At 33.7% G+C, this 115,343-nt stretch carries 114 protein-coding genes (2 of these 114 cut by a window edge); 45 read left to right on the top strand and 69 right to left on the bottom strand.

Annotation, left to right across the window (positions count from 1 at the left end; genetic code table 11):
- The 6 genes from AC3WRL_RS16955 to pdhA all read right to left on the bottom strand — a co-directional run.
- Nucleotides 1-168, bottom strand: partial view of a hypothetical protein gene (locus tag AC3WRL_RS16955; RefSeq protein ID WP_492330810.1) — the beginning only. The gene continues 753 nt to the left of window position 1, outside the view; 168 of the gene's 921 nt are visible here — the first part of the coding sequence; the start codon lies at nucleotides 166-168; the stop codon falls past the left edge of the window.
- A complete protein-coding gene (radC, locus tag AC3WRL_RS16960; RefSeq protein ID WP_214825484.1) occupies nucleotides 165-842 on the bottom strand; it encodes a RadC family protein in 678 nt (225 codons plus the stop codon). The genes AC3WRL_RS16955 and radC overlap by 4 nt, the downstream gene beginning before the upstream one ends.
- 37 nt (nucleotides 843-879) lie before the next feature.
- Complete coding sequence (locus AC3WRL_RS16965) at nucleotides 880-1,452, bottom strand: murein L,D-transpeptidase catalytic domain-containing protein (protein WP_492330811.1); 573 nt, start codon at nucleotides 1,450-1,452, stop codon at nucleotides 880-882.
- Between the two features lie 10 nt (nucleotides 1,453-1,462).
- Complete coding sequence (locus AC3WRL_RS16970) at nucleotides 1,463-2,131, bottom strand: ABC transporter ATP-binding protein (protein WP_214825488.1); 669 nt, start codon at nucleotides 2,129-2,131, stop codon at nucleotides 1,463-1,465.
- Nucleotides 2,132-2,275: 144 nt separating this feature from the next.
- Nucleotides 2,276-3,895 (bottom strand): dihydrolipoamide acetyltransferase family protein, encoded by a 1,620-nt coding sequence (locus AC3WRL_RS16975; protein ID WP_492330812.1) that lies wholly within the window; start codon nucleotides 3,893-3,895, stop codon nucleotides 2,276-2,278.
- A 99-nt stretch (nucleotides 3,896-3,994) separates the two neighbouring features.
- Nucleotides 3,995-4,999: a pyruvate dehydrogenase (acetyl-transferring) E1 component subunit alpha gene (gene pdhA / locus AC3WRL_RS16980; RefSeq protein WP_492330813.1), complete on the bottom strand. Its 1,005-nt coding sequence runs from the start codon at nucleotides 4,997-4,999 to the stop codon at nucleotides 3,995-3,997.
- Nucleotides 5,000-5,124: 125 nt separating this feature from the next.
- Here pdhA and AC3WRL_RS16985 point away from each other — a divergent pair, with 125 nt between their 5' ends.
- Both AC3WRL_RS16985 and AC3WRL_RS16990 read left to right on the top strand, forming a co-directional pair.
- Nucleotides 5,125-5,727 carry a phosphatase PAP2 family protein gene (locus AC3WRL_RS16985; protein ID WP_214825494.1) on the top strand — a complete coding sequence of 201 codons (603 nt, stop codon included), beginning with the start codon at nucleotides 5,125-5,127 and terminating at the stop codon, nucleotides 5,725-5,727.
- Nucleotides 5,728-5,735: 8 nt separating this feature from the next.
- Entirely contained in the window at nucleotides 5,736-6,203 is a 468-nt protein-coding gene (locus AC3WRL_RS16990) for a BlaI/MecI/CopY family transcriptional regulator (RefSeq protein WP_214825496.1), read from the top strand.
- 113 nt (nucleotides 6,204-6,316) lie between these two features.
- Here AC3WRL_RS16990 and rbp read toward each other — a convergent pair whose 3' ends face one another.
- Nucleotides 6,317-6,688, bottom strand: a complete 372-nt coding sequence (rbp, locus tag AC3WRL_RS16995) for an RNA-binding regulator (protein WP_214825498.1) — start codon at nucleotides 6,686-6,688, stop codon at nucleotides 6,317-6,319.
- 586 nt (nucleotides 6,689-7,274) lie between these two features.
- On the opposite strand from rbp, the gene AC3WRL_RS17000 reads away from it, so the two are divergent.
- The 9 genes from AC3WRL_RS17000 to AC3WRL_RS17040 all read left to right on the top strand — a co-directional run bounded on the left by AC3WRL_RS17000 (nucleotide 7,275) and on the right by AC3WRL_RS17040 (nucleotide 16,832).
- Nucleotides 7,275-7,670 carry an acyl-CoA thioesterase gene (locus AC3WRL_RS17000; protein ID WP_214825500.1) on the top strand — a complete coding sequence of 132 codons (396 nt, stop codon included), beginning with the start codon at nucleotides 7,275-7,277 and terminating at the stop codon, nucleotides 7,668-7,670.
- Nucleotides 7,667-8,227, top strand: a complete 561-nt coding sequence (locus AC3WRL_RS17005) for a helix-turn-helix domain-containing protein (RefSeq protein WP_492330814.1) — start codon at nucleotides 7,667-7,669, stop codon at nucleotides 8,225-8,227. The genes AC3WRL_RS17000 and AC3WRL_RS17005 overlap by 4 nt, the downstream gene beginning before the upstream one ends.
- Nucleotides 8,228-8,464: 237 nt before the next feature.
- Nucleotides 8,465-8,713, top strand: coding sequence for a heavy-metal-associated domain-containing protein (locus AC3WRL_RS17010; protein ID WP_214825502.1), 249 nt, complete (start codon nucleotides 8,465-8,467; stop codon nucleotides 8,711-8,713).
- A 4-nt stretch (nucleotides 8,714-8,717) separates the two neighbouring features.
- Entirely contained in the window at nucleotides 8,718-11,570 is a 2,853-nt protein-coding gene (locus AC3WRL_RS17015) for a heavy metal translocating P-type ATPase (protein WP_492330815.1), read from the top strand.
- A 79-nt stretch (nucleotides 11,571-11,649) separates the two neighbouring features.
- On the top strand, nucleotides 11,650-12,378 hold the full coding sequence (locus AC3WRL_RS17020; RefSeq protein ID WP_261512036.1) for a DUF72 domain-containing protein: 729 nt from the start codon (nucleotides 11,650-11,652) through the stop codon (nucleotides 12,376-12,378).
- Nucleotides 12,379-12,505: 127 nt separating this feature from the next.
- Nucleotides 12,506-13,372 (top strand): polysaccharide deacetylase family protein, encoded by an 867-nt coding sequence (locus AC3WRL_RS17025; protein WP_492330816.1) that lies wholly within the window; start codon nucleotides 12,506-12,508, stop codon nucleotides 13,370-13,372.
- 126 nt (nucleotides 13,373-13,498) lie between these two features.
- Entirely contained in the window at nucleotides 13,499-14,158 is a 660-nt protein-coding gene (locus AC3WRL_RS17030; RefSeq protein ID WP_214825506.1) for a YggS family pyridoxal phosphate-dependent enzyme, read from the top strand.
- 56 nt (nucleotides 14,159-14,214) lie between these two features.
- Nucleotides 14,215-15,399 (top strand): sigma-54-dependent transcriptional regulator, encoded by a 1,185-nt coding sequence (locus AC3WRL_RS17035; protein WP_214825508.1) that lies wholly within the window; start codon nucleotides 14,215-14,217, stop codon nucleotides 15,397-15,399.
- 71 nt (nucleotides 15,400-15,470) lie between these two features.
- On the top strand, nucleotides 15,471-16,832 hold the full coding sequence (locus AC3WRL_RS17040) for an MATE family efflux transporter (protein WP_214825510.1): 1,362 nt from the start codon (nucleotides 15,471-15,473) through the stop codon (nucleotides 16,830-16,832).
- A gap of 28 nt (nucleotides 16,833-16,860) precedes the next feature.
- On the opposite strand, the gene AC3WRL_RS17045 is transcribed toward AC3WRL_RS17040, so the two are convergent.
- On the bottom strand, nucleotides 16,861-17,430 hold the full coding sequence (locus AC3WRL_RS17045; RefSeq protein WP_492330817.1) for a Crp/Fnr family transcriptional regulator: 570 nt from the start codon (nucleotides 17,428-17,430) through the stop codon (nucleotides 16,861-16,863).
- A 76-nt stretch (nucleotides 17,431-17,506) separates the two neighbouring features.
- On the opposite strand from AC3WRL_RS17045, the gene AC3WRL_RS17050 reads away from it, so the two are divergent.
- Nucleotides 17,507-18,202, top strand: coding sequence for an HAD family hydrolase (locus AC3WRL_RS17050; protein WP_492330818.1), 696 nt, complete (start codon nucleotides 17,507-17,509; stop codon nucleotides 18,200-18,202).
- A 131-nt stretch (nucleotides 18,203-18,333) separates the two neighbouring features.
- Here the strand turns inward: AC3WRL_RS17050 and AC3WRL_RS17055 are convergent, their stop codons facing one another.
- Nucleotides 18,334-20,736 (bottom strand): alpha/beta hydrolase family protein, encoded by a 2,403-nt coding sequence (locus AC3WRL_RS17055; protein ID WP_492330819.1) that lies wholly within the window; start codon nucleotides 20,734-20,736, stop codon nucleotides 18,334-18,336.
- A 119-nt stretch (nucleotides 20,737-20,855) separates the two neighbouring features.
- Here AC3WRL_RS17055 and AC3WRL_RS17060 point away from each other — a divergent pair, with 119 nt between their 5' ends.
- Both AC3WRL_RS17060 and AC3WRL_RS17065 read left to right on the top strand, forming a co-directional pair.
- Nucleotides 20,856-21,014: a bacteriocin-like protein gene (locus AC3WRL_RS17060; protein ID WP_492330820.1), complete on the top strand. Its 159-nt coding sequence runs from the start codon at nucleotides 20,856-20,858 to the stop codon at nucleotides 21,012-21,014.
- Nucleotides 21,015-21,165: 151 nt separating this feature from the next.
- Nucleotides 21,166-21,327, top strand: a complete 162-nt coding sequence (locus AC3WRL_RS17065) for a bacteriocin-like protein (protein WP_492330821.1) — start codon at nucleotides 21,166-21,168, stop codon at nucleotides 21,325-21,327.
- A gap of 59 nt (nucleotides 21,328-21,386) precedes the next feature.
- Here AC3WRL_RS17065 and AC3WRL_RS17070 read toward each other — a convergent pair whose 3' ends face one another.
- From AC3WRL_RS17070 to AC3WRL_RS17085, 4 genes are all read right to left on the bottom strand, one after another.
- Entirely contained in the window at nucleotides 21,387-21,815 is a 429-nt protein-coding gene (locus AC3WRL_RS17070; RefSeq protein WP_214825526.1) for a DoxX family protein, read from the bottom strand.
- A 66-nt stretch (nucleotides 21,816-21,881) separates the two neighbouring features.
- Nucleotides 21,882-22,757 carry a GTPase Era gene (gene era, locus AC3WRL_RS17075; RefSeq protein ID WP_214825528.1) on the bottom strand — a complete coding sequence of 292 codons (876 nt, stop codon included), beginning with the start codon at nucleotides 22,755-22,757 and terminating at the stop codon, nucleotides 21,882-21,884.
- 74 nt (nucleotides 22,758-22,831) lie between these two features.
- A complete protein-coding gene (locus AC3WRL_RS17080) occupies nucleotides 22,832-23,728 on the bottom strand; it encodes a carbohydrate kinase family protein (RefSeq protein WP_492330822.1) in 897 nt (298 codons plus the stop codon).
- 31 nt (nucleotides 23,729-23,759) lie between these two features.
- Entirely contained in the window at nucleotides 23,760-24,776 is a 1,017-nt protein-coding gene (locus tag AC3WRL_RS17085; protein WP_251040460.1) for a LacI family DNA-binding transcriptional regulator, read from the bottom strand.
- 315 nt (nucleotides 24,777-25,091) lie between these two features.
- Here AC3WRL_RS17085 and AC3WRL_RS17090 point away from each other — a divergent pair, with 315 nt between their 5' ends.
- Together AC3WRL_RS17090 and AC3WRL_RS17095 are read left to right on the top strand one after the other, a co-directional pair.
- Nucleotides 25,092-25,655, top strand: coding sequence for a Crp/Fnr family transcriptional regulator (locus AC3WRL_RS17090; protein ID WP_214825530.1), 564 nt, complete (start codon nucleotides 25,092-25,094; stop codon nucleotides 25,653-25,655).
- A gap of 138 nt (nucleotides 25,656-25,793) precedes the next feature.
- Complete coding sequence (locus tag AC3WRL_RS17095) at nucleotides 25,794-26,120, top strand: DMT family transporter (protein WP_214825531.1); 327 nt, start codon at nucleotides 25,794-25,796, stop codon at nucleotides 26,118-26,120.
- A 53-nt stretch (nucleotides 26,121-26,173) separates the two neighbouring features.
- On the opposite strand, the gene AC3WRL_RS17100 is transcribed toward AC3WRL_RS17095, so the two are convergent.
- The 5 genes from AC3WRL_RS17100 to gpmI form a co-directional block, all read right to left on the bottom strand.
- Complete coding sequence (locus AC3WRL_RS17100) at nucleotides 26,174-26,941, bottom strand: class I SAM-dependent methyltransferase (RefSeq protein ID WP_214825532.1); 768 nt, start codon at nucleotides 26,939-26,941, stop codon at nucleotides 26,174-26,176.
- Nucleotides 26,941-27,750, bottom strand: coding sequence for a type I methionyl aminopeptidase (map, locus tag AC3WRL_RS17105; RefSeq protein WP_214825533.1), 810 nt, complete (start codon nucleotides 27,748-27,750; stop codon nucleotides 26,941-26,943). The genes AC3WRL_RS17100 and map overlap by 1 nt, the downstream gene beginning before the upstream one ends.
- A 91-nt stretch (nucleotides 27,751-27,841) precedes the next feature.
- Entirely contained in the window at nucleotides 27,842-28,273 is a 432-nt protein-coding gene (locus tag AC3WRL_RS17110; RefSeq protein WP_214825534.1) for a BT0820 family HAD-type phosphatase, read from the bottom strand.
- A 93-nt stretch (nucleotides 28,274-28,366) separates the two neighbouring features.
- The gene (locus tag AC3WRL_RS17115; RefSeq protein WP_214825536.1) at nucleotides 28,367-29,344 is read right to left on the bottom strand and encodes an acyl-ACP desaturase; all 978 of its coding nucleotides are present in this window, start codon (nucleotides 29,342-29,344) and stop codon (nucleotides 28,367-28,369) included.
- Between the two features lie 152 nt (nucleotides 29,345-29,496).
- Nucleotides 29,497-31,047 carry a 2,3-bisphosphoglycerate-independent phosphoglycerate mutase gene (gene gpmI / locus AC3WRL_RS17120; protein ID WP_214825537.1) on the bottom strand — a complete coding sequence of 517 codons (1,551 nt, stop codon included), beginning with the start codon at nucleotides 31,045-31,047 and terminating at the stop codon, nucleotides 29,497-29,499.
- A gap of 314 nt (nucleotides 31,048-31,361) precedes the next feature.
- Here gpmI and AC3WRL_RS17125 point away from each other — a divergent pair, with 314 nt between their 5' ends.
- Complete coding sequence (locus AC3WRL_RS17125; RefSeq protein ID WP_214825538.1) at nucleotides 31,362-31,685, top strand: translation initiation factor; 324 nt, start codon at nucleotides 31,362-31,364, stop codon at nucleotides 31,683-31,685.
- A gap of 1 nt (nucleotide 31,686) precedes the next feature.
- Here AC3WRL_RS17125 and AC3WRL_RS17130 read toward each other — a convergent pair whose 3' ends face one another.
- From AC3WRL_RS17130 to AC3WRL_RS17140, 3 genes are all read right to left on the bottom strand, one after another.
- Nucleotides 31,687-32,586 carry a leucine-rich repeat domain-containing protein gene (locus tag AC3WRL_RS17130; protein WP_214825539.1) on the bottom strand — a complete coding sequence of 300 codons (900 nt, stop codon included), beginning with the start codon at nucleotides 32,584-32,586 and terminating at the stop codon, nucleotides 31,687-31,689.
- A 56-nt stretch (nucleotides 32,587-32,642) separates the two neighbouring features.
- Nucleotides 32,643-34,790, bottom strand: coding sequence for an alkaline phosphatase PhoX (locus tag AC3WRL_RS17135; RefSeq protein WP_492330823.1), 2,148 nt, complete (start codon nucleotides 34,788-34,790; stop codon nucleotides 32,643-32,645).
- Nucleotides 34,791-35,063: 273 nt separating this feature from the next.
- A complete protein-coding gene (locus tag AC3WRL_RS17140; protein WP_492330824.1) occupies nucleotides 35,064-36,896 on the bottom strand; it encodes a cytochrome-c peroxidase in 1,833 nt (610 codons plus the stop codon).
- A gap of 229 nt (nucleotides 36,897-37,125) precedes the next feature.
- Between AC3WRL_RS17140 and AC3WRL_RS17145 the strand changes: the two genes are divergently transcribed.
- Together AC3WRL_RS17145 and AC3WRL_RS17150 are read left to right on the top strand one after the other, a co-directional pair.
- Entirely contained in the window at nucleotides 37,126-37,593 is a 468-nt protein-coding gene (locus tag AC3WRL_RS17145) for a hypothetical protein (protein ID WP_261512019.1), read from the top strand.
- Between the two features lie 7 nt (nucleotides 37,594-37,600).
- A complete protein-coding gene (locus AC3WRL_RS17150; protein WP_492330825.1) occupies nucleotides 37,601-38,455 on the top strand; it encodes a nucleoside phosphorylase in 855 nt (284 codons plus the stop codon).
- Nucleotides 38,456-38,501: 46 nt separating this feature from the next.
- Here the strand turns inward: AC3WRL_RS17150 and AC3WRL_RS17155 are convergent, their stop codons facing one another.
- From AC3WRL_RS17155 to AC3WRL_RS17165, 3 genes are all read right to left on the bottom strand, one after another.
- Nucleotides 38,502-38,846, bottom strand: a complete 345-nt coding sequence (locus AC3WRL_RS17155; RefSeq protein WP_492330826.1) for a winged helix-turn-helix transcriptional regulator — start codon at nucleotides 38,844-38,846, stop codon at nucleotides 38,502-38,504.
- 146 nt (nucleotides 38,847-38,992) lie between these two features.
- Nucleotides 38,993-39,742, bottom strand: coding sequence for an SDR family NAD(P)-dependent oxidoreductase (locus AC3WRL_RS17160; RefSeq protein WP_214825548.1), 750 nt, complete (start codon nucleotides 39,740-39,742; stop codon nucleotides 38,993-38,995).
- Nucleotides 39,743-39,903: 161 nt separating this feature from the next.
- A complete protein-coding gene (locus AC3WRL_RS17165) occupies nucleotides 39,904-40,461 on the bottom strand; it encodes a DNA-3-methyladenine glycosylase I (RefSeq protein WP_492330827.1) in 558 nt (185 codons plus the stop codon).
- Nucleotides 40,462-40,600: 139 nt separating this feature from the next.
- On the opposite strand from AC3WRL_RS17165, the gene AC3WRL_RS17170 reads away from it, so the two are divergent.
- Together AC3WRL_RS17170 and AC3WRL_RS17175 are read left to right on the top strand one after the other, a co-directional pair.
- A complete protein-coding gene (locus AC3WRL_RS17170; RefSeq protein ID WP_214825552.1) occupies nucleotides 40,601-40,966 on the top strand; it encodes a YtxH domain-containing protein in 366 nt (121 codons plus the stop codon).
- Between the two features lie 124 nt (nucleotides 40,967-41,090).
- The gene (locus tag AC3WRL_RS17175) at nucleotides 41,091-41,900 is read left to right on the top strand and encodes an enoyl-ACP reductase FabI (RefSeq protein WP_214825554.1); all 810 of its coding nucleotides are present in this window, start codon (nucleotides 41,091-41,093) and stop codon (nucleotides 41,898-41,900) included.
- A gap of 87 nt (nucleotides 41,901-41,987) precedes the next feature.
- On the opposite strand, the gene AC3WRL_RS17180 is transcribed toward AC3WRL_RS17175, so the two are convergent.
- The 6 genes from AC3WRL_RS17180 to AC3WRL_RS17205 form a co-directional block, all read right to left on the bottom strand.
- Nucleotides 41,988-43,427 carry a glycoside hydrolase family 30 protein gene (locus AC3WRL_RS17180; protein WP_261512018.1) on the bottom strand — a complete coding sequence of 480 codons (1,440 nt, stop codon included), beginning with the start codon at nucleotides 43,425-43,427 and terminating at the stop codon, nucleotides 41,988-41,990.
- A gap of 39 nt (nucleotides 43,428-43,466) precedes the next feature.
- The gene (locus AC3WRL_RS17185) at nucleotides 43,467-44,279 is read right to left on the bottom strand and encodes a glycoside hydrolase family 16 protein (RefSeq protein ID WP_261512017.1); all 813 of its coding nucleotides are present in this window, start codon (nucleotides 44,277-44,279) and stop codon (nucleotides 43,467-43,469) included.
- Nucleotides 44,280-44,356: 77 nt separating this feature from the next.
- A complete protein-coding gene (locus tag AC3WRL_RS17190) occupies nucleotides 44,357-46,579 on the bottom strand; it encodes a glycoside hydrolase family 3 N-terminal domain-containing protein (protein ID WP_492330828.1) in 2,223 nt (740 codons plus the stop codon).
- A 6-nt stretch (nucleotides 46,580-46,585) separates the two neighbouring features.
- On the bottom strand, nucleotides 46,586-48,016 hold the full coding sequence (locus AC3WRL_RS17195) for a glycoside hydrolase family 30 protein (protein WP_492330829.1): 1,431 nt from the start codon (nucleotides 48,014-48,016) through the stop codon (nucleotides 46,586-46,588).
- 2 nt (nucleotides 48,017-48,018) lie between these two features.
- Nucleotides 48,019-49,554, bottom strand: coding sequence for a RagB/SusD family nutrient uptake outer membrane protein (locus AC3WRL_RS17200; RefSeq protein WP_214825564.1), 1,536 nt, complete (start codon nucleotides 49,552-49,554; stop codon nucleotides 48,019-48,021).
- Nucleotides 49,555-49,565: 11 nt separating this feature from the next.
- Nucleotides 49,566-52,478: a SusC/RagA family TonB-linked outer membrane protein gene (locus AC3WRL_RS17205; RefSeq protein ID WP_492330830.1), complete on the bottom strand. Its 2,913-nt coding sequence runs from the start codon at nucleotides 52,476-52,478 to the stop codon at nucleotides 49,566-49,568.
- Nucleotides 52,479-52,655: 177 nt separating this feature from the next.
- On the opposite strand from AC3WRL_RS17205, the gene AC3WRL_RS17210 reads away from it, so the two are divergent.
- The 4 genes from AC3WRL_RS17210 (at nucleotide 52,656) to AC3WRL_RS17225 (ending at nucleotide 58,113) form a co-directional block, all read left to right on the top strand.
- A complete protein-coding gene (locus AC3WRL_RS17210) occupies nucleotides 52,656-53,846 on the top strand; it encodes an MFS transporter (protein ID WP_261512014.1) in 1,191 nt (396 codons plus the stop codon).
- 22 nt (nucleotides 53,847-53,868) lie between these two features.
- Nucleotides 53,869-54,663: an NUDIX hydrolase gene (locus tag AC3WRL_RS17215; protein WP_214825570.1), complete on the top strand. Its 795-nt coding sequence runs from the start codon at nucleotides 53,869-53,871 to the stop codon at nucleotides 54,661-54,663.
- Nucleotides 54,664-54,823: 160 nt separating this feature from the next.
- Nucleotides 54,824-56,002: an acyl-CoA dehydrogenase family protein gene (locus AC3WRL_RS17220; RefSeq protein ID WP_214825573.1), complete on the top strand. Its 1,179-nt coding sequence runs from the start codon at nucleotides 54,824-54,826 to the stop codon at nucleotides 56,000-56,002.
- Between the two features lie 161 nt (nucleotides 56,003-56,163).
- Nucleotides 56,164-58,113, top strand: coding sequence for a T9SS type A sorting domain-containing protein (locus AC3WRL_RS17225; RefSeq protein ID WP_492330831.1), 1,950 nt, complete (start codon nucleotides 56,164-56,166; stop codon nucleotides 58,111-58,113).
- A 146-nt stretch (nucleotides 58,114-58,259) separates the two neighbouring features.
- On the opposite strand, the gene AC3WRL_RS17230 is transcribed toward AC3WRL_RS17225, so the two are convergent.
- The 5 genes from AC3WRL_RS17230 to AC3WRL_RS17250 all read right to left on the bottom strand — a co-directional run bounded on the left by AC3WRL_RS17230 (nucleotide 58,260) and on the right by AC3WRL_RS17250 (nucleotide 64,027).
- A complete protein-coding gene (locus AC3WRL_RS17230) occupies nucleotides 58,260-60,959 on the bottom strand; it encodes a PD-(D/E)XK nuclease family protein (protein WP_492330832.1) in 2,700 nt (899 codons plus the stop codon).
- Nucleotides 60,956-61,489 (bottom strand): DUF922 domain-containing protein, encoded by a 534-nt coding sequence (locus AC3WRL_RS17235; protein WP_214825579.1) that lies wholly within the window; start codon nucleotides 61,487-61,489, stop codon nucleotides 60,956-60,958. The genes AC3WRL_RS17230 and AC3WRL_RS17235 overlap by 4 nt, the downstream gene beginning before the upstream one ends.
- A complete protein-coding gene (locus tag AC3WRL_RS17240) occupies nucleotides 61,489-61,893 on the bottom strand; it encodes a hypothetical protein (protein ID WP_214825581.1) in 405 nt (134 codons plus the stop codon). Before AC3WRL_RS17240 ends, AC3WRL_RS17235 begins: the two co-directional genes overlap by 1 nt.
- A 63-nt stretch (nucleotides 61,894-61,956) precedes the next feature.
- Complete coding sequence (rsmG, locus tag AC3WRL_RS17245; RefSeq protein WP_214825584.1) at nucleotides 61,957-62,592, bottom strand: 16S rRNA (guanine(527)-N(7))-methyltransferase RsmG; 636 nt, start codon at nucleotides 62,590-62,592, stop codon at nucleotides 61,957-61,959.
- Between the two features lie 97 nt (nucleotides 62,593-62,689).
- The gene (locus tag AC3WRL_RS17250) at nucleotides 62,690-64,027 is read right to left on the bottom strand and encodes a M28 family metallopeptidase (protein ID WP_492330833.1); all 1,338 of its coding nucleotides are present in this window, start codon (nucleotides 64,025-64,027) and stop codon (nucleotides 62,690-62,692) included.
- 126 nt (nucleotides 64,028-64,153) lie between these two features.
- Here AC3WRL_RS17250 and AC3WRL_RS17255 point away from each other — a divergent pair, with 126 nt between their 5' ends.
- The 5 genes from AC3WRL_RS17255 (at nucleotide 64,154) to AC3WRL_RS17275 (ending at nucleotide 69,698) form a co-directional block, all read left to right on the top strand.
- A complete protein-coding gene (locus AC3WRL_RS17255) occupies nucleotides 64,154-65,347 on the top strand; it encodes a pyridoxal phosphate-dependent aminotransferase (protein WP_214825588.1) in 1,194 nt (397 codons plus the stop codon).
- 13 nt (nucleotides 65,348-65,360) lie between these two features.
- Entirely contained in the window at nucleotides 65,361-68,300 is a 2,940-nt protein-coding gene (locus tag AC3WRL_RS17260) for a M16 family metallopeptidase (RefSeq protein ID WP_492330834.1), read from the top strand.
- A gap of 146 nt (nucleotides 68,301-68,446) precedes the next feature.
- A complete protein-coding gene (locus AC3WRL_RS17265) occupies nucleotides 68,447-69,079 on the top strand; it encodes a peroxiredoxin (protein ID WP_214825592.1) in 633 nt (210 codons plus the stop codon).
- Nucleotides 69,080-69,141: 62 nt separating this feature from the next.
- A complete protein-coding gene (locus AC3WRL_RS17270) occupies nucleotides 69,142-69,450 on the top strand; it encodes a thioredoxin family protein (protein WP_214825593.1) in 309 nt (102 codons plus the stop codon).
- Nucleotides 69,450-69,698 (top strand): DUF6952 family protein, encoded by a 249-nt coding sequence (locus AC3WRL_RS17275; protein WP_027375263.1) that lies wholly within the window; start codon nucleotides 69,450-69,452, stop codon nucleotides 69,696-69,698. The genes AC3WRL_RS17270 and AC3WRL_RS17275 overlap by 1 nt, the downstream gene beginning before the upstream one ends.
- Before the next feature lie 115 nt (nucleotides 69,699-69,813).
- On the opposite strand, the gene AC3WRL_RS17280 is transcribed toward AC3WRL_RS17275, so the two are convergent.
- The 4 genes from AC3WRL_RS17280 to AC3WRL_RS17295 form a co-directional block, all read right to left on the bottom strand.
- A complete protein-coding gene (locus AC3WRL_RS17280) occupies nucleotides 69,814-70,182 on the bottom strand; it encodes a VOC family protein (RefSeq protein ID WP_214825596.1) in 369 nt (122 codons plus the stop codon).
- A gap of 114 nt (nucleotides 70,183-70,296) precedes the next feature.
- Nucleotides 70,297-70,983, bottom strand: a complete 687-nt coding sequence (locus AC3WRL_RS17285) for a Bax inhibitor-1/YccA family protein (protein ID WP_492330835.1) — start codon at nucleotides 70,981-70,983, stop codon at nucleotides 70,297-70,299.
- Nucleotides 70,984-71,012: 29 nt separating this feature from the next.
- Nucleotides 71,013-71,468 (bottom strand): peptidylprolyl isomerase, encoded by a 456-nt coding sequence (locus tag AC3WRL_RS17290; RefSeq protein ID WP_492330836.1) that lies wholly within the window; start codon nucleotides 71,466-71,468, stop codon nucleotides 71,013-71,015.
- Nucleotides 71,469-71,492: 24 nt separating this feature from the next.
- Nucleotides 71,493-72,527, bottom strand: coding sequence for an acyl-CoA reductase (locus AC3WRL_RS17295; protein WP_214825602.1), 1,035 nt, complete (start codon nucleotides 72,525-72,527; stop codon nucleotides 71,493-71,495).
- A gap of 59 nt (nucleotides 72,528-72,586) precedes the next feature.
- Here AC3WRL_RS17295 and AC3WRL_RS17300 point away from each other — a divergent pair, with 59 nt between their 5' ends.
- The 7 genes from AC3WRL_RS17300 to AC3WRL_RS17330 all read left to right on the top strand — a co-directional run bounded on the left by AC3WRL_RS17300 (nucleotide 72,587) and on the right by AC3WRL_RS17330 (nucleotide 80,635).
- Nucleotides 72,587-72,937, top strand: coding sequence for a 4Fe-4S binding protein (locus tag AC3WRL_RS17300; RefSeq protein WP_214825604.1), 351 nt, complete (start codon nucleotides 72,587-72,589; stop codon nucleotides 72,935-72,937).
- A 121-nt stretch (nucleotides 72,938-73,058) separates the two neighbouring features.
- Nucleotides 73,059-74,123 (top strand): 3-phosphoserine/phosphohydroxythreonine transaminase, encoded by a 1,065-nt coding sequence (serC, locus tag AC3WRL_RS17305; protein WP_214825606.1) that lies wholly within the window; start codon nucleotides 73,059-73,061, stop codon nucleotides 74,121-74,123.
- Between the two features lie 115 nt (nucleotides 74,124-74,238).
- Nucleotides 74,239-75,204, top strand: coding sequence for a D-2-hydroxyacid dehydrogenase (locus tag AC3WRL_RS17310; protein WP_492330837.1), 966 nt, complete (start codon nucleotides 74,239-74,241; stop codon nucleotides 75,202-75,204).
- A gap of 2 nt (nucleotides 75,205-75,206) precedes the next feature.
- Nucleotides 75,207-76,451, top strand: a complete 1,245-nt coding sequence (locus tag AC3WRL_RS17315; protein WP_492330838.1) for a DUF1015 domain-containing protein — start codon at nucleotides 75,207-75,209, stop codon at nucleotides 76,449-76,451.
- A 56-nt stretch (nucleotides 76,452-76,507) separates the two neighbouring features.
- A complete protein-coding gene (locus tag AC3WRL_RS17320; protein WP_214825612.1) occupies nucleotides 76,508-77,914 on the top strand; it encodes a M28 family peptidase in 1,407 nt (468 codons plus the stop codon).
- A 1-nt stretch (nucleotide 77,915) separates the two neighbouring features.
- A complete protein-coding gene (locus AC3WRL_RS17325) occupies nucleotides 77,916-79,274 on the top strand; it encodes a M28 family peptidase (protein WP_492330839.1) in 1,359 nt (452 codons plus the stop codon).
- A gap of 2 nt (nucleotides 79,275-79,276) precedes the next feature.
- Entirely contained in the window at nucleotides 79,277-80,635 is a 1,359-nt protein-coding gene (locus AC3WRL_RS17330; RefSeq protein WP_214825616.1) for a M20/M25/M40 family metallo-hydrolase, read from the top strand.
- 30 nt (nucleotides 80,636-80,665) lie between these two features.
- Here the strand turns inward: AC3WRL_RS17330 and AC3WRL_RS17335 are convergent, their stop codons facing one another.
- The 5 genes from AC3WRL_RS17335 to AC3WRL_RS17355 form a co-directional block, all read right to left on the bottom strand.
- Nucleotides 80,666-81,181: a hypothetical protein gene (locus tag AC3WRL_RS17335; protein WP_492330840.1), complete on the bottom strand. Its 516-nt coding sequence runs from the start codon at nucleotides 81,179-81,181 to the stop codon at nucleotides 80,666-80,668.
- Nucleotides 81,182-81,197: 16 nt separating this feature from the next.
- Nucleotides 81,198-82,361, bottom strand: coding sequence for an aspartyl protease family protein (locus AC3WRL_RS17340; RefSeq protein WP_492330841.1), 1,164 nt, complete (start codon nucleotides 82,359-82,361; stop codon nucleotides 81,198-81,200).
- A gap of 170 nt (nucleotides 82,362-82,531) precedes the next feature.
- Nucleotides 82,532-83,569 carry a peptidylprolyl isomerase gene (locus AC3WRL_RS17345; protein WP_492331021.1) on the bottom strand — a complete coding sequence of 346 codons (1,038 nt, stop codon included), beginning with the start codon at nucleotides 83,567-83,569 and terminating at the stop codon, nucleotides 82,532-82,534.
- 78 nt (nucleotides 83,570-83,647) lie between these two features.
- The gene (locus AC3WRL_RS17350; RefSeq protein ID WP_214825622.1) at nucleotides 83,648-84,157 is read right to left on the bottom strand and encodes an FKBP-type peptidyl-prolyl cis-trans isomerase; all 510 of its coding nucleotides are present in this window, start codon (nucleotides 84,155-84,157) and stop codon (nucleotides 83,648-83,650) included.
- Between the two features lie 90 nt (nucleotides 84,158-84,247).
- Nucleotides 84,248-85,321: a branched-chain amino acid aminotransferase gene (locus tag AC3WRL_RS17355; protein ID WP_214825625.1), complete on the bottom strand. Its 1,074-nt coding sequence runs from the start codon at nucleotides 85,319-85,321 to the stop codon at nucleotides 84,248-84,250.
- Nucleotides 85,322-85,405: 84 nt separating this feature from the next.
- Here AC3WRL_RS17355 and mnmC2 point away from each other — a divergent pair, with 84 nt between their 5' ends.
- Nucleotides 85,406-86,080, top strand: coding sequence for a tRNA (5-methylaminomethyl-2-thiouridine)(34)-methyltransferase MnmC2 (mnmC2, locus tag AC3WRL_RS17360; RefSeq protein ID WP_214825627.1), 675 nt, complete (start codon nucleotides 85,406-85,408; stop codon nucleotides 86,078-86,080).
- Between the two features lie 180 nt (nucleotides 86,081-86,260).
- Nucleotides 86,261-86,677 (top strand): NUDIX domain-containing protein, encoded by a 417-nt coding sequence (locus AC3WRL_RS17365; protein WP_214825628.1) that lies wholly within the window; start codon nucleotides 86,261-86,263, stop codon nucleotides 86,675-86,677.
- Nucleotides 86,678-86,695: 18 nt separating this feature from the next.
- On the opposite strand, the gene AC3WRL_RS17370 is transcribed toward AC3WRL_RS17365, so the two are convergent.
- A complete protein-coding gene (locus AC3WRL_RS17370; protein ID WP_214825630.1) occupies nucleotides 86,696-87,403 on the bottom strand; it encodes a DUF4294 domain-containing protein in 708 nt (235 codons plus the stop codon).
- Nucleotides 87,404-87,454: 51 nt separating this feature from the next.
- On the opposite strand from AC3WRL_RS17370, the gene chrP reads away from it, so the two are divergent.
- Nucleotides 87,455-88,531, top strand: coding sequence for a chryseobasin maturation metalloprotease ChrP (gene chrP / locus AC3WRL_RS17375; RefSeq protein WP_214825632.1), 1,077 nt, complete (start codon nucleotides 87,455-87,457; stop codon nucleotides 88,529-88,531).
- A 111-nt stretch (nucleotides 88,532-88,642) separates the two neighbouring features.
- A complete protein-coding gene (gene rpe / locus AC3WRL_RS17380) occupies nucleotides 88,643-89,293 on the top strand; it encodes a ribulose-phosphate 3-epimerase (protein ID WP_214825635.1) in 651 nt (216 codons plus the stop codon).
- A gap of 207 nt (nucleotides 89,294-89,500) precedes the next feature.
- On the opposite strand, the gene chrI is transcribed toward rpe, so the two are convergent.
- Genes chrI through chrA form a run of 4 tightly spaced genes read right to left on the bottom strand, consistent with a single transcriptional unit; the run spans nucleotide 89,501 to nucleotide 91,348 of the window.
- Nucleotides 89,501-89,989 carry a chryseobasin maturation helper ChrI gene (chrI, locus tag AC3WRL_RS17385; RefSeq protein WP_492330842.1) on the bottom strand — a complete coding sequence of 163 codons (489 nt, stop codon included), beginning with the start codon at nucleotides 89,987-89,989 and terminating at the stop codon, nucleotides 89,501-89,503.
- A gap of 50 nt (nucleotides 89,990-90,039) precedes the next feature.
- The gene (locus AC3WRL_RS17390) at nucleotides 90,040-90,366 is read right to left on the bottom strand and encodes a hypothetical protein (RefSeq protein WP_492330843.1); all 327 of its coding nucleotides are present in this window, start codon (nucleotides 90,364-90,366) and stop codon (nucleotides 90,040-90,042) included.
- Nucleotides 90,329-91,138, bottom strand: coding sequence for a multinuclear nonheme iron-dependent oxidase (locus AC3WRL_RS17395; RefSeq protein ID WP_492330844.1), 810 nt, complete (start codon nucleotides 91,136-91,138; stop codon nucleotides 90,329-90,331). The genes AC3WRL_RS17390 and AC3WRL_RS17395 overlap by 38 nt, the downstream gene beginning before the upstream one ends.
- Before the next feature lie 3 nt (nucleotides 91,139-91,141).
- Complete coding sequence (chrA, locus tag AC3WRL_RS17400; RefSeq protein ID WP_214825641.1) at nucleotides 91,142-91,348, bottom strand: MNIO class RiPP chryseobasin precursor ChrA; 207 nt, start codon at nucleotides 91,346-91,348, stop codon at nucleotides 91,142-91,144.
- Nucleotides 91,349-91,546: 198 nt separating this feature from the next.
- Between chrA and AC3WRL_RS17405 the strand changes: the two genes are divergently transcribed.
- The gene (locus AC3WRL_RS17405) at nucleotides 91,547-93,385 is read left to right on the top strand and encodes an alpha-L-fucosidase (protein ID WP_492330845.1); all 1,839 of its coding nucleotides are present in this window, start codon (nucleotides 91,547-91,549) and stop codon (nucleotides 93,383-93,385) included.
- A gap of 98 nt (nucleotides 93,386-93,483) precedes the next feature.
- On the opposite strand, the gene AC3WRL_RS17410 is transcribed toward AC3WRL_RS17405, so the two are convergent.
- The 12 genes from AC3WRL_RS17410 to AC3WRL_RS17465 all read right to left on the bottom strand — a co-directional run bounded on the left by AC3WRL_RS17410 (nucleotide 93,484) and on the right by AC3WRL_RS17465 (nucleotide 104,970).
- A complete protein-coding gene (locus tag AC3WRL_RS17410; RefSeq protein WP_076355787.1) occupies nucleotides 93,484-93,900 on the bottom strand; it encodes a nucleoside-diphosphate kinase in 417 nt (138 codons plus the stop codon).
- Nucleotides 93,901-94,300: 400 nt separating this feature from the next.
- Nucleotides 94,301-95,491 carry a multidrug effflux MFS transporter gene (locus AC3WRL_RS17415; RefSeq protein WP_214825646.1) on the bottom strand — a complete coding sequence of 397 codons (1,191 nt, stop codon included), beginning with the start codon at nucleotides 95,489-95,491 and terminating at the stop codon, nucleotides 94,301-94,303.
- Nucleotides 95,492-95,612: 121 nt separating this feature from the next.
- Nucleotides 95,613-96,434 carry a helix-turn-helix domain-containing protein gene (locus AC3WRL_RS17420; RefSeq protein ID WP_214825647.1) on the bottom strand — a complete coding sequence of 274 codons (822 nt, stop codon included), beginning with the start codon at nucleotides 96,432-96,434 and terminating at the stop codon, nucleotides 95,613-95,615.
- An 8-nt stretch (nucleotides 96,435-96,442) separates the two neighbouring features.
- On the bottom strand, nucleotides 96,443-97,369 hold the full coding sequence (rsgA, locus tag AC3WRL_RS17425) for a ribosome small subunit-dependent GTPase A (RefSeq protein ID WP_214825648.1): 927 nt from the start codon (nucleotides 97,367-97,369) through the stop codon (nucleotides 96,443-96,445).
- Nucleotides 97,370-97,491: 122 nt separating this feature from the next.
- Nucleotides 97,492-98,571 carry a chorismate mutase gene (locus tag AC3WRL_RS17430; RefSeq protein WP_214825649.1) on the bottom strand — a complete coding sequence of 360 codons (1,080 nt, stop codon included), beginning with the start codon at nucleotides 98,569-98,571 and terminating at the stop codon, nucleotides 97,492-97,494.
- Between the two features lie 392 nt (nucleotides 98,572-98,963).
- Nucleotides 98,964-99,437: a DUF8439 domain-containing protein gene (locus AC3WRL_RS17435; RefSeq protein WP_214825650.1), complete on the bottom strand. Its 474-nt coding sequence runs from the start codon at nucleotides 99,435-99,437 to the stop codon at nucleotides 98,964-98,966.
- Between the two features lie 146 nt (nucleotides 99,438-99,583).
- A complete protein-coding gene (gene dnaX, locus AC3WRL_RS17440; protein ID WP_214825651.1) occupies nucleotides 99,584-100,669 on the bottom strand; it encodes a DNA polymerase III subunit gamma/tau in 1,086 nt (361 codons plus the stop codon).
- Between the two features lie 88 nt (nucleotides 100,670-100,757).
- Complete coding sequence (locus AC3WRL_RS17445; RefSeq protein ID WP_214825653.1) at nucleotides 100,758-101,396, bottom strand: TetR/AcrR family transcriptional regulator; 639 nt, start codon at nucleotides 101,394-101,396, stop codon at nucleotides 100,758-100,760.
- A 6-nt stretch (nucleotides 101,397-101,402) separates the two neighbouring features.
- Complete coding sequence (locus tag AC3WRL_RS17450) at nucleotides 101,403-102,659, bottom strand: aminotransferase class I/II-fold pyridoxal phosphate-dependent enzyme (protein ID WP_214825654.1); 1,257 nt, start codon at nucleotides 102,657-102,659, stop codon at nucleotides 101,403-101,405.
- Between the two features lie 252 nt (nucleotides 102,660-102,911).
- Nucleotides 102,912-103,667: an SDR family oxidoreductase gene (locus tag AC3WRL_RS17455; RefSeq protein WP_261511989.1), complete on the bottom strand. Its 756-nt coding sequence runs from the start codon at nucleotides 103,665-103,667 to the stop codon at nucleotides 102,912-102,914.
- Nucleotides 103,668-103,724: 57 nt separating this feature from the next.
- Nucleotides 103,725-104,120, bottom strand: coding sequence for a helix-turn-helix domain-containing protein (locus AC3WRL_RS17460; protein WP_214825658.1), 396 nt, complete (start codon nucleotides 104,118-104,120; stop codon nucleotides 103,725-103,727).
- Nucleotides 104,121-104,217: 97 nt separating this feature from the next.
- Nucleotides 104,218-104,970, bottom strand: a complete 753-nt coding sequence (locus tag AC3WRL_RS17465) for a response regulator transcription factor (RefSeq protein ID WP_492330846.1) — start codon at nucleotides 104,968-104,970, stop codon at nucleotides 104,218-104,220.
- A gap of 104 nt (nucleotides 104,971-105,074) precedes the next feature.
- Between AC3WRL_RS17465 and AC3WRL_RS17470 the strand changes: the two genes are divergently transcribed.
- A complete protein-coding gene (locus tag AC3WRL_RS17470; RefSeq protein ID WP_214825661.1) occupies nucleotides 105,075-105,722 on the top strand; it encodes a DUF1349 domain-containing protein in 648 nt (215 codons plus the stop codon).
- Between the two features lie 66 nt (nucleotides 105,723-105,788).
- On the opposite strand, the gene AC3WRL_RS17475 is transcribed toward AC3WRL_RS17470, so the two are convergent.
- From AC3WRL_RS17475 to AC3WRL_RS17485, 3 genes are all read right to left on the bottom strand, one after another.
- On the bottom strand, nucleotides 105,789-106,661 hold the full coding sequence (locus AC3WRL_RS17475; RefSeq protein WP_492330847.1) for a LysR substrate-binding domain-containing protein: 873 nt from the start codon (nucleotides 106,659-106,661) through the stop codon (nucleotides 105,789-105,791).
- Nucleotides 106,662-106,753: 92 nt separating this feature from the next.
- Nucleotides 106,754-107,011: a hypothetical protein gene (locus tag AC3WRL_RS17480; RefSeq protein ID WP_214825665.1), complete on the bottom strand. Its 258-nt coding sequence runs from the start codon at nucleotides 107,009-107,011 to the stop codon at nucleotides 106,754-106,756.
- Nucleotides 107,012-107,231: 220 nt separating this feature from the next.
- Nucleotides 107,232-107,441 (bottom strand): hypothetical protein, encoded by a 210-nt coding sequence (locus AC3WRL_RS17485; protein WP_251040464.1) that lies wholly within the window; start codon nucleotides 107,439-107,441, stop codon nucleotides 107,232-107,234.
- Between the two features lie 575 nt (nucleotides 107,442-108,016).
- On the opposite strand from AC3WRL_RS17485, the gene AC3WRL_RS17490 reads away from it, so the two are divergent.
- Nucleotides 108,017-108,352: a hypothetical protein gene (locus AC3WRL_RS17490; protein ID WP_214825668.1), complete on the top strand. Its 336-nt coding sequence runs from the start codon at nucleotides 108,017-108,019 to the stop codon at nucleotides 108,350-108,352.
- Here AC3WRL_RS17490 and AC3WRL_RS17495 read toward each other — a convergent pair whose 3' ends face one another.
- From AC3WRL_RS17495 to AC3WRL_RS17515, 5 genes are all read right to left on the bottom strand, one after another.
- Complete coding sequence (locus AC3WRL_RS17495; RefSeq protein ID WP_214825670.1) at nucleotides 108,353-109,927, bottom strand: Na+/H+ antiporter; 1,575 nt, start codon at nucleotides 109,925-109,927, stop codon at nucleotides 108,353-108,355.
- 138 nt (nucleotides 109,928-110,065) lie between these two features.
- Nucleotides 110,066-111,481 (bottom strand): carcinine hydrolase/isopenicillin-N N-acyltransferase family protein, encoded by a 1,416-nt coding sequence (locus tag AC3WRL_RS17500; RefSeq protein ID WP_492330848.1) that lies wholly within the window; start codon nucleotides 111,479-111,481, stop codon nucleotides 110,066-110,068.
- A gap of 39 nt (nucleotides 111,482-111,520) precedes the next feature.
- On the bottom strand, nucleotides 111,521-112,204 hold the full coding sequence (locus AC3WRL_RS17505) for a TapB family protein (protein ID WP_492330849.1): 684 nt from the start codon (nucleotides 112,202-112,204) through the stop codon (nucleotides 111,521-111,523).
- A gap of 99 nt (nucleotides 112,205-112,303) precedes the next feature.
- Nucleotides 112,304-113,011 (bottom strand): LytR/AlgR family response regulator transcription factor, encoded by a 708-nt coding sequence (locus AC3WRL_RS17510; protein WP_492330850.1) that lies wholly within the window; start codon nucleotides 113,009-113,011, stop codon nucleotides 112,304-112,306.
- A complete protein-coding gene (locus AC3WRL_RS17515; RefSeq protein WP_214825678.1) occupies nucleotides 113,008-114,081 on the bottom strand; it encodes a sensor histidine kinase in 1,074 nt (357 codons plus the stop codon). The genes AC3WRL_RS17510 and AC3WRL_RS17515 overlap by 4 nt, the downstream gene beginning before the upstream one ends.
- 160 nt (nucleotides 114,082-114,241) lie before the next feature.
- Here AC3WRL_RS17515 and AC3WRL_RS17520 point away from each other — a divergent pair, with 160 nt between their 5' ends.
- Nucleotides 114,242-115,343: the 5' portion of an MFS transporter gene (locus tag AC3WRL_RS17520; RefSeq protein WP_214825679.1), read on the top strand. The gene runs 101 nt beyond the window's last position; the window shows 1,102 of its 1,203 coding nt (coding positions 1-1,102); it begins with the start codon at nucleotides 114,242-114,244; its stop codon lies beyond the right edge, outside the window.

The following is a 115,343-nucleotide window of genomic DNA, read 5'->3' on the forward strand; positions in this document are numbered from 1 at the left end:
AATTGGCATTACTGCTTCATAATCATTATAAACCAGTAATTCCCAACGGTTATTGGAAGAAACATCTAAAAAGACTTTCGAAGCCGAGTATTTTCTTTGCTCAGAATTTTCCAAACATTGTGCATACTTTACAAAATCTATTTCACTATATTTTAATCTCTTAATCATACTAATCCTTCGTCCGAGAAACTAAAATATGCGTTTTGCGTAATAATTAAATGATCCAATAACTGAATATTGAGGAATTTCCCTGCGTCTTTTATTTTTTTAGTAACATCCAGGTCTTCTCTACTTGGTTTTAAACTTCCAGAAGGATGATTGTGGGCAATAACAATTCCTGTAGAAAAATTATCCAAAGCTGTTTTAAATAAAATCCTCACATCAACAATAGATTGGCTGATTCCCCCTTGCGTTAATTGAGAAATCTGAACCACCTTATTGCTTTGATTGAGAAAAATAGCCCAAAATTCTTCGGTTCTTAAATCAGACAAATGATTTTTAAAAATAACATAGGCATCATGACTGTTTGAAATTATTGGTTTCTCAGAAATTTCCTGTCTGCCCCTTCTACGTCCTATTTCAAGAGAGGTGGCAATTGATAGCGCTTTTACTTCACCAACACCCTTAAATTTCATTAAATCTTTAATAGATAGTAAACTCAAGTCATGCCAGTTATTATTTACTGTAGATAAGATCTTTCTAGCAAGTTCTAAAGCAGTTTCATCTCTGCTTCCGCTTCCCATAACAATTGCTAAGAGTTCTGAATCAGAGAGTGAATCTTTACCTTTTTGTAAAAATTTTTCTCTGGGTCTATCATCCTCTGCAAGAAACTTAATGGACATAACTGAAGTTTAAATTAAAAGTACAAAGTACGAATTTTTAATAGAAAGCGTACAAAATAACAGGCTGTTTCGATGAATCAATATATCGGGCAGTTTGTTTCAAGGCATTAAATGAAAGCATAGGACAGCCTAAACTTAAACAAGCTGGATTTTGTGATTCATTATCAGGAATACAACTATAAGAATGAAGAACGATAGCCCTTTCCATAGCATTATTATTGGTAATGTCCAGACCATTTAACCGATAAGACTTTCCAAATCTTCCGGAATAACTTTCTTGGATCTCAAATTTACCTAATGATGACTGATAGGAACCTTCAACATTGCTGAAATTGAGTGCATCAGAATTCTTTATCACTGAACCTGAACCATGAGCTACAATAGCCTGTTGTAATATTTTATTATTTTTCAGATCGTAAATAAAATAACGGTACTTCCCCGAATAGACTCTAAAATTGATAAATACAGCAAGATCCTGATTATAGTTCTTTCCTTTTAAAAATGTTCTAATCTCTGTAATTCTGGATTCTGGCAAATTTGATATGCTTTGTGATTTAAAACCAAAAGTAAAAGACAATAACACAAAAAGAACAATAATTTTTCTCATCATTAAAACTACATTATTCGATAATCATTCCGTCTTTCATGACCAGTTTTCTATCTGTAATTTCAGCAAGATTCGGATTATGGGTTACAATCACAAATGTCTGATTATATTTATCTCTTAAATCAAAAAATAAACGATGCAAGTCATCTGCATTTTTTGAATCAAGGTTACCGGTTGGCTCATCAGCAAAAATAGTTTTAGGTGAGTTAATAAGCGCCCTGGCAACCGCTACCCTCTGTGCCTCACCACCAGATAACTGATTAGGTTTATGATGTAGCCTTTGCTCTATCCTTAGGTCTTCAAATAAAGCGTAAGCTTTTTCCAAAGCTTCTTTTTCATTGGCTCCTGCAATTTTGGTGGGAAGCAAAACATTTTCCAAAGCTGTAAATTCAGGAAGTAACTGGTGAAATTGAAATACAAAACCAATATTCTGGTTTCTGAACTTAGAAAGCTGTTTATCATTCATATTGATAAATGATTCTCCAGCCAAAGTAATTTCCGTGTCGTAATTCTTTGAGTTGGTAGGCGAATCCAAAGTTCCTAAAATTTGTAGAAGTGTAGATTTCCCTGCTCCGGACTCTCCTACGATAGAAACAACTTCTCCCGTTTTGATATGAATATCAACACCTTTTAATACTTCTAAATTCCCATATGACTTATGGATATTTCTTGCTATAATCATGGTTCAAAAATAGTGAATATAAATAAAATTCTAATGATGTTAATACAATTTTTTAATCAGTAGAAATCCTCTCAGCGTTAAAGTTTTAAAAACAAAAAACCTCTCGAAATGAGAGGTTTTTTGTTATAATACAAACTGGACTGATTACAGTAATAAAGTTAAAGGACTTTCCAGATATGTTTTTAAAGTTTGTAAGAATTGGGCACCCGTAGCACCATCTACTACTCTGTGATCACATGCTAATGAAAGCTTCATGATATTTCCAACAACAATCTCACCATTTTTCACAATTGGTTTTTCAATGATTGCACCTACAGAAAGAATTGCTGAGTTTGGCTGGTTAATGATACTTGTAAATGTTTCAATTCCGAACATTCCTAGATTAGAGATCGAGAATGTAGAACCTTCCATTTCGTTTGCTTTTAAACCTTTAGATTTAGCTCTTGAAGCCATATCTTTTACAGCAGCCGAAATCTGAGTGTAATTCATCTGATCGGTATTCTTAAGAACAGGAACAACCAATCCGTCAGGAATTGCAACAGCTACTCCAACATTAATATTTCCTCTGTGAATGATCTTATCTCCTGCCCAACTTGAATTTACCTGTGGATGTTTTCTTAATGCAACAGCAGTTGCTTTAATAATCATATCGTTGAAAGAAATTTTAGTATCTGGTAAAGAATTGATTTCTTTTCTGGCCTCAATTGCTTTATCCATGTTGATCTCCACCATCAGATAATAGTGTGGAGCAGAGAATTTACTTTCAGCAAGACGTTTTGCAATAATATTTCTTACCTGAGAATTTGGAGTTTCTGTATCTTCTCCCTGAACAAAACTTAATGCTACTTGAGCTGCCGCTGAACTTGCCGCTGGAGCAGAAGTATTTGGTTTTGCCTGAGAAGGCTGATAATTTTCAATATCTTTTTTTACAATTCTTCCGTTTTCTCCGGATCCCTGAACACCATGAATATCAACACCTTTTTCCTGCGCTATTTTCTTAGCTAAAGGAGAAATTGCAACTCTGTCTGTAGATGAAGAACTTACTGCTTCTGTTTCAGGTTTTTCTTCAGACTTAGCTTCTGGTTTTTGTTCAGCAGGTTTTTCTGAAGTCTGAGTTGCAGGTTTTGCAGCTCCAACTCCTGAAACATCTGTTCCTTCGGGACCAATAATTGCTAGTACTGAATCTACTGGAGCAGCTCCGTTTTCCTCAACACCCTGCTTCAATAAAACTCCGTTAAATTCAGATTCAAAATCCTGAACCGCTTTATCGGTTTCGATCTCAGCGAGAAGGTCACCTTCTTTTACTGTATCACCAACGTTTTTATGCCATTTAGCCACTTTCCCTTCTGTCATTGTATCAGAAAGTCTTGGCATTGTAATAACTTCTACACCAGCAGGAACTTCAGCAGAAGTTTGTTCTACACTGGTTTCTTTATTTTCGGTTTTAGCCTCTTCTTCAGATTTTTTCTCCTCCGAACCTTCGGCTGCGGGAGCATTACCCCCTTTTAAAGAAGATATATCTTCACCTTCATTACCAATGATTGCAAGAACAGAATCTACAGCTGCAGCACCGCCTTCTTCTACACCAATGTATAAAAGGGTTCCTTCTATTTCAGATTCGAAATCCTGAACAGCTTTATCTGTTTCAATTTCAGCTAAAATATCTCCTTCTTTTACTTTATCGCCAACGTTTTTATGCCATTTCGCCACTTTTCCTTCCGTCATCGTATCGGAAAGACGAGGCATTGTAATTACTTCTGCCATAATTTTTTAATATGATAATGAATTAATTTGATAATTTGATAATGAAAGGGAACATGATAATTAACTCTTTGTCATTATCATATTATCTCATATTATTTATTAGTTATTTTCCAGTTTGTTTACGAATGGATAATTTTCCTGCGCATAAACATACTCATAGATCTTCTCTTGCGTAGGGTATGGAGAGTTTTCCATAAACTCAACACATTCGTCAACAAAATCTCTGGATTTATTTTCAATAGCTTCCAATTCAGCTTCAGTTGCCCAATTATTTGCTAAAATTCTTTCTTTTACAAATTCAATAGGATCATCCTTTTTATGAATTGATACTTCTTCTTTAGATCTGTAAGGTTCAGCATCAGACATAGAGTGACCTCTGTAACGGTAAGTTCTTGCCTCGATAAATGTTGGCCCATCTCCTCTTCTTGCTCTTTCTACAGCTTCATAAGCTGCTTCAGCCACTTTCTCAGGATCCATAGCATCTACAGCAAGACAAGGCATTTCATACCCTAATCCTAATTTATAAATATCTTCGTGGTTTGCTGTTCTTTTTACAGAAGTTCCCATTGCGTATTGATTGTTTTCAACAACAAATACTACAGGAAGTTTCCAGTTCATAGCCATGTTAAATGTTTCATGTAATGAACCCTGTCTTGCTGCTCCATCTCCGAAGAAACAAACATTTACAGCTTTTCTATCAAAATATTTATCTGCGAAAGCAATACCAGCTCCCAAAGGAATCTGTCCCCCTACAATACCATGACCTCCGTAGAAACGGTGTTCTTTACTGAAAATATGCATAGAACCACCCATACCTCCAGACGTTCCTGTTGCTTTTCCGCAAAGTTCTGCCATGATTCTTTTAGGATCTACTCCCATTGCCATTGGATGGATATGACATCTGTAAGCAGTAATCATACTATCTTTCGTTAAATCCATTGCATGTGTAAAACCTGCAGGAATGGCTTCCTGACCATTGTACAAATGTAAAAAACCTCTGATCTTTTGTTTTAGATAAAGAGAACGGCATTTGTCTTCAAACCTTCTCCACATTGTCATATCTTCATACCACTTAAGGTATACCTCTTTAGAAAATTCTTTCATGTGCTAGCTCTTGCTTATTTATTATGAAATAGTTGAGCAAAATTATAAAAAAAACTTCGTTTTTATTGTATACATACCAATTGTTTTTTTGGTTATAATGTTATATTTGAGTTTTTAATTTAAACATGGAAGAAAAACAAACATCATCGATACATAAAATCTCTAAAATTATCTCAGAATTTTTTAATCCTTTGGTATCGTTATTTTTATTTTTCGTTTATAAAAGTATACGGGATTACTCCCTTAAAGACTCAATATTATACTTTCTTCCTATACTCCTTATCATCATATTACCTGTAATTATCTGGCTCATCTGGAATGTAAAAACAGGAAGGTACACCAACATGGATGTTTCAAACAGAGTTCAGAGAAAAACTTTCTATATTTTCACTGCAATTACCGTTATCCTTTATCTCCTTTTCCATTACATCAAAAACGGAACGCTTGATTTTTTAATGTTGTTCATACTTATTCTTCTTTTTGCTTTACAAGTAAGTAATTTCTTCATTAAAAGTTCTATGCACACTGCTTTCAATGTATTTGTTGCTTCTTTATTCTACTCGTTAGATTGGAAAATGGGCATTGTATGGTTAGGTATAGCTGTTATTGTAGGGATTACAAGAGTCATATTAAAAAGACACACCGTAAAAGAAGTATTTATGGGTGGAGGAATAGCTTTTCTAATTTCTTTTCTTTATCTTTATTGCAATATACACTTTCAACATTAGAATATTTTATGAAAATAAATCACCTTACAACTGCAGAAGAAAACTTAATGAAGCTATTCTGGAAGCTCGATTCATTTTATTTGAAAGATGTTATGGAGCAGCATCCGGAACCAAAGCCACATCAAAATACGGTCTCCACTTATTTAAAGATCCTGGTTGAAAAGGGTTATCTTTCTACTCAAAAAGAAGGTAGGATCTTTAAGTATACAGTAACAATTCCACATGAAAATTATAAAAAGTTTTTATTAAAAGAGCTTTCACATAATTTCTTTCATGATTCTGGAAAAGAAATTCTACAGTTTTTATTTAATGAAAAACTAATATCTAAGGATGACTTACAAGAGTATTTTGATCTTAAGATTGAAATGAAACCTGTAAAAGCTAAAGCGCCGAAATTGGAAATAGCCAATGAGATTCTTAATCCGAAAAAAGATAAGAAAAGTAGAGATAAGAAGAAAAAGAAGAAAAAGGATTAATTTCTAAAAAGAAAGTATTCTATATTTAAAAAGTACATCTTATATCATATATAAACGGAATACTTCGAGAATAAAAGACATAAAAAAAGCGGCTTAAAAGCCGCTTATATTTTTTACCAACGATTTCCACCGCCGTTTCCACCACGGTTGTTACCTCCGCCGTAGCCACCGCCACCGTTTCCACCTCTGTTATTTCCATAACCACCACCGCTTCTGTTGTTATCGAAGCTTCTTCTTGGCTTCTCCTCTCTAGGTTTAGCTTCAGAAACGTTAAGTGTTTTTCCGTTGAATTCTTTCTCATTAAGAGCTTCAATAGCCTGCTTTCCTTCTTCTTCCCCCATTTCTATGAAACCAAAACCTCTGGAACGACCAGTTTCTTTGTCTGTAATGATTTTTGCAGAAGATACTTCTCCAAATTCTGCGAATAAATCTTGTAATTCGTACTCTTTAGTTGAGTAATTGATGTTTGAAACAAAAATGTTCATTGTTAAATAAAATTATAATAATTAATAAAAATTTGGTATATAAAAGAAAAGCAACATATATTAAATGAACAAATATTGATTCCAAATATAAACGTTCGCAAGATACAATTTAATATTTCAAATCAAAACCTTTTTATAAGTATTTTATCACTCACTTTTGATGTACGCATTAAAATTATCGTTAAACAATATTTTTTAATTGTTATAAAATAATATTTTGGGTATTTCTTTACAAAAATTAAATATTTTTTAACATTAAATCTAACACCAAATTAACCTTTATATAGCAATTAATACAGTAAAAATACATATTTTCAAATTAAAACCACAGTTATTCCGCTTTATCGTTAAACATTTTTAAAATTAATTTAACCTTACATTCTAAAAATACCCTGTTCAAGTTTATGATTTTCTTTATAAGAATGTGTACAATGGATTAAATAATAAAATTATACGTTTTACTTTTTAAAACAAATAACAAAACAAGCTGATTGAGAAAATAAATATTTCTCTTTAGATAACTAAATCCCTTTCCTTTGATTAAGCCATTTTTTAACGTTAAATTTGTATCTCAAATTATTAAAAGATGAACTACCATACTAGAAAATGGGTAAAACCAGAAGATCTTAATCCTAATCATTCACTTTTTGGAGGAAGATTATTACAATGGATTGATGAAGAGGCAGCACTTTATGCTATTATCCAGTTAGAAAACACAAAAGTTGTTACCAAATTTATTTCAGAAATTAACTTCATTAGCTCAGCCAAACAAGGTGATATTGTTGAAATTGGTATTGAAGTTTTAGCATTCGGCTCCACATCTATCACTCTTCAATGTGAGGTAAGAAATAAGATGACTCACCAAACTATTATTACGGTGGACAAAATTGTGATGGTTAATTTGGGTGAGGATGGCAATCCTATTCCACATGGAAAAACGCAGGTTGAATTTGTAAAAGACCGATTAAATAATCCATTATGAAAATCTTTATAAAAAATATGGTTTGTGGCAGGTGCATTTCTGCCGTGTCAGCTATTTTTAATGATTTTAAGATTGATATAAAATCTATACATCTTGGTGAAGTTGAAACCGAATTTGATATTTCAGATCAAGAATTAACTTCCATCGAAGAGCAGTTAGAAAAGACTGGTTTTGAAAGAATAAAAGATTCTTCACATCAGTTAATTGAAAAGATCAAAAACCTTATTATCATAAAGATCAGTGAACTTGATATTGATGAAAACTTCTTATTATCAGAATTTCTCACCTCAAAACTTCATAAAGATTACAGTTCACTTTCCAAAACATTCTCACAAAACGAAAATATTACATTAGAACAGTTCTTCATTCTTCAAAAAATTGAGAAGGTAAAAGAGCTTCTTTTGTATAATGAATTTAACTTAACCGAAATTGCAGGAAAGTTAGGCTATAAAAGCGTACAGCATTTATCCTCACAATTTAGAAACAGTACGGGTTTTACTCCCACCGAATTTAAAAAACTAAAGGTTCATAACAGAAAACCTTTGGATTTTGTCTAGGTATTTTAGATGCTGGTGAGAGACTTTTAGTTTTATAATAAGATAAGATTATAACAATCCATTTTCTTAAGTAATTATTTATTAAAATAAAGATACAATCTTGTATCATCACTTCTTTACAACTTCTCATTTTCGAGCACTACAACTTACCGGCTTTCCAAATTTTATAACTATTATCCTTAAATTTATAACAGGTATCCTTTTGCTTTTTGGAACTTTGTCATATAATTTAAGATCATGGAAAGACAATATAGAATACTTGGAATGAGCTGTTCGGGCTGTAAGAGAAGAATTTCAGAAAGACTAAACACTTTGGAGGGCATAGAAGCCGATATTAACCTGGAGACAAAAATGGTTACTATTATTTCTAATCAGGAAATTGATCTTATGAACCTAAATAAAGTGTTAGAGGAGATTGGTCACTATCAATTAGAAGATATCATTGCTTTGAAGGAAAGCGAATATAAAGACAATAACATCATTTAAGATCATGGAACAACAATATAAAATACTTGGAATGACCTGTTCAGGTTGTCAGAAAAAAATCTCAGAAAAGCTTAATGCTATTGAAGGAATAAAAGCTGACATTAATCTGGAAACAGGTCTGGCAACTATTACTTCTGATAAAGACATTGATCTTAGTAATCTCAATAAAGTTTTGGGAGAAATTGGTCATTACCAGTTAGAAGACCCTACTCAACAAGGGAAAACTTTTATAAAACCTCAAGATCGCATTTCCCCGTCGTCAGTATATTATTGTCCTATGGAATGTGAGGGTGATAAAGTATATTTCAAACAAGGAGAAAGATGTCCCGTCTGCAAGATGTATTTAGTTCCTATTGAGGAAAAACAATCTAAAGATCCAAACTATAAACCCACCTACTCTTCGGCCAATCTACCGGAAAATTTCAAAGATAGTATTGGAAAATATTATTGTCCGATGTTTTGTGAGGGTGATAAAGTGTATGATGAAAAAGAAGACTGTCCTGTTTGTCATATGCATATGGAGGAGATTACAGAAGATTTGGTTAAAAAATCCGTTTCACAACATTCACATCAGCAATCCCATTCCCATACTCACCATCACCAGGAAGCTCCAAGAGTTACGGATGATATGGCAGGAAAATACTATTGCCCAATGTATTGCGAAGGGGATAAAACCTATGACAGTAATGTGGGATGTCCTGTATGCGGAATGGATCTTGTAAAATATCCTGAAAAGAAAACCGCAAAGTACAGCTGTCCTATGCATCCGGAAATCATCCGTGATGAACCTGGAAGTTGCCCGATTTGTGGAATGGATCTGGTAAGGATGCCTGATACCGAAGGTGAAGAAGATGATGAAACACACAACATACTGAAAAGGAAATTTATTATTTCATTAGGGTTCACCATTCCTGTATTTATTCTTTCAATGGGTGGGATGTTCATTAATTTCCCTTTCTCTCATCAAATTCAAGGGATTATTGAGCTTCTGCTTACTCTTCCCGTGCTTTTTTATTCGGGATGGTTCTTAATGAAAAGAGGCTGGGTTTCATTCAAAACCTGGAATTTAAATATGTTTAGTTTAATTGCTCTGGGAGTTTCCGCAGCATTTATATTCAGTATTATTTCTTTGGTATTTCCAGATATCATACCTCATGAAATCCGCGGACATAACCATGAGATCCCACTTTATTTCGAGGCAGTCTGTGTGATTTTGACGCTTGTTATTTTAGGACAATTAATGGAAGCTGCAGCCCATAAAAAAACAGGAAACGCCATCAGAGAATTAATGAACCTTTCTCCTGATGAAGCCAACCTTATGATTAATGGTGAAGAAAAGAGAGTACTTCTTTCACAGGTTAAAATCGGAGATCTTCTAAAAGTAAAACCCGGTGAAAAAATCCCTGTAGATGGAAAGATTACGGAAGGTAATTCTATTGTAGATGAAAGTATGATCACTGGAGAGCCGATTCCTGTTGAGAAGAATATTGATGATAGAGTTTCTTCGGGGACCATCAATGGCAATCAGGTTTTCATTATGAAAGCTGAAAAGGTAGGTGATGAAACCCTGCTTTCGCAGATTATAAAAATGGTGAATGAAGCAAGCCGAAGTAAGGCACCAATTCAAAAGTTAACTGATAAAGTTTCTAAAATCTTTGTTCCGACAGTGATCCTTATTGCTGCACTTACATTTGTAGGCTGGCAATTCTTTGGTCCTGAAGGTAAAAGAAGTCTATTTGCTTTCGTTAATGCAGTAGCTGTTTTAATTGTTGCCTGTCCTTGTGCCCTTGGTCTGGCCACTCCAATGTCTTTAATGGTAGGTATCGGCAAGGGAGCAAAAAATGGAATATTGATCAAAAATGCAGAGGCTCTGGAACACATGAATAAAGTAAATGTTTTAATTACAGACAAAACGGGAACCTTAACCGAAGGAAAACCTTCTGTAGAGTACATTGAAAGTATAAATAATGGAGATCAAAATCAAATATTGAAACTGGCATTCTCCTTAAATCAAAATTCAGAACATCCTTTATCTAATGCTGTTATCAACAAAGCAAAAGAACAGAATCTCACCTCTGAGAAAGTAGAAAAATTTGAAAATATATCCGGAAAAGGAGTTAAAGGAAATATTAATGGGAAAACTATATATGTAGGAAATGAAAGTCTATTGACTTCCCATCAAATTTCTATTCCAGATCATTTAAAGCAAAAAGCGGTTGAAGTTCAGTCAAAGGCACATACCATTTCTTATGTAGCAGAAGATAATACCGCTCTAGGATTTATAAGCTTTACTGATAAAATTAAAGAAAGCTCCAAGAAGGCTGTTGAACTTTTAATGAAGGAAGGTTTGGAGATTATTATGATGACAGGTGATAATGAACATACGGCTAAAGCTGTTGCATATGAATTAGGTATCAAACATTTTAAAGCGAACTGTTTACCTGAGGATAAACTAAATGAGGTTAAAAGACTTCAGAAAGAGGGGAAAATTGTAGCTATGACAGGAGATGGCATCAACGACTCCCCTGCTTTGGCACAAGCGGATATCGGAATTGCAATGGGAACAGGAACAGATGTCGCTATTGAAAGTGCTGAAATTACATTACTTAAAGGAGATATCATTGGAGTTGCAAAAGCAAAACTCCTAAGTGAAAAATTATTAAAAAACATCAAAGAAAATCTGTTTTTCGCATTCATTTATAATGTATTGGGAGTACCTATTGCGGCAGGATTATTGTATCCATTTTTTGGAATTCTATTATCACCCATGATTGCTGCAGCAGCGATGAGCTTCAGTTCTCTTTCAGTGATTTTAAATTCATTACGATTAAACTCTGTTGATCTGGACATTAAATAGTATATTTTCTCTCGCAGATTATTCAGGGTTTTCGGAAAAAAAAGATTTACTAATCTTAATCTGCGAGAGATAAAAAAATATGAAAAAGAAAAATCTATATATTGGATGTTCAGGCTTTTACAATAATGATTGGAAAGGCTCTTTTTATCCGGACAATACACCAACTAAAGATTTTCTTACTTTATATTCAAAAGAGTTTAATGCTGTTGAAATTAATTCTACTTTCTATCGAAAGCCAACAGCAAAAACACTAATTAAATGGTTCGATGAAACACCTGAAGAGTTTAGATTTTTCATTAAGATTCCAAAAACTATTTCTCACGAGAAACGATTACTGGACTGCAAAGAAGAAATCTCAGAATTCTGTCAGCATATCCATGAAAATTTGAAGGAAAAGCTTTCCGGATTTTTGTATCAGTTCCCACCATCTTTTAAAAATACTCCAGAAAATATAGAGTTAATCCTAAAAAATATCGATTCAGCATTTTTAAATGTCATAGAGTTCAGACATGAATCCTGGTGGCGTGATGAGATTTTTGATATTTTAAGACCTAAAAATATTATTTTTTCCGGTGTCAGCTTTCCCGGTAATTTACCAGAAGAAGTAATTATCAACAATAATGAAGTAATGTATTACAGATTACATGGAAAACCTGTTCTTTACAAATCTGAATACAGTGAAGAATTTCTCAATAATTTAGCAGAAAAAATACAGATATCACAAAATAAAACATTTATATTTTTTAATAATACATGGGGAGTTTCGGCAATTAAAAATGCAATGTATCTTAAAAAGATTTTACTTTGAAAACTGTCTAAAAATTAGCACATTAAAATATTATTAAAAAGCAAAACTTAAAGTAAATTGGCATACATATTGTTAACATTAGTTTACAAATTTTAACGATATTTAACAATTAATCTCCAATTATTTCATGAAAAAACTTTTTGCGGAAAAGTCTCGAAATACGACTTTTCTTGGGATGTTTGCATTGATGAGTGCAACTTCAATTTTATTTAACAGCTGTAATCAGAAAAAAGATGAGAAAGATTCTGAGAAGATGATTTCTAAAGACCATCCCGTCGCAAAAACAGTCCCCTTATTGGACGATAATGAAAATCTAACCGACAAAAGAGTTATATATCTAACTTTTGATGACGGTCCGAATCGAGGAACCGAAAATCTACTGAAAATTTTACGTAAAAGAAATGTATGTGCAACAGCTTTTTTAGTTGGAAAACATTCTTATGACAGTAATAGACAAAAGGATGATCTGGATCTTTTAAGACAGGATCCTTTGATTGAACTGGCTAATCACAGTTTTACGCATGCACATAATAAATATTCTAATTTTTATCAAAATCCTGATGCTGTGGTTCATGATTTTGATAGAGCAAAAGACAGTTTAAAACTTTATGATAAAATAGCGAGAACTCCGGGAAGAAATATATGGCGACTGAACAATATTAATGTTACCGATATAAAAAGCTCTACTCTGGCTGCAAATAGCCTGAAGAAAGCAGGTTATAAAGTAATTGGTTGGGACCTTGAATGGAAACCTACTAATAAGATGGTATTAAAAGGCAGTCACGAAGCAATGCTTAAAAAGGTTGACAGTATATTTTTCAATGATCTCGAAAAAACGTCAAGACACCTGGTCTTTTTAACTCATGATCAATATTTAGCGGATACAGACTCTATTAATGAACTTGATCTGTTTATTGAAAAATTACAGAAGAGTAATCGATTTGTATTTAGAAAGATCTCTTCCTATCCTAAGATCAATGACGTTTTAAATTAAGAGTATTATCATTAATAAATTGAGAAATAGTAAATTTTTAATCGCGGATAAACCGTTCTTAAAACTCTTTTTAAAATTTTACAAAATCATTAGTATTTTGCTCTAAGAATTCAGAAATTTGCAATTATGGATATTAAAGAAAATTACAATAACATAAAAAAACAACTTCCTAATGAGGTTCAGCTGGTCGCAGTTTCTAAAACACATCCTGTATCAGCTATTCAGGAGGTTTATAGCTTAGGGCAAAAAGTTTTTGGAGAAAACAAAGTTCAGGAGCTGATGGAAAAATACCCTCTCCTGCCAAAAGATATTCAATGGCATCTGATTGGGCACCTTCAGACCAATAAGGTAAAGTATATCGCAGAATTCATCGACACCATTCAAAGCGTTGATTCTGAGAAACTTTTAATAGAAATAAATAAAGAAGCAGTTAAATACAAACGTAAAATTAAAGTTCTCTTACAAGTAAAAATTGCGGTTGAGGAAAGTAAATTTGGCTTTGAAATTTCAGAAGCACAAGACATTTTTCAAAAATACATAAACGGTGATTTTTCGAATATTGAAATAACCGGATTAATGGGAATGGCAACTTTCACAGAAGATGAAGAGCAGGTAAAAAAGGAATTTTTAAAATTAAAAAATGTTTTTAACGAATTAAATCAATTGAAAAAACTAGATACATTATCAATGGGAATGAGTGATGATTTCCCTATTGCCATTGAATGCGGTGCTAATTCTGTAAGAGTAGGGTCCGCTATTTTCGGAAGAAGAGATTATACTAAATAAAGTATTTAGGTATAGTTTTTGCTAATAATTCAATCAAAAAATCTAAATTTGCAACTATGCAAAAAATCCTTATAGTAGAAGACGAAAAAGCAATCTCAGGAGTACTGCACAGTATTCTTTCAGATGAACTTACCAATTACGAATTTGTTGTAGCCGAAGATGGTTTGGAAGGCTATAAACATTTAGAAAAAGAAGATTTCGCATTGGTAATTTCAGACATAAAAATGCCAAAACTTTCAGGAACTGAGCTATTAAAGCAAGCTCTGCTGCTTAAACCTGAAACCACTTTTATTATGATCTCAGGACATGCAGACATTGATTCTGCTGTATCTTGTTTAAAGGATGGTGCATATGACTTCATCTCTAAGCCAATCGACATCAATAGGTTGATTACAAGTGTAAAAAATGCTTTGGTTAAAGAGACCTTAAAAAAAGAAAATAAAAATCTTCAGACCGAAAATAAAACACTAAAGAGGAAGGTAAACAAAAAGTACCAAATGATTGGTGAGTCTCCGGCTTTACAGAAAATTCAGGATATGATCGGAAAGGTTGCTGTTTCGGATGCAAGAGTTTTAATTACCGGACCCAATGGGGCAGGAAAAGAATTGGTTGCTCATGCTATCCATAATCAAAGCGAACGTGCAAGAGGACCTATGATCGAAGTGAACTGTGCTGCAATTCCTTCTGAACTTATTGAATCAGAACTTTTCGGACACGTTAAAGGTTCATTTACAGGGGCTATTAAAGATAAGCAGGGTAAATTTGAACAAGCAACGGGAGGTACTATTTTTCTTGATGAGATCGGAGATATGAGTCTTATTGCCCAGGCTAAAGTATTAAGAGCCCTTCAGGAAAGCAAAGTTTCTCCTGTAGGAAGCGATAAAGAAATTAAGGTTGATGTAAGGGTACTTGCAGCAACCAACAAAAATATGCAGAAAGAAATTGAGGAAGGAAAATTTAGAGAAGATCTTTACCACAGGCTTTCTGTAATTGAAATTTATGTTCCCCCATTGGATGATAGAAAAGAAGATATCAAATTATTAGTGGACCATTTTTCAGGACTGATCTCCGATGAACATGGTACAGCGGTGAAAAAATTTGATGATGATGCTATTGAAGCGCTTAAAGCCCTTTCATGGACTGGAAATATCAGAGAGTTGAGAAATGTTGTTGAAAGATTAATTATCCTTGGTGGAAGCACTGTTTCCAAAGAGGATGTCGCAAATTTTGTAAGAAAATAATTTAATTATAACCTAAATAAATTATAAAAAATTTGCAGTATTCACACTGCAAATTTTTTTTTGTTAAAACTATGAGCTTTTTAAATAAAAACTATACTAAAGAATGCCTTACATTGGCACTACCCGTAATGCTAACGCAGGTAGGACAAGTTTCTGTAAACTTATTTGATAATATTATTGTTGGAAAATTACTGGGTGCAGATGCCTTAGCTTCAGTGTCTTTAGGGAATGCTGTATTTTTCTCTATGTTCGTATTGGCACTGGGATTTTCCTTTGCTATTCCACCTTTGGTTTCAGAGGCGCACTCGAGACATGACCATAAAACCATTAATTCTGTTTTCAGTCACGGATTTGTTATTAATATGACCGTGGGGATAATTTTAATGGGAATTTTATTATTAGGATTGCCTCTACTCTATCATTCCGGTCAACCGGCTAAGATCGTTCCTGATACGGTAGACTTTTTAGGCATCATGGCGATAAGCATGATCCCTTTCATGGCATTTCAGACCCTCAGAGAGGTTTCTGAGGGCTTATCTTACACCATTGGAGTTACGAAAGCGACCATTATTGCCAATGTTATTAATATCGTTTTAAACTACGTTTTCATCAAGGGACTTTTTGGATTCCCTCCAATGGGGGTAAAAGGATCTGCATTGGCTAGTTTAATTGCGAGAATTTTTATGGTGGTATTCTTATATTTCGTTTTACTAAAAGAAGAAAGAACGAGACGCTATATCAAAGATTTTTCCTTGAAGATCCAGGTATTTTCTAAAAATATGTTTGATAAAATGGTAAGATTAGGATTACCTACCGCTTTACAGATGTTCTTTGAAGTAACTGCTTTTGCCGGTGCTGCTTTTATCTGTGGATTAATTTCTGCTCATGATATTGCCTCACACCAGATTGCTCTCAGTATGGCTTCATTTACCTTTAACCTCTGTGTAGGATTTAGTGTTGCATCAACTGTAATGATCGGAAGAAAAATGGGTGAGCAAAATTATGTTGAACTTAGAAAAGTTGGAATAAACAACTTGAAAATTGCGTTTATCTTCATGTGTATTTGTGGAGTTGTATTTATTTTGGGTAGAAATATCCTTCCTACATTCTTCACTAAAAAAGAAGAGATCGAAGTAATTACATTAGCTTCAAAACTAATGATCATCGCTGCTCTGTTTCAGTTATCAGATGGAATCCAGGTAACAGCTTTGGGAATGCTGAGAGGTATACAGGACGTTAAAATCCCTTCTATTTATACTTTTATAGCCTATTGGGTAATTACAATCCCACTCGGGTATTTCTTTTGTGTCACATTAGAAATGGGCGCTTTTGGAATGTGGATTGCCTTAGGATTGGGATTAACGATCTCTGCGGTCTTCCTTGTAAAAAGATTTTTAAATATGTCGGCTAAGAAAATAAAACAGAATATATAATAGAAAGCGGTCTTTACAGGCCGCTTTTTTATTTTTTATTTAACCTTTTCAAAGCTCTATTTAAACTTCTTATTGTAACTCCTAAATAAGCTGCCATGTCTTCTTTTGAAATTTCAATTTCTTGTTTGGATTGTAATTCCAATAGTTTCGCTAAGCTGTGTTCAGTGGTATGAAGTTGTTGATAAGATGCCCTGGCAGAAGTATTAATGATACGCTCAGCAAAGGCATTTAATAATAAATTATTTAATGCTATATCATTTTCAACTAATGTTCTGAAATAAGGAACAGAAATCGCATAGACAGATACTTCCGTCACTGCTTCAATAGTACACAGGCAATTAATATTTTTAATGAATTCAATTTCACCAATAATTTCACCTTTCCCAAGAAACTCCATAATATACTCTTTATTATTTTCTTCTTCAAAATAGCATTTGGTAACACCATCATTAATAAGCATTACTTTCGGGGATTTTTCATTTTGTACAAATATCCTTGTGCCTTTTGAAAATGATCTGATCACGATATCTTCTTTACGTTCCTGCTTACTGTAAAGTTGTTCTAAATAGCTCAAAAAAGTTTCATTGGTTCTTAACATATTCCATTCGGGACAAATGTCCTTTGCTTTTATATAATTTATTCTGATTTTTGCACAGAGAAATGTACAAAATAAAATGAAAAATCATATTACAACAATAGCATTTGACGCAGACGATACCCTTTGGGTGAATGAACCCTATTTTCAGGAAGCTGAAAAGGAATTCTGTGTACTTCTTGAAGATTATCTTCCACGACATTCGGTATCGCAGGAATTGTTTAAAACAGAAATGCAAAATCTGCATCTTTATGGTTATGGGATAAAAGGTTTTATGCTCTGTATGATCGAAACCATCTGTAGGGTTTCTAATGAAACGGCTTCCATGCAATTAATAAACAAAGCAATTGATCTTGGCCACGAATTATTACAACAACCTGTTCAGCTTTTAGATGGAGTCACAGAAACATTAGAAGATCTGAAAGGAAAATACAGATTGGTTATGGCAACCAAAGGTGATCTGCTGGATCAGGAGCGTAAGCTTAAAAAATCAGGATTAGAGAATTATTTCCATCATATAGAGATCATGAGTGATAAACAAAATACTGATTATACAAAGCTTCTGAAGCATTTAGACTGTAAACCTGAGAATTTTATGATGTTAGGCAATTCCATAAAATCTGATATTTTACCTGTATTGGAAATTGGTGGATTTGCAGCTCATATCCCATTTCATACGACCTGGGCACATGAGCAGCATGAACATCAGTTGAAACATGAAAGGTTTATTGAGTTGGAAAATATTGATGAAGTATTGAAATATTTGGTTCAGTAAAATATTTAAACTCTGTATGAAAGTTAAAAATATTGTCATTTCGAACGCAATGTAATGAAGTGAGAAATCTTTTGTATTCTGAATGACAGCATTCAAAGAAAAAACTCGCCCAAAAGGACGAGTTTCTCAATTTATTTCTTCAAACATTTTTCTAAGAACTGATCTTGTTCCCATAAAAGGTGAAGTATATTTTCTTTAGCTACATAACCGTGAGCTTCTTTAGGTAAAAGAACCATTTTTACAGGTGCACCAAGATTTTTTAAAGCCTGGAAATATCTTTCTGTCTGTAAAGTAAAAGTTCCTGGATTGTTATCTGCATCACCATGAATTAAAAGTAATGGGGTTTTCATTTTATCAGCATTCATGAATGGAGACATCGTGTTGTAAATTTCCGGAACGTCCCAATAATTTCTTTGTTCACTCTGGAAACCAAAAGGCGTTAAAGTTCTGTTATATGCACCACTTCTTGCAATTCCGCAAGCGAATAGTTTAGAGTGTGTTAAAAGATTTGCCGTCATAAAAGCCCCATAAGAATGTCCTCCAACAGCCACTTTCTTTCTGTCAATATAACCCAACTGGTCTACAGCATTAATCGCTGCTTCAGCATTGGCAACTAATTGTGGAATAAAAGTATCATTAGGTTCAGTTTTTCCTTCTCCGATGATTGGGAAAGCTGCATCATCAAGAACTGCATATCCTTTTGTTGTCCAATACACAAAAGACCCATAATAAGGGAAAGTAAAATCATTAGGATTCTGCGTATTTTGCCCTGCCGTATTCTTGTCTTTGTATTCCGTCGGATATGCCCAGATCAGCAATGGAAGTTTTTCGTTCTTTGCTTTTCTATCATAATTAGCCGGTAAATAAAGAGTTCCTGTTAATGTTACCCCATCATTTCTTTTGTATGTAATTACTTCTTTATACACATCTTTTATACTTTCAAAAGGATTAGCAAAATTAGTTACGGGCTCTGATTTATTAGATTTAATATTTTTCTTAAAATAATTCGGATACTGACTTGCAGACTGCTGAATAGTAAGAACCTCTCCTTTTGCAGGATTAAGAATATCTATTATATCCTCTTTGGCATTCTTTAAATTCGAAGTATATAGTCTTTTCTTTTTTAAAGTTTTCATATCCATTTCATCAATAAAAGGATGTTGTCCATCTTTTGTAAAGCCATCCCCGATAAGATAAGCTTTCCCTCCTTTCATATCGAGAACTGTTCTTCCAAATTGATTTTTTGTCGTATTAAAATTCCCTGGATCACTATAAACATCCTGATAATTTCTGTCATCAATAACTTTCGATTCACCGTTGTTTAAATCAACTAAGAAAGATTTTGTATTTCTGGTATCATACCAATCTTCTGAAACAATAGCATAATGATCGTTCGTCCAACTTGTACCTTCATATCTTTGTTTTGTTTTAAAGAAAGATTTTGCAGTGGTATTAAATGGTGCTTCCCAGGTAAAAACTTCGTCTCTGTATTCTGCTGATTTAGATTGATCCCCACCATCCAAAGCTTCAGCATAAACCAAGGTTGCAGGCATATCACTTCTCCAGCCCATATCTCTTTTTCCTGTTCTTACGGATGCAAAACCTTTAGGCATGATTTCGTTTAATGGAACTTCATTTACCACTTTCACTACATTCCATTTAGCATCGTAAACAGTTGTCGTCATTGGAAATCTATTTAAAGGGACAATGTATGAGAATGGTTTTTTAATAGTGGTTGCCATTAAATAATTACCGTCGGGTGAAAAGCTTAAACCAGAATACATATCCTGATCCTTTATTTTCTTGAGATTCCCACTAAGGTCTACATTATAAATATCTGCAGCTGTAAGAATTTCAAAGTTCTTTTCATCCTGAGGGTTTTTAAGAAGATCCTGATAGGTTCTGTTTTGAGAAACTTTTCCATCAGCTGTAGATACAATAGGACCCGTTGGCAGATCTTTGCTCGAATCTATTAATGCAGGCCTGTTTTGTGGAAGTATTTTTATTAATAAATTCTGAGAATCTTTGTACCAGATATATGGACTACCAAGGTTAGCATTAAGATTATCATCTGTAATCTTTTTGGCAGTTGCAGTTTCAAGATCTACAATCCAAAGTTCTACTCCTTTACTTGTAGTATTCGTGAAAGCCAGTTTCTTTTCGTCTGGAGAAAAAGAGGTATTGGTAATTTTAGGATTAGTCGGTAACCCTTTTACCTGAACTTCATTTTTATCATTTATCTTTCTAACCTTAAGATTATTTGAATAGGTTACTGAACTTGAAATATTAGTAACAGGATTGATTCTTAAACCACCTAATTTCATTTCCTGTTGCCCAAGATCTTCCAATGTTTTATAAGTCGGTCGATAGGTAAATACCACCCAATCTTTTTTACTGTTCATCAAAACACTTGGAGGTCTTTCATAATCTGCAAGCTTAAGAATTTCTGCAGATGGTTTTTGGTAAGTAACATTTTCCTGAGCTTCGTAGAAATTAAGAAACGCCAAAAGGCAGATAGTTAACTTTATCTTCATTTTATACATTTTTCACGAATTTAGTAAATTGAAGTTATATAAGGAAAAATTATCCGTGCTATTCGTGCTGGTTATTCAATTAAATAGTATTTTAGTTTTTCAAATTAAATCAAAGTACTATGAAAAATTTACGAAAGTTATCAATGAAAGATCTTAAAGCTATTAATGGTGGCAGTGCTCCGGAATGTCCACAAGGATTCAAGCCCTGTATGGTAATTGGTGAAGACGACACACCAAAATGGACCTGTGTCTGGGCATCTTTACCATGTAAGCCTTAATAAATCAAGAGAGGGCATTTCATTTTTGAAATGCCCTTCTTTATCTATTTTCAGCTTATAAAATTAAGAACAATTAAATAGCATTTAATCCTAATCTTGTGATATAATAAAATAAATATTACATTAGTGATTCAAATTAAATCAAAAAAGTATGAAAAATTTACGCAAATTATCAAAGAAAGACCTTAAGACTGTTAATGGAGGAAATGCCCTTTTGTGTGAATCAGGTTATAGAGCTTGTGTTACGGGAAGAGATGAAAATGGTTCTCCAATTTGGGATTGCATACCATCAACACTTCCTTGCAGACCTTAACAGAAATAAAAAAGAGCATTAATCTAATGCTCTTTTTTATTATATTTTTTTAGATCTTTTTACCAATCTGAAGCTCTTTTTCTTTTTTCAATCATATGATCTATCGAAAATCTTCCTGCTCCAAAGCACATTAACAGAAGATATGCAGATAAATAAATGAAAGCCAATTCTCGTTTCTCAAAAGGATCTGCACCATGAACTACAAAGGCAGCAATAGCCATTGTAAATATGAGAAAGCCTAAAGCTACTCTGGTAAACAATCCCAAAATCAAAAGTATAGAACATACAAACTCTGCTACGATAGTAAGAATTAAAGATATCTGTGGACCCAGCCCCAGGAAATCATAAAACTCGATCTTCCCTCCTTCCAGTAACATCTGAAGCTTGGGAAATCCGTGAGAAAGCATGGAAAATCCAATAAAAACTCTCACAATTAACAGTATAATATCTCTAAATATAGGATTAGAATTTGAGTTACTATAATTCATGTATGAAAAATTTAGTTTAAAGATAATAAAATCTTTCTATACAACGATGATTATTGACATTTTAGTTTATCTGTATCCGAAATTCTTCAGATCCCGGTCGTTTTTACGCCAGTCTTTTTTCACCTTTACGAATAAATTAAGGTGAATTTTTTTTGAGAAAAATTTCTCCAGATCTATCCTTGCCTCTGTTCCTACTTTTTTAATTGCTTCCCCTTTATGGCCAATAATAATTCCCTTTTGGGTATCTCTTTCTACATAAATAATAGAATCTATAAAAATGATTCCCTCCTTTTCTTTAAATTGTTCGGTAACAACTTCTACTGAATAAGGAATTTCTTTATCATAGTTCAGAAGGATTTTTTCACGAATTGCCTCATTTACAAAAAATCTTTCCGGCTTATCTGTATATTGATCCTTATCGTAATAAGGTGGGTTCTCCGGCAACATCGATTTAAGCTTAGGCAGAATAACATCTGTATTAAATGCATTCAGTGCAGAAATAGGTAAAATTTCAGCTTTAGGAATCCTATTATGCCATTCTTCTACCAATTTTTCAAGTCCCTCCTGATTGGTCTGATCTACTTTATTTAATAAAAGTAAAACAGGAACAGGAATTTTATTCAGCTTTTCAATTAAAAATTCTGAAGGTTCAGCTTTATCTGTAACATCCACAATGAATAAAAAGACATCAGCATCCTGTAAAGAGTCCTTTACAAAATCCATCATTTTTTCCTGTAACCCGTATTTTGGGTCTAATACTCCCGGTGTATCAGAAAATACGATCTGTAAGTCCTCTTCATTATAAATTCCAAAAATTCTGTGACGTGTTGTTTGTGCCTTCTGCGTTACGATCGCCAACTTCTCGCCCATCAATTGGTTCAGCAAGGTCGATTTTCCAGCATTAGGTTTTCCAACTATATTTACAAATCCTGATTTGTGCATAAAAATTATATTACGGATTGCAAAGTTACTAAAAGAAAACCGGTCTTTAGGATTAATTTTAAAGATTTAGATCTTTAGTACTGGTCTCTGAATTTTTGAAATTCCTCATATTCATAATCAGGACAAGCTCCCGGTTTTGAAGTTATAAAAGCTCCCAGAGCAATAGCCTCTTTCATTATTTTATAAGGTGCTTCGAGTTGAATTCTTTTAGAAATAAAACCTGCAAGAAAAGAATCTCCACTTCCTACAGTATCTGCAATTGTGATAGGAACTGCCGGGCAGTCATAGCTTTCATTTTCTACAAAATACCTTGCTCCTTTACTACCTTTAGTCAGAACAATTTCCTTTATCTTAAAGTGATCCTGAATAAAGGCCGCACTTTGATCCTCATTCACATATTCTACATCAAGGAAATCGAGGATCTGTCTCATCTCGGCTTTATTCATCTTCACGATATCTGCATGATATAAAAGTTCTGTAATAAGGTCAACATCCACAAATGGAGGTCTGAAATTGACATCAAAAATTTTAAGTTTTGCATACTCCAAAAGCTTAAGGAGTGTTTTCCTTGTTTTTTCATTCCTTGCAGCTAAGCTTCCAAAAATAAATGCATCGGCATTAGAAACTAACTCAGCTAATTTGGGTAGAAATTCTATATAATCCCAGGCTACATCATTAATAATTTCGTAGCTGGCTTCATTATCTTCATCAATAGTAGCAATAACGGTACTCGTAGGTTTTTGATCATCAACCTGAATATAATCGGTGGTAATTCCCCAATTTTTAATCTGATCAATAAGCTTATCTCCAAGCTCATCACTTCCTATTCTACTGAGTACTTTAACATTTACTCCCATTTTATAAACATTATAGGCAACATTAAATGGTGCTCCCCCTGCTCTTGCTCCCTGAGGAAATAGGTCCCAGAGGACTTCTCCGAAACATACCACGTATTGATTGTCTTGTATCATATGGTTAAACGTTTAAATTATTTATAAAATTTTACTTTACAGATTTCATTTTGATCAATTCACCAGAACAGACTATTCTTGTTCCCTTTTCGGAAAAGTTTTTAATCTGATCATCAAGAAGTTTTAAAGCAATAACAGCCATTTCTTCCAAAGGCTGTCTAATGTAGGTAACTTCCGTGGGAAATAAAGTGTAGGCATCTGTTTCATCAAATGCGATTACAGAAACATCCTCAGGAACCTTTATCTTATTTCTAACCAGATAATTTAATCCGGCAATTCCAATTTTATTATTTAAAAAATACAAGGCGGTCTTTTTAGAAGTAATTTTAAGTTGCTTCTTAAGCTCGGTATGAACTTTAGGTGTAACATCTTTCATATCCACTAAAACTTTTTTTGCTATAATACCTCTTTCACGAACCTTTCGCTCAAAACCACGTTGCCTGTCAAGTAAATGAGGCAATTTTGTGTTATAACCTACATAAATTAATTCCTCGAAATTATGATCAATAAGATAATCGACTATAATTTCAGAGATTTCAAAATTATTCAGTGTTACTGCAGGAAGATTAACATTTTCAAGGTAATAATCGACACTAACAACGGGGTATTCATTATTCAAAAGTTTTTTGATCGCATCATCTGAGCCAACAACTGGAACTACAATCATTCCATCAACCTGCTGTTCAGAAAAAAGTTCTGTAAGCTGTCTGAATTTATCTGGATTTTCGTCAGAACTCCCAATAAGTATCGTGTAACCTAACTTCATGGCTTCATTTTCTATCCATCTTGCGATATTAGAAAAGAAATCGTTTGAAATATCAGGAACAATCAAGCCTATAAGTTTACTATTGCTCATTTTAAGACTTCTGGCAATCTTATTTGGAGCATAATTAATTTCTTTTGCTACTTCGAGAATCTTAATTTTTGTAGCTTCACTGATCCTGCTTCCTTCCTTTCTATTTAATACATATGAAACTGTTGCTACGGAAACACCGGCAATTCTTGCAATATCTTTTATGGAAGCTCTTTTCATTTTATTGATTGACATACAAAAGTATTTCATAAAATATAAAAAAATGTATAATAAATAGCATAATTTTTTTATAAAATTATTGTAGTTTCGCAACTTTTTAAAAAGGACACCAATCAGCAACTTAAACAACTGAAAATAAATCAATTAAAAACACATAACTTCTATTTCATTTGAGTAATACTTTGCTAAAATCCATTTCATCTCCTTTCTATTTTGACTTATTTTCGGTAATTTTTCAGATTCTTTACTAGTTATAAAATAAAATTAGTTCTCATATTTTTTAATTAATCATGAAAAACAGATAATTTTGACCCATCACAATTTACCCTCATGACCATAGACGAAATTATTGATAGTATACTTCCCCTTCCTGCAGCTTCAAAGGAAAATTTGAAAATGTATATTACAGAAGTTTCTTATCCAAAGTGCTTTTGCCTCATGGAAGCAAATAAGATTATTCCTTATGTGTACTTTATAAAAAGAGGAATTGTTCGCGCCTACGCTTCTACGGAAGATAATGATATTACATTTTGGTTTGGTAGCGAAGGTGAAACGGTAATTTCTATGAAAAGCTACGTAGAAAATAAACCAGGCTATGAAAGCATTGAATTGTTGGAGGATTGCGAACTTTACCAGTTGGCTACTGAAAATCTGAGAAAGCTATTCAATGAGGATATTTATATTGCCAATTGGGGACGGAAATTTGCAGAAAGAGAGCTTGTAAAAACAGAAGAATTAATTATCTCCAGACAATTTAAAACATCTACTGAGCGCTATAAAGACTTAATGCGTGACAAACCTAATCTTTTGAAGAGGGTTCAGTTGGGACATATTGCTTCTTATTTAGGAATTACACAGGTAAGCTTGAGTAGAATCAGAGCTGAGATCAGATAATAATTTGTAAGATTTCTAATTAGAAAAAATCTTTATTGATTATCAATATAGCCTAAAAGAAGAAAAACTTATTTTTTAACATTTGTAAAATTTTTATTCCTCATAAATGCGGAACTTTGCAAGAGAAAAAAAATAAAAATGAACTGGATTATTTTAATTATCGCAGGATTGTTTGAAGTTGCTTTTGCATCTTGTTTAGGAAAAGCAAAAGAAACAACAGGATCAGAAATGTATTATTGGTTTGCGGGCTTTTTGGTTACGATGACCATCAGTATGTTATTACTGATCAAAGCTACACAAACATTACCGATAGGAACAGCTTATGCCGTATGGACGGGGATTGGTGCTGTAGGTACCGCTTTAATGGGTATGCTCTTTTTTAAAGATCCTGTAACCTTTTGGAGAATTTTCTTCATCTCTACCCTTATTGGTTCTATCATAGGGTTAAAAGCTGCTTCTCACTAAAGTATACATCTTATCATAAAAAATGTCTTCAGGTTCTGAAGACATTTTTTTATTCATTTTTTAAAAACAACCGGTAAGATCTCATTATGCCTTAAACCGAATTTTCTTATTTCTTCTTCTGAGAAGTTTTGCGAATAGAAATTAGGTTCTATTTCAAAACCAGCTTTTCTTAGCCGATTAAAATAATCCATTCCATACCAACGAACATGATCATACTGACCGAAATGTTTTTGACGTTCTTTAGGATCTTTAATAGAAAAATCTTCATAGGTTTTCTCTAATGAATTTTTCATAGGAACCTGAAAAATTCCCCATCCGCCAGGTCGCATTACCCTATAAAGCTCGCTTATGGCTTTGGCATCATCCTCAATATGTTCCAAAACATGGTTACAGAAAACGATATCGAAACTTTCGTCAGCAAAAGGAAGATCAAGAATATCTGCTTTTACATCTACAATAGGGGAAAAAAGATCTGCAGAAATATAATCAAGATTTCTCATTCTCTTGAATTTCCTCAGAAACTCCTGCTCTGGAGCGATATGTAAAACTTTATAATTTTTAATAAAAAAATCAGTTTCATTTTGAAGATACAGCCACATCTGACGGTGTCTTTCCAGGCTTAAGGTTCCCGGGGACAAAGCATTTTCTCTTTGCTTCCCATAGCCATAGGGAAGAAATTTACGATATGATTTTCCATCAATAGGATCGAAAAATTCATCGCCCTTAAAAAACTGATAGATAAGAGGTCTCGCCCAGATACTCATCGTAATAAGCATCGGACGCGGAATTGTATTCAGTAAAAGCTTGGTTACTTTTTTCATTAAAAATCCATTTGGAAAGGCTTTTCCTCATCACTTTGAATACCTAAAGCTTCATATACATATTTGAAGGTAGAAAGCAATACAGGTTTTCCATTAATTACCGCTACATCATGCTCAAAATGTGCTGAAGGCTGATTATCTAAAGTTGTTACGGTCCAGCCATCATTATGGAACTTCACTTTTTCAGTTCCCAGATTTACCATAGGTTCAATGGCAAGCGCTAAACCATCTTTAATGACTTTTCCACTTCCCTGTCTCCCATAGTTAGGTACTTGAGGGTCTTCATGCATTTTTCTTCCTAATCCATGTCCTACGAGCTCTCTTACTACTCCATAACCTTCTTTTTCACAATGAGCCTGAATTGCATGAGAAATGTCTCCTATTCTCTTTCCTCTCACACATTGTTCAATTCCTTTATAAAGAGATTCTTTGGTAATCTGCAATAGTTTTTTGATCTCAGGCTTTACTTCTCCGATTTCAAATGTATAGGCATGATCCCCTACAAAGCCATTTAAAATAGCTCCACAATCTACAGAAAGTACGTCGCCTTCTTTAATAATATCATTATTGGGAAAACCATGTACTACCTGTTCATTTGGAGAAATACATAATGAATTTGGAAAACCTCCATATCCTAAGAATGCAGGTTCACCACCATGGTCTTTAATAAAATCATGCGCTAATTTATCTAAATACAAAGTAGTAATTCCCGGTTTGATTTCTTTCGCTAACATTCCTAATGTTTTTGAAACCAACTGAGCACTCTGTTTCATGAGACGAAGTTCGTCTATTGTTTTTAATTGAATCATGTTCTAATGTAACAATTTATGAATTTAGCAATGTAACAATACAAATATTAAAATTGGTAAACTGCTACATTGTTATATTGTTAGATTTTTCTTACCAGAATAATCCTTTTTTCTTATCTTTTTTAAGTTTAGAATATGCTAAAACTTCTTTGCCTTCAACACGGAATTCTATTCTTTCATTGATAATATTATAGATCTCTCCCCAACCTGGAAAACCGCCTAGATTTCTATCATCAATAAACCAATCGGCATCTATTTTTCGAGATTGTGTTTCAGGGTCAAAAACCTCTCCTTCGAAGCTGCCATTAACGGAATAAAACTCTATTCCGTTTTTTTTGCAGAATTCTACCGCTTCATCTAATGTTTTTCCGTGTCTGTATGTCCAAAGAATTAATCTGTAGCCTTCAGACTGAAGTTTTCTTAATGTTTCAAAAGCGAAGATCTTTGCCTTACCAATTCCGGGATAGGCATCGTCAACAATTGTTCCGTCGAAATCTACAGCAATTTTTTTATTGTTTAACATTTTTTTGCGTTTTTAGCAGTGCAAAGATAAGAAATAAAAAGAGTGCCAAAAAACACTTGGCACTCTTACTTTATAATTTTATGTATCCTTTTCCTAACTTTTCACCCAACTGAATTGAAATTGTAAGTCTGGAGTGGATACTCTATCTGTAATTTTTTGTAGTCTGGAAGGAAGTTTCATAAGATATTCCTGAGCTTTTTCAGCTTTTTCAGTAAGCCCTTTAATATGTTCTATCTTCCATTCATCCAATAATTCTTTCATGATATTGATATAATCCTGACCGGTATATACCATACATCTTTGAGCTGCATCTGAGAAATGTCCCCAAAGCTCGCCAGCTTTTTGTCCTGACTGTCTCATTAAATGGGCAGGCATTACAATTTTTTTACGCATCATATCTTCAAATGCCAGGATCATTTCTGAAGGATCTAATTCTAGAATTTTAGCAACAAAATGTTTATATGCTTTAGCATGTCTGGCTTCATCAGCGGCAATCACACCACACATTTTAGCCAATTTCCCGTTTCCGGATTGCTTTGCTAAAGTTCCTACTCTTCTATGAGAAATATTAGTAGCAGTTTCCTGAAAGCTTGTATACACAAAGTTTCTGTAAGGATCCATACTTGTCCCCAAGTCAAAACCATCACTGATCAGATATTGGGTAGTGATTTCAACTTCTCTCATGTTTACTCTACCACACAAATAAAGATATTTGTTCAATAAGTCACCATGTCTGTTTTCCTCTCCTGTCCAAGATCTCACCCAATTGGCCCAACCTACTTTTTCTTCCTGATTTATTCCGTCTACCCCCATTAACCATGATTCGTAAGATGGCAATGCCTCTTCTGTGATACAGTCACCAATAAGAGTAACAAAAAGATCATAAGGCATTTCGCGGGCAAAGGTCTGAATTTCTTCTAAATCATATTTAAAATCTGCACTTGATGGATCTGGAAGGTAATCTGAGGGCTGCCATATTTTTTCAATTGGCGTCAAAAATTTTTCCAGAAAAGAACTTACTTCCTTTTCCAAGATACCCATTACTTCTTTCCTTACCAGCGTTTGATACATTTCCGTTATTTAGATTTATTATAATTTAATATACAAAGATATGATTTATTTATTATTTAGCGCATAATAACATATGCCTCTCATAATATGCATGACATATATCATAAAAAATGCCATTATCAGTATAACGACACTTTTATTTTTTTATTTGTCTAGTTCACTAAAATATCTCCAGTCATTATTTTTGGGATATCTATTCCCATTATTTTTAGAATAGTTGGAGCCACATCCCCTAATTTCCCTGACTTCCCTGGTTTCAAATTCCATGTATGGTCTTTATCCATTATAATAAAAGGAACCAAATTCGTAGAATGTTGTGTATTTGGAGTTCCATCAGGATTAACCATCACATCAGAATTTCCATGATCCGCGAGAATAAATACCGCATAACCATGTTCATAAGCTGTTGTAGCTACTTTTTCAATACATTTATCTACAGTTTCTGCCGCTTTTACTGCCGCTTCAAATACTCCGGTATGACCTACCATATCGGTATTGGCAAAATTGAGACAGATAAAATCAGCTGTTTCATTTTCCAATTCAGGAATGATTGCGTTTGTAATATCATATGCTGACATTTCGGGTTTCAAATCATAAGTAGGAACATCCTTCGGACTTGGGCAAAGTAATCTTCTTTCTCCGACGAATTCTTTTTCTCTTCCTCCTGAGAAGAAAAATGTCACATGTGGATATTTTTCTGTTTCGGCAATCCTGATTTGAGTTTTACCATTTTTCTCAATGATTTCGCCCATTGTTTCTTGTAGTACTTCTTCATCAAAAACTACATGAACATTATTAAAGGTTTTATCATAATTGGTCAGTGTAACATAATACAAATTCAATTTACGCATGAAGTAATCGGGTAAATCCTGTTGAGAAAGAACTTCTGTAATTTCTCTTCCTCTGTCAGTACGGAAATTAAAGCAGATCACCACATCATTATCTACAATTTTAGCAACAGGTACTACATTTCCAGTTTCTGTTGTATGTATTAAAATAATTGGTTTTAAAAACTCATCTGTCACATTATTGTCATAAGACTCTTGAATAGCTGCTAATGCATCTGTTGTTTGAAGTCCTACTCCTTCTGTTAATGCATCGTAAGCTAATTTCACACGCTCCCATCTTTTATCTCTGTCCATCGCGTAATACCTTCCAACAACAGTTGCTAATTTTCCAGTCGTTGAATGCATATGGTCTTCCAATTCTTTAATAAAGCCTAATCCTGAATGTGGATCACAATCTCTACCATCAGTAAAAGCGTGAACAAATACATTGTCATTCAATCCGAAATTCTTCGCGGCTGTTAATAAACCTTTTAAATGGTTGATATGTGAATGTACTCCACCATTGGAAACCAATCCTATGAAGTGTACTTTTTTATTTTCTCTTTTGGCATATTCAAAAGCCTCCTGAATAACCTTTTCTTCACCCAGAGTCCCGTTTTCAACGGCCATATTCAGTTTTACAAGATTCTGATATACCACTCTTCCGGCTCCAAGGTTCATATGTCCAACTTCAGAATTTCCCATCTGTCCGGCAGGAAGCCCTACTGCTGTTCCACTTGCCTCAAGGGTTGTATGTGGATATTTATGAAAACAACTATCTATAAATGGTGTATTGGCACTATCTAATGCTGAAACTTCAGGATTCTTTCCCAATCCCCATCCATCAAGTATTGCCAGTATTGCTTTTTTCGACATTTTCTGTAACTTTTATTATACAAATTTACCTATTTTCCAATGAAACTAATAATCTCAAACACTTAAATTTTTATTAAAGAATTTATTTATTTCCTTTTTAAATGAAGAAAATTCTAAAGCAAATACTTTTTTTGTTATTACAGATTACGCCATCTTAATTACATTTCTAAAATCTCATTCTATACTTAGGTTAGCTCTCTTATAACGATGAAAAACCTATACTATCTGCAAGACCTGCCGAGGACTATAGAATAAATTGAACATATTTTCTACCACCACTGTGAGGAATTAATTATTATTTTTAATTTTGCTCTATGGATTTACGAGATCAATTGAAGAACCTTTTTCCTGGGCACGAAGAACAGGATTTTGAAATGCCTGAAGAAAAATTCAAGCAGAAAGAGCCTTTAGTATGTAAGTTTGAGAAAAAAGGAAGAAATGGAAAGCCTGTCACTGTGATTGAAGGCTGGGAAGGAACTGAAGAAGATTTGAAAAAAATCTCTAAAAAGATTAAAACAACTTTAGGAATTGGGGGATCGGAAAAAGATGGAACGATCATCATTCAGGGTGACAACCGTGATAAGATCATGGAAATTCTTAAAGATATGGGTTATAAAACTAAAAGAGTCGGTGGATAATTTAGAAATAAATTTGCGCTTTCGGTAACAGGCTTTTAAGTTTTTCAACTGTTGCTTTATCCATAGGATTTCCTGTCAGTATCAATGTTTTAAGATTTTTCAATTTTGAAATTTCTATGGGAAGATCCTTTAAGTCATTGTTAGCAAGGTTCATACTTACTACACTTTTTAATCCTTTTATTTTAGTTGAAATTTCTTTAATGTTGTTTTGACTAAGATTAAGGAATTCAAGATTTCTTGATTGAAATAATGTTTCAGGCAGTTTTGAAATAGCATTCTGTTGCAGCTCAAGATATTTCAGATCCTTTGGAAACTCAAGGCTTCCCAGGTCATTGATTTGATTGGCAGCAAGGTTCAGATATTTTAAATTTTTAATTTGTTTTAAATGACCTGAAATAAAACTGATTTGATTACCCTGAAGGTTAATTTCTTCAAGGGTTGGAATTTGAGTTAATGTTTCCGGGAAAACATTCAGATTATTGGCATCAAGATGGATTGCCTTCAACTGCTGTAGTTTAGCAATATTCGGATTAACAGATGTTAAACTATTCAGATTTATGGAAAGTGTTTTCAATTTTGTAAGCTCCCCTATCTCATCAGGAATAAATTTAATGCTGTTCTCGTTGGCATTTAAAATTTCAAGATCTTTTAATAAAAATAGTTCCTGATCCATCCTTTCTAAATTATTCCCCATAATATTTAAAAAAAACAAAGAATTTAGTTTCTTAATTTCAGAGGGAACATTAAACATTCCCTTACCTCTAAAGCTCATACTATAAACCGGTTTATCACTTTTCAATGCGTCTTCTACATTGGTATAAGTAGGATATTTTACGGGATCGATCTGTGCCTTAGCAAAGCTGATAGAAAACAAAATAAGAAGTAGAGATAGCTTTTTCATAGAAAGAGAAAAGCTGTCGATAATAAAATTACCGACAGCTATAAAATATTAATAAATTATTTTTTAAGAAGTTTTACGGTTTTCTGGAAACCTACAGCTTCAATATTCAAGATCAACACTCCAGATGCTTCAAGTTGTGATGTAAAATCTAAATCCAATGTAGTATTAGAACCTGTGAATTTCTTTGTGTAAACAATCTTACCATCGATACTGTAAGCTATTACTGAAATATCCTTCAGACCTTTAGGAGAATTAATTTTCACAATTCCTGAAGTAGGGTTTGGTGCTATAGTAACTGTATTTTCTGCCTTAGCATCAATAGTTCCTAAAGTTCCGTTTTGTCCTAAATTATCTTTAAGCGCTACAACAATCGTTGCAGATTTTCCACGGTAATCAATCACATTTCCTGTTGCATCAACATCTGTAGAGATCGTACCATCCGGATGCTGAATAGAGAAGAATCCAAATTTATGATCTGGCGTAAATGTAAGTCCTGTGGGCTCAGATCCTGTAGGCATGGAAGCGAAAAGTCTTACTTTAGGATTTGCCGCCGTGTGATCTGGTGCCACTACCCAAATATAATTTTTACCCCCGTCTTGCAATACCCAAAGATTTCCCAGTTCATCGAAGGTAAGGTTGTCATTACCATCTCCCCAAACTTCAGATTTCATTCCTTGTGCGGTATTGAAAGAGTATACGGTAGAAAGTCCACCTACAAAAGTTTCTACTGATGAAGCAGTTGTTCCATTATCCTGTAAACGATATACTTTATTTAAACCTTTAGCTGTAAAATAAATTTTCCCATCTAATGGACTGATATCAACATCTTCTACTCCATTAAATGAAGTTCCCCCTAATGAGGATGCCAAATTATTGGTATTATTCTGGTCAGCTTTAAATTTATTAGGAACCTGAATCCATGTTGCAGTAGTTCCTACAGGATCTCCACCACTGCTTAGTCCCTGATCTAACTTCAATACATAAAGGTTACCTGAAGACAGATTATTTGGGGTATCCATTACATATTTATAAACCAAATGTGTTCCACCATCTTCACCATAATAAGCGGTAGTTCCTGCATTATTAACCACTACGTTTTCGTGATTCATAATACCCATTTGCCATAGCTTACCTTTAGAACCATCTGTATTTTGAGAGATCACCTGAGCGGTTGCAGGATCAATTTCTACCAACCATCCATAATCTTTATATCCATCAGCATTTACATCACTTGATGTTACCGATTCTTCAGCAGTTATTACTGTTCCCCAAGGTGTAATACCTCCAGAACAGTTTCTGATCGTTTGTACTAAACTAGGTGTTGAAAAATCTACAGCTCTCGACTTTGTCAACTGCCAAAGTTTCGATGAAGCATTATAGTTGATTTCAGCCATGGTAACTCCACCAGGGTTTGTTTCATGGTTTACAGAAAGATATCCATTAGTAGCACTTCCGTTTTTAGGTACATAAGCTGTAAAGTCATTCTGACCTCCTACTAATCCACCTCCCTGTGTATAGTTATCACCTTCTTTTAAAATAAGCTGATATTTATGTTCTGTTGGGATAATAAGCTTATTCGTTTGCGATGTTGGAACAATAGAAGTAAAACAGCTGATATGAGCAATATTACAGCTAACCGGATTCGTTGGAGTCGTTGTCGTTTTAAGATAGGCATCGATTCTTAAATCTGAGCTTTGCCCTGTTCTGTTATGCAATTCAATAGATATTCTATTGTTCCCATTTACAAATTTTGATTTTGGAATCGAGAAAATATTGTAAACACTTTCCGCAGCACCATCAATAGTGTTAACAGACGGTGTATTAAAAGCAATAGCTCCTGTTGGCATATTATCTCTTACAACTTCTACTCCATTCAGATATACTACAATACCATCATCTCTCATAATACCTAATTCCATTGCATCAGAAAGATCGGCTAAATTTACAGTGAAATCTTTTGCAAAATAAGCAGCTGTAAGACCTGAACTGATCGTTGTAGTTACAGGATCACCATATCCAAGAGGACCATTTCCTGTTGACCAAGAAGTAATATCGAAGTTGGTATCCTTCCATTGAGCAACCTGCGCCTGGTTGTTGTCTTTATACCTCCATGAGGCATTCTTATTGAAAACAAAAGTCTGTGCTTGAAATACAGAACTTGATACTAATGCAAGAGCTGCAATTGTAAGTAGTTTTTTCTTCATAATAGTTTCGATTTATTAGATGTTGCAAAACTATTTTATAATCACGAGCCCTCTATTAATACAGTTTTAAATAAACATCATCCAATGTTACAAAATTAAAAACCCAATATTAAGGGAATTAAGTTATTGTTAAATTATGATGTGGGATTTGTGTGGGTTGACAATTGAAATTGAAAGTTATTGGAAGCAATATTGATGTTTCCAATCCTGAAAGCCAAATTCCATAACCTCGTGTCTCAACCTCAACCCACATCTCGAAACTCACAACACTTATTACTTCTTTGCTCGGCTAATATCAGTAAGTGTGTTTAGAAATGCAATGATCTGCTTGATTTCCGGTTTGGTGAGGTTGAGTTTATCCGCAGGTAAAGTCTGGTTATTCATTTTCAAGCCTAATCCTTCTCCACCACCTTCATTATAGAAATCCAGAACCTCATCTAAAGTACTGAAAGCTCCATTATGGAAATAAGGCTTGGTAAGGGCAATATTTCTCACCGTTACTGTTTTAAAAGAGTTTTCATAGATCCATGAATTTTCTTTTTTCACGGGACTTTTTATCCTACCCGGATCTGAATCTAATTCCAAAGGCAGTTTATTGATTGGTGCCTTTGTAACTCCTAATACTTCAGATTCATTTTCATTATAGAAAGGAGGAACCAGACCGGAAAAATGAGGTGCAAAATGACATGTTGCACAATTGGCTTTTCCCATAAATAAATTGAAACCTTTTTTAGCATCATCTGAAATTTCTTTTTCATTCCTCATAAAGCGGTCAAAATCACTTTCAAAAGAATACAGAGAAGCGACATAAGAACTTAATGCCTTGGAGAAGTTCTCTTTATTGATCTTACCATCTTTGAATGCCGAACGGAAGGCTTTTTTATATTCAGGTTTTGTTTTTAATTTTTTGATGATACTTTCGTAGCTCGTATTAAATTCCTGTTCATTATAGATAACATGTTCCGCCTGTTGTTCGATATAGAATGCGCGCATATCATAGAAAAATCTTTTTGCAAATACAGCATTGTATAGAGAAGGCGAGTTTCTCAATACTGTCTTTCCTTCTACATTGCTAGGTGATTTTACTTTTAGATCTGTAAAAGCATTTTCAGGTAAATGACATGTTGCACAACTCATCTTTGTGTTATCGCTTACACTTTGATCATAGAAAATATCTTTTCCAAGTTCTCTAAGCTCAGGGCTGTCTTCCGATGATTGTAGTAATGTATAAAAATAAGGATCCAGAAAATCACTGCTAAAGAAGTTTTTATTACCCACATTCCATCCTGAAAACTCTTTGAGATCATCTGATCTTCCGTCCCAAGAACCAAATTCTTCATATAAAGGTTGTACATATTTTTTATAAAATTCTATACGGTCAAATGTTTCAAAATCTTTATGTTCTGATAGATACTCACCAGCTGCAGAAAGGATTGTATTTACTTTTTGAATATTATAATTTTTAAAATAAGGATCATCATTGATGTATTTTTTAATTCCCAAAAGTGCATAACCAGCTTCTTCTGATATATTTAATGAACCTGGGGTATCAAATCCTGTTACTCCTAAACTGTAAATTCTGATTAATTCTATTCGAAGAGGTAAGGTTTTATTGGTTCCTTTACTCAATCCATTTTTAATTGAACTTAAATAAAAGTTCGCATAACTATTATACAAGAAATCGGTAATGGATTTTATCTTTTCCTTTTGTTCACCAGCCTCTTCAGAAAAGATCAATTCATCCAATACCTGTAACCCTTCAGGAGGCAAGGTGTATGCAGAAGTTCCTGCCGCTTCTATATGAAACAGTGGTGCTGCGTTAAGATGGGTTTTGGTGAATTCGGGGTAATGATAAGCAATATAGAATTCTATTTCTTTAAAAGAATTTCTTGTACTTCTTAATGATTTTTGTAGATCTTCAAGAGATATTTTATCATCATCAAACAGATATACGTCTGTTTTTAATTGTTCGAGTTTATTTTTGAAATCAGTTAATCCTTTGTTTATGACAGTATTTTCTTTTTCTACGCCTTTGTCAGTTGGATTAAATGACATTATTGCAAAACCGAATAATAAGATGATAATAAATGATAGAGAATATCTCATGAAATTTTTAGCTGCAAAGCTACAACTCCGATGTTATCCCAGTTTTAAATCTGGATTAAATAATGTTTATATTTTAATTCATAGAATTTTATTAATTTTAAGCCCCGAAACCAAATTCACTATACTGAAAATCCGAATACAGATCCGGTTCTTTTAAAAAAAATGATGAAGGAATGATGGGAAGAGGATTTTAAAACTATTTTTCAACAAATCAAAACAAAATATTATTATGAAAACAAAATTATTTTTGACTTTTATAGCAGGTCTTTTTTCATTAAATTCTTTTGCACAAAAATCAACTCAGGAAATGGCTGTTTATGCGGAAAAAAAAGGAAATGACTACTATCTGATTCGTTTGGCAGAAGGTGTAGAAGTACCTAAAGTTTACGTTTACTCAAATGGACTGATAAAGCCTTATAAGAATTATACAGAATTAAAAGAAATCGTAATGGACTTTCCAGGAATGATGACATCCAATAATTCGACCAAAGAAGAATTGGTTTCTGTCATGAAAAAGGATAATCATTTTTATGAAATCACTTCTCAAAGAAAGGATCCTAAAAATTTCGAAAAAACAACCATTACTGTATATGAGGTTGTAAACAATCAAAAAAGAATTGTAGAAGAATATGGTTCACTTATAGAACTTATGCCTACTCCCTATAAAGATGCTATATTCATCGACACAAAAAAATAAACATATTATGCTAAATAAACTTGCAGCCTCAGAGCTTGTATTAAATGAAGACGGAAGTGTTTACCACTTAAACCTTTTACCTGAAGATATTGCTGATAAAATCATCCTTGTTGGTGATCCTGACAGGGTACCAAAAGTATCTCAATATTTTGATAAAGTAGAAATCAAAAAAAACAAAAGAGAGTTCTATACACATACCGGAACATTACGAGGTGAAAGAGTTACTGTAATGTCTACAGGGATCGGTACAGAGAATATTGATATTGTAATGAATGAGCTTGATGCTTTAGTGAATATCGATCTTAAAAACAAAGAACTTAAAACAGAACATAAAACACTTGAACTTTTCCGTATGGGAACATGTGGCAGTGTAAACCCTGATGTGCAGGTTGACAATATGTTGGTCACTCAGAATGTTGTAGGTTTAGATGGCTTAATGCATTTTTATCAGGATTATCATTTCGAAAATGAGTTTTCTAAAAGCTTTTTAGAAAAATTCCCTTATGATAAGATTAAGCCGATGCTTTATTTCGCAGAATGGGCTGAAGATATGGCAGATTATTATAAAGATGCCAAATATCACGGAAATACGGCGACCTTTCCAGGGTTCTACGCTCCGCAGGGAAGACAGCTTCGTTTAAAAGCTCTAGATGACAAATTCCTGGAAACATTAAATGATCTTGGGATCACCAATTTTGAAATGGAAACTTCTGCCATTTATGCATTCTCAAAATTATTGGGACATAAAGCGATTACTGTAAATAACGTTATTGCTAACAGAAGACGTGGAGAATTCTCCTCTGATCACCATGCCTCAGAAAAGAACCTTATCGAATGGGTATTGGAAAGAATTATTAAATAACAATTTTAAATAAAAAGAGAAACCGTCTACTATGACGGTTTCTTTTTTATGCTATAATAACTCTTCGATGCTCTTTCCCCCATTCTATCATATCTTTCATTAATTTTGCATAGTCTTTAGCATGTTCGGTACATTCATATTCGATTACCTCTCTGGTATCTTCACAAGCTGACCTTTTTACTAATTTATTAATTTCCATTTCTTTTAAATTGAGGGAAAGCATTCGTGTAGAAATACCGGAAATATCGCGTTTAATATCAAGAAACCGTTTTTTGCCATTACCCAATGCAAAAAGGATAGGAAGTTTCCATTTACCACCAATAACATATATGGTATCCTGTAATGCACGCAGGTTTTCCTCAGTGTGATCTATAACAACGCATTTTTTCATGGTTCGTAAAAAATTAGGTTTTTAATGATTAGAAAAAATCAATAATAATACCAAAGGAATTCTATGCCAACAAGGCAGTGATAAAGAAATCCACTCCTGTTTTGAAAACAGAGTGGATCATCAATCTGATATTTATATTAAAGGATTTAAGCAGAGAAACCGCCATCAATAACGATACTGCTTCCAGTAATGTAAGCTGCATCGGGACCTGCCAGAAAATTTGCCAAACCAGCTACATCTTCCGGTGTTCCTAACCTTTTTAATGCCATAGCATTCATATAAAATTCCCTGGTAGCATTATCTGCTTTTTTCAACATATCTGTATCAATAACTCCAGGCTCTATTGTATTTATTGTAATATTTCTTAATCCCAGATCCCATGCTAATCCACGACTGTAAGCGCCAACAGCAGCTTTTGTAGCAATATACTCACTCATAGTAGGTCCTCCTATGCGTTTTGCTCCAACTGAACCAATAGTGATAATGCGTCCTCCGTCGGGCATAAATCTTAAAGCTGTACGCACAGCCTCCGTTACTGCCCTTATGTTTACATCAATTTGTCTGTTGTAATCATCTGCCTGTGTATGAGCCTGCTCTACAGGACCGGCAATTGATATGGCAGCATTATTTACTAAAATATCTATTTTACCAAATTTGTCAGCAGCTTCTATGATCGCTTTTTCTGTATTTCCAGAAATCGAAGCATCCGCTTTTATTGCATAGGCAACTCCTCCTGATCTTGCAATCTCAGCAACAAGTGCTTCTGCTTTTTCATCAGAATTTACATAGGTAAATGCTACCTCTGCTCCTTCCTGAATATAACGTCTTACAATGGCTTCTCCCATTCCTCTTGTTCCTCCGGTTACAAAAGCCGTTTTTCCTTTTAATATGGACATAATTTTATTTTTTGTTTTAAATTCTTAACAAAATTATGTTTCAAAACTTCCAAAAAACGAATGCAGTAACATGCGTGTTACTGGTTTTCTAAGGAAATGTATCTGATAATAGATATTTAATGATCATACTATTATATTATAGCATAGAGTAAGACAAATATTCACTGTCTGGTAAAACAATCCTTGATATGATCATTCATCATACCTGTTGCCTGCATATGTGCATATACTACAGTAGAGCCCATAAATTTAAAACCCCTCTTTTTCAAATCTTTTGACAAAGCATCAGAAATATCGGTAGTAGTAGGAATATCTTTTAAAGTCTCTGGTTTGTTATCGATAGGTTTTCCATCTACAAAGCTCCAGATATATTTTGAAAAAGAGCCAAACTCTTTTTGAACTTCCATAAATCGCTGTGCATTAGTGATGGTCGCTAAAATTTTAAGTTTATTCCTTATGATCCCAGAATCTGCCATAAGTTCCACCACCTTATCATCGGTATATTTTGCAATCTTTTTATAATTAAAATGATCAAATGCTTTCCTAAAATTGTCTCTTTTACTTAAAATGGTATACCAGCTTAGGCCAGCCTGGAAACTTTCCAATATCAGAAATTCAAAAATAGTTTCATCATCATAAACAGGACTCCCCCATTCTTTATCATGATATTTTCTGTACAGATCATCTCTTTCACACCATCCACAGCGTATCTTTTCCATAAATATTCATTTTTATTTAGCTTTAAAGATAAAACTGATTTGGAAAACTATAACAAAAGATTATGAAAAATTTAACAGCGTATCCCGGCTTTAGGAATGGTTATTGTTTTACTACAAATATCACTAAATAATAAATCTTATGAATAATTCAGATTACAACAAAGCGGAAGACGCTGTAAATAACACAGAAAATTCTTTAAAAAATGCAGCTAACGATGCAAAATGGAAAATCAACGATTTAGCAGATAAAGCTAGGGATTATATTAATGAAAAGAGAAACAACGACCAGGAAGCTAGCCAGGAAGATTGGTTAGACAGGGTAAAAGCTAATATTTCTGATGCTTGGGAAGATATTAAAGATAAAGCGGGTGATGCATGGGAAAAAACGAAAGACATTGCCGAAGATGCAAAAGATAAAGCAACGGATGCTGCAAAAGATGTGAAAGATAAGGCGAATGATGCCGCTGAAGATGTAAAAGCAGAATGGAATAAAAAAACCAATTAGAATTTCAGTTATATAAATATTTTCAAAAAAAACAGGGTCTTTTTATAAAGGCTCTGTTTTTTATTATGTTCTGAACACAAATTATCGTTACATTTGTATGTATATTAATAAACATTAAAAAATTATGTCATACGGTTTACTTAAAGGCAAAAAGGGAATTATTTTTGGGGCCCTTAATGAACAATCGATCGCATGGAAAGTTGCTGAAAGATGCCATGAAGAAGGTGCTGAATTTATCTTATCTAATGCTCCTATTGCTTTGAGAATGGGAGAACTTAATGGTTTAGCTGAAAAAACAGGTTCTGAAGTTGTTGGTGCAGATGCTACTTCTATTGAAGATCTTGAAAAGCTTTTTGATACTGCCATCGCAAAATTTGGAAAAATCGATTTCATCCTTCATTCTATAGGAATGTCCGTAAATGTAAGAAAAGGAAAACATTATACAGAAATGAATTACGATTGGTTAGAAAAAGGCTGGGATATCTCTTCTGTTTCTTTCCATAAAGTAATGCGTGTGGCTTGGGAAAAAGACTGTATGAATGAGTGGGGAAGTATTTTAGCACTTACTTATATTGCTGCTCAAAGAACGTTCCCGGATTATAATGATATGTCTGACAACAAAGCTTATTTGGAAAGTATTGCAAGAACTTTTGGAAATTATTGGGGTGAGAGAAAAGTACGTGTAAACACGGTTTCTCAGTCTCCTACAGTAACTACTGCAGGTAGCGGAGTGAAAGGTTTCGGAGGTTTCCTTGGATATGCTGAAGATATGTCTCCTCTTGGAAATGCTACAGCTCTTGAGTGTGCAGATTATTGTGTGACCCTTTTCTCTGATCTTACGAAAAAAGTAACCATGCAGAACCTTTTCCATGATGGAGGTTTCAGCAGCTCTGGAGTAACTCAGAAGGTAATCAGAAAATATGATGTTGAATAATTTGTTTAACAAACTTTCGATGATAAAAATAAATAGGCTGTCTCTAGAGACAGCCTATTTTAATAAAAAAATATTAATATGAAGTGTTTATAAAATTACAGTCTGTATGGAATGTGCAGGCGCTGAAAGTTTGGCCGCCATTCCTTCAATCCAAAGATGAGTATCTATATCATCATCCGAATTATTCATAATTACAGTCACAAGTTCTCCATTTTCATTCATAAATGAAGTAGAAATTAAACCTGATGTATTTGTAGAGCTTCCAACTCTCTGAGCATTAGGTTTTATATATTTTGAAACATGCCCAACATAATAGTATTCATAAGTATAATGTACCTCTCCTGTTTTTGTATCGGCAATGATTGGTGCAAAACATAAATTTCCAACATGATTGGGACCTCCTGTTTCATCCAGAAGTACATTCCAGTCCGTCCATAAAGAAGTTCCACGATTAAAATCGTTGATCATATTTTTACCATACAGCTCCCCTAAACTGACATCATTGATCCTTGACATATTAAATACCTCTTTACATCCTTCTGTAAAAGCCAGGAATTTATCTGGAAATGCCCTATGTGTTTCTCCAACATTATCAAATAACTGTGTTTTGTTGTGCCACGTTTCATACCAGTGATAGGCAATACCGGATGTATATTTTGAAACTTCAGGATCACCTAATGTCGTGGTTGCCCTTTGAAAGATCAAATCTCTATTATGATCCCAGATCATTACTTTTTTATCTTTATATCCATTCTTCCACAAGGTTGGACCAAGATTATTTTTCAAAAATGCACCTTCCTCCTCCGCAGTATAAAGGCAGGACTCCCATTTTTGTTTTGCCATTGCCTCATTCTGAACCGTTAATCCCCAAATCTTCATCCCTCTTTTTTCATATTCCTTAATAAACTTGATATAATAATCTGCCCAGGTCTGATAATATTGATTTTCCAGCCTTCCACCGTTCAGCATATCTTTATTAGATTTCATCCACGCTGGTGGGCTCCATGGAGAAAAATAAAGCTTAAATTGATTTCCTATAGATTTTTGAGCCTCCTGAATCATTGGGATCTTATACTTTTCATCATGGGCAACCGAAAACGACTTTAATGACGCGTCATTATCATCTACATAAGTATAAGAATCACTTGAAAAATCACAGGAATTCATATTGGTTCGAACTATGGTATAACCTAAACCATTCTTCCCATAATAAGCTTCGATAATTTCCTTCTGTTTGTCCTTCGGTAATTTATAAAAAGTTTCTGCTGCAGCATCTGTAATTGCTCCACCAATTCCTATTAATTTTTGATATTTAAAATCCGGATCTACGAAAACACAGGCTTCATTTTCTTTAGGCTGATCAAATTTTTCAAATTTTACCATTCCTTTGTCAACCATTTTCTCATTGGTTTTAGAATTGGTAACAATAACTTTTGCTGATTTTCCGGCATTTTTCTTCCAGTAGTTTTGTGCATGAGCATTACAAGCCATCCCTATAACAAAACAACTTACGATTAGTTTTTTCATTGTATTACTTCCTGTTTTATGGAGGTTTTATTCCCTTCATTATTTATTCTGATAAACCCGTACATAGTCTATATAATATTTTTGTGGAAAAATGGAATCATCTATTCCTTCCTTTCCACCCCAAAATCCGCCAACAGCCAGATTTAAAATGATAAAATAAGGCTGATCAAAAGGCCATGCTTCATAGTTTTTTTCTTTATTCTCATACGTGAAGAACTTCCTATCATCAATATAAACATCTATTTTCTCTGGTGTCCAATCTGCTTTATATACATGGTACCGATCACTTGCATCACTGATGATTAAAGTATCTGTTTTCTGTGTTCCCTGAATATGGTTATATTTTTTGGTGTGTACGGAAGCATGGATATACCCGGGATTAAACCCAACATGCTCCATAATATCCAGCTCGCCATCATCAGGCCATTTCTTCATATCTTCACTCATCATCCAGATGGCAGGCCATGTTCCACGTCCTTTCGGTAATTTTGCCCTTACCTCAATTGTTCCATACTGAAAAGAAAATTTTCCCTTGGTTAAAAGCCTTGCTGAAGTATATTTATTTTTCTCCCAGTTTTCCTTTCTCGCTTCAATGATTAAATTCCCATTTTCCATCCTTACATTTTCCAGACGTTCTTTAGTATAAAACTGGGCTTCTTTATTTCCATAACCATCTCCGCCAACATCATAATTCCATTTTGAAGAATCTGGCAATCCTTTCCCATTAAATTCATCACTCCAGATTAGATTTCTATTGGAATCAGATTTCTGAGCTGTGCAGTTTGATATAGAAAGAGATAAAATCCCCCCTGTTATTAATAAATAAAAATGTCTTCGGATATTAATTTTCATACAATATGGTGGTTTAGTGAACCGGCAATTATTCCGTTTTATTAAAAGCGGGTTAAAACCCGCTCCTCTTGATCTAATTATTTAATCCAATTAATTTTTTTTGTCTGAACATCCTGAGAATTGGTTCCTACCATAATTTCAAACTCTCCACCTTCCCAATCATAATTTAATTGGTCATCATAGAATTTCAAATTTTCTGGAGTTAGTGTAAAGTTTACTGTTTTAGTTTCTCCTTTTTTCAGAAGTATTTTTTGGAAACCTTTTAATTCTTTTACAGGCCTTACTACTTTTCCGAATGAGTCTCTGATATATAACTGCACTACTTCTTCACCGTCATAATTTCCGTTGTTAGAAACATTCACTTTAATATTTAAAGCTTGATTTCCTTTTAGACTTGTTGAGCTTAGCGTCATATCAGAATATTTAAACTGAGTATAACTTAATCCATATCCAAAAGGAAATTTAGGATCGTTATCTAGATCGATATAAGCAGAAACATAACTTCGTTCTTTATTCGTTTTTGCGGGTCTTCCTGTATTATAATGATTATAGTAAACAGGAATCTGACCTTCGGTTCTTGGAAAAGTCATGGGAAGTTTACCTCCCGGATTTACAGTTCCAAAAAGAACATCAGCTATTGAGTTTCCTGCTTCCGTTCCTAGCCACCACGTATACAGAATCGCAGGAATATTATCCGCTGCCCAATCAAAGACGAGAGGTCTGCCCGCGTTGATCATCAATACAATAGGTTTTCCGGTTTTTGCAATTTCTTTTAACAGTTCTTCCTGAACACCAGAAAAATGGATATTACTCCGGCTTTTCGCTTCCCCACTCATTGCATGTCCTTCCCCTAAAGTCATAATAACAACATCAGCTTTCTTTGCCGTTTCTACTGCTTCAGCAAACATTGATTTATCCTGATCATCAGCATTACAACCTTTAGCATATAATAAAGTTGAATTTTTATCCAACTGATTCTTAATTCCGTCAAACTGAGAAATGATCCTTTGGTTGTCATCTTTAAAAGCAACAGACCAGAATCCATGATTGGCTACCGTTTCTTTTCCAAAAGGTCCTATTAAAGCTACCGTCTTCGTAGATTTTGAAAGTGGTAAAATATTATTTTGATTTTTTAAAAGAACAATACTTTTTGACCCGAATTCCCTTCCGAATTTTCTGTTCTCCAAGTTATTGGTCTGCTCTTTTTCTCTTTTCTCATTACTGAATCTATAAGGATCATCAAATAATCCCATTTCAAACTTTTTGATTAAAATTCGTCTTGCCGCATCGTCAATGAATTTTGGATCTACTTTTCCTTCTTTAACCAGTTTTGGAAGTTCCGTCATATAAACGTGACTTTCCATATCCATATCACTTCCTGCCAAAATAGCTTTTTCAGCGGCTTCCGCTTTATCTTTCGTATAACCATGGTTAACCATTTCACCAATGCTTCCCCAATCTGAAACCACAAAACCATTGTAGTTCCACTTTCCTTTTAACAAGTCTCTAAGAATGTATTTATTAGCAGTCGCGGGAACCCCATTAATATCATTAAAAGAATTCATGAATGTTGCAACGCCTGCTTCTGCCGCAGCTTTGAAAGGAGGTAAATAGGTTTCATTCAGTTGTCTGAGGCTCATATCTACAGAATTATAGTCTCTTCCACCTACTGCTGCGCCATACGCCGCAAAATGTTTCGCACAAGCCATTATTGCATCGAGGTTTCCAAGACCTTTTCCCTGGAATCCTTTAATCCTTGCCAAACCGATCAGTGTTCCTAAGTAAGTATCTTCACCAGAGCCTTCCATTACTCTCCCCCATCTTGGATCCCTGGCAATATCTACCATTGGAGCAAAAGTCCAGTGAATTCCATATGCTGAAGCTTCCGTAGCAGCTATTCTTTCAGATTTTTCAATTAATGTTAAATCCCAGCTTGCTGCCTGTCCAAGATTAACAGGAAAGGTGGTTCGGTATCCGTGAATAACATCCTGTCCAAATAATAACGGTATTTTTAATCTTGATTCTAAAGCTAATTTTTGAAAAGATTTTGTTTCTTCTACGCCAGCTACATTTAGCATAGAGCCCACTTTACCTTTTTTTATTTCTTCAAGAACGGTTGCTGAATTGGAATTCTGGGGTCCTGTAGCATATGCAAAGCCACTGTATTGCATCAATTGTCCCACTTTTTCTTCCAATGTCATTTTAGACAAAAGATCAGAAACTTTTTGATCAATTGTCTTTTGTCCGTATGTATTCAATCCAAATGCTGCAAATGCTAATAAGAAATAAGCTTTTTTCATAATTAATTAGAAAATATAGGTTGCTACAGAATTTCCTGATATACTTACAGGAGCTGTTTTCTGGTTATACTTAAGAGTAAAGACCTCTTCCGTTTTACTGTTGTTCTGTACTATTAAAACAGTTTTTCCCTTTGGAGTTTTAAAAGCTACAGAAGATAGATTGTTTGTTTGAGAAGAACCAATTCGCTGCGAGTTAGGAGGAATAAATTTTGCTGCATGTGCAACAATATAATAAGAAACATTTCTGGTAAAATTTTCCTTGTCAGAAATAGTAATCGCTCCTTTGCACTCCGTACAACCACCATCAGTATGAGGTTTATACTGTGGATCATTAGCCAGATTCCATTCTAAAGCTATTTTACTCCAATTTCTCATGGAACCAATGATCACATTTTTAGTATGCCAATTAAGATCTTCATTAAAGTTGCTTTTAGCTCCTGTCCACTGCTCTGTAAAATAAAGATTTTTATTTGGATACGCATTATGAACGGTACTTAATGCAGAAATGTCTCCTTCATATAAATGAAATGCAGAACCATCAACATATTTATAAGCTTCAGGATCGCTTAAAATATTGGTAGCATATTCTGGTTTGTTACAATTGTGATCATATACGACAATTTTAGTTTTAATCCCATTAGATTGGAAAACCGGACCTAAATGATTTTTAATAAAATCTTTTTGCTGATCAGAGGTCATATACAAACTTGGATTATTTCCCGGATGCAGCGGTTCATTCTGAGGTGTAATAGCATCAATATTAATACCCTCTTTTTTCATTCCCTGAATATATTTCACAAAATAATTCGCATATACCCCGTAATATTCAGGTTTTAGACTTCCTCCTTTTGACTTTCCATTATCTTTCATCCAAACCGGAGCTGACCATGGAGCAGAAATAATCTTAATCTTCGGATTGATCGCTAAAATCTCTTTTAACATAGCAATCAGATCTTTATCTCTTGCTAAACTGAAATGTTCCAGTGAAATATCTGTTTTTCCTTCAGGTAGGTCATCATAAGAGAATACCTCGCCATCAAGATCAGAGGCTCCTACACTTAATCTAAGGTAGCTGACAGAAATTGAGTTTGTATTATTTCCAAAAAGTTCATTTAATAAAGCTTTTCTTTTTACTTCTGAAAGTCTGTTAATTACTTCCACACTTCCCCCTGTCAATGTATATCCGAAACCATCAATATATTGAAACTTTTGAGTATCGTCAATTTCAATATTCTGACCGTTATCAGGATTGTTCGTAAAATTGATTGAAGGTTGCTGCTGTAATTTTATGCTCTCATCACCTTTGGTAAGCCATACCTGAACTTCGTTCCTATTATTTGCTGAACTCGACTTACACGCTGATAAAGATAAAAGTACCACACCACAAAGTGGTGCGATACTTCTAAAAAAGAAACTATATAAACTGTGAAACTTCATTTTTAATAGCCAGGGTTTTGTTTTAAAGCAGTATTTACTAATTCGTTGAAAGGAATTGGTAAAATTTCATTCTTACCTGCTACAAATCCTCTTGCCCCTAATTTAGCCGGAGCATCGCCCCATCTTACCAGGTCAAACCATCTGTGACCTTCTCCTGCCAATTCTCTTCTTCTTTCATCTTTAATCGCCTGCATAGAAACCGGAACTGAACCTAATCCTACTCTCGATCTTACCGCATCCAGTAATGCCTGAGCTCTTGCTCCCGCACCACCTAGTGCTTCTGCTTCCATCAAGTAGGTATCAGCTAATCTGATGGCAATATAGTTTTGACGGAAGTTTAATTCAGTAGGACCTGGCAAATTACTTTTATCTGCATTTCTTGGTGCATATTTGTTTAAGAAATATCCAGTGTCTTTAAAGCCTGGAGAATAAGTAATCTTACCTTCTTGTTTTAATTTTTTACAATTAAGTACTGTAGCGTCCAAACGAGGATCTCCCTGCATGAAATTAAAAAGATCATCCGTCATTGGATTAAAGCCCCAACTTGCATAAATATCGGGCGCGTCATTATTAGGTACTGTCGTACGGCCATAAGATATAATACCAAGCATCACATTAATTGAATTTCCTTCATCTTTTCCGGAACCCCAAAATGGCCAATCCGCATTACTTTTATTAGTATGCATTACTTCAAGAATGGACTCTGTGGTAAATTTATTATCTACTTTCCACAAATCTGCAAAGTTACTAACTAACTTATAACCATACTGGCTGGTTTGCCCTGGTGTACCGTTCACCATTTCAAACTGAGCAGCAGCTTCGGTATTCTTTTTATCATATAGATAAATCTTTCCTAAAATAGCATGAGCAGTACCTTGCGTAATTCTTCCTTTTTCAGATGCTCCAGAAGCTACCATCATAAGATCTGGAAGTGCAGAAACAATATCACCTTCTATTTGGGTATATACTTTTGCCGGATCTTCTTGTGGAATATTGTAATAATCATCTGTAGCTAAAACAGGCTTTAAAATAAGCGGAATATTTTTGAACATTTTTAACAATTCAAAATAATACAGTGACCTTAAAACTTTAGCTTCAGCAATAAATCTCTTTCTTGTCTGTTCATTCATATTTGCATTAGGGATTCTTTCTAATAGAAGATTTGCACTTGCAATTCCCTGATAGTAATTTTTCCAGTAACTAGCAGGCATGATAATCGGATTAATGGTATAATTCGAGAACCCCTGGATTCCTGCACCATCTGAAGAATTTCCACCTCCTGAATAGAAATCATCAGAAGCACCATTAAAGAAGGTTACCATATTTTCAAACCCTCCAGAGTATTTTCTCAACATATCGTATGTTGCTACCAATCCTGTAAAAGACTGTTCTTCATTTTGAAAGTAATTACTTGCATCAAAAGTACCTGTATTCTTTACATTCTCAAGATCACCTTTATCACAAGATACAGCTCCAAAACTAATACCTGCTAATAATAAAACAGATAAACTTTTATATATTAATCTTTTATTTTTCATTTTTTCTTTAATTAAAATTGAACATTAGCACCGAAAAGGAAAGTTCTTGCTTGGGGATAGAAAGCTCTGTCTATACCAAAAGTATCTGCTCCTGCAATTTCAGGATCATAACCAGTATATTTTGTAAAAGTAACTAAGTTCTCTGCTGTAACATAAAATCTTACTTTGCTTGCTCCTATAGTTTCAGAAATATTTTTTGGAAGTGTATATCCTACCTGTACCAATTTTATACGTAAATAGTCTCCTTTTTGAAGATAGTAATCAGACATTCTGGTATAATTCTGATTAAGATCATCTCTTGTAACCCTTGCTACAGTATTTGATGTCCCTTCACCAGTCCAACGGTCTAAAATAGAAGTCTGGTAATTCGCTTCCTGAATATCCAATCTTCTTAGCCCCTGGAAAATTTTATTTCCTGCCTGTCCCTGTGCGAATACCATCAAATCAAAGTTTTTGTAATTCATGTTCAATGTTAAACCAAATGTATATTTTGGTACTGAATTCCCTAAATTCACAAAATCCTTCTCATCAATTTTCCCATCACCATTAGCATCTAATCGTTTAAAATCTCCAGGTTTAGCATTGGGTTGAATTAGCCCTCCATTTGTATTTCTATACGCATCAATTTCAGCTTGATTCTGGAAAATTCCCATATTTTGGAAACCATAAAAAGAGCCATATGATTCACCAACTTGCAATCTCGATACGGTACCCAAAGTTTGGTAAGAAGCAAAATTCACATATGGTTTATTACCTTCTAATCTTGTAATTTCATTTTTTAAATAAGCAACATTACCATTTGCAGAAAACCCAAAATCACCCCAATTCTTTTTATAACCTAGACTTATTTCAATTCCATCATTGTTCATATCTCCAATATTTCTCCACGGGTTATTAATCAATCCTAAATAACCAGGAACTTCGACTTGTCTTAAGATATCTGTACTTTTCTTTCTATAAACATCAACACTTAAATCAAAGTTCTTGAGAATCTTAAGGTCTGCGGCGATATTGAACTGTGATGTTCTTTCCCATTTAAGATCGGGATTTTCTAGTGTGCTTGGTGCATATCCAACACGGATTATATTATCTCCAAAAGTATAATTACTCCCTGCAGTTAAAAAGTTGGCAAACTGAAATTCTGTAATACCATCATTTCCTAATACACCATATCCACCTCTTAACTTAACGCTGCTTATAATATTATTTTGCGGCCAGAAACTTTCATTTGAAACATTCCAACCCAAAGACATTGCTGGAAAGTTTCCCCAATGGTTATTACTTCCAAATTTGGAAGAACCATCTCTACGAATTGTTCCTGTAAATAAGTATCGGTTATCATAATCGTATACTACTCTGGCAAAGTAAGAAGCTTTGTGAGTTTGTTTTCCATCCCATGCATCGCCTTTTTTATTTTCCGGAGAAATATCGAAATTAAAAGATGCATCTTCCCAGTTATTAACTGGTAAGTTTGTAAATGTAGTACTTTGGCCTGAAGAAATATTATACTCATAGTACCCCTGTCCTAATAAAACATTTAGGTTATGCAGTCCAAACTTATTTTGATAAGTAACGGTATTTTCAGTACTCCATTCAAATTTTTTATCAGTTTGTCTGAATAAACTATTAAAATCATTTTTATTTGCTGTACTCAAATAGTTAGTAGGAGTAAAGGCCTGATTTCCCCAGTAGGAAAGCTTTCCGTTTATACTAGATTTAAAACTGATATTTTTATTAATTTTCAATTCAGCAAATACATTTGCTATAAGATCATCTGACCATTTATATCTACCCAACTGAACTTGTCTGAAAGCCAGTGGATTTGTCATTTCTTTACTTACAAAACGTGAAAGTCCATAGGGATTCCCATTTGGATCTCTTACATAATTAGGGTTATTAATATAATCATTTGCATTAGGTTGATTAGCAATACCATTGGTTACTATAACAGGGGTCAATGGATCCAGATTGATAGCAGAACTTAACGGGCCTCCGAATTCTCCGTTATCAGTAACCCCTTGAGATTTTGTATGCGTATAAGCAAAAGTTTGTCCTACCGTTAAGAAATCAAATACTTTATGTGTTGAATTTAATCTGGCATTAACTCTTTTATAATTAGAAATGTCTCTCAATACAATACCCTGTTGATCATAATATCCGAAAGAAGCATAATAAGTAGACTTATCACTTCCCCCATTGATGCTGAATTCATGAGATTGACGTTGTGCACTATTGAAAATTTGTTTTTGCCAATCCGTACCTACTCCATAAGATGCAGGATTTCCCAATACTGGTGTTTTACCTTCATTGGTATATGCCTCATTCATAATTGTAGCGTACTCCGATCCATTTAAAAGATCAAGCTTTTTTGCGGCACTTCCAACTCCAAAGAAACCATTGTATGAAAGATTTAACCTTCCTTTCGTCCCTTTTTTAGTCGTAATCAAAATAACACCTTTTGCTGCAGAAACTCCATAAATTGCTGCCGAAGCACCATCTTTAAGAATCTCCATTCCTTCAATGTCAGACTGATTCAACCAACCAATGTTATCAACTACGATTCCATCGACTACCCATAAAGGATCATTACTTCCGGCACCAAAACTGGTAATACCACGCACCCTCACAGTAGCTGCAGTCCCAGGTTGCCCCGAATTTGATATTACACTGATACCAGCAGCTCGACCCTGCATAATTTGCTCAGGCCTTCCCGCAGTAGGAGAATTTTCAATATCAGATGCCTTGATGCTTGATATTGCTCCAGTCACATTACTCTTTTTCTGAGTACCATAACCAATCATTACCACTTCCTCAATTTTTTGTTCTTTTGGAAGAGTATCATTGGCTGTTTTTTGGGCACTGAAATTAGCTGTAAAATAAAGTACAGCAACCATTCCCAAACCTCTTGATATTCTAATATTCATATACAGTTAGTTTTTTAATTCTCATTTTGAGACAATAAAAATATATTTTTTTTTAAATAGTTAACATTATATTAATAAATATTTTAATATTTCTTTTATTTTTGGGGGTTGAAAGCCCTTTTTTTTGACTAAAATTTCATAAAAACTCATAAAAAATTAATAAAATCAATCCCCAAAATGTCGAGTAAGCTTCGTAATATTTCACTTCCATTAAAACTGACCTTCTTAATTTTTTCCATGGTTCTAAACTGCATGGGCATTGTAATATTGCAACTTTCGGAGGCAAATATCACCTATGAAAAACTCGGACTTTTAGAATCTTTCAAAGATTTACCTATTGCATTTATTTCTCTTTTTGCTGTTAATTTTATTGGTCGGATTGGGACAAAAAAGGCATTAATTTTTGCATTAATAATTGTTGGGATTTGTTCATCTATCCTCCCTTTTGTAAAAGTATTTTGGTTTTATAAGCTTTGGTTTGCTATTATTGGGACTTGTTTCGCTATAGGGAAAATATGCGTTTTCGGAATTATCCGGAATAATATATCAGATGAAAAATCCCTTACCAAGACCATGAGTAATGTAGAAGCCTCTTTTATGATTGGAATTTTTGTGGTCAATACCATTTTCGGATGGTTAATTTCCAGTAAATACTCAGAATATTGGAAATTTGGATTTATTGCAATTTCAGTTCTTTCTTTAATTACAATATTCCTGTTTTCAAGATTGGAAATAGCTGAACCCAAAAAGACTGATCAAAAGAAAGATCTTCTTTCAGATTTGTCGGGATTTGTCAATCCATCAATTATCATATTTCTGGCTGTTGTTTTTTCCATTGTGTTTGTTGAACAGAGTTTCAATTCCTGGTTACCGTCATTTTATAAAAACCATTTAAAAGTTAACTCCTTTTTCGCCTTGCAGGCTTCATCTTTCTTAGCCCTTTTTTCATATGTAGGAAGAACGATAACAGCCCACATTATTCATAGGTTTCCACTTTCAAAATATTATGTATACTGCTTATCGGCTATTATTCTCGTATTAGGTATTATTCTGGGAATCCAATATTTTGAATCGGAGGATTCAAAAGCCATTTTATTTTTATTCCCGATCATTGGTTTCTTCTTGTCACCACTCTATCCGGTTATTAATTCCAAGATGATTGTACAGATTGATAAAGAAAAAACAAACCTTTTTACCTCCCTGATCGTTATTTTTTCGTCGTTGGGAAGTTCAGTAAGTTCAATTATTATCTCACTACTATTTGAAAATCAATTACTAAGATATTACCCATTATACATCTTATTTATTGTAACTGTCCTTTTTTCAATAAGTTTAATTTATTTTAAGCTTATTAAAAAAACATATTGAAAATAATTTTATTTTTACTCCCATGGAAATCAAGGATTCAAAAAACAAAGAAACACTTCAGGAACTTATAGACACCAAAGACTTTGTAGCCCATCTTTCAGTGGACTGCACGATATTTGGTTTTCACAATAATATACTGAAGGTTTTATTATTAAAATACCATGATTTAGATCTTTGGTCACTTCCCGGGGGATTTGTCTTTAATGATGAAGACCTTAGAGAAGCTGCTGCGCGTGTCCTGTATGAAAGAACACACCTTAAAGATATTTTCCTTAAACAATTTCATACATTTGGAAGAATAGACCGTACAGAAAACAATGTACATCAGATATTACTTAAAAACAAAGGAATAGAAGTTCCTAAAAACCACTGGATCTTTCAGCGATTTGTGACGGTAGGCTATTGCAGCCTTATTGATTTTTCTATTGCAAATACTTTTCCCGATGCTTTCAATGAAACCTGTGAGTGGTTTGAAGTGAATAATCTGCCAAAAACAGCTTTTGATCATGATAAAGTTATAGAAACCGGATTAGAGTATCTTCGAATGAATATTAATACGGAAGTAGCTGCCAGTAATTTACTTCCTATAAAATTCACGATGAAGGATCTGCAATCCTTATATGAAACAATTTTAGGTCAGAAATTCAGAAGAAATAATTTTCAGCGAAAAATTTTAAGCTTAAATATCCTCGAAAGACTGGAAAAGTTGTATGATGGATCTGCGAACAAAGCGCCTTACCTCTATAAATTCAAAAATAAAATTCATAATTCGGCGAATCATTACCCAATATCCAATGAGGAGGAAGAAGAACTGTAATACCAAATCCTCATAAAGTGATCTTTATATTCTATCCATAAAAAAGATAGCTTAATTCTCCATATCAGCTTTATACATCAAAAAAAATATTATTTAAAAAGGCAGGCAAAAAAATTTTTCTGAAATCACGAAAAGTGCTATTTTTAGGAAAATTATAAAAATGTCATATTATCCTCTTACAAGTATTCCTGACTATTACGGAATTGATGCCTTACTTACCGAAGAACACAAGCTAATTCGCCAATCTGTAAGAGATTGGGTTGAAAGTTTTGTAATGCCTCAAATAGATCATGCTGCACAAAATCATACGGATTTACCTGGTTTAATGAAAGAATTAGGGAAAATCGGAGCTCTTGGTCCTTATATTCCGGTAGAATATGGTGGTTCAGGATTGGATCAGATCTCTTATGGTCTTATTATGCAGGAACTGGAAAGAGGAGATTCTGCTGTACGTTCTGCAGCTTCTGTACAAAGTTCTTTGGTTATGTTTCCTATTAATGAATTCGGATCTGAGGAGCAAAAAAAGAAATATCTTCCGCAATTAGCTTCCGGAGAAATGATCGGATCTTTTGGATTAACGGAGCCTAACCATGGTTCTGATCCAAGCTCTATGGAGACTTATTTTAAAGACATGGGCGATCATTATCTTTTAAATGGTGCAAAAATGTGGATCACAAATTCTCCTTTATGTGATATTGCTGTTGTTTGGGGAAAAAATGAAGAAGGAAAAATACAAGGACTGATTGTTGAAAGGGGAATGGAAGGGTTTACCACTCCTGAAACTCATAACAAATGGAGCTTAAGAGCTTCTAAAACAGGAGAATTGGTATTTAATAATGTAAAAGTTCCAAAAGAGAATCTTCTTCCGGGAGTTACTGGATTGAAAGGACCTCTTTCTTGCCTTAATTCTGCCAGATACGGAATTTCGTGGGGAGTAATTGGAGCCGCTATTGATTGTTACTGTACTGCTGTTCAATACTCTAAAGAAAGAAAGCAGTTTGGAAATCCAATTGGTTCTTATCAGTTGCAACAGAAAAAATTAGCAGAATTTTTAACTGAAATTACCAAAGCTCAGTTGCTTTGTCTTCAGCTAGGAAGTCTTAAAAATGATCATAAAGCTACTCCGGCTCAAATTTCAATGGCAAAAAGAAACAATGTAAAAATGGCAATTGATATTGCAAGAGAATCCCGCCAGATCCTTGGTGGAATGGGAATCATGGGTGAATTCCCGATGATGAGACATGCCGCTAATCTAGAATCTGTAATTACGTATGAAGGAACACATGATGTTCATTTGTTAATTACAGGTATGGATATTACTGGTATCAACGCATTCTAATCCATAAGCAGATAAATATACAAAGCGTCTGGTCAGTTGACCAGACGCTTTTATTTTGCGTTAAATCAATAGAGTACTATTCATTGAATAATTATTAATATCTCAATAGAGTGAATTTAATATTAAAAAATTCTATCTTAACTCCACAAAAAATTACCATTATGAAAAAAATTACTCTTTTTTTACTTGGCCTCTCTGCGCCTTTTTACTTTTCCCAGCAGGCAGGAGATGTTGTAAATTTTGAGCAAAAGCTCGATTTAACTCCGCAAGGTGTTATCAATTTCATATCTAACAATCTGGGAGACCAGAATACTCCTGATTTTGTTAATTATCTAAATGGCTTTAATGTTGGTATAAAAGCATATAAGATAACGTATTATACTAAAAATGAAAATAATACACTGGTTAAAGCAACAGGGCTTATTATGTATCCTAATGTCAATTACAAACTGTCAACGGTAGTTTCTGATCATGGAACAACAGACAGCAGAAGTAATGTTCCCTCTAATTTAAAAGGTGTCTTATATGCCGGGTTTGTTGTTGAATTATCCTATGTATTGAACGGCTATATCCTGATGGCACCTGATTATGTGGGGATGGGTGGTGGCGATGGAGTTCATCCTTATGTACACTACCCTACAGAATCTGGCGCAACTATCGATTTTATTACTGCCGCTAACACAGTTATCGCACAGTTAGGGATAAAAAGATATGATGAATACTTTTTAACAGGTTATTCCCAAGGTGCTCACGCAGCCATGTCCACACTCAAAAAATTAAATATTTCCAATCCCACACAATTGAAATTCAAATATGCTTACATGGGTGATGGTCCATATGATTTTTCAGGAGTTACCCTTCAAAAAGGTGTTTTGGAAAAAGACGTCTATCCATTTACTTCTTTCCTTGCCAATGTAATCAATACCTGTAACAATACAGGTTACAAAACGTACAACAATAATATTTCAGAGGTTATTTCTGCAGAGTATATGGATAAATACAATTATCATGTTCTACAGGATAATGGCGGATTACTATGGGGACCTCTTATCTGGAGAAAGCTTTTGACCAATAATTTTATTAGCGATGTAACCAATAATACCAGTAATAAACTCAGACTTTGTTTAAAATCAAATGATGTGTATGATTGGTACAATAAGACCCCAATGACATTGGGTCATTCCACAGTAGATCTGGCTATTCCACCGGAAAACACTTCGAAAACGATTGATGTACAAAGGGGATATTATCCATGGTGGAATTTAGATAAATTCAAGCTACAATCTTTTTACTGGGGGCCTCTTGGGCATATTGGTGGTATAGTTCCTTTTGTTTTAGCATCTAATGCTAAATTTAATACCCTGCGAAGCGGTGGTTTACTGAATGAATGGGCAATGTTGACCTCAAAACAATCCACAAACGAACCACCTAAAATTAATTCTCTTTATTCATCTCAAATAAAACCAAGCCTGGGTTCTATGCAACTCGTTGAAATAAAAGATTTTAATAAAGAAGATACAGCCACCAGGTCAGTAGCCAGTAACAATTTGAGTTCTTTAAAAGATGGTGTTTATTTGTTGAAAGTTTCACAGAATAATGAAAACAAGCTTATTCCCTATATTAAAAACACCCCAACTCTTATTGCAGAAAATGAGATTATTGCTTCAGAAAACAACAATATTTTAAGCTTAAAAGTTAATCAGGATGAATTGTTATCCATCAATATATTTGATGAAAATAAAAATCTGGTTAAAACTATATCACAAAAGGAATATATAAAAGAAGGTGGAATTAATTTAAATAACATTGGAAACCAAACCCAAACATTTGAAATCGTTACTGAATTTTATAATCTACAGTTTAATAGAAGTATTGAAATTAATAATGGTTCAGAGAACAACGTAAATATATTTACTCAAAATAACCAGGTTAAAGTGAAGTCAAAGGATAATATTAAAACTATAGATATCTATTCCATTTCCGGAGCTTTGATACAAAAACAAGAAATTAACGCTTCTAATTTTGAATCTAAACCTTTAGAATCAGGAATTTATGTAACACAAGTTATACTAAGCAATGGAAAAATAATTAATAAAAAAGTAAAATTATAACAATAACTTTCTTCATATCAATTATATTAATTGGAAGGTTGTCTTATAGCAAGGACAACCTTTTTTATGATAGCTTCAAGAGTTTCAGCCACCAATACTAAAGTTATAAAATTTCTACTACGTACGAGATGGCTTACCCATAATTATTAGCTTACAAAAGACTTAATGTTTTCAATAAAACTAATATCTGGATCTAAAATTTCAAGGATAAGGCTTCGAACAGACTGCATTGCTTCATCAATACTTCCTTTTTCAAACTGAAGAGAAACAACACCTTTTTTAGCTTCTGCAAAACTCCAGATTCCAGTTTCCACGGGAAGCCCCCAGAATTCCGGAAGACTTTGAATAACGTATTGATAGATACAAAGCTGAAGTGCCTGTTTCCTATCACTATTATGGAAATATCCATCTACATTATCAGCGTCTATTTTTACAACAAGATTCTTTATTTTTGCCGTTTTGTAATCAATGATTCTTACTGTACCATTCAGACGGTCTATGCGGTCTATAAAACCAAAAAAAGAGATCCTGTCTTTAGCAGCTTCGTCAAGATAAAAATCAACATTTTCAAACCTCCTTTCAATGGCAATAATCTCCAGTTTATTTCCTCTTTTTACAAGATCAAGATCATGATTTAAAATATTTTCAATTACCTTTTTCGCAATTGCCCGATGAATAAAATTCATCCCTTTCTCATAAAACTCCGGCTGATGTTTTAGCTTTTCAATAGCAACATTAATATAGTAATCTATTGCTTTAATTGAATCCTTTAAATCATTTTCCTTTAAAACTTTACCTTTTAATACTTCATATACTTCTTGAAGTGAATAATGAACAAGATTTCCATAATTTTTCACAGATAATTCCTCTTCAATTTCATCTGCTTCAGACGTATTTAAAATCTTTGATAAGTAAAAATCAATGGGATTATAAAGATAGCTCGTAAGGTGTGAAGCTGAAACTTTTTCTTTCCATTTTTCAAGTCTTTCCAGAACAATATCAGTCTTGAAAATTTCAATAGGTTGTGTTATAATAGGCTCAGAAGAATTCTCGATAATCAGGTGTTCAATAGTATGAGAACTCTCCATTTCTATCTGGGTAATAAATCTACTTTTCTCACCGCTGTTTACGCCTGAACTTAAAGCGTTAAAAAGCAGATGAACATTCTGGGAATCCTGGATCAATCGATAGAAATGGTACGCATAAATACTGTCATTTTCCAGAAAAGTATGTAAATCGAAGAATTTCCTTATATCAAAAGGAATATAGGTATTTTGTGAGTTTCCTAATGGCAGCTTCCCTTCATTTACGGATAACAGCATCACATTTTCAAAGTTTAAAAGCCTGGTTTCCAAAAGTCCCATAATTTGCAATCCCTTCAATGGCTCACCCTGAAAGTCAATACTCTCAGAATTAATATGCTGATTGATAAGAATTTCCAGAGTTTCCATCTTGATCTCAAAATCATAGGGAGTAACCTGATTTTTAATAATCTTAAAAGCACTTTCAAAATGCGAGATATTTTCGTACTGAATATCATCTATTTCCAGCCACTTGATCTGCTGACAGAACGCAATAAGCATATCGAGGTAGATGCTTGTAGAGTCAGCTTTTTGAAGCAGATGAAAATAAGACAGATCATTTAAAAGTTCATAAAGCAACTTTTTGGATATATAAACAATATTACGCTCTTCTATTTTAGACTTAAATCGATTGATAACCTCTTGATCTTCAGCTGACTTCGGAAGTTCTTCGAGGATAGGAAATAAATCTCTGTAATAGTAAGAAGATTTATTCTTTTCTAATTGCTTCTGCAGATAAAATAATTGTTTTATGGCATTTGAAAAAGATAAATTCTTCAGAGGAAAACCCATCGTAATATTTAGATTATCAATCCCATGCATTACATCTAAACTTGCAGGAAGCAAATTTTCATCCAATAAAACGAGTGCTGTATTTGAATAGGTTTTATTATCTATTTCATTAAAGATTTCAGGCAATATTTTAGTTTGAGTTACATTCCCGGAAACCTCGTATACTTTTATATTTTTTGGTTGATTGAAATCATCTTCAATCCACTGGAAGGCGCGACTATCATTAAACTCCTTCCATAATTTATGATTTCTGAGAAATTTTCCCGCCTCTTGCCTTTCATCATCAAAATAATAATGATCAGCCTGAAAAAAACACTGTCCTTTATTCCACTGCAGCAAGCCTCTAACTAATTTTTCTTCTACGGGTGTAAAGGCATTGAATCCACAAAAAACAAACTGCTCAGAGGTAGCTTTAGCGAAATCAATTATTTTTGCTTTAGCCGTTTCATGAATCATTCCTGAGGTAGCCCAATTTTTTTCCTGTAATTTCTTTTTTAATACCGGAAGGAAAATATTCATATTTCTCCAGAAGTTCAGAAATTTCTTTCTTGGAACATCATCATCTTCACCTAAATTCTGGGCCCAGTCTTTAATCCTCTCTTCATCAAACATGTATTGCAAAACGATTTCATCGCTTTCAGAAAACTTTAAAATATCATCCCAATCTTTTTGTAAAGTAGGAAACCATTTCAGGAAATCCGAAAAACTATCGTTGGGAATCAGATTAAGGCTTTTGTATACATCAAATGCAAATAACCATAGAGAGATCCCCTGAATTGGCTGTTTATCAGCTATTTTATCAATAAGTTCTTCAATGGTAAAAAAGTTAGGCAGAAACCCTGAATAATTATTTTCTTCAAGAATTTGTCTGATGAAAACAATAGGCCGTTTACCGGGAATAACAATATTAAATACCGATAAATCTGTATTTTGAGCTAAGAGTTCGTGAATAATTTTATTGAGAAATTTCAAGACTTTTTATAGCTATTTAGGTTTTCTAATGCTTCAGATATAATGGTATTATATTGAGCCTGTTTTTCTTTATCCATCCCATTTTGTGTATCTCTGTCATAAGCCATCTGGAAGTCTCTATATTCATTTAAAATCCGGGAATAAATAGCTTTAAATTTTTTATCGAAATCACTGGAAGTTTTAATATTTTCCAATACTTCTTTTCGAAGCTTTCTGGCATAAATTTCAGCAATATCAAAGTGCTTTTGCTCATGGAGCAGCACATAGTCACTAATCCTCTTTACATCCTTCCATGACTTATCCTTATTAAAAATAGTCAAAATTTCAATTTTCACTGGGGATGAAGGATTAGAGGATGTTATAACAGAATATTCCCATCCACAATGGGTATAGGCTACTACATCTTTATTATTTTTCCTGTTTACAGAACTTTTAAAATCATTCCATGTTAGTTTTTGGTCTTCTTTCCATATTATTTTCTGACTAAATAACTGAATGGAGACCAAAAGACAAATGACGCTCCATCTCATTATTCTACTACAATTGTTTTTGTAATCCAACTATTGGTACCTGTCCAGAATTTAAAAGTATATGTTCCCGTCTGCTGTGGATTAAAATTAATCTGATTCATGCCTTGATGTGTAGACTGTGCACAAGCGGCATCAGTACGAAATTTATATGCAGTCACAGTTCTGGTTAAATTATCGTTATGTATGTAGTCGTAGCCATAAAAACCTTCACATTGCGAAAGGTAGGAAGAATAGGTTTTAATATGCTGAATATCAAAAACATTCATAGTATCATTAGTAATTCTTACACTATCTATTTTTACTTTATCAACAGATTGTATTGTTTCATAATCATCATCATTACAAGAAGTAAGTACTACTCCTAATATTATTGCAGAAAACCCAATATTTAAAAGTCTTTTCATAACACAATAGAATTTCGATTATTAACAAATAATTAGCAAAAACTATTCCTTAATTAAGATAAATTAAGAATTAAAATTACCTTTTGATACATAAACCACTTTTTTAGTATCAAAAAACTCTCCTTCGAAATAATTTTTAAGATTAAAGATTTCAGATTTAATGCCACCCAGCTCTTCAGCCAGATCTCCACCTTTTAAGTATAAAACTCCATTATGTTTGGCATTAAACTGCTCTTTTTCAAATTTCCCTTTTAACCATTTTAAAAATTCCGGCATTTGTGTTACTGCTCTACTCACCACAAAATGGAATTTTTCTTTAAGCTTCTCAGCTCTTCCATGAATGGCAGTTACGTTTTTCAATCCCACCCCTTCTGCAACAGCATTCACAACACTTATCTTTTTTCCTATAGAATCAATTAAAGTAAATTGTGATTCCGGAAATAAAATAGCTAAAGGAATTCCTGGAAAACCACCACCTGTTCCAATATCTAAAACTCTGGTTCCTGGTGTAAATTCCATTACTTTAGCAATTCCCAATGAGTGTAGAATATGCTTTTCGTACAAAGATTCCATATCTTTTCTGGAAATTACATTAATCTTTTCATTCCATTCTGTATAGAGATTTTCTAACTGAGTGAACTGTTGTATCTGATTTTCTGTAAGATCGGGAAAGTATTTTAATAGTAACGATATAGACATAAGAATTATTATAATTTGCAAAAATAAGTTTATTTAACATTGTATTCAAATTAAGTCGCTCAAATCAGGGTTTTAATTTAAACAATCACAACTCTGATCATCTGGCAATAACTGGAATAACAGGGATACTTAAATTTCCAGTTTGGTTAACTGCCTGTACTGCAAAAATATAATTATCCTTTGACAATGTAACTTTAATAGAAAGATCCTTGGTAAATATTTTTTTCTGCCACGCCGGACTATCCGTTTCTCTTACAAGCACATAATATCCAATTGGGAGCCCAGATTTTGGCTTTTTCCAATGCAATGTGGTAGAATTTGTAAGCGCTTTAACCTCTATTTCCACATTCTCGGGCTTTGCCGTAGATTTAGCAAGACTGGCCAACACCGCAATATTTGCAGCTACATTCTTTTTCAGGTAGTTATAATCAATAAATTCAGGAAGGTCACCATATTGTTTTCCATTTTCCATTCTTACATCCTGATGCTGATGGTCATAGTTCTCATAATATTCAGTCAGCCTTACGGAAGGAAATCCATAATTAACAAAACTTGAATGATCTCCGCCACGCAAAAATCTATCATTTCTATAGATCAATTTAACCTCAAGTTTCTTTACATATTTTTCTGCAGTTTCTTTAATGTATCTGGCTAATTGCCTGGATTCACCGTCATTTTCCAACCCTAAGTTTCTTATTCCCATTGCCTTTTTATCTAAATCTAAATAAGGCAGACCTTCACTAAACACACGCAAGGTGTTATTATTGATCTCATTAGTCTCTCCAGCCTTAGCATTTCCTATCATGTCATTATTTAATACAGCCTCGATCTGCATGTTTTCATTCTTAGCTTTTTCTGCTAATAGTTTAGACCCGAGTAAAGACTGCTCTTCTCCGGAAAAAGCAACAAAAATAACAGATGCCGGAAATTTGGATCTGCTCAAAATCCTTGCGGCTTCTATTACCGCACTTACTCCACTGCCATCATCATTTGCCCCGGGAGCAAATGATGTTCTATTCATGACATCCGTAACCCGTGAATCCAGATGTCCTGAAATCAAAAAGATTCTTTTATCATTAGAATCTGTTCCTTTTAAATAAGCAATAGGATTACCAAGATTCGTTATTTGATCTACCCGTTTTCCGTCTGGCTGAATGTCCTGCTGTTGTAAATACACATCCATTCTTCCTTCAGAATTTTTCGCATAGTCTGTGAATTTACCAAGAACCCAATTCCTCGCTGCTCCTATTCCTTTATTCTGATCATCAATGGCGCTTAGCGTATGTCTCGTATTAAAACCGACAAGTTTGTTGATATAACTTTTTAAAGAATCCGAGCTCACCTCAGAAACGTATTTTTTTATTTCACTATCTTTTGAACTAACCTGTGAAAAAATAACAGATGGAGCCAACATTAAAAAAAGAAAATATTTCATAATCAAAAATCTTTTAAGCCGATCAATCCAAATATACTAAATCTCTTTTTTGAATGCAGTTTTTTATTTCACACCTCAGTCACATTAAGTTTTTATTATATATTTGTTACAATAGAAAAAGACTACATGGACAAACTTTCAGATAGAGTAAAAAGATTAGGTTACTCCCAAACTTTCGTAATGTCTAATAAGGCCAGAGAAATGAAAGCCAACGGAATAGACGTTATCAGTTTAACTCTCGGCGAACCGGATTTTGATGTTCCCGACAACATAAAACAAGCGGCATTCGACGCTATTAATCAAAATTTCAGTCACTACTCTCCCGTTCCCGGCTTTTTGGAACTTCGTGAAGCGATTGCTTACAAGTTAAAGAGAGATAACAATATAGAATACAAGCCTACCCAAATTTGTGTTTCCAATGGTGCAAAACAAGCCATTTTAAATGTTTTGGCAGCTATTATCAATGATGGAGATGAAGTTATTCTTCCAACGCCATACTGGGTAAGCTATGATGAAATGGTAAAAATGATGGGTGGAAATTCTGTGATGGTATCCACTTCGTATGTCACTGATTTTAAAATCACTGCCGAACAATTAGAAGAGGCCATTACTGATAAAACCAAGGCTATCCTATTCAGCTCACCTTGTAATCCTTCTGGAGGTTATTACACTTATGACGAACTGAAATCTTTAGCGCAGGTTATTGCAAAATATCCACAGGTTACAGTAATTTCTGATGAGATCTATGAGTTCATCAATTATGAAACTAAAACAGCATCTATTGCTCAGTTTCCTGAGATATATGAACAAACTGCCGTGATCAATGGTATGTCAAAAGCTTTTGCAATGACAGGCTGGAGAATCGGATATTCTGCATGCCCGGAATGGCTTGCAAAAGCTTGTGAAAAAGTTCAGGGACAGATGACCAGTGGAGCTAATACAATGGCACAAAGAGCCTCTATAACAGCATTAAAAACCGACCCTTCAGAATACAGATACATGATCGATGCTTTCAAAAAAAGAAGGGATCTTGTGTATGGTCTAATTACTGAAATTCCGGGATTCAAAGTTCTTTTACCAAAAGCAGCGTTTTATTTCTTTCCTGATATCTCCCATTATATTGGTAAAACCTTAGATGGAAATGAAATCAAAGATGCCGATGATTTTGCGATGTTCATTTTAGAAAATGCCCATGTAGGTTGTGTAGGTGGTGTTTCATTCGGAAGTCCGGAATGCATCAGATTCTCGTATGCTGCATCAGAAGATGATTTAAGGGAAGCGATGAGAAGGATTAAAGAGTTATTACAGAAATTTAACTAATAAACACCATAAAATGAATTTTTTCAAAAGAATTACCATTGCATCCAGTATTGCTGCTGCAAGTTTTAGTGGTTATGCTTTCGGACAGGATTTCCAATGGAAGGAAGCTACATCCAAAGGTTACACCTATCGGTATGTGACCAACGATCCTACTTCAGCAAGATATTATACATTAAAAAACGGGTTAACAGTTATTTTAAGCCCTACCACTAAAGATCCGAGAATCCAGGCTTATATTGCTACCAAAGCAGGAAGTAAAACAGACCCGGCGGATCATACAGGTCTTGCTCATTATCTGGAACATATGCTTTTCAAAGGAACTGACAGGTTTGGTTCTAAAGACTGGGCAAAAGAAAAACCTTTATTAGATCAAATTGATGCTCTTTATGAAAAATACAATCAGACTAATGATGAATCCAAGAGAAAGGAAATCTACAAAGAAATAGATAAAGTTTCCGGAGAAGCAGCAAAATATGCCATTGCCAATGAGTATGATAAATTGATGTCCGGAATGGGAGCTGACGGAACCAATGCCTTTACTTCTTTTGAACAAACAGTGTATACTGAAGACATTCCAGCGAATGTTACAGATAAATTCTTAGCCGTTCAGGCTGAAAGATTCAGACAACCGGTTTTAAGACTTTTCCATACTGAGCTTGAAGCTGTTTATGAGGAAAAAAACAGAGGACTGGACAGTGATTCAAGAAAAGTTTCTGAAGCAATGTTTGCTGCTATTTTCCCTAATAACAATTATGGAAAACAAACAACAATAGGAACTGTTGAGCATTTAAAAAATCCATCTTTAAAAGCGATCAGAGAGTATTTCGATAATTACTATGTACCTAACAATATGGGAATCATCATGTCCGGAGACTTTAATCCCGACGAAATGATTACAAAAATTGATAAGGACTTCTCTTATATGAAGTCTAAAGCAATCCCAGTATATAATATTGGTCAGGAAAAACCAATTACAGCGCCTATTACGAAAGAGGTTTTTGGACCGAATCCTGAAAACATAACAATAGGTTTCAGATTTCCGGGTGCTACTACAAAAGATGCCAGACTTCTTAATCTAATAGGAAGTATGCTAACAAACGGACAGGCAGGTCTTATCGATCTGGATCTGATAAAAAAACAAAAACTGTTGGGAGCATATGCTTTTCCATATGTTTTAAAAGATTATTCTGTTCTTTTCTTACAGGGAAACCCTACGGAAGGGCAATCTTTGGATCAGGTTAAAGCTTTATTACTTCAGGAAATTGATAAACTAAGAAAAGGAGAATTCTCTGATGATCTTATTCAGTCCATTGTAAATAACGAAAGAAAAAATATCATTCAGAATAACGAAAAATATTCTTCCAGAGCGAGTACATTAATGGATGAATTCACTTCTGATATTGATCATAAGGCAGCTTTGGAATATGTGGAGGAAATATCCAAGCTTACGAAAAAAGATATTATGGATTTCACTTCAAAATATCTACAGGACAACAATTATGTTGCTGTTTATAAAAGAAAAGGAGAAGATAAAAATATTGTAAAAGTTGATAAACCTACAATTACTCCGGTATCTGTAAACAGAGATGATCAATCTGATTTTGTAAAAAAAATCAACGAGATGCCTGAAGCGGCTATCTCTCCGGTTTGGCTGAATTTCGACAAAGATATTGCCAAGAATAAATTAGGAGGTGTCGATGTTCTTTCGGTAAAAAATACTGATAATGAGCTGTTCAGACTTTATTATTATTTTGATTCCGGAAAATGGAATAACAAGATGCTTCCTTTAGCTGCGGAATATCTGCAGTATTTAGGAACAAAAAATAAATCTTCTGAGGCAATCAGTAAAGAATTTTACAAATTAGCATCAAGTTTCAGTGTTGGTGCCGGTAATGAAGAAACATACGTTACATTAGAAGGTTTAAATGAAAACTTTGACAAAACAGCTGCGTTGTTTGAGGATTTAATTAAAAACTGTGAGGCCGATCAAAGTGCTTTAGATTCTTATAAAGCAAGATTGAAAAAGTCAAGAGCGAATGCTAAACAAAATAAGGGAACTATTATGTCCGGCTTAAGAAGTTACGCACAGTATGGAGCTCAAAACCCTTTCAACAATGTACTAAGTGATGCAGAGCTTGACGCTTTAAAGGCTGAAGATCTTATCAAAATACTTCATGACCTGTTTAATTACAAGCATAAAGTGCTTTATTACGGTCCAAAATCAGGAAGTGAGGCAGTTACATCTCTGAACCCGATCCACAAACTTCCTGCTACTTTAAAAGAGATGCCGAAGTCTAAAACATTTGCACAGATTGCAACAGATAAGAACAAAGTATTGTTTGCTCATTACGATATGGTTCAGGCTGAAGTTTTCTGGGTAAGAAATGGAGAAGCCTACAATTCAGCAATTACACCTACCGTAAGCTTATTCAATAACTACTTTGGTGGTGGAATGGGTTCTATTGTATTTCAAACAATCAGAGAATCTAAAGCTTTAGCATATTCTACTTATAGCTATTTCTCTCTTCCAAGCAAAAAAGAAGATAAAGATATTATAACAGCTTATGTAGGAACACAGGCAGATAAATTCAATGAATCTACTACTGCAATGAATGAACTTCTTACTACTCTGCCACAGTCTCAGCAATTATTTGAAACTGCTAAAAGTGGATTGAAGAAATCTATTGCTTCTGAAAGAATCACTCAGGACGGGATCATCTTCACCTATTTAAGAGCTCAAAAGCTTGGTAATATGAGTGATATAAGAAGGAATGTATATGAACAGGCTCCAAAATTAGCATTTACCGACATCAACAGTTTTCACGATAAGGAAATGAAAGGTAAAAACTATACCTATTGTCTGGTCGCTTCTCAAGACAAAGTAAATGAAGCCGATATGCAAAAGTTAGGCGAGGTGAAAAAACTCAACTTAACTGAAATATTCGGTTACTAAAAATAAGAAAAAAGCCCTGAATTCAGGGCTTTTTCTTTCTATCGAAATGAAAACAATTATAGATTTTATTTATCGAAATACGTTTGTTTGATAGATAAATCATTCATATATTTGCAACAGAAAATTAAATATAAAAACAGAAAATTATGTCTTTAGTAGGAAAAAAATTCCCGAATCTAACAATCGATGCAATGTCTGAAATGGGTGATGATTTAAGAATCAACATTTTAGAACAAACAACTAAAAATCAAGAGAAAGTTATCTTATTCTGGTATCCAAAAGATTTCACTTTTGTTTGCCCTACAGAGCTTCACGCTTTTCAAGATGCTTTAGGTGAATTCGAAAAAAGAAACACTAAAGTAATCGGAGCTTCATGTGATACTAACGAAGTACATTTTGCATGGTTAAATACTGCAAAAGATAATGGAGGTATTGAAGGAGTAACTTACCCACTTTTAGCTGATACTCACAGACAATTAGCAAATATCTTAGGAATTGTAGATCAGGATTTCGATTATGATGATGAAGGAAATGAAAGCTTTACAGGATCTAACGTAACTTACAGAGCAACATATCTTATCGATGAAACAGGAAAGATTTTCCATGAGTCTGTAAACGATATGCCTCTTGGAAGAAACGTAAAAGAATATTTAAGATTAATTGATGCTTATACTCACGTTCAGAAGCATGGAGAAGTTTGTCCGGCAAACTGGGAAGAAGGTAAAGAAGCTATGAAAGCTGACAGAAATTCAACCGCTGAATATTTAGCTAAAAACTAAAAATAACAATGGGGTTTGAATTTTTCAGACCCTATTTTTTTTAATTAAAAATCACAACAATTATGTATACAGAATTAACAGAAGATACGTTACAAAATATCGTTAATGACAATGAAAAAGTAGTCGTTCAATATGGCGCTACATGGTGTGGGAACTGTAGAATTATGAAACCTAAATTCAAAAAATTAGCTTCTGAAAATGACGCGATTCCATTCTTATATGTAGATGCAGAAAAATTACCAGAAAGTAGAAAATTAGCTAAAGTTGATAACTTACCTACTTTTGCCATTTTCAAAAATGGAGAATTGGTGAATCAGGTTCAATCTAATCAGGCTGAAAGTTTAATTAACCTTTTTAATGAATTAGCATAATGAAGTTACCTGTAATCAGACAATTTTATCAAAATCAGACCCCTGAAAACCTTGAAAAAACATTAGAAGTTTTAGAAAGCTTCAGTGAATTCAGAGGAACAAGTGAAGAGGACTTAAATGTTGCCGGAGAATTAATCACCAACATCTGTGGGGCTTTAGAAGTTCATGCTAATGTTCAAAACGGAATGAGCGAAAAAGATGCTTTAAACTCTTTTGCACAAAAGGTTTTAGGATCTATAGATAAATAATATTGAATCGTAAGATTCAAAACTCAAAGTAAAGATTTAAAATCTGAGACTTAAATAATAAAAAAATCCCGATGATCTTACATCAGGATTTTTTTGTTTTTTAGAAATTATTTTATCAATCCCGCTGCTTAACAATAAAAACGGTACCGGCAGGATCTGTGATCCAATGCATATTATCAGGAATTTTTTCAAATTCATCACAGGTCTCTACTTTGTTATCTTTAAGATGAGATATTGCAGCAGCTACATCAGGTACGTTCAGTTCTAACCATGTTTCAGAATGGGTATAATTATCAACACAATCCAACCAGACCGTATTACCACCAAACTTCACTTCATGAGTTCTTGATACTGTTGGATTACTGATCGGCTTTTCTTCTACTTCCAGCTTTAGAATATCCTTATAAAAAGATACCGTCTGTTCGTATTTATTTTTAGGGATCTTTATGGCAATATTAAGTCCGCCTTCAAATTTTGCTTCCATAATTAAGTTTTTGTTTTTAAAGTGTTTTCCAAATTACACAAATTGAACAGAAATTAAAAATCCCGATGAAATTTCACCGGGATTATATTTATCATTACTTGTTTAGTATCTTGATTAGCTTCTTCTGCTCATCAGGATGCTTAAGATATACCAGAATAAAAGCATGATCGAAGCAAAAAGCTGAAGAGCTGCTCCCACATACTGATCTGTACCATAAGAATCTTTAAGTTTGCTTGTTTGATATAAAATGGTGGCAGAAGCCAGAATTACCATTCCAACAGAGAACCAAAGTCCAAGGTTAAATCCAAAGATCATTCCCGCTACAATAAGACCTATTGAAACAAATCCACCAATTACGATGACATTTCTCAGGAATGAAAAATCTCTTTTAGAAGTAAATGCAACAGCTGATATCCCGGCAAACATAGCAACAGTTAAAGTAGCGGCCTGAAAGATAACATTGGGCCCGGAATATACCATCGCAATATAAATCAGTGGCAGGAAAATAACAGCTTCCAACAATACATAAAATCCAAGTCCTAAGTATTGAGTTGATTTGCTTTGTGATAATGACCATTTGGAAGCTAAAATAGAGGCAATCCAGAAAACCCCGATGATCAGTAACCATGCGTATTTCTGAGCAAACATCATATAGATTAACTCAGCAGGAACGGTTTTCAATAAAATAGTTTCAACCCCGATAAATGCAAGGATCGAAAGTGCAACGTGTAAGTACGTTTTCTTGTAAAAATCAGCTTTTTCTACGTCCGTAGATTGAGCTACTAAAATATCTTTAGTCATAGTTTATATTTTCTTTAAATATAACGAAATTATTTATTTTTCTCTTCCGGTTTTACTCCAATAATCTTGCCATCGTCCTCAAATAAAACGTTAACGAGATCTTTTGGTAGAGAGGATTTGTCATCCGAATATTTATATTGGATCATAGGATAACTAACCCCATCCATTAGTGTTTGATGATCTGATTTAAAAACTTCCATTTTTCTATCCAATTGAATACCATTCGATAATTTTTCCAGAACTTTATCCGTAACCAGAGTTTTTACCTTTTCAGAAATTAGATCATCAATTGCCTTACGATCAGTAGGAGTCTTTAAAGCCTTTATAAATGCAAAGTACTTTTCACTGTATAGGGCGATCTTCTCTTTACTTACTTCTACAGATGCTTCCTTTTTATCATTGTTCTCAACCTTTACATCCACAACTTTCTGAGAAAAGAAAAATTGAGCTAAAAAAAGTGTTACTGCTAAAAATATTTTTTTCATATAATGAGATTTGGTTCTATAAAGTTAGACTATTTCTAGAAACTTCATAGTATCCACATTATCCGCATAAGTATCTAAGCCCGGATTTTGTGCTTCCCCAAAATGAATAGAATCAAATCCCAATTCATCCTTAGCTACAATACACTGAATGTCTTCTTCATTTTCTGTAATAAAATTTTTCACGTCATCTAAAGAAGAATATCTGCTAAAATTAATAACCGAAAGTGGACTGAATAATTTATCATCCTCTTTTAACATGACAAAATTATTATCCCAAAACAGATCTCTGTTCAAAAGATAAACCGCTTTGTTATAGTCGTAATTATTGGCATATTTATGATGGTTGATAATATCCTGGTATTCTAAAAAGCTCTCAAACAGCCTGTCAATTAAAAAATCTTCAGGAATAAAAATCCGGGTTACATTTCTACAGCCTAATCCAAAATATTGGAAAATATCTTTTGCTAAAAGTTGTAATTCGGCTTCTGTCTCGTCACCTTTTAAAACAGCAACGGAAGTCCTGTTTTTACGAATGATATTCAAATGATTTTTAAAATAATATTCAAGATACCTTGCTGTGTTGTTACTTCCTGTAGCAATAACGGCGTCGAAGTTTTCCAGTCTCTCAACAAACTCATACTCCACTTGGTCATTTGAAAACTCTTTCCATTTCTTTAATAAAAAAGGAACCGTGTATTTATCTTTTGAAGATAGTTTGATCACCGGAATGTGATTGCTTAAAACTACAGAAATCACATCATGCCATCCAACTAACGGAATATTTCCAGCTAAGATTAACCCTACTCTTTTTGGAGTTTTGGAAGCAGAATAATCTTTAAGCCAATTCTTTATATTCTCTTCCCTCAGTAAATCTGCCCATTGTTTGAAAGCAAATTTCTGATTATCAATAGTAAACCATGGGTTCTCTATTTCAGACTTCTTTAATAATAATTCAAATTCAGAATCATCTTCATTAAATTCTTCCGTACTTTTTGCTAAATACGCTCTTATATAATCACTTAGTTTAATAAGTCCTAAAACTTGATTTTCGATATTCATAATTACTGTAAAATTGGGGAATATTTTGTAATTTTGTGCAAATTTAAAAAAAATTAGCGATGGCTATTAAAATAACTGATGAATGCATTAATTGTGGAGCCTGCGAACCAGAGTGCCCAAATACTGCAATATATGAAGGAGCCGTAGATTGGAAAGCTTCCGAAGGTACTGAATTAAAAGGTACTATAACATTGCCATCAGGACTAACAGTGGATGCAGATTCACCTCAGGAACCTGTAAGTGATGATGTTTATTTTATTGTTACTGATAAATGTACAGAGTGTAAAGGATTCCATGAAGAACCACAATGTGCCGCAGTTTGTCCTGTAGATTGCTGTGTCCCAGATGAGGATCATGTAGAGTCTGAAGAAGCTTTACTTAATAAAAAAGCGTTCTTACACGGTGAATAAAAAATGCCGTCTCATCAATTATGGGACGGTTTTTTTAATTATAAATTGAAAGATCTATTAAAAATATTAAAAGTGAAACCACAGGTTTTCAAAAGCCTGTAACAACCAAAAAAATAAAAATATGAGCAAAAAGCACAATTTCAGCGCAGGACCATGTATCTTACCAGAAGAGGTATTTCAAAAATCAGCAGAGGCTATTCTTGATTTCAATGGTATCGGATTATCGATCCTTGAAATTTCTCACAGAAGCAAAGATTTTGTTGCTGTAATGGATGAAGCGCGTGCCATTGTAAAAAGACTGATGAACCTTGGTGATGATTATGAAGTATTATATTTAGGCGGTGGTGCTAGCTTACAGTTTGCAATGGTTCCTTACAACCTGATGAAAGTGGGCGGAAAAGCTGCTTATCTGGATACCGGAACTTGGGCTGCAGGAGCTATTAAAGAAGCGAAAAAAGTTGGAACTGTAGATGTTTTAGGTTCTTCAAAAGAAGAGAATTATTCTTTCATTCCAAAAGATTATACCGTTTCTTCAGATTATGATTATTTCCATTGCACATCAAATAATACCATTTATGGAACTCAAATGAAGTCATTTCCAGAAGTAGATACTTTAATGGTTTGTGATATGAGTTCTGATATTTTCTCAAGACAGCTTGATTTCAGTAAATTTGATTTGATTTATGCTGGAGCTCAGAAGAATATGGGACCTGCAGGAGTAACATTGGTTGTTGTAAAAAAAGATATTCTTGGAAAAACGGGAAGAGAAAATATGCCTTCTTATTTTGATTATGAACAGCATATCAATAAAGAATCAATGTATAATACACCACCGGTTTTCCCTGTTTATGCTTCTTTATTAACGCTTCAATATCTTGAAAGAAATGGTGGAATTGCAGCTGCAGAGCAAAGAAATGAGGCAAAAGCCAAACTTCTTTATGACGAAATAGACAACAATCCCCTATTTGAAACGTTCTGTGTAAAAGAAGATCGCTCTCTAATGAACGTTTCTTTCAAATTATTAGACGAAACAAAAAAAGAAGCTTTTGACAATGCATGGAAAGCAGCAGGAATTAATGGATTAAACGGACACAGAAGTTTAGGAGGTTACAGAGCCAGTTTATACAACGCACTCCCTATCGAAAGCGTTCAGGTTTTGGTTGATGTAATGAAATCTATCAAGTAATTCAAACATTAAAGAATTAAAAGATTGTAGTGCTAATAATAATTTTATTAATTTGCAAACCAATTTTAAATATTTAAATTCTTCAATCTTTAAATTTTTTAAATAAAAAGAAAGTATGAAAGTCTTAGCTAACGATGGAATTTCCAAAGCGGGAGAATTAGCTTTAAAAGAAGCAGGAATTGAGATTCTGAATAACCGTGTTGCACAGGATCACGTCATTAATTTCATTAACGAAAATAATGTTGATGTTCTTTTGGTTAGAAGTGCCACTAAAGTAAGACAAGATCTTATTGATGCCTGTCCTGGTCTTCAGATCATAGGAAGAGGTGGCATCGGAATGGATAATATTGATGTTGATTATGCTAAAAGCAAGGGCATCCAGGTAATCAATACACCAACAGCATCTTCAAAATCTGTTGCCGAATTGGTATTTGCTCACTTCTTTTCTTTAGCCCGATTCTTACACGAATCCAATAGACTGATGCCTTTGGAAGGAGAAACTCATTTCGATGCGATGAAAAAATCGTTCAGTAATGCGTATGAACTTTCAGGAAAAACATTGGGAGTAATTGGTTTCGGAAGTATAGGTCTGGAAGTTGTGAAGATGGGAATAGCATTAGGAATGAAGGTGAAAGTTTTAACACGAAAGCCCAAGACTAAAACTCTTTCTTTATCTTTTTTTGACGGACAGACGGTAAACTTTGATATTGAATCAACCAATGATGCAGATACTTTCTACAAAGACACTGATTTCATTAGTATTAATACACCTAAAACAAATGAATATATCATAGACACCACACAATTTGAAAAGATGAAAGATGGTGTTTATATTGTAAATACTGCAAGAGGCGGTGTAATTAATGAAGTTTCACTACTCGATTTTATCGAATCCGGTAAGGTAGCAGGCGCAGCATTGGACGTTTTTGAAAACGAACCGAGCCCTGAACTGACTTTATTGATGAACCCATCATTATCTCTTTCTCCCCATATTGGTGGAAATACAGTAGATGCTCAGGAAAAAATCGGAGTTGAACTTGCAGAACAAATTATCAAGCTACAAAAAGAAACTATAAAATAAATATGCCTGTTTTTAAACCATTTCGCGGAATTAGACCTCATAAAGACTTTGAGCAGACTTTTCCAACACATCCATTAGACAATTTCACTCAAGAGGAAATTGCCGAAAAAGCTCAGGTTGAGAACACTTACATTAATATGATAAAACCTTATGTTGTAAGTAAATCTAAAGATATTGACCGGAATTTAAGAAAGATCCGTTCTACTTTTGAAGAACTTATGGACGAGAAAAAACTTGTCCAGGACAGTTCAGCATACTATCTTTATGAGCAGATCTATCCCAGCAAACAGGTTTTCAGAGGATTGCTTGGTCTAACCAGTCTTGAAGATTTCTGGAATGGGAAGATTAAAAGACATGAAAGTACCATTCCTCAGAAAAAAGAAAAACTGGCCCATTATCTTGAAAAAGTAAACCTACAGGCTGAACCTGTACTCCTTACCTATCCATCAAATTCGAAAGTTGAGCTATTGATGAATCACGAGGAGAAAAATGTACCTATTTTCAATCATGTCGATTCTAAAGGAATCAGACATAAAATCTGGAGAATTGATAACCGTCTAAAACTACAGCAGTTTAAGGAAGTGATCGAACAGATCGATTCTTTCTACATTGCTGATGGTCACCACAGAATTGGCTCTACTGCATTGAATGCCAAGCATCATAAGGATAAAAATAAAAGACATAACGGTACTGAAGCATACAATTTTGTATTTAGTTTTATCGTTTCCAATCAGTCTATTAAAATTCATGATTACAATAGAATTGTAGCTGATATTAATGGTTTATCGACTGCCGACTTCTTAAAGCAGCTTGAACATTATTTTCTAATTCATGAAAAGGAAGAAACGGCTTACTATCCTTCGCAAAAATTCCACATGTCGATGTATCTGGATGGTAAATTCTACTCTTTACACGTAAAGCATGATCTTCGTTCTCAGGAGATGTCATTAGACAATCTTGATCACCATCTTTTGGATAAGTATATTTTTAAAGATATTTTGAAAATTGAAGATCCGGACAGTTCAGATAAAATTTCATACGTAAAAGGTACTTCTAATCTTGAAGGAATCAGTCTATTAAAAGAAAAAATCGACAATGGCGAAGGTCGTGTAGGTTTCGGGATCTATCCTGTAAGTTTTAATGATATGATTAAAATTTCAGATCTCAAATTAAGCATGCCTCCGAAATGTACATTTATTGAGCCTAAATTAGTTACAGCACTATTAATGTACGACATGAAACCTTAGATTATTTCTATTTTTTTCCTACTTTTATAGACGGAAAAGAAAAGGTAAATCAAAAAATGAAAAAAATATTCATTATCATACTTCCACTCTTTTTGAGTGGATTTTTATTTTCTCAAAAAAAAACTCAAAAGAAGCCTCAGAAAAAATCGACGACAGCAAAATTCAACTATCATGATGAATTTAAACAGATTTCTGATGAAATTTTAACCAACGGTACCGCATACGAAAATTTAGAAGAACTAACTAAAGGCATTGGCCCTCGTTTTAGTGCCACTTTGGGTTATGCTAAGGCAACGGAATGGGCAGAAAGAAAACTTAAGGAAGCCGGCGCTGAAAACATCTGGAAACAGGACGTCAGAGTCCCTGTTTGGATAAGAGGACGAGAATCTCTACAGATAAAAACAGGTAATGGTGATTGGAAGAATATTAGAATGTTATCTTTTGGAAATTCTGAAGGAACAGGCGGGAAAGACCTTACAGCAGACATTTTATTGGTTAAAGATATTCCCGAGCTTAACACACTGACTTCCGCTCAGGTAAAAGATAAAATTATTTTTGTGAACTCCCCTATAGATCAAAAAATCATCAATACAGTGGATTCCTACTTAATTACAGCAAAATCAAAATTACTATCCGCATCTGTAATTGGCAAAAAAGGAGCAAAAGGTTTAATTATCAGATCACTGACAACCGCTTCTGATGATATTCCACATGCCAAAATGATTTACTATGAACCTGATGACCGAATAAAAATACCTGCCGTAACAATAGGTGCAAAATCAGCTAATGAATTAGAAAAGCTTTTGAAAAAACAGACCGTCAAGGCGAGATTGAATATGTCTGCTGAATCAAAAGGAGATGCTATTAACCATAATATTATTGGGGAAATTCCCGGAAAGAAAGATTCCAAGGTGATTGTTTTGGGAGCACAGCTGGATTCCTGGGATTTCGCAGAGGGTGCTCATGATGATGGATCGGGAGTCGTACAATGTCTTGAGGTATTGAGAGCTATTAAAGCTTTAGATATCAATAATAACCATACGATAAGAGTTGTTCTTTATGCTAACAGTGAAAATGGCGGCCAGGGACGGGAAAGCTATGCAGCTTATGTTAAAAAGAAAGATGAGAAACATATTTTTGCCCTGGGAACTGATTCCGGTGGTTATTCTCCCAGAGGATTTTCATTAGATATGGCCCCTCAAAGGCGAAGGCTGATCTTTGACTGGAAAAGTTATTTCCTTCCTTACGGAGTTTATGATTTTGACCAAACTTACGCAATACAGGACATCTCTCCTTTAAAGAAACTCGATATTCCGTTAGCAGAATTGGTTGTTGATACTCAAAGATACTTTGATTACCACCACTCTTCTGAAGATACTTTTGACAAAGTCAATAAAAGAGAGCTTTTATTGGGTGCCGTAGTGATGACACAAATGATTTTTATGATCGATAAAAATTGGTAATATGAAAAAATTGGTATACAGCTCGCTAATTCTTCTGGGTATCACCATATCTGGACAGTCCAAAGAAGATTCAATACAGTTTAATAAGATTTCTACAGAAATTTTAAATAATGGAAAAGGTTACGAAGAACTCAGAGATCTGACCAAAAACATTGGGAAGCGTTTAAGTGGTTCTGAAGCCTATGAAAAATCAGTACAATGGGCAGCTAAACAGCTTCGTGAAGCAGGAGCTGATAAAGTCTGGCTTCAGGAAGTAATGATCCCGGTCTGGGAAAGAGGAAAAGAATCTTTACAGATCAAAACCAACAATGGGCAATCAAAAACCCTGAAGATGCTTTCTCTTGGAAATTCTGAAGGAACAGGTGGAAAAGATGTCAGTGGAGAAATTATTATGGTAAAATCACTGGAAGAATATGACCGTCTTCCTGCTGAGCAAGTAAAAGGTAAAATTGTCTTCTTTAACCATCCTTTTGATCAGAGTTATGCACAAACTTTCATTGCATATAGGGAAGGGGGAGCTTACAGACGTACCGCAGCTTCTCTAACCGCCAAAAAAGGAGGTAAATATGCCATCATTCGTTCATTATCATCTGCGTTTGATGATGTTCCACATACCGGTGTAATGAAGTATGAAGACAATATAGCTAAAGTTCCTGCAGTCTGTATTGGAAATACTACAGCTGATGATCTCGAAAAACTTTTAAAAACCCAAAAAGTAATTGCAATACTTAATTCCAATTGTGGAATGAGGGGTGAAAAACTCTCCCACTCTGTAATCGGAGAAATTACTGGTAAAAAAGATAAAAGTGTTATTGTTGTGGGTGGACACCTCGACTCCTGGGATGTTGGTGAGGGTGCCCATGATGACGGATCTGGAATTGTTCAAAGTATTGAGGTCTTAAGAACATTTAAAAAATTAGGAATTCAAAATAATCATACCATAAGAGCAGTTTGTTTTGCAAATGAAGAGAATGGGACTAAAGGGGGAAAACAGTACGGAAAAACAGCAAAAGACACTAATGAAAAGCATCTTTTTGCTATAGAATCTGATGCAGGAGGTTTTTCTCCAAGGGGAATTTCTCTGGAAATGAATGAACAAAACAGAAAACAGATCCAAAGTTGGGTTAATCTGTTTTTGCCATATGGAGTTTATAATTTCGATGGAAAATATTCAGGATCGGATATTGCTCCACTTCATGAAATGGGAGTTCCTACTGCTGAATTAGTTCCTGATCCACAACGTTATTTCGATATCCATCACACAGCAGAAGATACTTTTGAAAAAGTAAATAGAAGAGAATTACTTTTAGGTTCTACAGTAATGACACAACTTATTTATATGATCGATAAAAATTGGTAAATATGAAAAAAATAACAAGCACTTTATTACTACTTCTCAGTATGGCTTCATTTGGCCAGGCTAAAGAAGATTCTATACAATTCAATACAATCTCGAAGGAGATTCTTAATAATGGAAAAGGATATATTGAATTAAAAGATTTAACTAAAAATATAGGACATCGTTTAAGCGGTTCACCCGCTTATGAAAAAGCTGTACAATGGGCAGCTAAAGAGCTGCGTGATGCTGGAGCTGATAAAGTATGGCTTCAGGAAGTGATGGTCCCTGTCTGGGAAAGAGGAAAAGAATCATTAAAAATCACAGCAAACAGCGGAAGATGGAAGACCCTGAAAATGCTTTCTCTGGGGAATTCTGAAGGTACTGGCGGAAAAGATATGTCCGGGGAGGTCATTATGGTTAAATCCATGGAAGAATATGACCGTCTTCCACCAGAAAAAGTAAAAGATAAAATTGTATTTTTTAACTACCCCTTCAGCCAGTCTTTTATAGAGACGTTCAGGGGTTATGGGGATGCAGCTAAGTATAGAGTAACCGCAGCAGCTTTAACAGCTAAAAAAGGAGGTAAATTCGCTATCATCCGATCTCTTTCGTCAGCATTTGATGATGTTCCTCATACAGGGGCAATGCGATATGAAGATAATGTAGATAAAATACCAGCTGTTGCGATAGGAAATACAACAGCAGATGAACTGGAACAACTTTTAAAAACCCAAAAAGTCCTGGCCACTTTGAATTCTAACTGTGGCATGAAAGGCGAAAAGCTCTCCCACTCTGTGATCGGAGAGATTACAGGTAAGAAAGATAAAAGTGTTATCGTTGTAGGCGGACACCTGGACTCCTGGGATGTAGGTGAAGGAGCTCATGACGACGGAGCCGGAATTGTTCAAAGTATAGAAGTGTTAAGAACTTTTAAAAAACTGGGTATCCAAAATAACCACACGATCAGAGTTGTCTGTTTTGCTAATGAAGAAAACGGAGTAAAAGGCGGTATACAATATGGAAAGACTGCTAAAGAAAAGAATGAAAAACACCTGTTTGCTATAGAATCCGATGCCGGAGGTTTTTCTCCCAGAGGAATTTCTCTGGAAATGGATGATTCAAAAAGAAAACAGATCCAAAGCTGGGCTAACTTATTTATTCCTTATGGGGTCTACAATTTTGAAGGAAAATATTCTGGAACGGATATTTATCCCCTTCATGATCTGGGTGTTCCTACTGCCGAACTGGTTCCGGATTCTCAAAGATATTTTGATATCCATCATACAAACGAAGATACTTTTGAAAAGGTTAATCGAAGAGAGCTTCTTTTAGGAGCAGTTGCGATGACACAACTTATTTATATGATTGATAAGAATTGGTAAAATATAATAAAACCGCCTGATAGGCGGTTTTTATTTTTTAAATTGCTTTATTATTTTTCGGTATTTCCATCGATGTATCAATAGATTGAGATTATGCCTTATATTCATGGATTCCCAATTTACATCAAACTTTATGTCTTGATCTCCAATATATATTGGACGTGAAATCTTTGTATGAAACATGGGAGGATTATCCTTTATTGTTTTAAAATACTCCTGATCTAAATTAGATTTCCTAAAGTATTGGATTTCAATGATGGTCAAATTTCTCTTTACTTTGAATGCATAAAGCGTAATGTCATACAGATCATTATATTTTTTATACAATTCTTTTACGGCCAATTGTAAGTCTTGTGGAGCTTTTTTATTGTTAATTGTCTTTCTGATTTTACGATAGTCTTTGTGGTCAGGAGAATCAAACTCATTATAATCTGATACAATGTACAAGCAATTTTGAGATATTTTATTCCAACAGAACTTTTCTACTAATTTAAGTAGATCAGCTAAAGATTTTTTCAAATCATTTTCAAATGCCTGCTTAGACATGAAAAGTCTTTTTCAATTAATTCAGATATTCTTTTTTATCAAGTCTTAAATCCATTACTTTACCCGCTCTTTTTATTCTGATTCCGATTGTTTTATAATCCCTTTCTACCCTATTCATCATATAATGACAAGCAGATTCCTGATTCAAATGATCCAAATCCACATCATTAATACTTAGAATAGAATCTCCTATTTCTAAAGGAGAACCCTTTTCTTTAAATACAAATGCTACCACTGGTTTCGCATCAATAAAACGGTATCCAAACCCAAAAGATTCTAATGTAGGTGGATTATTTTTAATCTTCTTCATATAGATCTTTTTATTCTGCCAATCCATAATAAACGTAAAATCTTTAAAGAAATCATTTCCAATCAGTCTTGAATTTCCTGTCATGATCATTTCGTTTCCAAATGCCTTATTTCCAAATCCCAGCTCAGAAATTTTAAAAATAAAACCTGAAACCGGTTTTCCAGCACCAAAAGCTCCTACAGAACTTATTCCAAATGTTTCAACAGTTTGTTTTACTTTTTTAGGGTCATAATCGCTATCTGATATTTTAATTCTCCCTGTAAATCCAGTATCAAAAGTAAGTTTAATTTTTTTATCTAAAATTTTAGTTTCTATAACGGGAGTTTTCTGAGTTTGCGGATCAAATGGAACAACTGTTTCATAATCATCAAACTTAAAATTCAACAGATCTTTTGTTGCTTCTAAAGAATTTTCTGAGTAATTCACTCTCCAGAATAGTTTTGCCATCTGATTGGCGCCAAGAATACCATCAATTTTAAAACATCCCAACTCGGAAGCACTCAGATCCATTACTATTGCGCCAATATTTTTAAAAATAACATGATCAACAGTCATCTCCGGCAATTTGGTAAAGATCTGTTCCTGTTTATTTTTCTGGGAATCTTTTACTTTACTTGTATGTTCTTTCTGAAGATTAAGCTCAGTATAGATCGCATTAGAAATAACCGTAGGAGCACCGGAATCAAACAGAAAATTATATAATTTACCGTCGATACTCACTTTTACAAGAGGCAGATCATTAGTGAAATTTAAGTTGATCTTCTCAATAGGATTGGTTAATTCGACTTCTCCGGTTTCGAAGAAGCGTTTTCCCTGAGCTGGAGATATAATTAATAAAAATAGAAATAATAGGGATGAAATCTTCTTCATGAATTTATTTTGGGCTAAAATAGGGATTTTGTGATTGATTAAGAAATAAAATGCAGTCTTCCTAAATGAGTAAATGATATTGTATCCTCTTTAAAATCATGCTTAACATAGCTTTAAATTACAAAAAAAAGCCGGCTTAAAAGCCGGCTCTCTGTATAATAAAATTTGGATTATTTCACTTTTACAAGTTCAACATCGAAGATCAACCAAGCGTTTGGTGGAATTACTCCTCCTGCTCCTCTTTCTCCGTAACCCATTGAAGATGGAATCAATAAAGTAGCTGTTTCACCTTCTTTTAACAATAGGATACCTTCATCCCATCCTTTGATCACTCTCCCCATTCCGATAGGAATATCGATAGGTTCATTTCTTTTGAAAGAAGAATCGAATTCGGTTCCGTCTACTAATTTACCAGCATAGTGTACCGATACATTATCTCCAGATTTTGGAGCTTTTCCGTCAGTAGTTTTTGTGATTTTATAGTATAAACCAGATTCGGTTTTCTGCATTCCAGCTTTTAAGTTTTCTACTAACTTCTCCTGGTTTGCTTTAAATTCTTCTTCTTTTTTCTTTTTCTCAGCTTCTTCTTTTGCTAAATAAGTTTTGTTGTTTTCCTGGATTTTAGCTTTCCCTTCATTGAAAGTTTTTGCAGCATCATAGTTTTTGAATTCATCTCCTTTGCTGAAAATGCTTACTTTTTCTAAAACAACATCTGTTTTAGGCTTATCCTGAGCACCTTTCTCAACATTAGCGATTGCATCAATCACATCATCTCCTTTTACTACTTTTCCGAAAATAGTGTGTCTTCCGTCTAACCAAGGAGTAGCTACTTCAGTAATGAAAAACTGAGAACCATTGGTATTTGGTCCAGAGTTAGCCATTGATAAAGTTCCCTTCCCAGTGTGTTGAAGGTCATTTTTTTCGTCCTCGAATTTATATCCAGGATCTCCCATTCCTGTTCCCTGAGGATCTCCCCCCTGGATCATGAAATCTTTGATCACTCTATGGAAAATAGTTCCGTCATAAAAAGGAACTCCCTTTGCTTTAGATTTGTTATCAATTTTCCCTTCTGCAAGACCAACAAAGTTAGCTACAGTAACAGGCGATTTTTTGTCTTCAAACTTTACAATAAGATTTCCTTTAGATGTTTGAAGATTCGCATAAAGTCCGTCTTTAAGACCTTCGTAAGTTTCTTTGTCTACGTTCATTTTTTTATAAATTGGTGTACAACTCATCAGCGAAATACTTGCCGCTGCCAGAATTATATTCTTGTTAAACAATTTCATTTATAGAGCTTTTAATTTTATGATTAATGGGATATCGTTATTTATTTTTTTCTCGTCTCCATAGGTGCCATAAGCAAGAGAAGATGGAACCAAAATCGTAACTTCCTCACCATCACGTATAAAACGCAAAGCATTTTCTACCGCTTTTAATTCATCAAAGTGCCCGAATTTGGCATCTCTCCTTTCAAAAGGCTCATCATAGATCTTCGTCTGATCGAAATCATAAAGATCATAAGAATAAGAAATCAGGGAATTATCCGGTCTTCTTTCTCTTGTATCAAAACCTTCAGTATCTACCCAGTAATTAAGCTGTGTTGGATAAAATTTCACAGACTGCCCATTGATCCATTCCTGAATATGCATTCTTTCCGAAGCATTAAGATTTTTCATCCTTGCTTTAGAAACATCAAGATCTTTTTGGCTCAAAACCCCACCTAGAGGTGGATGTGTCTGTGTATTTCTGTTACAGCTCAACAGCCCCAATACTGATATGAAGAGTATTTTTTTCATAAACTTTTGCGAAAATAAGCATTTCACAGGATATAAAAAACAAAAAAAGCCAAGAATGTCTTGGCTTTTATATAAATTCTTAAGTTGGAATTAAACTGTTTCCAATACATTTTTCTCAACCAGTACTCTCCATCCGAAAGAATCATCAGAATGATTAGTCTGTAGATCAACTAAATCATTTTTAAGAATTGCAGCAAAACTTTCCTCATCAGATAATTTAGGTAAGTCTAATTTCTCTCCCTGATATCCTAATGCCTGGAAAATAGTGGTTACAACCGCTGTTCCTACACCCCAAACTTCTTTTAATGTCCCGTTCTTCTGAGCTTCTACAACAGTTTTTACTGCAATTGGCTCAACTTTAACTTCAATTCCTCTTTTCTTAGCCAATTGGATGAAACTGTCTCTTGTTACTCCGTCTAAGATTTTTTCTGAAGTTGGTGGTGTATAAACCGTATCATTAATTCTAACGAAAACGTTCATTGTTCCACTTTCTTCAAAATATTCGTGAGTAGAATCATCTGTCCAGATAATTTGATCATATCCTTCCGCCATTGCTAATTGAGTAGGATAAAAAGATGCAGCATAGTTTCCTGCAGCTTTAGCTGAACCAACACCTCCGTTAGCAGCTCTTGAATAATGATCAGAGATTTTTACAGAAACAGGTTCTGTATAATAACTTTTCGCTGGCGTTGCAACAATTGCAAACATATATTTTTCAGATACTCTCGCTTTTAAAGCTTCTTCTGTAGCAAAAATCAAAGGTCTGATATATAAAGACATTCCTTCTCCCTGAGGAATCCAGTTTCTGTCGATATCTACTAACGCTTTCAAACCATCTAAAAACATTTCTTCCGTTACCTCAGGCATAGCAAGACGCGCAGCCGACTTATTGATACGTTCAAAATTCTTTTCAGGCCTGAAAAGGAAAACTTGACCATCTTCGTCTTTATAAGCTTTCATTCCCTCGAAACAAGCCTGCCCGTAATTTACACCCATCATTGCAGGCGTAAATGCCAAAGGACCATAAGGCACCAATTTTACGTCCCCCCACTTTCCATTCTCATACTCACATATCACCATATGATCTATGAAAGTATTCCCAAAAGAAAAATTATTTGGGTCGAATGAAGAAAGTCTGGAATTCTCAGTTTTTTGAATTATCATTTCTAAAATTTTTTATGATGTTCTACAAATTTAACATAATTTTCTAAATATAAAAATTTTACACTAAATTTGACAAAAAAAAGGGTGAAAAGAGAAATAAAGACCACTAATGACGGAAGTAAAACACTGTTTATCAATGAATTAAATGAAAACTACCATTCTCACCATGGAGCCTTACAAGAAGCGGAACATGTGTTTATCAAAAATGGACTAAATTTAATAAATGATTACGAAATTAATATTTTAGAACTCGGTTTTGGAACAGGTTTGAATGTTTTGGTTACAATTAATGAATATTTAAAAACTGACAAAAATCATGTTATTAATTATTTTTCACTAGAAAAATATCCCATAAATGAATCAGAAATCAAAAATTTAGCCTATTTTGAACTTTTTGATAACATAGAATTCAAAGAAATTTATCATAAAATTCATCAAGCAGAATGGGAAAAACCAGTTGAAATCATTAACAATTTTAATCTAAAAAAGATTAAATGTGATTTTTTTGAACTAAAAGATCTCGATTTACCTAAAATAAACCTAGTTTATTACGATTGCTTCGGTGCGCGTGTACAACCAGATCTTTGGGAAAAACCCCTGTTTGAGATGGTTTCCGACAAAATGAATATTAACGGATTATTAACAACCTACTCTTCTAAAGGGAGTGTAAGAAGAATTCTTCAGGAACTGAATTTCAAAGTAGAAAAGAAACAGGGTCCACCGGGTAAGAGAGAAATGCTTAATGCAGTTAAATTATAGTTGATCTTAGAGATTAGAGATTAGAGATTAGAAAAATAAACTTTGATATACTATATTATATATGATGTATTTGGTTAAAATTTTTAAAATTAAATTGTTTTATTATTCACCACCAACTTTTAACTTCTAATTTCTAATTTCTAACAAATTTCCTTATTTTAGCTATACAAAATAGTATATATGATAGACAACATCAACGTTAGAGTTTATGCCTGTGCTGTGAAGGATAAAAAAGTTCTAACCTTATTTGAAGAATATGCCGGAGATCAGTTAATAAAATTTCCTGGTGGTGGTTTAGAATATGGGGAAGGTTTATTAGAATGTCTTCATCGTGAATTTGATGAAGAGCTTAATGTAAAAATTGATGTTGTAGAACATTTTTATACGCAGGAGAATTTTTTAGTTTCGCGTTTCCGCGAAAATGAACAACTCCTTACCATATATTATATAGTCAATATAATTAATGAAGAAGATTTCCTTATTCTTGATCCTTGTATTGAAAAAACGGAATGGATAGCAATCGACAGACCAGATAATCCTTTTCCTTTACCTATAGATCAAATTGTATTTGATAAACTAAAAGAAAAATACCTGTAATTGCTTACAGGTATTTTTTTATTTTTTCTTTACTTTAAAATCACCAGCTCCCGGATATGGCTGAAGATAACCAGAGTTCCAATTTGACTGCAATAGTGATTCTAAAAATTCATCCGTTCTGTTTCTATGAGGATCATACTGATCTTTAAGATCTATACTTGCCATTTTTCCCTTTACATTCCACCAGAAAGCACTCCATCCACCTCTTAATTCTTTAATGATCTCAAATACATTCTTTCCGGTCGCTCTGTTCATGAGCTTTGCAAAAACCTGACCTTCTGTCGTAGTAAGATCACGTAACTGCTTTTCGTATTGATCGGCTAACATATTCTGCCGGTCTCTCACATATTTCCTTTTTGCTTTACTATCCAGATTAGTCATCTCTTTCTGAATATCTCTGTACTGTTGTAAAGCAGCTACAAATAAAGGATATACCCTGTAAAGTTTTTTATTAAGAAAATAGTAATAATTTCTGTCCAGTTGGTTATTGAATTTTGGCTTGTTGAGTAATATCAACTCATCCATCACAACTACTGTTTCTCCATTTATTTCATAGAACTTGGCTTTCTGTCTTTCATCATAATAATATTTATTTCCAAATTCATCTACTTTTAGCTCCTCCGGAGGGTACTGACTCAGGGGTTTAGCAATAATAGAATCTGTTTGTCCAAAAACACCAATCCCAAAAAAGAAAAGAAAAAGACAAATAATCTTGCTAAAATTCATTATTTTTACGCGTATTAGAGTAAAAATTGAACGCAAAAATCATTCCTTTTTATGAAATTTGAAAAGAAATCTTTAAAATTTTTAGAAAAATACTTAAATACATCCTCACCGACCGGTTACGAGCATAAAGGACAAGAAATCTGGATGGATTATATTCGGCCATATGTAGACAAAATTGAAGTCGATCATTATGGAACCTGCTATGGAATTATTAATCCTGAAGCAGAGTTCAAAGTGGTTATCGAAGCACATGCGGATGAAATCTCCTGGTACGTTAATTATATTACGGATGACGGATTAATTTATGTGATCCGAAATGGAGGTTCAGATCAAACGATCGCTCCATCAAAGGTTGTTCACATTCATGGAGAAAATGGCATCGTAAAAGGAGTTTTCGGATGGCCAGCCATTCACACCCGAAGCGCTAATCAAAACGAACCAACACCAAAAATCGAAAATATCTTCATCGACTGCGGAGCCACTACCAAAAAAGAAGTTGAAGAAATGGGTATTTACGTAGGTTGTATGATCACTTATCCAGACGAATTCTTTGAAATGAATAACCGTTATTTTGTCTGCAGAGCTTTAGACAATAGGATTGGTGGATTTATGATCGCAGAGGTAGCAAGACTTTTAAAGGAAAATAAAAAAACGATTCCTTTTGGTCTATACATTACAAACTCCGTTCAGGAAGAAGTAGGTTTATATGGAGCAGACATGATTGCTGATACGATAAAACCAAATATCGCTATTGTAACTGATGTTACCCATGACACTACAACACCTATGATCGAGAAGAAAAAAGAAGGTGACCAAAAATGTGGTGACGGGCCTGTAATTTTCTTTGCCCCTAGTGTTCATCACACGATCAGAGAATTAATCATTGATACGGCAAAAACTAAAAAGATCCCTTATCAAAGAGCGGCTGCCAGCAGAGCAACAGGAACGGATACGGATGCTTTCGCACATTCCAATGGCGGTGTTCCAAGTGCCTTGATTTCTCTACCTTTGCGCTACATGCATACAACGGTAGAAATGGTTTCAAAAGAAGATGTCGGAAACGTTATCTCATTAATCTACGAAACGATTTTGAAGATAAAACCGGAAATGAAACTGAAATATCATTAATAAAGATACTCGATAACAGATGTCAGATATCAGACTTTTGGGAAAAGAACCAAGTCTGACATCGGGTATCTTACGTCTGACACCTTTAGTAAATCTAATATAAAAGTAAAAATGAAAACTAAGCTAATTGCTCCTTCCCTATTATCCGCAGACTTTGGGAATCTGCAAAGAGACATTGAAATGTTGAACAATTCTCAGGCCGACTGGTTCCATATCGATGTCATGGATGGGAGATTTGTTCCAAACATTTCATTTGGTTTTCCTGTGATGAAGACTGTTCAGCAACATGCTAAAAAATTTGTTGATGTTCATTTGATGATCGTTGAACCTGAAAAGTATGTTGAAGAATTTATTGATCACGGAGCTGATTTAATTTCTATCCACTATGAGGCTTGTACGCATTTACACCGAACGATCCACCTTATTCAAAGCAGAGGAGCTAAAGCAGGAGTTGTGCTTAATCCTTCTACTCCGGTTTTAATGCTGGAAGATATTATTGCGGATGTCGATTTGGTGTTATTAATGAGTGTAAATCCAGGATTTGGAGGACAAAAATTTATTGAAAATACCTATAAGAAGATTGCTGAAACTAAAGATTTAATTTTAAGCAACAACTCTACTGCGTTAATTGAAGTGGATGGAGGTGTTAACTTGGATAATGCGTCGAAATTATTTGAAGCCGGAGCTGATGTTTTAGTAGCCGGAAACGCTGTTTTCTCATCTGAAAGTCCTGAAAGAACAATAGAGCTTTTAAAAATTTAAATATAGAAATTACTATATCATATCAAAAGGCAGCTGTTAGGCTGCCTTTCTTCTTTGAAAATCTGAGCTTACGATGGTTATTAGTTTCAGTCTTTTAGACTTTAATGCTTAAATTTTCTTTGTTCTATGCTGAAGTAAAGATCTCAATAAATACAAAACGGTGCATCCGTAGAAATACTGAATTTGCAATAAGTATTTATACTGAATCTATGATTCTGCTTTAGTCCAGACACAGGCACATATAACCAAGAGTATACTCAAGGTTGAGCATATAGCACGTATGGTATTTAGAAAATTCCATCTGTTTTCAAAAACTTCACGCATCTTCTTTAATCCTTCTGCTGTAGAATCTACTATATTAAACTGATCCAACTGATCATTTAGAGGAACATTTCCCACTATCGTAACTCCAAAAACCCCAATGAGATAGATTATTGTTGCCAATAACAATAACATGAATACAGGGTTTTGTGCCCTATATAAAAAAGTAGAAATGGGAAGCATCGCTGCTGTCCCCATAAAACTCAGGAAGAATACAGGATTTAGAATTTCCCTGTTAATAGACTGCATTGCTTTCAGATATTCTGCATCTGATAATTTCCCCAGGCCTAATACCACCGAGCAGGAATATGCGTAAAAAAGGCCACCTATAAGAGCCGTTAATACAGCAGTTAAAATTAATAGAATTGTTGTCATTTTCATAGTTTTTGTTTTATGGTTCTAATGTTGATATATGAGTAACGCCCTTAATAAGGATTCCATTTTTTTATAATACTCTTAGCAGTATTGATCATCTCTATATCCCAATCATCTGTTTTAAAATAGTGAAATGTTTGACTTTTAATCAATTCCGGTTTATCATCAAACAGCAGCTTTGTTAAGCGTGTCTGATCTTCATATAATTGTAGATCCTCGAGCGGTGAAACTAAATTAACATTTTTTTTCTCCCAGATCGCCGGATAATTATCTTCATGATATTCAATGCTATCGATAATCTCTCTGACTCTTCTAAAATCATCAAAAAATGCTTCTTTTTCATCTTTTGTTTTTATGGTCCCCCCCCAGTCTTTCAATAATAATATATTGCAGGTTTTCACACTTTGGAAGTACAAAAGGAAGAATATTTAATATTTCTTCAGGAATAGCATCATCATGGGTATCTCTGCGAATTAGTTTATTTTTAGTGTAAATACTTTGATTCCAGCTTCCTCCGGAGAGATGTATTTCCTTAACTTTTTCTAAAGGATAAGCACTAATAATTTCCTCGAGCTGAACGTCAAAATTATAGGCCTGGCAATAGATATTATGAAGATCCAGAATTAAAAACCCATCAATATCCGTAATCAGCTGATCAAGAAACTGTCCTTGTTGTTTTACATCTTCTATAGAAAAAGAGAAAGCTAAGTTTTCAATTCCTATTGGAACATTTACAACATCTTGCAGCCTTAAAAGTCTGTCCTTTCCTATTTGTAGTGTTTTGGAGTTCAAGGAAACCGGCAAAGGAATACCTTGATGAAAGTTTTCTGTATTCATAAAACCAAAATGCTCAGTTATATGATTATAATGGCGCTTTTCAGTTTCAGTTTTTAGATTATTAAGCCACTCTTCCTGTCTTTCTGTCCATTTCGCATCAAAAAGGGAATAATAGACACCATGACCGATCAGACGGTTATTTTGAGAATAAAAATCCAGTAAACCTTTTAGCCATTCAGGTTCTTCTACATCATAAAAAGTATCAAAAGACCATTCTAAAATTTCTATTTGGTTGTTTTCAAATAAAGGCAAAATAGCTGAAACAAAATCTGCCTCAGCCATCATTGATAATCCTAATAGCGGTTTTTTCATAAGTTAACCCATACCACATGCTACGCAAGGATAATTCTTTCCTCTTAAAATAGTATCTTTTTTAGCAATAGGTCTTGTATTACTTTTAGGAACCTCTGCTTTTCTTACTTTCTTTATTGGCTTTTTAGTTTTCTTTACAGTAGGTGTAGTAGTCTGTGCAGATAAACTTACCGTTACTAAACCTGCCATCAATAATGCTGGTATTTTCATAATCTATATTTTAATGAATGGTTACAAGAATTATTCCATTGCATTATATCAAAAATACTATAATAAAAACAAAATTATCCCATCTATTTTATGATAAGATTATAGTTGAAACTTTTTTATTGAGAAAAACATATTAGCACTTTATCAATAGGGGTTTTGTAAGACACTTTTCCTATTTTTGAGATTAAAATAAAAAACATGAAATGCAGATTTACCGGATTGTTCCTGTTAGGATTGTCATTAGCTGCCCATATGAATGCCCAATCCCTATCAACTGAAAATAAGAAAATGGAATGGTTTCAGGATGCTAAACTTGGAATTTTTATCCATTGGGGAATTTATTCTGTAGATGGAATTTCGGAATCATGGTCCTTTTTTAATAATTATATTAACCATGAAAACTACATGAAGCAGCTTAATGGGTTTTCTGCATCGAAATTTGATCCTGAATATTGGGCAAAGCTAATTAAGGAATCCGGAGCTAAATATTCTGTGATAACTACAAAACATCATGATGGCGTTTCACTCTGGGATTCTAAAGCTGAAAAAGCCATTACCATTCCTGAAAATTCTTTAGCAAAAAAGGATGTCTTAACACCTTTTGTCAATGAACTTAAAAAATCAGGAATAAAAACGGGACTCTACTATTCTCTTCCGGATTGGAGTCATCCCTATTATGATATCAATACAAGAATTAAAAAAAGGTATGAAATTAAAAATGATCCTAAACGCTGGCAAAGTTTTATTCAGTATTACCAAAGTCAATTAAATGAACTTTCAAATCAGTATAAGCCGGATTTATTATGGTTTGATGGGGATTGGGAACATACTTCGGAAGAATGGCAAGCTTCACAGACGTTGGAAAATCTAAGAAAGTTCAATCCGAATATTATCATTAATTCAAGATTAAACAATCATGGAGATTATGAAACTCCTGAACAGGGTATTCCCGTAATTGCTCCACAAAATAAATATTGGGAATTATGTTATACTATGAATGATTCATGGGGGTATCAGCCTTTTGATACTCATTATAAAACCCCGAATATGCTGATAAGAACTTTGGCAGATGTAATAAGTATGGGTGGAAACCTTCTACTTGATATGGGTCCGAAAGCTGATGGAAGTGTTTCTGAAGAACAGGTTAAAATTCTAAAGAATATGGGACGATGGACTTCAAAATACCCTGAAGCCATTTATGCTACCCGACGCGGATTACCTTTTGAAAATTATAAAGGAAAATCAGCACTTTCTGCTGATGGAAAATCCCTCTTTTTGTATCTGGAGGAAGCAAAAGATCTCATGAAAATCTATGGTATAAAAACTAAACCTATTTCTGCAAAAATCATCGGAGATAATAAAGCAAAAATAAACTTTGATCTTAGTAAAAACAATACTTTAACCCTTAATCTTTCAAATACACAATTTGACGAGGATGTAACAGTAGTTCAATTAACATTTAATGATCCACTTAAAATATTAAAAGATTTCCCACTAGAAAAAAAATCACTCTCAGATGTAATAAACAATAAAAATACAAAAGAGACAATTTATAACATTGCCAACCAAATAAATGATGGAAACAATGTATTAGATCATTCTGGACTTACTAATGATGGTATGGATATGACCATTCCAAAAACTAATACAAACCCTGAAGTTTTATCATGGATCAGTAAACATGCTGAAGCTCTTTTCGATACCGGCAAAGGATTACCAGGTGGCCACTATTCAGGAATGAGCACCCTTTCGAAGGATAAACAAACCCTTTATCTTTTTGTAGAAGGAATTCCCAGCGGACCTATTGCCCTGAAGGGAATTAAAAATGGGATCTCAAGAATCAGAATTGTTGGTGAAGGTTCTATGATCAGCCATCATATTTTTAATAAATTATATTGGAGTGACAGACCGGGAATTATTTATATTGATGCTCCAAAAGAAAGATTGGATAGGAATATGACTATTATTGCCGTATTACTTGATAAACCTATTGAGTTATACAGGGAAAAAGTAGGTGCTATCGAAAGTAACCTGTAACAACATTGCTGGCTGAGGCTATCCACACCCTACCTTTTTGTAAAACAGAAATCCGGAGAATAATCCCCGGATTTTATATTTTGAAAAAATCTTTTATCTTAAAAAATCTCTCTTCCAGAAAAATGGAATTGTGCTTCAATAAGAGCATTTTCATTAGAATCTGAACCGTGAACCGCGTTCTCTCCAATGCTTCTTGCGAACATTTTTCTAATAGTACCTTCTGCAGCCTCAGCTGGGTTAGTAGCACCAATTAGAGTTCTGAAATCTTCAACAGCATTGTCTTTTTCTAAAACAGCTGCTACGATTGGACCTGAACTCATAAACTCTACTAATTCCCCATAGAATGGTCTTTCAGCATGTACTTCGTAGAATTTTTTTGCATCAGCAACAGTAAGTTGAGTTAATTTTAAAGCTTTGATTTTAAAACCTCCTTCTGCAATTTTACCTAATATAGCACCGATATGTCCATCTGCTACTGCGTCAGGCTTAATCATAGTGAATGTAATGTTAGACATAAATGTATATTTTTTTTAATGGCGCAAAATTACAAAAAAATATTCTTACTTCTATTTTAATTTTTTTTTAACATAAAAATAACTTTTATTAAGAAATGCGAAATAAATCTTGGCACAGTAATTGTTTATTTTATTGCGATTCTCATGTTTAATTTGAGTTTTCATGGTTATTAGTTTTTACCCAGCTTCGGCTGGGTTTTTTATTATGAATACTCATAAAATTTCCTACTAACCTTTGCGAAAAAATCCCCAAAATCTTCGCCTAAAATCCAAAAAAGGTAAAAATCAACAATTTATTGTTCAAAAAATGCTCTCAAATATGATAGCATAAATGGCATAATTTCATTCAGAATTACTCAATTTTGTCATAAATTATTCATTTTGAATTAATATTTATGTATTATGCCAAAACTTTTTTCCGGGAAAAAGTATAATAAGCAAAATATACTGCAATTGCTGCAAGTAAAATACGCGCAATAATCATTGGCATGACCGATTTAGATTCTAAAAGACCAACTAATGCTGACATTAAGAAAGTAACCATCAACTGCATAAACCCCATTAATGCCGCAGCTGTTCCACGTCCTTCTTTAAAAGGAGACAATGCATGTGCCGTAGTAATAGGAAACAGAAGACCTATTGCTATAAGGGAGGAAAATAAGACTGCTACTTCCAAACCTACATTCAACTGCACTATTGATACCATCAAATGTAGGCAACTCATAGAAAGAAGCAAAATTGCTGCAGATAATAAAATTTTCGTATCCCTTATCCTTTGCGCTAATTTCGGTGTTATATATGCAGCAAATATCAACGCCATCGAATTAAAAGCAAATATAAAGCTGAATACTTCACTGGAGAACCCATGAATTTCCATAAATAGTAACGGAGCATTGGAAATATAAATAATCAATGAAGCAAAAGCGATACTTCCAATGATGGTATTGCTTATAAAATCTCCATTTGAAATGATAATTTTTAAGTGATGTTTTAATTTAGTTTCGGACGATGTAGTTTCAGGCGATGTTATCCTTGAATTGGTTTCCGGCACATACTTAGCGACCAGTAATAAGGTTAAGGCTCCTAAAATACTTAAGAAACTGAATGCACTGTTCCACCCCCAGAATCTAAGAAATACACTTCCCAAAAGCGGCGCTACAATGGGTGCGATCCCACTTATCTGTGATTGTTTAGAAAAAATAGTTACTGCCTTTTCTTTGTCATATAAATCGATCACAATTGCTCTGCCAATAACGATACCCGCACTTCCTCCAAAGGCCTGAAGAAAACGCATCATCCACAATACATAAATATTTTCAGTGAAAATAATAGCAACTGCTCCCACAATGAAAAGAATTAAACCACAATAAAGCATTGGCTTTCTTCCTTTTTTATCGGATAATGGTCCCCACAACAGCTGTCCAATAGCAAAACCTGCAAAAAAAATGGAAATAGAAATTTGTATGTGGCCAATATCTGTCTGAAAGATTTTTGCCATACTTGGAAAAGCAGGTAAATATAAATCGATACTCAAGGACTCAAGGGTGTTCAAAAGAGCTAAAATAAATACAATAATACTCAGGTTTTTCATAAAGAATTTTTAAATCATTATTCGCCAACATTATGACTTCTACGATGTGCAAAATTCTTATAAAAAAAAGGAAGACCCAATAAAACAACTGAGGGGATACCAGCACAAACTGAAGATTTCCTTAGAATTGATCTTTTATACTTTTAAAATGTTCCGGATTATATCCTGTTTGCTTTTTAAAAAACCTTGAAAAATAAGAAGCTTCATTAAATCCTAATTTAAAAGCAACTTCTTTTATCGTTAAAGCTCCAAAGCTTAGTTCTCTTTTAGCTTCCAGTAAAATCCGTTGGGCAATCATCTTTTTCACTGTAGTTGCCCTTGAAATACGAACAATATCATTAAGATGATGAGTGCTTACATTAAGTTTTTCTGCGTAAAACTTGGTTTCCCTTTCTGTGATATAATATTCTTCAATCAGAACAATCAGGTTTTGAATGCGCAGTTTATCATTCACTAAAGATTCCTGCGAGGTAAGATCTTCAGTAATAATGATGCAAAAAGCTTTAAGATAAGCTTTGATCAAATTCATACGGGAACTTCCATGATATTCCTGCTCAAGGAGTTTTATCAGACCATGACAGGTCTTTTGACTTGCTGTATCTAAAAAGAAAGGCTGCGTGCCACTGGTTAAAATAACCTCTATCTCACAAATTTCCTGAAAAATTTCTCTACTGATGGCAAAAACATAGCCTTTCTCACCACGAAGCTTCATATTAAATACCTGCCCCGGAGCTATAATGCATATCTGATTGTTTTTGATCGTGTAGTGCTCAAAATCCAACTCCAGCTGGCTGTCTTCTTTAACCTTATTGAACCAGAGGATTTCAAAAAAGTTATGCCGGTGAATATCATCAAAATTTTCGGGATGTCCCCCTTCCAGGGTTGTCAGCTGAAATTCCTGATATGTTAGATTATGGATAGGAATATGTTTTTCCTGGCTCATGAAGAAGATTATTTTTGAGAAGCTTCTTCTGCTTCATCCATCAGTTTTATATATGTAGAATATCTTGAATACTGAATCTCTCCAGTTTCAATCGCATCAAGAACGGCACATTTTGGTTCATTAACATGCATGCAATTGTGAAATTTACATTCTTTTCTTTTTCTAAAAATTTCAGGAAAATAATGCTGTACTTCTTCTTTCTGGATATCAATCATCGCAAACTCTCTCACGCCTGGTGTATCTATTACATTCCCGCCAAAAGCCCAAAAATGCATTTGAGCAAAGGTGGTAGTATGTTTTCCTTTAAGATGAGAATCTGATATTTCAGAAGTTTTTAAATTCAGTCCTGGTTGTAAAGCATTCACTAAGGTAGATTTCCCACATCCTGAATGCCCAAAAAACACCGATGTTTTATCTTTTAAAATCTCCTCTAAATCTTCTAAATTAAGTCTTGAATAAGAAGAAATTTCTAATGAATCATATCCAATTTCCTGATAAGTAAATTCGATATCTTTTACGATCTCTATTTCCTCTTCATTTAAGACATCTATTTTATTGAATAAAATTAATGGTGTTATATTATAAGCTTCACAACATGCCAGAAATCTATCTAAAAAACCCAGGGATGTTTCAGGATGCTTAAGTGTAAAGATAAAGCATGCCATATCAATATTGGATGCAATAATATGAGCTTCTTTTGAAAGGTTAACAGATTTTCTGATCAGGTAATTTTTACGTGGTTCTATTTTAGTAATCCATGCGATATCATCCTGTTCAAGTTGAAATTCCACATAATCTCCTACAGCAAGTGGATTGGTAAGACGTGTTTTTATCAGTTTGAATTTTCCGCGAATTCTGGCCTCGAAAATTCTACCGGTTTCCATTTCCAAAACCTGATACCAACTTCCTGTAGATTTAATTATTTTTCCTTTCATATTTTATTGACTGCAAATATAAGGAATTAGGGCTTAGGATTCAGGTTTAGAAATATAACATATAATACTATTATTTTCCATCCCTAGTTCCTAAGCCCTAAAAATATTAATCCTGTTTCTAATTATCTGTCGATCATAATATTATTCTGTACTTCAATAGATTCTTCGTGAATCGCTTTGAAAACTTTCTCAATAAATTCCTGAGACATTCCTGTTTCTTTAGCTTTCTGAGTAGCATATTCAGTAATTACTTTCCAACGTTCAGGCTGGAAAATAGCGATATCATTTTCTTTTTTAAGTTTACCAATCTTTTCAGAAACTTTCATTCTTTGAGAAAGCAGTTCGATTAATTGAAAATCGAGATCAGAAATTAATGTTCTGTGTCTACCCATTTCTCCATCAAATCCTGCTAATCCAGAGTTTCTTATTTTCAAATTACCTATTAATTCCGCTAAAACTTCCGGAGTAATTTGCTGTGAAGCATCGCTCCATGCTTCGTCAGGATTACAGTGACTCTCGATAATAGCTCCCTGGTAACCAACATTCATAGCTTCCTGGGTAACATCTGCTAATCCTGTTCTGTTTCCACAGATATGAGAAGGGTCAATTAACATTGGAATATTTGGAAACTGACTTTTAAAATCTAAAGCAATCTGCCAGTTAGGATTATTTCTGTATTTAGTTTTTTGGTATGTTGAGAAACCTCTATGAATAGCACCAAGATTTTGAATTCCTTGTCCTAATAGTCTTTCTAAGGCTCCTATCCACAAAGCTAAATCTGGATTTACCGGGTTTTTAACCAATACTGTCTTCTCAGTTCCTCTCAAGGCCATTGCAATTTCCTGAACTGTGAATGGATTTACAGTAGAACGTGCTCCGATCCAAAGAATATCTACATCTGCTTCTAATGCTGCAAAAACGTGATGTGCATTAGCAACTTCTGTAGCGGTTTTAAAGCCATATTCTTCTTTTACTTTTTTCAACCAGTTTAATCCGATCACTCCTACTCCTTCAAAACCATTGGGTTTGGTGCGGGGTTTCCAGATACCAGCGCGGAAAATAGGAACCTGAGCATTTGTTTCTCTAATTCTTTTTGCCGTCTCCAACATTTGAGCTTCACTTTCAGCACTACAAGGTCCAGCAATCATTAATGGTTGTGAAAACTCATTAATCCAATCGTTTTTTAAATCTTTTAAAGTCATATTTTTTATTTTTAATATTATACACAAATAGTTCTTCCCTTATAAAATTTACTTTATAATTCTTTTCAAAAAATGCCGTTTAAAAATTTTTAATGGGATCAGGAATTAAAATGAGAAGACCTTTTATTCCTATTTTTTGGAAAGAAATTTAATTAGTAATACCAATAAAATCGGTAATAACTTCTAAAATTTCTATAATAAGTAGCCGAAAAGCTAAAATAGCCGCTAAAATAATCAGCGGATATAAAACCAAAAAGGTTTAAAGTAGACAGATATGGGATAAATAATTTTTCCACTTTATACTGTGAATCGTCTATTTCTAGCTTTACAATTAATAATTTGTTTTTGTCAAAAACTTATTTTAAACAAAAATATTTGACAAAGATATAAAATTATGACAAATCAAACTTCATTAAATCATCAAGATCTTTTAGTAAAGGATTTTTCTCTATAAACTTTTCAAATATCTTTTTCTTCGTAACAACCTCTATCTTAAGATTTTGAATGTCTTTTTTATAATCAATTTCAATAGAATAATTAAGTACTTTTCTTTTAAAATGATTGAAGAATTCGCCACTTATTTTATCAAATTCAACTTTTGCGGAGTCCGAGGGGTATAAAACCTGAACATTACTCTCGTCAATTTTAACCAGTTTAAATGATTTAACAGCATTATAAACAACAGCTTGTTTGAATTGGATTTGTTTCAAGAACAAATTCCATTCCATTAGCAGATCTGTTTCCGTAAAATGATGTTGTGGCAGATTATCTGTTTTAGTAACAACCGTTTCTTCTTTCTCTTCTTTTTCCTCTTTATTAATGAAGGAATTAATACTGAATCCAGATGAAAAACCTTGCTTTGACAAGGGTTTGGATGTTTTTTTAACAACAATTTCCTGAGGAATATCACCTGAACCAGAAGGTTGTTCAGTTTTTTCTTCTTTAATTGGCTGTGGTTTCTCTTTCTGAGGAAGTTTTATTTCCTGTTTTTCACTAAGAAATGGAGCTAATATTATAAACTTTTTTTTTTAGCAACGTCTCCTTGAGCCGTCAGAGAAGACAATTGCATTAATGCAATTTCTACAGTAAGTCTGGGATTTTTAGAATTTTTATAATTAATATCCGCATGGTTGCAGATCTCAATAGCATCAATCAATTGTTGTGCATTCCATTTCTGACTTTGCTCAACAAATTTAATCTTTGTTTTTTCACCTACTTCAATTAAGTCGATTGTTGAAGTATTCTGAGCCATCATAAGATCTCTGCAGTGATTTCCTAATCCTGCAATGAATATATGAGGGTCAAAGCCTTTCTTTACAATTTCATTAAATGCAAAAAGGACTTCTGGAATTTTATTTTCTTTAGCAAGATCTAAAATATTCAGATATTGGTCATAGTCCAGAATATTAAGTACTTCTGCTGCTTTAGCAAGTGTAATGTTCTTTTGGGAAAATGTAGAAAGTCTATCAAAAATAGAAAGGGCATCTCTTAACGCACCATCTGCCTTTTGTGCAATAAGATATAAAGCATCGTCTTCATATTGAATATTCTCTTTTTGGGCAATAGTCCTCAAATGCCCTTGAATATCTTCTATAACGATCCTTTTAAAATCATAAATCTGACAACGGGATAAAATCGTAGGAATGATCTTATGCTTTTCCGTGGTTGCCAGAATAAAAATTGCATGTGCAGGAGGTTCTTCAAGTGTTTTAAGAAAAGCATTGAAGGCTGCAGAAGACAGCATATGTACCTCATCAATAATATATACCTTATACTGGCCAACCTGAGGTGCAAAACGAACCTGATCGATCAGTTCACGAATATCATCAACTGAGTTATTAGAGGCAGCATCAAGCTCATAAATGTTATAAGCAAAACCATCTTCTGAAACGGAACCATCTTTTTCGTTGATCTTTCTGGCCAGGATTCTGGCACATGTAGTCTTACCAACACCACGAGGCCCGCAAAATAGCAAAGCCTGCGCTAATTGGTTCTCTTCAATTGCATGTTCTAAAGTATCTGTAATGTGGGACTGCCCAACAACAGTGTCAAACTCTTGTGGGCGATATTTTCTTGCAGATACTATGAAATTTTCCATTGGTCAAAAATAAGAAATATACTTCTAATCTGAAAGCCAAAAGTTTTCAAATTATCCACAAATTTATTTTTAATCAAACCGGTAAATCTTATTGATCATCTTTTTTCTGGTAAGCAAAATCTATAATATCAACAATAGCTTTCTCAATTTCAGATCTTCCTTCATCGGTCTTCATATTAAGTCCACAAAATTCAGTTGCATTATATGCAGGATACAGATTTAAATAATAGGCTCCTGAAACAATCAAAGCCATAATTGCTCTAAATCTCTTTGCATTTTTTCCAAAATAAGGATCTGTAACATTTTCGAATAAATTAGCTCCTACATCTTCTCTTTCCTGTACTAGTTTTCGAAGGATCGGTTTACTTTCTGAAAGCTCCCAAAGGATGATTTTCTGAAGTTCTTTATTTTTCTTTAAGCTCTCAAACTGAGTAAGAATCCCTTGTGTTAAAGCCTCTTTACCAATAGTAGTGGCTTTTTCTTCTTCTATATTGGGGCTAAACTTGCTCCAATAATCCTGAGACTTTATATATTCATCAATAAGTTTATCAGTACTACCAAAATACTCATAGATCAGTTTTTTATCAAACCCGGCTACAGCTGCAATTTTACTTACTTTCAGGCCTGAATAACCTTTTACTCTCAAAATTTTACCAACTGCTGCAAGCAGTTTTTGTTTTGTTTTCTCTTTGTCCCTAATGGGACCTTGCACCACTTTTCTAGGCATAATTATTTATTTTTTCGCAATATGCAATTTTTTATTAATATCATCAAATACATTGAGTGTTTTATCTAGATGTTCTTTTTCATGTCTTGCCGTTACACTCATTCGGATACGTGCATCTTTCCTCGGCACAGCGGGATACATAATAGGATTCGTATAAACTCCTTTTTCAATTAATATTCTACCGATATCCCACATTTTACTTTGATCTCCTATTTTCACAGGAATAATAGCTGAGCAGGTAATTCCGGTATCCAATCCCAAATCATCGAGTCCTTTTTTAAAATAATTGATATTATTCCAAAGTTTTTCTCTCCAAATCGGTTCTTCATCTATCAAATCAATAGCTTTAACTATTCCTGCTGAAGAAGGCGGTGCTGTTGCGGAAAAAATTTGCTGTCGGGATTGAAATTTAAGAAATGATGCTATTTTTTTATTAGCGATCACAAATCCTCCAAGGTTACCGAAAGTTTTACTAAATGTACCAGTTATAAAATCTACTTTATCCAGCAAACCTGCCTGCTCAAGGGTACCTCTTCCTGTTTCTCCTAAAATTCCAACACCATGTACATCATCTACCATGATATAGGCGTTATACTTTTTCACAAGATCATATATCTCATTGATGCGAGAAGTATCACCATCTTGTGAATAGACACCATCCACAACAACAAGCTTCGTACGGTACATATTTTCAGATATCTTCAAAATGTGTTCCAAAGCTTCTAAATTATTGTGTGGAAATGTTTTTTTATTTGTAAAAGCACATCCTTCATGAACGCTGGCATGTACAGCCATATCTAAAATTGCAATATCTTCTTTCTGCATTAAAATCTGTAAAGTTGCACTATTCGCCGTATACCCGGTCGTAAATAATACTGCTTCATCTTCATTTCTCCCAAAAAAACTTGAAATTCTTTTTTCTAAAGCATAGTGGTAATCGAAGTATCCACCAATAAGCGGTGTGGCTCCTGTGCCTGTTCCATATTTTTCAATCCCTTCAATAGCAGCCTGCTTTATTTTCGGGTGTTGTGTAAACCCTAAATAGTCACTGGAAACAAAGCTTACATACTCCTTATTTTGGTTGGCAATATTTATATTTAATGTTGCATTGGTTCCCGACGTATTTTTCAATCTGTAATTCATGTGTCCTCTGGACTTCATATGATCTAGAAATTCATAAAAATACTCTGCTCTTTGATTAATATCGTAATCTGGAATGTTCTCAAAATCCTTAAAAGTTGCTGTTGCAAAATTAATATTCATCCTTTAAATTATTAGTTGTTTAGTAAACAAATATATAAATATTTCACATCGATTACTTTTAATTTTCATCGAAAATATATTATGTATATAACATTTTAACCTTATTCATTGAAAATCAAATAATTTAACAACATAACCTATTTATATTAATTTATATTAACAGCTATTGAGGTCTATCCAGGGGCATTTAAACAGGTATAATAAAAAAAGCGACAGTTTTCACAATCGCTTTTTTCATCATTTTTTGGTCACTTATCTGGTGGTATATCCTCCATTTGCAAATATGGTTTGGCCTGTAATCCACCAGCCATCACTTACTAAAAATTCTATTAATGGTGCTATATCTTTTATATCAGTTAAGCCTCCTAATGCAGAAGCAGATTTATGATAGTTTACAGCATCATTATTTTCTTGTCCGTAAAAGAAAGGAGTATCCATTGGTCCGGGTGCTACGGCTGTTACGGAGATCCCACGATCACCAAATTCTTTGGAAGCCATTCTAGTAAAATGTTCTACAGGTGCTTTTGCTCCTGCATATGTTGAGTACAACCCTGTGTAAGCAGCTAATAATGATGTTACAATTGTACATATCTTACCATTGTCATTTAATTTTTTACCGGCTTCCTGAATAAAGAAGTATGCCACTTTAGAATTAATATTAAACATGGAGTCATATTCTGCTTCAGTAGTTTCTACAAAGGGTTTCTTAAGAACCATTCCAACTGTATTGATGGCAATATCAATCCCACCGTAGGTTTTTACGGTTTCATCAAATAATTTAGTGATATTATCAACTTTTGTAAGATCTCCCTGAAAAAGAAAAGCTTCAGCTCCTAAAGCTTTGACCTCCGCTAACGTTTTCTCACTTTCCTGTTTTGAACTTTCACTGTTGTAATGAATAGCAAGCTTTGCTCCTTTTCTGGCAAAATCTCTGCTTAGCAAGCCACCAAGGTTCTTTCCACCACCAGCTATTAATACCACCTTTCCTGTTAGGTCATTTTTCGACATAATTATGTATTTTTTAATTAGTATGTCTTACAAATATGATTATTAGCGATGATGTTTCTATGGTGAACTTTTCGGTAATTTATTCTGATTTATGTTTCTATACTCTCCTGGAGTCAGATTCGTCCATTTTTTGAAGAATTTGGAAAAATTGGAAGGATCATAAGTAAATATTCTGGCTATTTCTGCAATGGACCGATCAGTTTCTGACAGCATGATCTGAACCTGTTCAATAATTTTAGTATCGTAAAAATGACAAGGATGATTTCCTTTTTCTTTTTTAACCGTATCGGTAAGGTGTGTATGAGAAATCGCAAGATGTACAGCTATTTCGTTAAGTTCCATAAATTCAGAAGTATTACCAGAAATAACATTCTGAATATGCTCATCTAAGAATGCCAGATACTTATTGGTAATTTCCTCTCCTCTCTTTACATTTTTTTCTTTTTTCTTCATATACGTAGCTTTATGTCTTTTACTAAAAGTACGAATTAAAAAAAAATATACCGAATATATATGGTGAACTTTTATGAAGATCAGAACACTCTATTAATTAATGAAAGCTTTCATTAAAGGCCTTTATTGAATTTTTTACTTTCAGTTTTTCAAGAATATTCTGTCTATGGCGGCTAACTGTATTAACGCTTATAAATAGGAATTCTGCAATCTCCTTACTGGTAAAACCCTCGCCTACAAATTTCAAAATCTCTAATTCCCTTTGCGACAAAATATTCCTGTAGTTAAGTTTATCCTCTACTACTACTTCTCCTTTTACAGAGTTTACAATGAGAAAATCTGAAGGTAAAAGAATTGACTGATCTATGGAGATACTATAGAGACATAATGCAAATCTAAGTTTTCCGTTGTATGGTGAATACACATAGAACATCCTATGCTGCACAAATTTATATTCCTCATTTTTGTCTTTTATCCGTATTCTCGACAAAACACTATAATCCTGTCGTGCTTTAGGTTTCAATGAATCCATGAGTTTGAAAAATCTTAATTCGTGAATGTATTTTTTAAGCTTATCATCAGGATGTATTTTTTTTAATATCTCCTCTTCCCAAATGGAATCGATGAGCATAGGATTTTCATCCACATTTAAACCTAATTCGAAAGCTGTATTGGATTTATAAACATAGCTCTTATTAGCCTGCATGTCGCTTAATACTGAAATTGTATTTTCGATTTGAGAATACATCAGAGCAGTATTCTTGTAAGTATCAATACCCAATAAACATTCATTGCTTTTATTTAGATCTTTGTTTAGCAATTTTTCATTCAACGTTTCTACAATCTTCATAAAATGGTTATTTATCAGTATTGATGATAATACGGTTAAGTTATACTTTTGCTAAATTAATAATTTACATCCAGTTATACTTATAACAATAGATATTTGTAAAGATGAAGAGAATAATTTTAAGTTTTTGTGCAGTACTTCTTATAAATAAGAGTTTCGCTCAGACATTAGAAAAAATGACATGGTTTAATGAACCTGAAAAATGGGAAGTTAAAAACAATACTCTATCAATGTTTGTTACTCCACAAAGTGATTACTGGAGGATTTCTCACTACGGTTTCACAGTAGATGATGCTCCCTTTTATTATACAACCTATGGTGGAGAATTTGAGGCTAAGGTAAAGATCAGCGGAAATTATAAAGCAAGGTTTGATCAGATGGGCCTGATGCTTAGAATAGATAAAGAAAACTATATCAAAGCGGGAATTGAATTTGTAGACGGAAAATATAATTTAAGTACTGTGGTAACTCATACAACCAGTGACTGGAGTGTGATCACTTTAGACAAAACACCATCAGCAGTCTGGATAAAAGCAGTAAGAAGGCTGGATGCTGTAGAAATTTTTTATTCTTTTGATGATAAAAATTACATCCTGATGCGTAATGCCCACCTTCAGGACAATATCCCTGTTATGGTAGGACTCATGGCTGCATGCCCGGACGGAACAGGTTTCAACGCTACATTTGAAAATTTCAAGGTAAAACATTTGCCTGATGAGCGTCGTTTAAAATGGCTTGAGAACAATAAATAACGATTGAATTACACTTCAATATACAGTCAATTTTTTTTTTAATTACCTCTCTTTTTGGGAGGTTTTTTATTGATCTGCCTTTAAGAAATCATAAAATACTTTTGCTGCCTTTTTTGTATAGGCATCTTTTAAGGATACAAACATAGCAGTCCGTATCATATTTTTTCCTTTAATGGGAATGGTAACCAGTTGATCCTGATCTATTGCAGTAGTTTCTGCTAAAATAGTATGCCAATTTCCACTTTTAACAACCTCTAATAAAGCCGCAACATCATTTATTTCCATTAAAACATCAGGTTTAAGTTCATTACTTTCAAATGCTTTCATTACAAACTTTGTGGTACTATATCCATTTGTTGGCATAGCAAGAGGAAGGCCTACAATTTCTTTAAGGGTCACATTTTCTTTATTTGCGAGAGCAGAATTTTTAGAAACAACCAAAGTCATTGGTGAAGTAAAAAGGGGTATATAACTGAAGAGCTGTTCTCTTGTCCCTTTCGCAAAAGTAAGGGCAAAGTCAAGCTCTACATGATGAAGCTTTTCCATGAGTTCCGAAGTAGTTCCGAATACGATGTTAATTTTAACATAGGGATATGTATCTGAAAAACGAATCAGTGCTTTAATCAAAGTTGACCGCAGACCATAAGTAACGCCAATCGTCAGCTTTCCGCTTTTCAATTCTTCCAGATCCCGCAGTGCCAATAAGCCCTCCTGAGACTTTAAAAGAGATTTTTGAGCATATACTCCAAAAACCTTACCCGCCTCTGTAAGTGTAATCCGTTTTCCAATTCTGTTGAATAATGGAGTTCCTAATTCTTCTTCCAGCTGTTTGATCTGTTGTGAAAGAGTACTTTGGCTGATATATAAATGATTAGCAGCTTCCGTGAAATTAAGTAGTTCTTTAGCTTTTAAAAAATATCGCAGCTGTCTAAGTTCCATTTACAATTGATTTTAGAATGAATATTTCTAAGAAAGAATTACAAATTTAGAAAATAGACAGCTTACAAATCTATTTCATTAAAATAAAACAATTAGCGTTTTTTAAAACTCTTGGAAAGTGATAGTTCTGAAGCTTTATCGTCTTTAAATGTAAGTGTTAAAATAATTCTTTTCCCTAACCAGGTTTTTCCAACTTCATAGTTCCAGACATCCTCCTCAAAACGATTCAAACCATACCCCATTTCTTGTCCAACTTCATAACGGGTCATACCAATTAAATTAATAAATAGTTCTTTTTTCATCATAGTGTTTTGCCTTGGATCATCAAAACACAGACCACAACAGGGCATAACATACCAGTTTTTATAATAATTTTTTTAAAATTAAATTACTAAAAAACAGCTGATTAACCTTTTTATAAAAATGTTAAAAAAAAATAAATTAAAAAAGATATAAATTGTTAAAAGTGTGGATTATTGGTCATTTTGGACGATGTTTTTACCTAGACTTATTTTAACATATTTTAGAAAATAAATTTTGATAATTGTAGATTACATCAAAATAAAACGTTTAACATTTTTTGAAACTTTTAAAAAATATGATTTCCGAAGCTTTTTTTTCCTTGAATTTAATGGATAGAATAATTCTTCTTCCTATCCATGTTTTTCCAACTTCATAAGTCCAGATTTCATTAGCTGGAAAATTAAAGCCGTCTCCTATTTCTTGGGTAATTTCATTACGTGTCTTTCCAAGCAAATGCTTGAACTTTTCTCTCATCATTGTTGTGTGTTTGCCAATCATTATCAAAAAAGAGACCAAAATAAATACGACATCACCTCTCAATTCGACAATAAATACCTCATTCTTAAATAATTAATTTTTTACTTTTATTAAATATTATGGATGAATTATTTTACTCAAAATCAATTTTTTATTGAATAAAAAGTAAGGCTGAAAAATTTCGATGGGGAACTAAGTAATTTTCAGCCTTAAACATTTGTACTTTTAGAAAAGTTTATCTAAGTGATTTGCTTTTCTATTAATATACCATCCCTCTAAAATGACATTGTTTTAATAGCAGAAGCAATAATACAAAAGTATAATGATAAGGCTATAGAAGAAAATTATTTCTATAGAATAAAAATCACAACAGGTAGAAATAGTTCTACATAAAGGATAGTTTTTATTTGAAATTTGCTAGTTCATTGGTAGTGATTCAACAAGAATTTTTCAAAAAAATAACATCTTTTAAATTATTTAAGTATTTTGGTTAACTTTTTGAAGTCTAAAAATTAAAGTAATATATAATTATCTGTTAGAAAAAATTATTAATAACTAAAAACTATTGCCAAATTATGATTTTTGAAGACGAATCACATTCAGTATTGCAGGACAAGCATAATTTATCGTTTGTAAAAAATATTATTAATTTTCACGGAGATAAATCATTAATATTAAATTCTTTACAAAAGATAAAGAATTGTACATTATGTGAATTAAAGAAAAAAATAATTGATAAGTATATTAAAGATTACACGCAGCATTTAAATCAATACATAGAAAATGAAGACCTCAATGCAGTACCTGAAACTTATAAACTGTCTCCTGCCTATGCGAGACAATCTTACAATAAAGTTTTAAAAGAAAATGAATATCTACAAAGACTTTTATCAATCATCAATATGGATTGATTAATGGGTGTATTTTATTCTTTCTTCCTCCAGATCTATTCTCATTAAATGTTTTCTGATGACATCTTCATCATACTTATCACCATGATTCTGATCAACAAGCCACATCCTTTGCTGATTTAGGATATCCAAATATGCAAGTTTAACTTCCGGAGAAACTTTGATCTGAGCATCATCACCAATCTTCCCTTGCCATTTATCATGGATATTCTGTAAGAAAGGACTTATAGCAAGCATCTCACCGTAATTTTTAGTAATGTGTTCTAAAGTATATTGAGCCATATTCCTTTTGATCAATTCATCAGCTTCTTCATCGGGTAGGTGATCATTAAAAGATGGCATATTCACTTTTTTAATTATATAAGGCAAAGTAAGTCCCTGGAGTAACAGGGTCGTTAATATAACAATGAAGGTAATAAATAAGATCAGGTTTCTTTGTGGAAAATCTGGCCCACCCGGATATAAATGAATTGGAATCGAAAGTGCTGCAGCTAAAGATACTACCCCACGCATTCCGGTCCATCCCAAAATAATTGGAGCTTTAAAACCGGGACTGGCATCAGCTACCGTGATATAATTACGGGCAATTAAAGTGATGATTACAGCTCCATAAGCAGACAAAATTCTCACAAAGATCAAAACCCCGGTAATTAATAATCCATATCCAATTGCAGCAGAAAGACTTACCCCCTCTAATCCTGAAGTAATTTCAGGTAGATCTAATCCTATCAACATAAACACCAAACCGTTCAGTACAAAAGCAAAGCTTTCCCATACATTAATTCCCCGTAACCGTGATGAGGCGCTTAAAATACGATGTCTATGGTTAGATAAAAGTAAACCACCACTTACTACAGCTAAAACTCCGGAGCTGTGTACTTCCTCAGCACCGATATACATGATATACGGAGCAACAATCGTAAGGATAGTATCCATATTGGCATCTGTAGGAAGATACTTATGACCTTTCATAAAAACCCATCCTATCAGTAAACCAATTCCCACTCCACCAATAACCATCCAGGAAAAACTTAATGCTGCTTCATGCCAAATAAACTGTCCGGTAGCGACAGCAATCATTGCAAACCGAAGAATTATAAGTGATGATGCATCATTCAAAAGACTTTCACCTTCTAAAATAGATGACATCCTTTTAGGAACTTTCACAAATTTCAGAATAGCACCTGCACTTACAGCATCCGGAGGAGAGACAATTCCTCCTAATAAAAAACCAAGAGCCAAAGAAAATCCGGGTATAAAGTAATTAGCAACAAAAGCGACGGTAATTGCTGTAAGAAAGACAACAATAAAAGCAAAACTTCCAATAACCCGTCGCCATTTCCATAATTCTTTCCATGAAATGGACCATGCTGCTTCATATAATAAAGGAGGAAGAAATATAATAAAAATCAGTTCAGGATCAATCTTTATAGCCGGAATGCCAGGAATAAAACTAATTAATAATCCAGCAATCACTAAAAGTACCGGATAGGCAACTTTTATTTTGTTAGCCAACATAATCAGCAATATAATGGCTACAATTAGTGATAAGTAAAATGGGAAATTTTCTATCATTTGTGTTATGTTTTCAGTATTGCAATGATAATGATTTGCAGACTTTTAATCCAAAAAAATCTTTACATTTTGCAAAATTACTACGAATTTACACAATAGATTAATTTTAATCTTCTAATCGATTTTAAAGTGAATATTTTAAAGGAATAAAAGAGAATTAATGTGATCTCCTTTCCAAGTATACAAGTAATTAACTGGATCTGGAAGGTAATACACATCATCTACTAAAAATTTATATTGATGAATTCCTTCCGGTATATCAACTTCGCAATACCAGTATCCATTTTTCTTTTCCATCTTTACAGGACTTTTAAGCCAGTCTGTAAAATCGCCGATAAGCTTTACATTTTGTGCTCCACTCCATTCATTGATTTTAAATATCACCTTTTGATCTTGTCTTTTATAAAACAGATTGGCAAGATAATCATCCTTATGATGTTTAAGAACTGTATCAAAGTATGAATTACTGATGGAAAAATCATGTCTGGACTTATATGCAATTCCTAACCAGTTGCTGATGTCAACACTTTTTTTCTCATATTTCTGTAGATTAGAAAAAAACTGAATAGCATCATCTGTTTTGTTTTCTTTCAATAAATTGACACCAAACTGTACTGCCTCATTATTTTTGAAATTATAAGCTTTGTATGCGCTTTTTCTCAGTTCATTATATTCATTAATAGCGCCTGTGATTCCTTTTTGTTCGTACTGATCCTTCAATATTTTGGATAGCCCAAGAGGGAAATAAGCTGTTATATCTTTAGAATGTTTTCCTTTTTTAAGTTCTTCAGTAAGATTAATGATCCTGGGGGTTTTAAAATCATTTTTATAATAAAGGATCATTTCCCTGTTTTTTAAGTTAACAACCATTGAATAATTGGTGACCACATCGCCAGGCCACTTTTGAGAAGATTCTTTAAGAATGTCGGAAATATTATTTTTATTGTAGTGTTTGAAAGTATCTAATTTCGAGTACGCTGTTTCTCTTCTCCAGCAAGCTTCTTTATGTCCGTTAGCGATACAGTAATTTGTTAATGTAAAATTTCGGTCTGTCTTTTTAATCACGTAATTACCATGAACGGTAGCATAGTTTCCAGTAGCATCACCAATAAAAAGCTGAGCTCCGGAAAGTTTGACAAGATTAAACTGATTGATAAACATTAATGCTTCTTTAACAGTCTTACAGGTTTTCAAAATATCGTTGACTACCTCCTGCTCTCGTGTCTTTTTTGAGGGATCAGCAATAACAGGAATATTATCAATTGCTGTATAATCAAGGAAGAGTCCATACTCATTAAGTCCTCCCTGCGGATATTGCCACATCACAGGATCATATCCTTCATGTTTTTCGGACCAAAGCATATATCCAAATGAATTATTTTCTTCAGGGAAATACCAAAACCTATAATTCATATCGGGGCTTTCGTCTTCATTGTTTCCTATCCATACCTGTTTTCCATCATTAGCCATAAAAATGGTACAGGCCTTCAAAAACGAAACACTGAAAAAAAATAAAGAAAATATAACATAAATTCGGGTTCTGATGGTATTCATGTTTACTATCTGTACATGTTAATTTACATCTTTTATTTTTCACTTTTGCCCATTCTCTCCCTCTATTGAAGATAGAACAGCGTATTCTTCCAGCACTCCTCCCTTACTATAAGATTCTTTTTTTACAATACCGTATCCAGGCGTAAACCATTCTATTATTTTCTTATTTAAAGGTATTGAAATCCCTGCTATATTGTATTTTACATTTAAATTATATTGTATTTTTTCCGTCTTATAATCTCCGGTGGAAGTTTTAATGATCTCCTGCCCGATCACTTTTCTATCAATAATGCTATAGAAAATCTCGATTTTTCTCTCACTAACACTTATTTCAAATGATTTGTTAATATCTTCACCAAGTTTCTGCCCGATTTTCATATCTGAAGGATAGGATAGATAAGTTTCAATACCAGGCAGGGTAGAAATAGGAACATTAATTTTAAGATTGTTTCTGATGCATAAAGTACGATTTGGCAATTCTTCTTTTACATTACCCTCAGGATTATAATTGACAATCGAATTATCAGATAAGGCAATACCTTTTCCTAAGCTTACATTTTTTATAATCTCTATATTCTTTCCTAAGATATTTCCTTTAGAATCATATTGTATAAATGTGACTACTCCATCTTTTCTGAAATAATAAAAATCAGAACAATTTTGTGCAGAAAAGCAGGTATTTCCCAGCATAATAAATAAAATATAACCTCCGAAAATTTTCATGACATCGTTTTGGTTCTTGAACAAAAATATCAATTGACATCAAAACTGAGAGCTCATTTTATACTTAGGCCGCTATTTTTTATACAAAACCGAGAGGTATTATTTATTGATGAAATTATTTATAAATTCATTTCGATAGGTAGTTCCTAAAGGCAGTTCAATTCCATTAAGATGAACATTATGTGAAGAGACAGAAGTTACATGGTGATAATTGACAATATATGATTTGCTGATCCTTTTAAAAAACTGTGGCGGAAGATGAGAAAGTATTGTTTTAAGATTCATTGCAGTTATAATTTTATTATCCTTACTGTTGATGACAGAATAATCCTTCATCCCTTCAATAAAGAGAATATCTTTATGTAGTATTTTGTAAATTCTGCGGTCAGCTCTTATAATAATACTGTTTTCTTCAATAGATTCAAAGCTGCTTTTTTCATAATCTTCGGAAAGAAAATAACTAAATTCAATTGCCTTAGCCACCGCTTTTAAAAATCGATCTTCTTTAATAGGCTTCAAGAGATAATCTACAGCATCAATTTCATAGCTTTCTAAAGCATATTGGGCATGAGCTGTGGTAAAGATAACCAGTGTTTTTTTTGGAATACTCTTCGCAAAATCAATTCCATTTGTTCCAGGCATTTCGATATCCAGAAAAACCAGGTCAACTAAATTATTTTCCATGTATAATTTAGCTTCATTAGAATTCTTAAAATGTCCTTTCACAATGAGATCGGGAACCTTAGCAATTAAATTCAGTATTCCCTGTCTTGCGATAGGTTCGTCATCTACAATAATACAGTTCATAATGTTAAGTTTAATTCCACTTTAAAGACATTATCTTTGTTCTCTATCTTAAGATCATGCTTCTGGGGAAAAAGCAATTGTAGTCTTTTTTTGATATTCGTAAGTCCAATACCTTCATTCTTTTGTTTTTGATTAGTATCTGAATTTGTGGAATTGATACATACAAACTTCAAATTATTATTTTCAAGATGGAAATTTACCTTTACAAGAGGGTTTTCATTATCGATATGCTTTACAGAATTTTCTACAAAAGGAATAAAAAGCAAAGGTGGAAGAAAGATATCTTTTTGTGATCCCGTAAATGAAATATCATATTTGAAATTATCCTTCCTCAATGATTCTACAAAAAGAAAATTCTTTATAAAAGTAACGTCAGCACTTAGTAAAATAGAATCTTCAACCCCATCGTAAATCTGATATCTTAATAAGTCAGATAAATTGATAATGAGCTTGGAGGCGAGTTTGGGATTAGTATCTGTGAGAATATTAATATTGTTCAGGGTATTGAATAAAAAATGCGGTGAAATCTGATTTTTAAGTATCGAAAGTTCATTTTGAAAATTAAGCTTCTGGATCTGATTTAGTTTTTCAAGGTGTATGATCAGATATTGAAAAACTTTTATGGCCGTTGTAAAAGAAATTAAAATGATAAAAGTGGTTAAGAAATAGATCAGTCCTGATAACCAATTTTGGCCTAAAGTTGAATCTTTTGAAACCCTGTAGTCAGAGAGTAAAATCTCTGCAGAGCAAATGATTAAAAATGTTATCACACCTATCATAAGTACAGCAAGGACATATTGATATACTTTCCCCTTTAATAAAAGCTTCGGAACAAGGAAATAAATATTAAAGTAGAAAACAAGCATAATGTAAATAAAATCAACAATACCTGCGTAGAAATTAACTTCAGCCGTATATCCACGGTCTTGCGGATTGATAACATACAGTAAAAGAAAAATAGTAAATAGAAGCGCATGTCTTAAAATACGGTATTTCTTCGATAACAAAAATAACCGCCACAACTTTTGTTTTCCAAGATCACCACCAGTTTCTATCAGGGTTTCCTCCATTTGTATAATTAATAAACTCAAAACTACGAAAATTCCGAATCTTTACAGTTGATCGGTTTCAACGATCAATATTATCGAAAATAAACGTTTTATAGATTAAAAAATTATCAGGAAATTTGTATAACCCTTTACAGACATTAATCAAAAGGATATTAGACTTATGAACCTACCTGAAAAAGCACATAAAAAAGACAAACGTTTTCAATATATCAAATTATGTATTTTTCTATCCGGATTATCTGTATTTGCTCAACTCTACCTTTTTCAACCTCTTCTTCCTCTTGTAGCAGATCATTTTCATACTACTGTTGGAGATAGCTCTTTACTTGTCTCATCATCTACAATAGGAATGGCTGCCGGTCTTTTTTTCTTTGCCTTTAATGCAGATCGCTATTCAAGAAAGGGGCTTATGGCATTTTCACTGCTATGTTCTGCCTTACTGACCATTATTTCGGCATGGATTCCCAGTCTGAGTCTGTTGATTGCAATTGGTATTTTAAAAGGTTTTGTTATTTCGGGTGTTTCTGCGGTAGCCCTTGCCTATCTTACAGAGGAAGTTCATGCTTCTGTTGTGGCTCTTGCTATCAGTATGTACCTGAGTGGAAATACGATTGGCGGCATGAGTGGAAGAATATTCGCCACACTTCTTGCCGGAGAGCTGGGCTGGCAGAATGCTGTACTTATCATCGGGATTGAAAGCCTTATTCTGGGATTAATATTCTGGAAATTATTTCCGGGATCAAAATTCTTTAACCCACAAAAGGTTGACTACCATTTGAAAATAAAACAGATGAAGAAATTCCTTACAGATCCTTATATGCGTCGATTGTATTTTGTTGCAGCTCTTCTGATGGGAGCTTTTGTAAGTGTATACAACTATCTCACATTTCGTTTAGAGGCAGCTCCTTTTTCTCTTAATCATTTTTATATTGCATTTATCTTTCTGATGTATACTTTTGGCGTTTTTGGAACGATGATCACCAGTCGCTTATCAAAAAGGATGGAACAGAAAAGTATATTAAAAGCGTCAATTCTATTTATGGTTGCGGGAATTTTATTATTACTTTCTGAAAATATATATATCGTAATTTTTGGACTGGGATTATTTACATTGTCATTTTTCGCTGCCCATACTATGGCCAGTCAGATGACGGCACTTCGTGCCAAGGATGGAAAATCTTCTGCTACTTCAATGTACTGGCTTTTTTATTATTTTGGGTCTAGTATCTTAGGAAGTGGTACAGGCTACCTACTCCATGCTA

The sequence above is a fragment of the Chryseobacterium sp. FW101-FHT12H09 genome (assembly GCF_058790395.1).

Coding starts and splice junctions, on each gene's coding strand:
- AC3WRL_RS17150 (WP_492330825.1), top strand. CDS start 37,601: ATGCTAAATAAACTTGCAGCCTCAGAGCTTGTATTAAATGAAGACGGA.
- AC3WRL_RS17370 (WP_214825630.1), bottom strand. CDS start 87,403: ATGAATTTTAGCAAGATTATTTGTCTTTTTCTTTTCTTTTTTGGGATT.
- AC3WRL_RS17185 (WP_261512017.1), bottom strand. CDS start 44,279: ATGAAAATTAATATCCGAAGACATTTTTATTTATTAATAACAGGGGGG.
- AC3WRL_RS17510 (WP_492330850.1), bottom strand. CDS start 113,011: ATGAACTGTATTATTGTAGATGACGAACCTATCGCAAGACAGGGAATA.
- AC3WRL_RS17275 (WP_027375263.1), top strand. CDS start 69,450: ATGAAGTTACCTGTAATCAGACAATTTTATCAAAATCAGACCCCTGAA.
- AC3WRL_RS17480 (WP_214825665.1), bottom strand. CDS start 107,011: ATGCCCTGTTGTGGTCTGTGTTTTGATGATCCAAGGCAAAACACTATG.
- AC3WRL_RS17180 (WP_261512018.1), bottom strand. CDS start 43,427: ATGAAAAAACTAATCGTAAGTTGTTTTGTTATAGGGATGGCTTGTAAT.
- AC3WRL_RS17030 (WP_214825506.1), top strand. CDS start 13,499: ATGGATATTAAAGAAAATTACAATAACATAAAAAAACAACTTCCTAAT.
- AC3WRL_RS17025 (WP_492330816.1), top strand. CDS start 12,506: ATGAAAAAACTTTTTGCGGAAAAGTCTCGAAATACGACTTTTCTTGGG.
- AC3WRL_RS17470 (WP_214825661.1), top strand. CDS start 105,075: ATGAAGAGAATAATTTTAAGTTTTTGTGCAGTACTTCTTATAAATAAG.
- AC3WRL_RS16970 (WP_214825488.1), bottom strand. CDS start 2,131: ATGATTATAGCAAGAAATATCCATAAGTCATATGGGAATTTAGAAGTA.
- AC3WRL_RS17430 (WP_214825649.1), bottom strand. CDS start 98,571: ATGACTTTAAAAGATTTAAAAAACGATTGGATTAATGAGTTTTCACAA.
- AC3WRL_RS17465 (WP_492330846.1), bottom strand. CDS start 104,970: ATGAAGATTGTAGAAACGTTGAATGAAAAATTGCTAAACAAAGATCTA.
- AC3WRL_RS17010 (WP_214825502.1), top strand. CDS start 8,465: ATGGAAAGACAATATAGAATACTTGGAATGAGCTGTTCGGGCTGTAAG.
- map (WP_214825533.1), bottom strand. CDS start 27,750: ATGATTCAATTAAAAACAATAGACGAACTTCGTCTCATGAAACAGAGT.
- AC3WRL_RS17200 (WP_214825564.1), bottom strand. CDS start 49,554: ATGAAAAATAAAAGATTAATATATAAAAGTTTATCTGTTTTATTATTA.
- AC3WRL_RS17085 (WP_251040460.1), bottom strand. CDS start 24,776: ATGTCAATCAATAAAATGAAAAGAGCTTCCATAAAAGATATTGCAAGA.
- AC3WRL_RS17220 (WP_214825573.1), top strand. CDS start 54,824: ATGTCATATTATCCTCTTACAAGTATTCCTGACTATTACGGAATTGAT.
- AC3WRL_RS17015 (WP_492330815.1), top strand. CDS start 8,718: ATGGAACAACAATATAAAATACTTGGAATGACCTGTTCAGGTTGTCAG.
- AC3WRL_RS17505 (WP_492330849.1), bottom strand. CDS start 112,204: ATGAAAATTTTCGGAGGTTATATTTTATTTATTATGCTGGGAAATACC.
- AC3WRL_RS17475 (WP_492330847.1), bottom strand. CDS start 106,661: ATGGAACTTAGACAGCTGCGATATTTTTTAAAAGCTAAAGAACTACTT.
- AC3WRL_RS17170 (WP_214825552.1), top strand. CDS start 40,601: ATGAATAATTCAGATTACAACAAAGCGGAAGACGCTGTAAATAACACA.
- AC3WRL_RS17355 (WP_214825625.1), bottom strand. CDS start 85,321: ATGATAATTCAAAAAACTGAGAATTCCAGACTTTCTTCATTCGACCCA.
- AC3WRL_RS16965 (WP_492330811.1), bottom strand. CDS start 1,452: ATGATGAGAAAAATTATTGTTCTTTTTGTGTTATTGTCTTTTACTTTT.
- AC3WRL_RS17090 (WP_214825530.1), top strand. CDS start 25,092: ATGACCATAGACGAAATTATTGATAGTATACTTCCCCTTCCTGCAGCT.
- AC3WRL_RS17035 (WP_214825508.1), top strand. CDS start 14,215: ATGCAAAAAATCCTTATAGTAGAAGACGAAAAAGCAATCTCAGGAGTA.
- chrI (WP_492330842.1), bottom strand. CDS start 89,989: ATGACAACAATTCTATTAATTTTAACTGCTGTATTAACGGCTCTTATA.
- AC3WRL_RS17005 (WP_492330814.1), top strand. CDS start 7,667: ATGAAAATCTTTATAAAAAATATGGTTTGTGGCAGGTGCATTTCTGCC.
- AC3WRL_RS17130 (WP_214825539.1), bottom strand. CDS start 32,586: ATGAAAAAGCTATCTCTACTTCTTATTTTGTTTTCTATCAGCTTTGCT.
- AC3WRL_RS17175 (WP_214825554.1), top strand. CDS start 41,091: ATGTCATACGGTTTACTTAAAGGCAAAAAGGGAATTATTTTTGGGGCC.
- AC3WRL_RS17270 (WP_214825593.1), top strand. CDS start 69,142: ATGTATACAGAATTAACAGAAGATACGTTACAAAATATCGTTAATGAC.
- AC3WRL_RS17000 (WP_214825500.1), top strand. CDS start 7,275: ATGAACTACCATACTAGAAAATGGGTAAAACCAGAAGATCTTAATCCT.
- AC3WRL_RS17215 (WP_214825570.1), top strand. CDS start 53,869: ATGGAAATCAAGGATTCAAAAAACAAAGAAACACTTCAGGAACTTATA.
- AC3WRL_RS17365 (WP_214825628.1), top strand. CDS start 86,261: ATGATAGACAACATCAACGTTAGAGTTTATGCCTGTGCTGTGAAGGAT.
- AC3WRL_RS17100 (WP_214825532.1), bottom strand. CDS start 26,941: ATGAAAAAAGTAACCAAGCTTTTACTGAATACAATTCCGCGTCCGATG.
- AC3WRL_RS17045 (WP_492330817.1), bottom strand. CDS start 17,430: ATGTTAAGAACCAATGAAACTTTTTTGAGCTATTTAGAACAACTTTAC.
- AC3WRL_RS17020 (WP_261512036.1), top strand. CDS start 11,650: ATGAAAAAGAAAAATCTATATATTGGATGTTCAGGCTTTTACAATAAT.
- AC3WRL_RS17080 (WP_492330822.1), bottom strand. CDS start 23,728: ATGATACAAGACAATCAATACGTGGTATGTTTCGGAGAAGTCCTCTGG.
- AC3WRL_RS17450 (WP_214825654.1), bottom strand. CDS start 102,659: ATGAATATTAATTTTGCAACAGCAACTTTTAAGGATTTTGAGAACATT.
- AC3WRL_RS17235 (WP_214825579.1), bottom strand. CDS start 61,489: ATGAGATGGAGCGTCATTTGTCTTTTGGTCTCCATTCAGTTATTTAGT.
- era (WP_214825528.1), bottom strand. CDS start 22,757: ATGCACAAATCAGGATTTGTAAATATAGTTGGAAAACCTAATGCTGGA.
- AC3WRL_RS16985 (WP_214825494.1), top strand. CDS start 5,125: ATGGAAGAAAAACAAACATCATCGATACATAAAATCTCTAAAATTATC.
- AC3WRL_RS17350 (WP_214825622.1), bottom strand. CDS start 84,157: ATGAAAAAAATACTCTTCATATCAGTATTGGGGCTGTTGAGCTGTAAC.
- AC3WRL_RS17255 (WP_214825588.1), top strand. CDS start 64,154: ATGGACAAACTTTCAGATAGAGTAAAAAGATTAGGTTACTCCCAAACT.
- AC3WRL_RS17040 (WP_214825510.1), top strand. CDS start 15,471: ATGAGCTTTTTAAATAAAAACTATACTAAAGAATGCCTTACATTGGCA.
- AC3WRL_RS16975 (WP_492330812.1), bottom strand. CDS start 3,895: ATGGCAGAAGTAATTACAATGCCTCGTCTTTCCGATACGATGACGGAA.
- AC3WRL_RS17095 (WP_214825531.1), top strand. CDS start 25,794: ATGAACTGGATTATTTTAATTATCGCAGGATTGTTTGAAGTTGCTTTT.
- AC3WRL_RS17260 (WP_492330834.1), top strand. CDS start 65,361: ATGAATTTTTTCAAAAGAATTACCATTGCATCCAGTATTGCTGCTGCA.
- AC3WRL_RS17240 (WP_214825581.1), bottom strand. CDS start 61,893: ATGAAAAGACTTTTAAATATTGGGTTTTCTGCAATAATATTAGGAGTA.
- AC3WRL_RS17145 (WP_261512019.1), top strand. CDS start 37,126: ATGAAAACAAAATTATTTTTGACTTTTATAGCAGGTCTTTTTTCATTA.
- chrP (WP_214825632.1), top strand. CDS start 87,455: ATGAAATTTGAAAAGAAATCTTTAAAATTTTTAGAAAAATACTTAAAT.
- AC3WRL_RS17330 (WP_214825616.1), top strand. CDS start 79,277: ATGAAAAAAATAACAAGCACTTTATTACTACTTCTCAGTATGGCTTCA.
- AC3WRL_RS17500 (WP_492330848.1), bottom strand. CDS start 111,481: ATGAATACCATCAGAACCCGAATTTATGTTATATTTTCTTTATTTTTT.
- AC3WRL_RS17115 (WP_214825536.1), bottom strand. CDS start 29,344: ATGTATCAAACGCTGGTAAGGAAAGAAGTAATGGGTATCTTGGAAAAG.
- AC3WRL_RS17300 (WP_214825604.1), top strand. CDS start 72,587: ATGGCTATTAAAATAACTGATGAATGCATTAATTGTGGAGCCTGCGAA.
- AC3WRL_RS17225 (WP_492330831.1), top strand. CDS start 56,164: ATGAAAAAAATTACTCTTTTTTTACTTGGCCTCTCTGCGCCTTTTTAC.
- rsmG (WP_214825584.1), bottom strand. CDS start 62,592: ATGTCTATATCGTTACTATTAAAATACTTTCCCGATCTTACAGAAAAT.
- AC3WRL_RS17055 (WP_492330819.1), bottom strand. CDS start 20,736: ATGAAGATAAAGTTAACTATCTGCCTTTTGGCGTTTCTTAATTTCTAC.
- AC3WRL_RS17285 (WP_492330835.1), bottom strand. CDS start 70,983: ATGACTAAAGATATTTTAGTAGCTCAATCTACGGACGTAGAAAAAGCT.
- AC3WRL_RS17315 (WP_492330838.1), top strand. CDS start 75,207: ATGCCTGTTTTTAAACCATTTCGCGGAATTAGACCTCATAAAGACTTT.
- AC3WRL_RS17310 (WP_492330837.1), top strand. CDS start 74,239: ATGAAAGTCTTAGCTAACGATGGAATTTCCAAAGCGGGAGAATTAGCT.
- AC3WRL_RS17060 (WP_492330820.1), top strand. CDS start 20,856: ATGAAAAATTTACGAAAGTTATCAATGAAAGATCTTAAAGCTATTAAT.
- AC3WRL_RS17290 (WP_492330836.1), bottom strand. CDS start 71,468: ATGAAAAAAATATTTTTAGCAGTAACACTTTTTTTAGCTCAATTTTTC.
- AC3WRL_RS17110 (WP_214825534.1), bottom strand. CDS start 28,273: ATGTTAAACAATAAAAAAATTGCTGTAGATTTCGACGGAACAATTGTT.
- AC3WRL_RS17420 (WP_214825647.1), bottom strand. CDS start 96,434: ATGAGCCAGGAAAAACATATTCCTATCCATAATCTAACATATCAGGAA.
- gpmI (WP_214825537.1), bottom strand. CDS start 31,047: ATGTCGAAAAAAGCAATACTGGCAATACTTGATGGATGGGGATTGGGA.
- AC3WRL_RS17210 (WP_261512014.1), top strand. CDS start 52,656: ATGTCGAGTAAGCTTCGTAATATTTCACTTCCATTAAAACTGACCTTC.
- AC3WRL_RS17325 (WP_492330839.1), top strand. CDS start 77,916: ATGAAAAAATTGGTATACAGCTCGCTAATTCTTCTGGGTATCACCATA.
- AC3WRL_RS17295 (WP_214825602.1), bottom strand. CDS start 72,527: ATGAATATCGAAAATCAAGTTTTAGGACTTATTAAACTAAGTGATTAT.
- AC3WRL_RS17515 (WP_214825678.1), bottom strand. CDS start 114,081: ATGGAGGAAACCCTGATAGAAACTGGTGGTGATCTTGGAAAACAAAAG.
- AC3WRL_RS17410 (WP_076355787.1), bottom strand. CDS start 93,900: ATGTCTAACATTACATTCACTATGATTAAGCCTGACGCAGTAGCAGAT.
- AC3WRL_RS17125 (WP_214825538.1), top strand. CDS start 31,362: ATGGATTTACGAGATCAATTGAAGAACCTTTTTCCTGGGCACGAAGAA.
- AC3WRL_RS17140 (WP_492330824.1), bottom strand. CDS start 36,896: ATGAGATATTCTCTATCATTTATTATCATCTTATTATTCGGTTTTGCA.
- rsgA (WP_214825648.1), bottom strand. CDS start 97,369: ATGAAAGGAAAAATAATTAAATCTACAGGAAGTTGGTATCAGGTTTTG.
- AC3WRL_RS17345 (WP_492331021.1), bottom strand. CDS start 83,569: ATGAACGTAGACAAAGAAACTTACGAAGGTCTTAAAGACGGACTTTAT.
- AC3WRL_RS17250 (WP_492330833.1), bottom strand. CDS start 64,027: ATGAAATATTTTCTTTTTTTAATGTTGGCTCCATCTGTTATTTTTTCA.
- pdhA (WP_492330813.1), bottom strand. CDS start 4,999: ATGAAAGAATTTTCTAAAGAGGTATACCTTAAGTGGTATGAAGATATG.
- AC3WRL_RS17335 (WP_492330840.1), bottom strand. CDS start 81,181: ATGTCTAAGCAGGCATTTGAAAATGATTTGAAAAAATCTTTAGCTGAT.
- rbp (WP_214825498.1), bottom strand. CDS start 6,688: ATGAACATTTTTGTTTCAAACATCAATTACTCAACTAAAGAGTACGAA.
- AC3WRL_RS17195 (WP_492330829.1), bottom strand. CDS start 48,016: ATGAAGTTTCACAGTTTATATAGTTTCTTTTTTAGAAGTATCGCACCA.
- AC3WRL_RS17445 (WP_214825653.1), bottom strand. CDS start 101,396: ATGCCTAGAAAAGTGGTGCAAGGTCCCATTAGGGACAAAGAGAAAACA.
- AC3WRL_RS17495 (WP_214825670.1), bottom strand. CDS start 109,927: ATGATAGAAAATTTCCCATTTTACTTATCACTAATTGTAGCCATTATA.
- AC3WRL_RS17405 (WP_492330845.1), top strand. CDS start 91,547: ATGAAATGCAGATTTACCGGATTGTTCCTGTTAGGATTGTCATTAGCT.
- AC3WRL_RS16990 (WP_214825496.1), top strand. CDS start 5,736: ATGAAAATAAATCACCTTACAACTGCAGAAGAAAACTTAATGAAGCTA.
- AC3WRL_RS17065 (WP_492330821.1), top strand. CDS start 21,166: ATGAAAAATTTACGCAAATTATCAAAGAAAGACCTTAAGACTGTTAAT.
- AC3WRL_RS17340 (WP_492330841.1), bottom strand. CDS start 82,361: ATGAAGAAGATTTCATCCCTATTATTTCTATTTTTATTAATTATATCT.
- serC (WP_214825606.1), top strand. CDS start 73,059: ATGAGCAAAAAGCACAATTTCAGCGCAGGACCATGTATCTTACCAGAA.
- radC (WP_214825484.1), bottom strand. CDS start 842: ATGTCCATTAAGTTTCTTGCAGAGGATGATAGACCCAGAGAAAAATTT.
- rpe (WP_214825635.1), top strand. CDS start 88,643: ATGAAAACTAAGCTAATTGCTCCTTCCCTATTATCCGCAGACTTTGGG.
- AC3WRL_RS17205 (WP_492330830.1), bottom strand. CDS start 52,478: ATGAATATTAGAATATCAAGAGGTTTGGGAATGGTTGCTGTACTTTAT.
- AC3WRL_RS17050 (WP_492330818.1), top strand. CDS start 17,507: ATGAAAAATCATATTACAACAATAGCATTTGACGCAGACGATACCCTT.
- chrA (WP_214825641.1), bottom strand. CDS start 91,348: ATGAAAATACCAGCATTATTGATGGCAGGTTTAGTAACGGTAAGTTTA.
- AC3WRL_RS17070 (WP_214825526.1), bottom strand. CDS start 21,815: ATGAATTATAGTAACTCAAATTCTAATCCTATATTTAGAGATATTATA.
- AC3WRL_RS17415 (WP_214825646.1), bottom strand. CDS start 95,491: ATGAAAAACCTGAGTATTATTGTATTTATTTTAGCTCTTTTGAACACC.
- AC3WRL_RS17155 (WP_492330826.1), bottom strand. CDS start 38,846: ATGAAAAAATGCGTTGTTATAGATCACACTGAGGAAAACCTGCGTGCA.
- AC3WRL_RS17490 (WP_214825668.1), top strand. CDS start 108,017: ATGATTTTTGAAGACGAATCACATTCAGTATTGCAGGACAAGCATAAT.
- AC3WRL_RS17165 (WP_492330827.1), bottom strand. CDS start 40,461: ATGGAAAAGATACGCTGTGGATGGTGTGAAAGAGATGATCTGTACAGA.
- AC3WRL_RS17280 (WP_214825596.1), bottom strand. CDS start 70,182: ATGGAAGCAAAATTTGAAGGCGGACTTAATATTGCCATAAAGATCCCT.
- AC3WRL_RS17320 (WP_214825612.1), top strand. CDS start 76,508: ATGAAAAAAATATTCATTATCATACTTCCACTCTTTTTGAGTGGATTT.
- AC3WRL_RS17485 (WP_251040464.1), bottom strand. CDS start 107,441: ATGATGAGAGAAAAGTTCAAGCATTTGCTTGGAAAGACACGTAATGAA.
- AC3WRL_RS17190 (WP_492330828.1), bottom strand. CDS start 46,579: ATGAAAAAAGCTTATTTCTTATTAGCATTTGCAGCATTTGGATTGAAT.
- AC3WRL_RS17460 (WP_214825658.1), bottom strand. CDS start 104,120: ATGAAGAAAAAAGAAAAAAATGTAAAGAGAGGAGAGGAAATTACCAAT.
- AC3WRL_RS17395 (WP_492330844.1), bottom strand. CDS start 91,138: ATGAAAAAACCGCTATTAGGATTATCAATGATGGCTGAGGCAGATTTT.
- AC3WRL_RS17455 (WP_261511989.1), bottom strand. CDS start 103,667: ATGTCGAAAAATGACCTAACAGGAAAGGTGGTATTAATAGCTGGTGGT.
- AC3WRL_RS17135 (WP_492330823.1), bottom strand. CDS start 34,790: ATGAAGAAAAAACTACTTACAATTGCAGCTCTTGCATTAGTATCAAGT.
- AC3WRL_RS17160 (WP_214825548.1), bottom strand. CDS start 39,742: ATGTCCATATTAAAAGGAAAAACGGCTTTTGTAACCGGAGGAACAAGA.
- AC3WRL_RS17265 (WP_214825592.1), top strand. CDS start 68,447: ATGTCTTTAGTAGGAAAAAAATTCCCGAATCTAACAATCGATGCAATG.
- dnaX (WP_214825651.1), bottom strand. CDS start 100,669: ATGGAAAATTTCATAGTATCTGCAAGAAAATATCGCCCACAAGAGTTT.